The sequence below is a fragment of the Rhodococcus sp. W8901 genome (assembly GCF_013348805.1).
GTDB lineage: Bacteria > Actinomycetota > Actinomycetes > Mycobacteriales > Mycobacteriaceae > Prescottella.
Genome location: NZ_CP054690.1, coordinates 3,252,562 through 3,367,904 on the forward strand (window position 1 = coordinate 3,252,562; position 115,343 = coordinate 3,367,904).

Sequence of the window (115,343 nt, forward strand, 5' to 3'; positions counted from 1 at the left end):
GGCGGTCGGATGGAACGGGGACAGCGGCGGTCCTGCATGGATCGACACGAATCCCGGCAAGATCGTCGGCTACAACCGTGGCGCGGGCGAGTACGTGAAGTTCTCGGCGGTGCTGAACGAGATCAACTCTCCCGGCAGCCCCTACCCCGTGGGCAAGGGCTTCGTGCCGACCAACAACTGACAACACGACAGCGGGCCAGGCGCTCAAATCAGTGCTTGGCCCGTTGTCGGGTCGGCTCATCCAAATGTCCGGTACCACCATGCGATCGCCGCCGTGACGGCGACACCGAGCGGTCCCCAGTATCCGGGATCCAGCATCTCGATCATCTCCTCTCAGGGGCCGTGTCCGCCGAGGTCGCACGGGGGTCACAGCCCAGATCGTGCGCCGCCACTCTGCAGCGGGAGTCACCCACATCCGGCTACTAGGGATCATGTGCAAACCCCGGGGATGCTCGACCGGCCCGACCCTGTCAGGTCAGGCTAGACCTCAGGGGTGGCCGAGCGGAAGGTTTTGAATGGACATCCACTCCACCTACCAGTGGAAACAGCTATCAACGCGGCTCCGGCTCGATCTGCACAATCGACCGGAACCCCGACCCCGACCCTCGACAGCGACGCTACCGGTCCGAGGATTCGGTGCTGGTCACGTAGGGGCACGATGTCGGACATGGCGGTGGCGCCGTCGGCGATGGCCACTGCCAGATTGCCGATGACCCGGCCACGGGCGTGGACTACATCGGGGCGGTGCAGTGCGTCGGATTACTCGCTTGTCAGGCCCGTGCGATCGGCGAGTAGTCGGGTGATCACGCTCCCGGTGTGTGGCTCGGCTTACCGGAGCGTGAACCCACGGCGCCGTTCATCGCGGAGAAGGGGCAGCCATCGGTCGATCTGGCATCTGGTGCAGAACTTCGTATTTGGCGAGCGTTGCGCTGAGAATCTCCTGGTTCTCGGCGCGTTTGCGTTGGGCGAGTTCAGTGTCGAGTTGTGTGATCCGCTCCCGCAGGGTTGCGGGTGCGGTGGGGTTGTCCGGCTCTGGTGCCGGCCAGACACTGTACGAACGGCTCCGACAGAAAACACGAGACCCGTTGTCATAGGCCTCCTTCAGTTGCACAGCTAGGCTGCGGATCCGCTGCGCCTGGCCTTCCGTAGGCTCTGGCGCTCCGCGGGGCTCATTCCGCCCCAGATGCCATACCTCTCGTTGCACTGCAGGGCGTGTTCGAGGCAGCTGGTGAGGACGGGGCACTGCTGGCAGAGCATCTTCGCCTTCTTGTTGCTGGCGCCGTCGCCTTGTCGGGGGAAGAACAATTCGGGGTGCCTCCTGCACAGGCCACGCGATTGCCACGACGTGGGGGGCTGCTCGTTCGTCTCATCTGCTGAGCTCATTGCTGCATGGTGCACAGTAGCCAGGACAGTTCGGGCAGTCGCGATCTACTTAGCCTGAATCCACCGATCCTTTGGGATAGGTAAAAGGTCTTCGCTCGGAACATGTTGCCGTTCAGATGATTTGAGTGCGTCTGAGCCTGTCTGCCGCTTCACCTGGCAGGTGATGGTCGTTCGTGGCTGGTCGGGGCGCTACGGAAGCATAGAATGGCAGGCCGCAGGCCGGGGATGTGCGACTCCCTAGCGACTGGTGCCGGGCTTGGGCTAGGCGACGGTTCCGGCGAGGATCGCTTCGATGCCTGCGCGAAACCGTTGGTCGCGGTTGTCGCCGAGGATGGTGATGGCGTCGGAGACGCCGTCCGGTTCGACTAGTTCGTGGCCGGGAGGCATCTGAATGAGACTGTCCCATTCGCCGTTGGCGACCAGACCGAGGTAGGCCTGCTCCTCGATGACGAATCCGACGGTGAAGTTGCGCAGCACGTATGCGAGGTTCCCGGCGTCGAAGGACGGAAGGGCGATCGCGTGCAGGAGTGTGCGCAGTGTTGCACCGAGAGCCGCCGTCGCGGCGAACGGCGAGTAGGAGCCGGCGACGATGCGGCCGCCGTCTCGAAACTGCAGCATCGCGGCCCGCATGCGCATGCAGCAGGCGATGACCTGTTCGGCAGTCGGCCGGTCGGTGTCGATGTCGGACAGATCGATGGTGGCGTAGACGGCGTCGGCCATCGCGCGGCGCAGGTCGCGTTGGTCGCGGAAATGCTTGTAGATGGCGCCCGGGGAGACGCCGGCGGCGACTGCCAGACGCCGCATCGTCAGGGCGTCGAGGCCGTGCTCGGTCACGTAGCCATGGGCGATCGCCACGAGTCGGTCCCGGGTCAGTCCGCGTGCAGCCATGGCTGTCGAGCCTACGACGGAGGGGTTGACCACCGCCTCGGGCACGCTCTACCGTCACCCAAGTGAACACTGTTTACCAGTCGTCCTCGGTGGCGAAGCCCCGTGTCCCATTGGCCGTGGTGCTCGTCCTGGCGTGTGGCGCGCAGCTGATGGTGATCCTGGACGGGCTGGTGGTGAACGTGGCTCTGCCCCAGATACGCATCGATCTGGGCATGTCGCCATCGGCGCTGCAGTGGGTCGTCAATGGGTATCTGGTCACCTTCGGCGGCTTGTTGCTGCTGGCCGCCCGTGCCGCCGATTTCATCGGTCACCGGCGAGTCTTCCTCGCGGGAATCGCGGTGTTCACCCTCGCCAGCCTCGCGGGCGGTCTCGCTCACGACCCGACTGTGCTGATCGCGGCGCGTCTGGCGCAGGGTGTCGGTGCGGCGGCGTTGGCGCCGAGCAGCCTGAGCCTGCTCACCGCGACCCACACCGGCGACCGCCGTGCTCGCGCGTTGGCGATCTGGAGCGCCACCTCCAGCTCGGCCGGTGCGCTCGGCTTGGTGCTCGGCGGTGTGATCACCGGTGCCCTGGGTTGGCGCTGGGTACTGCTCATCAACGTCCCCATCGGCGTGTTGTTGTGGTTCTTGGCGACGGCGACCCTCGCGCCGGCGCAGGTGCGTGCGAGGTGGGCGCTCGACGAGCCCGGCGCGGTGACGGTCACCCTCGGTGTCGGGGTGCTGACCTATGGCATCTCCCAAGCCGGGGTGCACGGCTGGGCGTCGGCCTACGTCGTAGTGCCCCTTGGTGCCGCGGTCGCTCTTCTCGGGCTGTTCGTTCTCGTCGAGCGGCGCAGCTCGAATCCACTTGTGCCCTTGTCGATTCTGCGCCGACGCAATATCGTGGTCGGGAACACCGTTATTGCGGGACTCGGCGCGATCATGACCGCCACGATGTACTTCTTGTCGCTCTACCTGCAGCAAGTCCTCGGAAATAGTCCACTGCGGACCGGTCTCGCGCTGGTACCGATGAGCATCGTGCTCACGCTCGGTGCGCTCGCCTCGAGGTCGCTGCTTGCCGCATTCGGGGTACGCCGTCTCATCACCGCGGGAGGTCTTCTGATGGCGGCCGGGCTCTTCTGGCTCGCGACCATCACCACGCACAGCGGCTACGTGCTGCACATTCTCGGACCGACGCTCGTGTGGGCTGCTGGGGCGAGCATCGTCATCATGCCGTGCGTCGCCCTGGCTACCACCGGCATCGACGCCGAGCACGCGGGCCTCGCCTCGGGACTGGTCAACACCGCGCGGGGAACAGGCGGTGCGGTCGGACTCGCGATCTTGGCGACCACCGCCGCCACGGTGACCGCGCACTCGAACGCAGCGGACTCGTTGGAGCGCCTCGTCCAGGGATACAGCGCCGCCATCGTTTGCCGCAGCGATCATCGCCACGCTTGTGGCAGTCCTCGCGGTCGCCGCTCGAGCGGCAGAGGCCAACAGCACCGAAGCAGACAAGGCCACGCGAGGAGATCGATAGCGCCGCGCACCGTCTGTGATGACTCACCTCTCGCCGTCACGCCCGGTCACCGCGATCCGGTTCGATGATCCGAATCTGCTTGCTTACGCGGGCCTCGAACCGCTCGTGCGACTTGCACGCGTGACCGGCCTGGGAGCATTGGCCGATGAACATCTGAGTGTGCCGACTGACAAGGGAGCCAACGCCGGGTTGAAAGTCACCTCGCTGGTGGCAGGGATGATCGCCGGTGCCGACAGCATCGACGATATGGCGCTTCTACGGCACGGCGCGATGAACAAAATTCTTGAGCGACCCTATGCGCCTTCCACGCTCGGCTCGTTCCTGCGAGCATTCAGATTCGGGCATGTCCGGCAACTCGACGCTGTCGCATCACGGCTACTGGCAAACCTCGCGGCCCGAACACCACTGGTTGCCGGGATCAACACCGACCGGGTTCTCGTCGACGTCGACGACACGATCATCGAGGTCCACGGGTATAAGAAGGAGGGCTCCGGCTACGGATACTCCGGTGTCCGCGGCTTGAACGCACTGTTCGCGACGATCACCACCGAACAGGCCGCACCCGTGATCGCCTCACAGCGCCTACGTAAGGGCTCTTGCGGATCACCGCGTGGAGCCACCCGCATCGTGGCTGACACTCTCGCTACGGTTCGTCGTCTACGCCGCCCGGATGCGCCGAGCCACATACTGCTGCGCGCCGATTCAGCGTTCTACGGGCACGCGACAATCGGGGCCGCAATCAAGGGCGGCGCGGACGTATCAGTCACCGTTCGCCTCGATCCCAAGGTCCGTGCCGCCATCGCGCAGATCGAAGCTGACGCATGGGTTCCGATCGAGTACACCGACGCCGTCTACGACGAGCCGACCGGCCAGTGGATCTCCCAGGCCGAGGTCGCCGAAGTTCCGTTCACCGCATTCACCTCGAGGAAGGCGAGCGAGCAGGTTTGCGGGCGCCTGGTCGTTCGACGGATCCCCGATCTGCGCACGAAAGCCAACGATGGACAAGAGTCGTTGTTCGACACCTGGCGATTCCACGCCTTCTTCACCACCACCGACCGCGCAGAACTCGACACAGTCATGGCGGACAAGACCCACCGGCATCACGCGATCATCGAGCAGGTTCACTCCGACTTGAAGAACGGACCCCTGGCGCACATGCCCTCAGGGAAGTTCACTGCCAACAGCGCATGGCTGACGCTGGCCGCCATGGCATTCAACCTCACCCGAGCAGCCGCAACCATCGCCGGCGGCACGCTCGCCAAGGCCGCCACGGCGACGATCCGCCGCACACTGATTACCGTCCCAGCCCGGATCGCCTCCTCCGCACGACAACGGACCCTGCACCTACCTCGATCCTGGCCCTGGGCAACCGCATGGACCACGCTGTTCACCAGCGTCTGCGGGCCCCACCCAATCAGACAGCCACCTGACCACAGCCGCACACGGCACGACCTAAGGAAACCAGTGGAACAACCGACATCGGTGGTCGGGAGCGCACTCATGTCCACAATCGCGGACGATGATTCAATTGCGAAACCGACTACTAATCAACCTGATCGGTGGATTCGGGCTTAGCGCTGGCCGTTGGGGCGTCGGCCACGCTGTGAGCCTCCGGGATGAGTTCGGGTCAGGTCGGTGGCATCGAGTGCGGTGCGGTCACGGATCTGATCGGCGGGTCGTACGGAGCTCCGTCGACGATTTGCGTCGTGTTCGTAGTGTCCTGGGTTCGATCTACATTTCCGTTGAATCGATCAGAAGCGTCGGGACGTCAACCGGCGCAACGTCACTCAGCGAGGAGCTCTCATGTCTTTCGATCCAGTTTCTCTTCTGGTCGCCGGTGCGGCCGCTGCCGGAGCAGCGATCCAGGGTGCCGCGGTGCCGCCCGTCGTCGAAGAAACCAGTGCGCAAATCGTCGAAGCGGTACAGAGTGCGGCACCGCAAATGCAGGAGGCGCTCGCGCCGTACCTTCAGGATGTGCCGCCGCCGGTCATCGATCACTGGAATGAGGCGGTCGGTGCGCTCGTCCCCGGCCTCGAGGTGCCTGGTCGTGTCACCGATCCGCAGCTACCGCCGTCGGACCCGTCTCCTGTCGAGTCCGACGCGCCATCACCTCACGGTGCGCCCGATCTGCAGGCAGCTGCATCTCCCGTCACGGTAGCCACCCCGCCGGCGGCCTCGATCCCTTCGCTCTCCGGGCTAGGAACGGTGTTCAGCGGTTCGCTGGCACTGCCAGATCTGGTATTCGACCCGACCCTTCCCCGCGACGTCGAGGCAGCGCGCCGCATCATCGAAGCCGCGTTGACCGCGATCGGCTTGCCCTACCAGTGGGGTGGAGGCGCACTCGATGGTCCGACCATGGGCGACGGAACCGGGGGTCCGACAGCTGGTTTCGACTGCTCTGGACTGACGCGTTTCGCGGTCTACCAGGCGACTGGAGGCCGAATCTTGCTCCCGCGCACATCGCAAGTGCAGTTCACTTCCGGTAGGCAGGTGCCGTGGGGCGAGGCGCAGCCGGGCGATCTACGGTTCGGGAACTGGCAGGCCGATGGCGCCAACCACGTCGCGATCTACCTCGGAGAGGGGCGCATGATCGAGGCTCCGCAGACCGGGCAGCTGGTGCAGATCAGCGCTGTGCGTTCGGACATGCTTCCAGTCCGCGTTGTCTGACGGTCTCACAGCTACTGCGCGCATCATGCGAGGGTCGGATCTGATTCCGCATCGGGTTTTCGGCACTCTCGCGTACAGGCTCGCGTCGACGGGGCGACGATAGGGTCGTCCGGAGAGGGGGAAAGATGGCTCGGCGATTCAGGGATGTCGATGCGCTGAGGCTGGTGCTCGACGTCGGAGGCACACCGGTCGGCGCGGTGTGGATCAACGAGCGCGTAGTAAGTCCGCATCTGGCGTTCATCGACCGTGACGTTCTCAGTGCCCGGCAAGCGGCTTTGCAATGTCGCGTCGTGCCAACCTCGGCGTACTACGGTCAAACGTTGCTCGACGAGTTCGCTGATCAGGACGCGATGTCGCTCCGGTCGGCTCTCGACGAGCTCGGCGGTCGCCGGATCTCCTACCAAGGTGGCCGACAGCCGCTGGCCGGTCGGGAGGTGGAGCGTCGACGGTGTCCCACGCCGGACAAGGTGAAGTACCGCGATAGTGCAGCAGCAGCACTCGCACTTTCACGGGCTGGCCGCAATGGGCATCGTGAGTTGAAGTCGCCGCGGCGTTCGTATCGGTGTCCATGCGGGCGTTGGCACCTGACGAGCAAGAAGTAGGCCGCGATCTGCCGAGGAAGAGTGGGGGGAGGCGGAACAGAGGGGGATCTCCGCTGGGGGAATATCGCTAACGCTCCGCCTCCCCGGCACCGTCGCCGGACGGGGCGGTCCAGTGACGGCTGCCATCGAATCTACCTGGCATTTGTGAGAGTGCTCCACCGTTCAGGGTGGAGGTGAATCGCCGTTGTTCAGGTGGGCCGTCGTTGGGACTGGACGTACTCGGCGATCGTTGAAAGTGGTGCGCCGCCTGCGGTTCCGCAGTAGTAGGAGCGTGACCAGAGGTGTCCTCCCCACAGATAGTGGTCGAGGTGATCTGCGTGGTCGCGTCGCAGATGCCTCGAGGAGACGCCTTTGAGGGAGTTGATCAGGCGGGACAGTTGGACTGTGGCGGGGAAGCTGATGAGGAGGTGGATGTGGTCTTCTTCTCCGTTGAACTCGCGCAGTTCGCAACCGAACTTGTGAATCGCCCCGGTGAGTCCGGAGACTTCATCTCTTGTGAAGGATGGAGTCTGTTGACGACGGTCCAAAAGTAGGCCGATAGTGGCGGTCGAAAACCAGGCCACCGGTGGTGGTTATTGTGCCGCGTTCTCGGCGCGGGCGGACGGTAACGTGTCGACTCCGGTGTCCTTGAGTCGGTAACTCGAGCCCTTGAGGGTGAGGACTTCGGCGTGGTGGACGATGCGGTCGATCATGGCCGCGGCGACGACCTGGTCGCCGAACACGTCGCCCCAGCGGGCGAACGGCAGGTTCGAGGTCAGGATCAGCGAGGCGTGCTCGTAGCGGCTCGACACGAGTTGGAAGAAGAGGTTGGCGGCGTCCTGCTCGAACGGGATGTAGCCGACCTCGTCGACGATGATCAATCCGAACCGGCGCAGCTTGACCAGCTCGGCCGGTAGCCGGCCTGCCGAGTGTGCGGTCTTGAGGCGGGCGACCCAATCGACGGCGGTGGCGAATGCGACCCGATGCCCCGACTGGGCCGCCTTGACGCCCAGGCCGATCGCCAGATGCGTCTTCCCGGTGCCGGGCGGACCGAGGAGCACCACGTTCTGCGCCTTCGCCAGGAACGTCCCGGTCCCCCAGATGCGCGACCGTTTCTCGGCTGAGCGCGGGTTGATGATCGAAGTTGAATTCCTCCAACGATTTCCGTGTCGGGAACCCTGCGGACCGGATGCGAATCTGGGCGCCGGACGACTCCCGGGCCGAGACCTCCCGCGACAAGACCGCCGCGAGGTACTCCTCGTGGGTCCAACCGCCGTCGCGGGCCTGATCGGCGAGTCGGGCCGCGGCATCACGGATCCGTGGCGCCTTGAGGGCGTGCGCGTAGTGCTCGACCTGCTTGATCGGATCCTCGCCACCCATCACGCCACCTCCCCGACGACGTCAGTGGCATCGGAAACTGTTGCAGTGCAGGTGAAATCGACATCGAAGGCGCGGTCGTAATCGCCGAGGTCCCGCACCGGGTGGTCCACGTCGTCCGCGCCGGTGTGAGATTGCTGGAACCGCTGCCGCATCCGGGCCGCAGCCTCGAGATGTGCCGGGTCGGTCACTGTCAGTCCCCGCGCCCACAGCCGTTCGTGTGTGGCCAGTCGTTGCCCGCCGCGGGCGACCGTGACGGCCTCGAGGCCGGCGGTGACCTCGACGAGGTGTCCGATCGCGGACGGATCGACCGAGTAGTCGTTGCCGGCCACCCGCACGTAGTAGTCCCGTGGCAGCCGCAACTCGGTGATCGCGGTGACCTGCGGTGGGACCGGTGGCAGCGTCAGCATCGCGGCGGTGTCGACGGCCACGAGTTCCGATGGGCGGCCGTCGATCCGGCGGACGAGACGGTTGTTGGCGATCGGCAGCCATTCGGCGAGTTGCCGGTTGAAGTCCGCCGGCGAAGCGAAGGTCCGCCCGGGCAGGAACGATGTTTCCAGATACCGGTTGGCACGTTCGACGATGCCCTTCGATTCCGGGTCATAGGGCTTGAGTTGGATCATTATCGTGGCCAGGGTGCCGACGAATGCGGTGACTGGATCGGTCAGGCGGCCGCGGCGCCCGATCCCGGCCTCGTTGTCCCACCACAACTGGTGCGGGACGGCCCCGAGATGGTCGGACAGCAGCCGCCACATCCCGGCGACCAGGTCCATCGTGACGCGACTCGGCAACATCATCGCGGTCACGAACCGGGAGAAGGCCGCCACCATCACCAGCACCGGCGGCGAACCCACCTGCCCGGCCCCGAGGGGGACCTTCGCCGGCGGGAACCACAGGTCGCACTGCACTGCCCGGCCGGGCTGATGGTCGAGACGGTCTGCCGGATCGGCCGGGGCATACTCGGGCCGGATGGCCCGGACCCGCTCACGCAGCCACGTAATCGAACCGGTCCAGCCGATCCGCTCGGCGATGACCGTCGCCGGCATCGTCGGATACGCCGTCAACAACGCCCGAATCCTCGGCTCCGCTGCACTGATCGCCGACTCCACCGGCGGCCGCGAATAGGTCGGCGGCCGGTCGCCGGCCAGCGCGTTCGCGACGGTGTCCCGGGCAACACCCAACTGTTTCGCGATGGCACGCTGCGACAACCCCTCGCTGCAATGAAGGTGCCGAATCAAGGCCCAATCTTCCATGGAGATCACCCATCCGATCGTGGTTGGGTGGCCTGGTTTTCAACCGTCGTTTCTGGCCTGATTTTCGACCGTCGTCAACAGGAGTCATGTCAGGTTCGAGGAAGTACCCGGCCGAGCTGCGTGAGCGGGCGGTGCGGATGGTCGCCGAGGTGCGTGGCGAGTATTCGTCGGAGTGGGCGGCGATCGAGTCGGTTGCCGACAAGTTGGGCATCGGGTCGGCACAGACCCTGTTGAACTGGGTTCGTCGCGATCAGGTCGACGCGGGGAAGCGTCCCGGGGTGACCAGCGAGATGGCCGAGGAACTCCGGAAGCTCCGAGCTGAGAATCGAGAACTCAAGCGCGCCAACGATATTCTGAAGTCTGCATCGACTTTCTTCGCGGCGGAGCTCGACCGCCGCAATCGGTGATCGTTGACTACATCGACGAACATAAGCAGGAGTACGGCATCGAGCCGATCTGCCGCGTGCTGACCGCACATGGCTGCAAGATCGCGCCGTCCACCTACTACGACTTCTGTGCCCGCCGGCGGCTGCCGTGCAGGCGTCAGATCCGTGACGAGGAGCTCAAAGTCGAGATTACCCGTGTTCACCGGGAGAACTACTCGGTTTACGGCGCCCAGAAAGTGTGGCTGCAATGCCACCGGGAGGGCATCGCGGTGGCCCGCTGCGCGGTCGAACGCCTGATGGGCGACCTCGGCCTCGAGGGAGCCCGCCGCGGCAAGACCAAACGCACCACGATCGCCGATCCCCAGGCGGGGCGTCCCGACGATCTGGTGCAACGCCAGTTCTGCCCCGAAGCACCAAATGTGTTGTAGGTAGCGGACTTCACGTACGTGTCGACTTGGTCCGGCTGGGTGTATGTGGCGTTCGTGATCGATGCGTACGCCCGCCGAATCGTCGGGTGGCGCACCGCGACCACCATGACCTCGCAGCTGGTGCTCGACGCGATCGAACACGCGATCTGGACCCGGCATCGCGAGGGCATCGACGACCTGTCCGGACTGATTCATCACCACGATCGCGGGTCGCAAGGCGGATTCAACCGGTCGTCGCAACACCTCGATCATGGAGGTGTGCGATGGGACGTGGTGGGAAGCGGATGTCGGAAGCGCCTTCGGGTGCGCGGCGGCAGTGGGCGGCGGATCGGGCGCTGAGGCCGCCGATGCGTTCACCAGGCCGGCCAGAGCCATCGCGTGCGGTGCAGCGGGACTTCTGGCGGCGGATCGCTTCGGGCGTGACGACGTTGCAGGCGGCGGAAGCTGTTGGCGTGTCGTGGCCGGTCGGGTCCCGCTGGTTCCGTCACGCTGGCGGAATGCCGCCGATCAGCCTGGCCGAGCCCACGGGCCGCTACCTGTCATTCGCTGAGCGTGAGGAGATCGCGCTACTGCGAGCGCAGGATGTCGGTGTCCGTGAGATCGCCCGCAGGATCGGACGGGACCCGGGGACGATTTCACGTGAGCTTCGGCGCAATGCAGCGACCCGGAGCGGAAAGCAGGTCTACCGGGCCCTGGTGGCGCAGTGGAAGGCGCAGCAGGCGGCGAATCGTCCGAAGACCGCAAAGCTGGTGGGCAACGACGTGTTGCGTGAGTACGTGCAGGAGCGCCTTGCCGGCAGCGTTCGGTGCCCCGATGGCAGCGTGGCCACGGGCCCGGCGACACCAACGTGGAAGGGGTTGAACAAGCCGCATCGGCAGGACCGGAAGTGGGCGATGGCGTGGAGCCCGGAACAGATATCGCAGCGGCTGAAGGTGGATTTCCCTGATGATGAGTCCATGCGCATCAGCCATGAGGCGATCTACCAGTCGCTGTTCATCGAGGGCCGTGGCGCGCTCAAACGCGAACTGGTGACGTGCCTGCGTACCGGCCGCGCGCTGCGGGAGCCTCGGGCACGGTCGCAGAACAAGCCACAAGGGCATGTCAACGCGAATGTCGTTCTCTCACAACATCCAGCTGAAGCCGCCGATCGCGCGGTCCCCGGCCACTGGGAGGGCGATCTGATCATCGGCACCGGCCGATCCGCGATAGGCACGCTCGTCGAGCGCAGCAGCCGATCCGTCCTCCTCGTGCATCTTCCTCGGCTGGAAGGCTGGGGCGAGAAACCACCCGTGAAGAACGGTACGTCGCTAGGCGGTAACGGCGCTGTCGCGATGAACGCCGCTCTGGCGACCTCGATGACGAGGCTCCCCGGACAGCTCCGCAAGACCCTGACCTGGGACCGCGGGAAAGAGCTCTCCGGACATGCCCAGTTCACACTCGATACCGGCACGAGAGTGTTCTTCGCCGATCCACACTCCCCGTGGCAGCGACCCACGAACGAGAATATGAACGGGCTGCTGCGCCAGTACTTCCCGAAGGGAACCGATCTGTCGCGCTGGTCTGCGGAGGACCTCGAAGCTGTTGCATTCGCTGTCAACAACCGACCCCGCAAGATCCTCGGCTGGAAGACCCCCGCCGAAGTCTTCGACGAACAACTACGCTCACTTTGACAGCCCGGTGTTGCATCGACCAGTTGAACTCGCCCAATACACGTCCATCGCCTTCACCAAGCGACTCGTCGACGCCAGCATCGATGCCTCGATCGGCGCCACCGGCAACAGCTACGACAACGCCCTCGCCGAATCGATCAACGGCCTCTACAAGACCGAACTGATCAAGGCCCAGGGCCCGTGGCGGACCGTTGACCAGGTCGAAGTCGCCACCCTCGAATGGGTCGACTGGTTCAATCACCGGCGGTTGTACGAACACTGCGGCGACCTGCCGCCGGCCGAGTATGAAGCCCTCTACTACCGTGATCACCGAACTCAGCCCATCGCTGAGTTCTCAAACTCGTAAGTCTCCAGACATGCCGGGGCGATTCAACCTGCGATGTCGCGCGGTCGGTGTGGAGTGAATTGGCGGGTGAATCCCGGGCCTGTCACGCCAATCAGGACATTCACCGCTCTTCAGTCGGTAATGTGCTGTCCGAATGCTGTGCCCCGGGGGAGGCTCGGTGCCGAGTTGATGACCGCCCGTGAGCACATTCGGTGTAGCGCGGCATGTTCAAGGTTCAAGGGGAGGACGTTCGCATGAGGAATTCCAAGGTCGGGCGCGCCCGGGTTCTGGCGGCCGCGGTAGTCGTGTCCGCGGCCTCGCTGCTCGCGGTGCCGGCCACGGCGTCCGCCGACAACGGCGCCCCCGCCACCTTCGGCGCCTCCGGCGCCTACCTAGCGAAGTCCACCAAGAACTCCGACCGCAAGGTCACCATCTCGGTGTATTCGCCGTCGATGGACCGCAACATCCCCCTCGAGGTCATCCTGCCCGCCGATCGCAGCCAGCCGCGCCCGACGCTGTACCTGATCAACGGCGCCGGTGGCGGCGAGGACTCGGCCACCTGGCAGCGCAATGCCGACATGATGGACTTCTTCAAGGACAAGAACGTCAACGTCGTCACCCCGCTCGAGGGCGCCTTCAGCTACTACACCGACTGGCAGAAGGACGATTCGAAGCTCGGCCGTCAGAAGTGGCAGACCTTCCTGACCCAGGAACTGCCGCCCGTCATCGACGCCGAGTTCGGCACCAACAAGGTGCAGTCCGTCGCTGCGATCTCGATGACCGCCACCTCGGTGCTCAACCTGGCGATCGCCAAGCCCGGCTTCTACAAGAGCGTCGGCTCGTACAGCGGCTGCGCCGAGACCAGCACCTGGGCTGGACAGAACGCCATCCGGCTCGTCACCGGCGTCCGGGGTGGCGTCGACGTCACCAACATGTGGGGCCCGCTCGACGGGCCCGGCTGGGTGCAGAACGATCCGGTCGTGAACGCCGAAAAGCTCCGCGGCACCGAGCTCTACGTCTCCACCGGATCGGGGCTGCCCGGCCCCCACGACCAGTTGAACAGCCCCGGTATCGACGGCAAGCCGCTCGCCCAGGCTGAGCGGGTAGTCGTCGGCGGCGTGATCGAGGCGGCCACCAACTACTGCACCCACAACCTCGCCAACCGCCTCGCCGAGCTGAAGATCCCCGCAACGTTCGACTTCAAGCCCACCGGCACCCACTCGTGGGGCTACTGGAAGGACGACCTGCACAACTCCTGGCCGATGATCGCCCGCTCGATGGGAATCTAGGCCGAAGCCTGGAGCGACATAGTCTGTGGACGGAGCTGGCAATCACGCGCCAGCTCCGCCCAGCACTTCCAGCGCCACGTGGATAACCATGGCGCCGCACTTTTTCCCGGTTGAACCGTCGGTCATGTCGAATCCGTGAGCGTGGCTGCCCGCTTCTAGTTGCCGGACACAAGGGCGGCGAACTGATCGGCCGGAGTATCCCAGCCGAGCGTTTTGCGGGGGCGGTCGTTGAGTTCGGCGGCGATGGTATCGAGGTGTTCTCGACCGCGGACGGACAGGTCAGTGCCCTTTCGGGAAGTATTGCCGCAGTAGGCCGTTTGTGTTCTCGTTCGATCCTCGCTGCCAGGGGCTGGCGGGATCACAGAAGTAGACGGGGATGTCGGTGGCGATCGTGAACGAGTGGTGGGCGCCCATCTCGCTGCCCTGATCCCAGGTCAGCGACCGAGTCAGATGCGGGGCAGAGTTGCGACGGTCTCCACCAAGGCATCCCGCATGAGATCGGCGCTGCGTCCGCGGGGAAGATGCACCAGCATCACGTAGCGGGTGGCCCGTTCGACCAGCGTGCCGATGGCCGACGCGCCGTCCTTACCGATGATCAAATCGCTTTCCCAATGGCCGGGCACGGCCCGGTCGTCGACCTCGGCGGGGCGGTCGCTGATCATCACCATCGGGGTGGCGAAACGAGGCTGACGCTGCTGAGCCTGGCGGCGAGGTTTGCGGCGAGCGCGTCCAGTACGCAGAACCTGGTCCAGTTCGCGGCGTAGCTCGCCGCACCCCTGGACATACAAGGCCTGGTAGATCGTCTCGTGGACCACGTGCATCTCCGGTTGCCGGGGGGAAGGCTGCCTGGAGAGCTTGGCAGATCTGCTCCGGACTCCACCGCTTATCGAGGTGGGTTTGGATGAACTCCCGTAGCTCGGGGGTTCGGCCGATCTTGCCGGTCTTGGGACGGGGCCGGCGGGCATCGGCGCGGGCCTGGGCTGCGTGCGGCCGGTACTGGCCATTGATCGGATGCCTGTTGCGGCGGATCTCCCGACTGATCGTCGACGGGCTGCGCCCCAGCTCGGCCGCGATGTCTCGGATCGTGGCCTTCTCCCGCAACCGATCCGCGATATGGATGCGGTCGGCTTCACACAGGTAGCGGGAAGGACCAGGTGGAGGCGCCACCGCAGTCACCGGTGGCGCCCCGTTGGCCCTGCCTGACGGGGCACGCCCGTTGCGCCACCGTTTACCTGTCCGGCGGTTGATGCCTACGATCCGGCAGGCCTCTGCGTTGCTCACACCCTGCCGCATGAGCTGAAAGTAGACACGCCGCTCCTCGGACAGAGGCCGTCGCCCCCGGTTCTCCGAGCGATCCCGGATCTGGAACACCATCGCACTCCCCATACTGGAGTGTTGCGACGACCACTAGAACTCAAGGAAAGGTGCCGGGGCCGCGAACTACCCTTACCGGCTCAGCTCTCTTCGCGACGAGAGTCTTCGGTTCGCGGGATCTCAGCGACACTCCACCCCGTGAAGAACCGACGAGCATTGACCAGGTAGCCCTGCAAATGCCGGAGCAACGCCCCCACCTCCCAAAACTGCAGATTCATACCCAATGGTCCCCTATCTCCCGACACTCACCCCGGACATGACATCAACGCAGGTCAGACACAAAAGAGCCCCACACCTAGAACAGAAGCCAAGCCTGTAGGGGTCTCTTGTCTGCGGTACTCACCGACCGCGGCGGCCCCGCTGCTGGACTCTCGACCGCGCTACAAGCACCACGACCGCACCACCACACACCATCGACGAGACGAACACATATGCAGCCACGCCCCACGACTGCTGCGCCGCACTCGTGGCGGTCAACGACGTCGTCAGCACGAATACAGCAACAACACTCTGCCGAGGTGCCGCCCGCCAAGTCTCACGAAACCACGATCCCACTTCGTACCCACCCCCTTACCTCCGAGTGTGCCACCACCCCTACACAACTGAGCCACACGACGAACCCCCACACCAAGCTCGAACACCGCCGCCCACCGGGCATCACCCCACCCGCCGGCCCCACCGGGACATGCCATCACCCCAACTCAGCCCACGAAAAGCCCCCACACACCCGAATCGGGTGTGTGGGCCGTCGACTGCTCAGCTCAGCAGATCACCACTGCTGGATGACGTCGAACCGACTGCCCCAAATCGCGGGATCGCTCACGTCGAACTGAATGTATCCCCCACGAGCGACAGCCTCGTCGATCAACTGCTGGGCCGTGGCGTCCACATACGGCAGTGGAGAGTCGTAGATCGACCCCTCACCGACAGCCATACCGATCCACTCCAGCGGAACAACTACGTCGATCGCATTGCCGACGCCCAGATCACGCAGAATCCGAGTCTCGTTGTGGTCGAACGAAATCCCCTGGTAGCCCTCCCCCGAGCGCAGGTAAGCGGCCGACGCAGTACCGGCCGCAGTGACCATCAGCCCCGCCGCAGCAGCAGGAATCAGAGCAGCAGCGATCATGCGAATATGAGACATCAAGAATTCCCCTCCAGACATACCAGCCACATTACCGGCCGGTAAGTTTACTATCGAACCGCATCGTAGCCGAGACTCCCGGACCACCCCCGGCAGCCCTTAAACCCACTCGGGACGGCCCTCCGCCCAGGTCACGGTACGAAAGGCCCCCGCATGCCACCCCGCCGGGACATGTCATCAACGCCGGTCACGCAGCAACGGCCCCACACCCGTCAGGGCGGATTCTAGGGGTCGTTGCAACACAATTGTTGTGTGCTGAGGTTAGCGAAGCGCTGGCGGGCGATCCGAGCCGAGCGCTTCACAAATCTCAAACATGCCTACCGACCGGCTTTTGATCGTCGCGGTCGTCGGGCAGTATGGCCCTCATGATTGAAGTGGGGGAATTAACAAAGACTTACGGGTCGACGAAAGCGGTGGACGATCTCACGTTCTCCGTGAAGCCGGGCATCGTCACCGGCTTCCTCGGCCCGAACGGTGCCGGTAAGTCGACGACCATGCGGATGATCCTGGGCCTCGACACGCCGACGTCGGGCACCGCACTGATCGAGGGGGTGCCGTACCACCAGCTGAAGCAGCCGCTGCGCACCGTCGGCGCGCTGCTCGACGCAAAGTGGGTGCACCCCAACCGGTCGGCCAAGGCACACCTGCAGTGGATGGCGGCGGCCAACTCGCTGCCCGCGTCGCGCGTCGACGAGGTGCTGCGCCTGGTGGGCCTGAGCGAGGTCGCGAACAAGAAGGCGGGCGGATTCTCGCTCGGCATGTCGCAGCGGCTCGGCCTGGCCGGCGCGCTGCTGGGCGACCCGAAGGTGCTGCTGTTCGACGAGCCGGTCAACGGTCTCGACCCCGAGGGCATCGTGTGGATCCGCAAGTTCATGCAGAGCCTCGCGGCGGAGGGGCGCACCGTTCTGGTGTCGAGCCATCTGCTGTCCGAGATGTCGCTCACCGCAGATCATCTGGTGGTGATCGGCCGCGGACGGCTGATCGCGGACACCAGCGTCCGGGACTTTGTCGACCGCTCGTCGGATGCGTCGGTTCGGGTGCGCAGCCCGCAGCTCGACGCGCTGCGCAGTCTGCTCACCGCGCAGGGGTTCGCGGTCCGCGAGGACGCCGGTCTCGATCACCAGCCGGCACTGCTGGTGTCGGGCGTCGCGACCGACGACATCGGTGTGCTCGCCGGCTCCAACGGAATCGTCCTGCACGAGCTGTCGTCTCAGCAGGGCTCGCTCGAGGACGCGTTCATGAAGCTCACCGGTGACGACGTGCAGTACCACGCTCAGGTCGCCGGACAGCCCGTCGACGCTGCGCAGAACATGGGAGGTGCGCTCCGATGAGCGTGTTGAATGCAGAACGCATCAAGCTGACGACCACGAAGTCTCCGATGTGGTGCAGCCTCATCGCGGTCGTCGTCAGTATCGGCCTGTCCGTGGTGATCGGTGCCAGCATGAAGTCTCAGACCGGCGCGGGGTTCGCCAACCCCTACAACTACACCGCCGCAGTGACCCAGATGGGCGCGGTGCAGTTCGGCGCCATGCTGGTGATGATCATGTCGGCGCTCGCGGTCACCACCGAGTACCGCTTCGGTGTCATCCGCACCTCGTTCCTGGCCAGCCCGAATCGTTCGGCGGTGATCGCAGGCAAGGCGCTGCTGTTGGCGGGATTTGCGGCTGTCCTCGGCCTGGTCGTCGCCCTCGCGGCGTTCTATCTCGGCCAGGCCGCTTCGGGCCTGACCATCCCGCTCGGTGACGGCGACAACGCCCGCATCGTCCTCGGTGTGCCGATCTACTTCGCACTGGTCGCGGTCTTCGCGGTGGGTGTGGGCACGTTGATCCGCCAGTCGGCGGGTGCCATCTCGCTGGTGTTGCTGTGGCCGCTGGTGATCGAGAGCATGGCGACGGTGATCCCGAAGGTGGGCAAGTACATCGGCGAGTTCGGTCCGTTCAACAACGCCACATACTTCCTCGGACAGCAGAACGGCGGGCAGTTCGACTTCCACTGGGGTCCGTGGGGCGCGCTGGTGTACTTCGCGGCGTTCGTGGCGGTCGTCTTCGGCACAAGTCTGGTCGTGGTGAACAAGCGCGACGCCTGACACTTCCACGATCGGAAGCCCTTCCACGTCGGGTCGGGACACCGATCCTGCCGCTGAACAGGTTTGTCTGCTAGCCGCGACGACAGTAGCGAAACGCTCGGCTGGGGTGTCCCAGCCGAGCGTTCTACGTGGGCGGTTGTTGAGTTCGGTAGTGACAGCGTCGAGATGCGCGCGGGAGTGACCTTCCAGGCTAGTTCCTTTCGGGAAGTACTGGCGCAGTAGCCCGTTCGTGTTCTCGCTCGTCCCGCGCTGCCAGGGCGAACGAGGATCACAGAAGTAGACGGGAATGTCGGTGGCGGCGGTGAATTCATGGTGCAGGTTCGTCTCGGAGCCCTGGTCCCACGTCACCGACCGCTTCAAGTGCGCCGGCAGATGCCCGATGGTCCCGGCGATTGCGTCCCGGACCCGGTCGGCGGTACGGCCGTGGGGCAGGTGGACGAGCATCACGTGGCGGGTGGAGCGTTCGACGAGGGTGCCGATCGCGGACTGGTTGTTCTTCCCGACGATCAGATCCCCTTGCCAATGCCCGGGCACGGCCCGGTCGTCGACCTCGGCGGGGCGCTCGCTGATCAGGACCATGGGGGCCGCCATCCGCTGCACCCGCTGCGGCCCGCGGCGCCGCCGGCGAATCGTCCGTCCAGTACGCAGGAATCGAGCGACCTCGCGGTGCAGTTCGCCATGGCCTGCTGGTAGAGGGCCGGATAGATCATTTCGTGGCACACGTGCATCTCCGGACGGTCGGGGAAGTCCCGGCGCAGCCTGCGCATTATCTGTTCCGGACTCCACCTGACGTTCAGATATTCCTGCACCACCTGCCGTAGCGCTGGCTGCGCGGCGAGCTTGCGGGTCTTCGGCCGCGGCCGGCCGGCTGCGGCCCGGGCCTGGGCGGCGTGCGGCCGGTACCGGCCGGCTCCCACATGTTCATCGGTGGCTTGCCCGACGGTGAGCCCACACCGCGGAGATCGCTACCAAAGCCCAGCCCGCGAGAGCAGTGACCGAAGCCGGCCAGTCAAACACGAAGTGCTGAACGTGAACATCGTTGGAATGGGCATACGTACAGCTCGCGCCGACCACAGGCAGCCACGAACGCGTTGCCTTATAGACAGGACCCCCGTCGCTGACCGAGTCCTGGACACTGACACAAAGATCGGTCGCTGAACTTCCGACGCCGAGGAATGACAAGGCACCGAACCCGACCAGCACCGACACCACACCGGCCGCCGCTAGAACCGCCGGCAGCCACGACGCTCCCCTCACACGAACCCCCATCACATCGTGCCGGCCCGGGCGGAACACGTCATCTGCCCAGGTCACGAACGATATACCGTGCCATCATGCCCACAACCCTGCGCCGCGCAATCCGATACGGCGCCCGCGCCCTCGCCGCAGTGTTCGCCGCCGGGATCCTCTACACGATGTTCGTCTACCACAGCCTCAACATCTTCACCCCACCCGAACGCCTCGAATCCCTCGGCAGGACCTACCAACTCGGCAACCTTCCCCCACTCACTCGTGAAGAGATCCACCAGCGACACCCACCCAGCCACCGCGAGTACTACACCCTCGAACACGTCAGCAACCTCTGGCCCCGCCACCCCGTCTACCAATTCCAGAACGACACCATCCGAGGCCAAGCCACCACCAGCGCCTACCTCAAATGGGGCGACCACTACATCACCTACAGCCTCTCCGGCGCACCCTAAGACCCACCCGGGACATCTCGTCTCCCCTGGTCAAGGCAAAGAATCGGCCCCCACACCCGAAAGGGTGTGAGGGCCGAGCCGCACCGCGCGAACGCGATCGGTGAGACTGACAAACGGGACCGGCCCGCTTCCGACGAGCCGTCCCTCCTGCATCAGGTCTGGTCGAACAGCAGCGCCGCCGCGTCGTGCTCGACGGGACGGACCGCGATCCCCTCACGCTCGACGCCCGTGAACCCCGCGTCAGACAGGGCCGCGCCAGATCCACACCCTCCAGATCGATTCCGGGAGAGCCACGTTCACCGTCGCCCGGTGACGCGAGACCTCGGTCCACACGATCTCCACCGTCTGCATCCTCGTGTTCATCGGCCTACTCCTTCCCCCACCCGCCGTCCGGTTCCCAGCGGTCTTCGAACCATTCCGCATACCGCCGCCGGCGTGATGGGCACGTCAGGCCGGCGAACAATTGCCGTCTATGGCGGGGACCTTCAGCAGGGGCTCTCGTCACCGTGGTTGTCGATCCCCAGGTCAGGACGGCGGGGATCTGTCATCCACAACGACCTGAGTCTGCAAACCATGAATCCGGCCGTCCACCACCTCGATCCCGGTTACCCGCGTGATCCGTCGTACCCGGCGTGCACAATGACTTGCGTGACATTGAAGGAAACGCAGGGACCGGGGCACGGCGTGGATTTCGCCGCCCTCGCCGCGTATGTGAAGCAGTACCGCGCCGGTGGCTACGACGTCGACACCGTCACCGAGTCGGTGTGCGCGAAATGCGGCGGACGAGCCTTCGCGATCGGCGTAGACGACGAGGCGGGTTGTGCCGAACGTCTCTGCGTGGCCTGCGACGACGCCGTCCTGATCGCCGACAGCGTGGACCACTGGCCCGAGGCCGAACCGTCCCAGTGCGAATGCCCTTGTGGCGGGGACGAGTTCGCCGTCGCGGTCAGCTTCGCCCCGGTCGGCGACGGGAGCGACGACGTGCGCTGGGTGAGCATCGGGCTGCGGTGTCTGCGAGACGGGATGCTCGGCGTGTACACGGACTGGAAGATCGACTACAGCCCTTCGGGCCACCTGCGAGGCATGGCGTAGGCGGGACGTACCCGAAGGGCGTCGCCGGACCGAGCATCCGCGCCCGGTCCCAAAGACGCCTCGCCCATCACGGCGTCCAAGTCGCGGCGACCGCCTGCAGGAGACGCACCCCAATCGGCACCGACGCGCGGTCACGCCTGTCGCGGGCCGTCGAGCTCGATGTACAGCGTGTCGGACCAGTAGCCGAGACCGAGCTCGCGGAGGGGTTCCTCGCTACTCTCCTGCGACGGCGTGAACACCCGCTGCCAGAAGTTCGGCTTGGCGGGTGCGAGCCTGACCAACGCCGCCTCCATCTCTGTGTCGATGTCCGCCAGCCCAGCCATCAATGTCCGGCCCTGGTCAGCGAACGGCTCGTCGTCCATGTCGAAGACCTCGCCACATTCGAGGACGAAATGGTGGTCGGGTTCGGTGTGGCTGCGCAGGAACCGCAGCGCATCCTCAGCCATCGTGCCGAGGCCGGGGTGGTCGATGCGGCCGAGGAAGCCGTCGAGCCGGGCGATGCCTGGGCCGCAGCGGGCCGTGACTGCGATCAGGTCGGGGGTGTCGTCCCAGATCATCGACTGGCGGGCACGGGGGTCCACGGAGACGAGGATCCGTGGGACCAACGGTATCGCGTACGACCACTCGGAGATGCCGGCGAGGCGATGAACGCGTGCAGCTGCCGGATCTTCCTGAGGGCAAAAGGGAGTGGTGTAGAGATACGTGCGGTTGGCCACGGCCGCTTCCTGTCTGTGGTCGGATCGGTCGACGAGCCGAGTCTAAGCGCGCAGTGTCGGTCGAACCCCTAGGTGGTCGGCGGGTTGGTCGGTGGCGCGGTGGCGGGCTGCGAGGTTCAAGGGTCGGCAGGCCCGTCGAGAAAGTTCGCGGTTCCGTCGTCCGCGTAGCGGCGGTGACGCGCCGAAACCCGCAGCAGGAATCGACCGTCGTCATCATCCCCGATGACGAACAGAAGTGCCGGCACGGGGCGGCCGGATCGGCCACGGCGTGATCATCGGCAGCTGACTTTCAGTAGAACCGTCCACCGTGGTCCGGACAGAGGTTGCACCGCGTGGACGCGCTGGACGCGACGCCGTCGATCTCGAAACCATTCTGCTGCAGAAGATTTCGAACGACAGCTCTCTGAACTAGCGCGGTGTGAGCCTGGTGCACGCCCGGCGCAGCATCGACCGCACGACCACCGGGTGGACGACGCTGACGGGCGCGAAGTAGACGCGGCCGCGCCAGCCCTTCAGCCGCACAACCGTCGTCAGGCGGACGAGTCGCGTCTCGGTGTCGACCGCGACACCTGCCCGGAAGTCGAGGTGTCGGTCGTCGACGGAGATCAACGCCTCACCGTCCTGCATGCACGACACAGCGAAGATGTCGCGGCCCGCGCGGGGCACGCCGATCAGCGGGACTACCAACTGGCGGACCGCCATGGCGATACGAATCCACACCGGGGTCGATCCGCCTGCGAACACCGTCTCGGCCCACACCCGCGGATCGTCGGTGGCGCCGAGCGGTAGTGGCGCCGCGACCACGTCGACGAAGTCCGGACGGGGAATGTCCTCGAGCGCAAGAGACCAGAACGCGGGACGCATAGCGCCATCGTCCCCCCGACGCCCTGTCCCGGTCCAGACCGAACCACAACTGCCACCGGCCGTGTCGCGAAGACCGCGCTCCGACTGGTGACGGTCAGGGGACTGTCCACATGCCGGCGCCGGGCAGGGTTGTGAGAGCCGGGTATCCGGGAGAACCGTCCGGCGCCGTAGCGCCCCGCTGAATCGTATGACCGCGCCAGCCGCGCGGGCTGCGTGACCCAACCTGTCGCCGGTTCGTCCGGCAGTCCCTAGGGTGGGCTCGTGAAGTTACGACGACCTCTGCCCCCCGCCACCCGACGCACCCGGACACTGCTCCTCGCCGCGATGATCGCGATGCCGATGGCGTCCGGAATCTCGGCACCGGCCCTCGCATCAGTTCCCACTGCTCCCGCGGCAGATCCCGCGGCGGCGACTCCCGCTGCTCCGGAACGGCAATCCGTCAGCGAGCGCTACGCGGCCACCGGCACCCACGCCGTCACCTCGGTGGCGGTGCCCGGATATCAGGTGTTCCATCCCGCCGACATCGCCACCAGTCCCGACCGCCATCCCGTGGTCACCTTCGGCAACGGAAGTTACGCGACGTACGAGCAGTACGAGGAGTTGCTACGCCACCTGGCCTCCTGGGGCTTCGTCGTCGTGGTCGCCGACAGCAGCGTCACCGGCGACGGGACCGAGATCCTGGCTGCAGCGCGCTACGTCCTGGCACAGAACGAGAATCCGGAGAGCATCTTTCACGATCGCATCGACGTCGCACATGTCGCCGCCGTCGGACATTCGCAGGGCGCCGGGGGATCGATCAATGCCAGCACCGACTCCGACGGACTCATCACCTCCACCGCCGTACTCGACCTGCCCGACCCCTGGTGGGCCACTCGGCCCGTCGACGTGATCGACGTGGCTCGGCTGACAGGTCCGGTGTTCTACCTGACAGGGGCCGAGGATCCGGTCTCGACGGCCATACCGCAGGCCGCCTACCACGCCGTGAGCCCGGGGCCCGCGGCCCGCGGCCGCCTGCTGGGGGTGGGGCACAACTGGCCCACCGACGGAGGTGGATTCCGCGGGTACCTCACCGCGTGGCTGCGCTTCACCCTCACCGGAGACACCGACGCCGCGCGCGCCTTCGTCGGTCCGGCACCGGAACTGTTGGCCGATCCACGGTGGGACGGGACTGCGGTCAAGGGTTGGTGAATCGACCATTCCGGGGTGCGCGGCGCTTGTCTTGGAGGTGAAGTCGAACTGATCGGATTCGGTAGTGTGGAGCCTCATGGGTTCCGGATCGGTGGCCGTCTGTGAAGTGATCGCCAACTTCGCGCAGTGGAGCGCGGACAGGCGTTTCTCCGCACTACGATCCTTGGTTCCCGAGGATGACGACGGACCCTTGCTGGCCTCATTCCTGCTCGCGGTTGCGGCCGATGTGTCAGAGGACGACTTGGTGAGGATCGAAGCGGTGCGGGTCTTCGAGATCCTTCAGATCGATGACGATTCCCTTGCCGAGAGATGCCGCACAGCGCTGATCCACCTAGCCCGGACAGACGACGATTGGGATGTCCGCAACGCCGCTGGTTGCGCGGTGTTCGACCTGCCCGGCGCCGAGCGCGAACTCGAGACGATGCGCTCCATGATCGCAGCGGAGCAGGAGGGCTTCGTGCGCGAGAATGTCGGAGCCGCACTGGACATGTTCCTCCGGCGCCGTGATTCCGCCTGGGGCGTGTCTGACAAATAGGCAGGGTTCAGGTGGGATGCTCCCATCGGGACGGGGCGATGCGACGGAGGTCGGGAATGGCCGCGACTTGCAATCGCAGTGAGGGCGAAGCGCCAGGCCGAGATTCCGGCACCGGTGTGAGGGAGGGATCAGGATGTTCGGCAGGATGGTCGGCAGGATGTTCGACAGGACGTTCGATTCGAAGAAGCTCAACGATCTGATGGAGCAGCTCAGGCCCGACCTGAGTCCGGAATCGCTCGGCGTCGGGCCCGACTTCCCGGGCGTCGCCCCGAACCCGCTCATGAGCAGTGATGCATCGAAGCGCAATGCGGAACTGCGTACGGGCGCGCTTGCGCTCGGCGTTCTCGTCGACTGGCGGGAGGTCAACAGCAATCCACGCGTGGTCCTGATGTTCGACGTGGAGACCGCCGACGGCATCTCGTTCCGCGGCATCGCAGACGAAGCCCTCACGATCACCGAGCTCACCCGACTCGCCCCAGGACAGACGTTGCCCGTGCGCTACCGGCCGGCCGTCATGGACCACTACGTCGCCCTTGCCCGGGACGCGGACCCCGCCCACGTGCAGCAGCTCTCTGACGAGATCGCGAGCCGCAAGCGGACCTGACCCGAAGCCATTGGCCGGAACACTAGTTCTATCCGCTCGACGCCTGAACGCACACCCACCTCGCGCCGGTAGCGTCGGGCGGATGGAACTCGTCGTCACGTCGGACACCGGCACGATCGGGGACCTGTACGCGCTGGCGAACGAGCTGCAGGAGGCAGGAGATGCCTTCGCCGTTGCCACGCCAGCGGTCGCCGGGACCCTCGTCCTCTGCCTGAGATGCCTGCCCGCGGACGTCGGCCGGCGGTCCTTCACGCGCTTCGAGCGCTCCGAGCCCGCGCTGCTCGTCGACCTGTGTGTGACGGAAGAAGCGGTCGACGGACTCACCACGGCGCAACAGCGCGAGGCACTCGGCGAATTGCTCCGCGAATGGATCGGAAAAGCGTCCCTGTCCCGGTCCGCACCATGGTCCCGGAACCAGCGGGCCGAACTCCGACATGGGGCGGAGCAGTTGCTGGTTCGGCTCGGCTGGCTCGTCGGTCCACGTGTCCGCGCGGCCGAGCTGTGCAGGGCCGATCACCCGTTGGACGAGATCGCCGAGGCGACGGGGCTGGACCTGGACGAAGTCGAGAATATATTCGCCGATACGACCTCGCCGGATTGACACCCACGGACCCGATCGCTGTCGTCCATGGTGATCCATCGACACACGGATGATCCCGTCCGTTCTCGCGGAGTACCGGGTTATGGATTGGTAGACATGACAGTTCGTGTCGGTTTCGCACTGATCCGCTGACCGGCGTGCGGACGCGTTAGGCTCACGAGGTGATTGCCGCACCGCGTCGCATCCCTCGGGGAGCAGAGCTGGAACCGTTGCTGCGCTGCTACGGGTACCGACTCACCCGTGCCGGGACGGTCAAAGGCGCCGACCCGTCGCGTGATCCCGAGGATGTGGTCGCTGCGGCGAGATTGGGGTGGCCCGTGCATGCGACGGAGCGGTGGACCCCGTCAGAGATCGTCGAGCGCACGACCGCGGCGGCCGACTCCCTCGATCCCGACGCGGTGCTCGCGGCCTTCGTCGCGGGGCTGGGAAGCGCACCACGTGGCCGCCAGACGGTGATCTCCTACGGTTGGGCACAGTTCCTCGACACCGCACCCAAGGGCACCGGCGGAATCCCGGACTGCGGCCTCGACCCGCTGCACGACGCGGGATACGACGTCGACGTCACGGAGACCTTGTTGCGGCTCGCGCTCGGTTGGTCATGGAACGAACTGCCCGAGAAGTACCTACCCGATCTGGAAGCCGCAGTCGCGGAGGGGCTGCCGCTGCCGAACGAAGAGGACAGGGAACGGGTCCGCGCACTGTTGGACGTCGTCCGCGCGCAGCCCCCGGGAACACGGCCCAGCGAACTGGAGAAGGCCGTTGCGCGGGCGAAGATCGTTCCCGGCACAGACAAGTACCAGCGGTACGGCATCCTCATCGGGCTCTCCGAGATCGGCGTTCTGCCCAGCCCCGTCCTTGCCCCGATGTGGGACCGGTTCATCGGCAACACCGAGCGGCACGCCGCCTACCACTCCGTCCAGAGCGGCCCGCGCTCCGACATACCGGTCCCCCTCGCAGGGTGGCGCGGCGGCCTCGACGAACGCAGAGCACAACGCCTACTGGACGTCTGACGCCGGTGCACGCGTCATCCCGTTGAGCGCACGGCGTTCGGGACTCCGGATAACGCGTCGGCATGAAGATCGGCAGGCAATCGTCATTCCGATCGCCGCAACAGACGCAGCGAGCGCCCCGTGCGTTCGAGGTTGCGGTCGACCACCTGCTGGTCACGCTCACCGGCCGCACCGAGACCCGGCATGAGCCTGCGCAGCAACGGTTCCCACTCCGCGCGCTTCTCCGGGAAGCACTTGTCGAGGACGTCTGCCATGAGCGGCGGTGCGACCGAAGCGCCCGGCGAGGCACCGAGCAGACCGGCGATGGTTCCGTCCGCACCGACGACGACCTCCGTCCCGAAGGTCAGCACTCCGATCCTGCGCCGATCCGGTTTGACCAGCTGGGCGCGCTGGCCGGCCTGCGCCACACTCCAGTCCGCCGGATCGGCCCCGGGACAGAAGCGTCTCAACTGACTGAACTTGCGTCGGCGCGAGGCGAACAGCTCGGCGATGAGATAGCGCACGAGCGGCAGGTTCTGGATTCCGACCGCCACCAGCACCGCGACGTTTCGGAACCGGATGGTCGTGAACAGGTCGGTGAGCCTGCCGCGCTCGAGGAGCCTCGTGCTGAAGGTGGCGTACGGACCGAACATCAGCGAGGCTTGGCCGTCGACGACCCGCTTGTCGAGATGCGGCACCGACATCGGCGGGGCCCCGATTGCGGCCTGCCCGTAGACCTTCGCGTCGTGCCGGCCGACCACGGCGGGGTTGCCGGTGCGAAGGAACTGGGCGCCGAGCGGGAACACCGCATAACCGCGCACCTCGGGGATCCGGGCCTTCTGCAGCAACTTCAGCGCATACCCACCGGCACCGACGAAAACGAAACGCGACCTGATCCGGAAGCGGCGCCCGGACGCACGATCAGACCCGGTGACGGTCCAGATGCCGTCCGACCCGCGCGCGAGGGAGGTCACCTCGTGCCGCAGGTGCACCCGCGCCCCACCGCTCGTCATCACCCGGACGAGCGTGTGGGTGAGCGCCCCGAAGTCGACGTCGCTACCGCCCTCGTAGCGGGTCGCCGCGACCGCCTCGGCATCGTTCCGTCCGTCCATCAGCAGCGGCGCCCACTCTCGGACGGTCTCGGGATCCTCGGTGTACTGCATCGCCGCGAACAACGGTAGGTGCCGCAACGTCTCGAATCGCTCACGCAGATAGGCGATGTCGCGTTCACCGAACACGACGTCCATGTGCGGCGTGGGATTGATGAACGATGCCGGGTCGTGCACGTCACCGTCCTCGACGAGCGACGCCCAGAACTGCCGCGAGAGGTGGAACTGGCGGCCGATGTCCTCGGCCTTCGCCGGATCACCGGCATCGGGCATGTAGTTGAGCTCGCACAGCCCGGAATGGCCGGTCCCGGCGTTGTTCCATGCGTTCGAGCTTTCGCCTGCCAGTTCCCCGAGACGCTCGAGCAGCGCGACGGACCAGTCCGGCTGCAACTTCGCCAACAGTGCACCGAGGGTCGCGGACATGATGCCGCCGCCGACGAGGACCACGTCGAGAACCTCGCCTCCGTGCCCGGTGTCCGATCCCCCGCCACTCGCCTGAACCATGCCGTGCCCCTCTCCTCGCCGGTATGTCAGCAAGGCTGCCCACGCGCAACTCATCCGTCCAATGATGATCTGGTGACTTTATGATCCGAATATGGATGAATCACTGCCCGGCGAGGTCGACGCCGTCGCGCCTTTGCTCGCTGCCTTCGATGCGGCCGCGGAAGAAGGGCACGTAACCCGCGCATCCGAACTCCTCGGCGTACCGCAGTCGTCACTCAGCCGACGACTGAAGACCCTGGAGAAGACGCTGGGCGTGCAACTGTTCCAGCCGGCCGGCCGCCGAATCGCCCTCACGTCGCAGGGGCGGGAACTGTTCGAGCGGACCCACGGCCTCGTCCGGGCACTCGACGATGCGGTCGCGGCGGTGCGCAGCAACGCGGATCCCGAGAGTGGGCTCGTGCGATTCGGTTTCCCGCTGACACTCGGCCCGGTGAGCATTCCCTCCCTGCTCGCCGACTTCCACACCACCGCGCCCCGGATCCGGCTGCACCTGACGCAGGACCACGGGAACGCCCTTGCCGCGATGGTCCGCGACGGCCGACTGGACCTGGCGGTGATGATCCCCTGCCCCGACGACCTGCCCGCCGCCGTGCTGGGACACCAGCGCCTCCTCCTGCACGTCGCTCGCGGACACCCGCTCGCCGCCCGCAGGCGCGTCGATCTCGCCGAACTCGCGGACGAGCCGTTCATCGCGAGTCCGCCGTCGTACCACCTTCGCAGGATTCTCGACTCATCCTGCGCGCGAATCGGATTCGCGCCGCGTGTGTCGTTCGAGATCACCGAGTTCGAGACGATCCGGGCTCTCGTTGCGCACGGGCTCGGCGTCGCCGCACTGCCGGCCGCCGAATCCCCGCACCCGGACCTGGTGGCAATTCCCCTGAGGGGCGTGCCCGATCGGAGCATCGGGCTCGTGACCGGCCACTACCGGCCCACTCCGGCCGTGACGCGACTCCGCGACCACATCGCCGCCCACGCAAGTGCGTTCGCGGCGGGCAAGCACCCCTAGAGCGTGCCCCCTAGCGGGGTGCGAGGTGATGCCCCAGCAGCAGACCGAGCTGGTCCTGTGCCGCAGCGAAGGGTTCACTCGACTTGAGCGCGCGACTCTGGACGATCGCACCCTCGATGACCGACAAGAGCAGTCCCGACATCGAACGCGCGGTCGAGTTGTCGAGCCCGCTCCGAACCATGCCGCCGGAGAGCAATGCCGTCCACTCGGTGAACGCGTGTCCGGCGGCGGACTGGACCGCCGGATCGAGCTCGTCCAACGCCGCCGCCATCATGAACGAGCCCAGACGGTAGTCACTGGATTCGAGAGGATCACGCCAGAATGCGAGCAGGTCGTCCAACCATCGGTCGATCGACGGCGCGGTCGGCAGCCGTTCAGCCATCGCACTCAGATGCGAACCGACGACCCTCGACACGATCCGAGTGGCCGTCTCCACGACCTCACTCTTTCCGGCCGGGAAGTGCTGATACAGCGAGTTCCGCGACGTATTGCTGCGTTTGAGCAGCTCCGCCAGTCCGGCACCGTGCACCCCGAGCTCCTGCACCATGGCAATGGTGCTCGCGAGGAGTCGAGCGCGCGGGCGTGCTGTGGTCATTCGAGCCTCTTTCGGTTGTGTGGACCGATCGGTTCATGTTAGATCTGAAGCATGTGAACCGATCGGTCCACATGGAGAGGATGCCGTGCCCGCCCCCATCGCCACCGCACAGCCCGTCGCCCACGCAGCCCTTCTGGGCCTCGGCGTGTACCGGCCGCGACGTGTGGTCCCCAACTCCGAGATCGTCGACCGCATCGACTCCTCCGACGAATGGATCCGGACCCGTTCCGGAATCACGGCCCGTGGCTGGGCCGAGCCCGACGAGACCATCGTCTCGATGAGCGTGGCGGCCGCCCGCGACGCGCTCGCCGCCGCGGGTCTGGTGGCCGAGCAGATCGACGCGGTCGTGCTGGCCACCTCGTCGCAGATGGTGCTGGGGCCGTCGGCGGGGGCGGTGGTGGCGACGGAACTCGGTATGCACGACACCGCCGCCTACGACATCTCCGCCGGGTGCGCGGGCTTCTGCTACGCGCTCGGCAACGCCGCGGGTCTCGTCCGCGCAGGGCAGGCCCGCCATGTCCTGGTGATCGGTGTGGAACGGCTGTCCGACCTGCTCGATCCGACCGACCGGACGTGCGCGTTCATCTTCGCCGACGGTGCCGGCGCGGTCGTGGTGGGTCCGTCCGACGCCGAGGGAATCGGTCCGGTCGCGTGGGGTTCGGACGGAAGCCAGACCGCGGCGATCAAGCAGGACAAGGACTTCAAGCAGTACTTCGCCGAGGTCGAGGCAGCCGAAGCCGACGGGGGCCGCACCGAGCGGCCGTACATCCGGATGAACGGTCAGGCCGTGTTCCGTTGGGCGGTCACCTTCCTGGAGAAGGCGTGCCGCGACGCACTGGAGAAGTCCGGTGTCGCGGCCGACGACCTGGACGCCTTCGTGCCGCACCAGGCCAACAGTCGCATTACCGACGCACTGATCCGGACACTGGGACTACCTGATACCGTCGCGGTCGCTCGGGACATTGCCGAAACCGGCAACACCAGCGCGGCGTCGATCCCGATGGCCATGGAACAGCTTCTGCGTTCCGGCCAGGCCCGCCGCGGCGACACGGCGCTGCTGCTCGGCTTCGGCGCCGGACTGGCCTATGCCGGACAGGTCGTCCAACTACCCCCGATCGTGACCGGAGACGGGCTCGGATAGCGTCCCAGCCGCCCCGGACAAGGCCGGATGCGGTGCTCGGGGATCAAGAACGGGAACAGCGCCCTCAGGTCGGCGGCACCAGGTGCGCACCGATCACCCGCCCGACGAGACCCTCGAGCACGGCATCGCCGGCGACCAGTTGCAGACTCCGGTTCGCCACGAGGACAGCGGTTCCGTGCAGGGACACCCAGATGGCAAGTGCGCGATCGCCCGCGTCGGTGTCGTTCGACGCGTCCTCGACGAGCCCGTGCAGTGCGGCGAAGAGTGGCAGGGTCGTCGCGCGCAGGTTCTCCCCGGCACCCTCGAGCAGGTCGTGCCGGAACATGAGCTCGAACATCGCCGGCCGGTCGCGGGCGAACTCGACGTAGGCGATCCCGAGCGCGACGAGTCGATCTCGCGCAGGGGCACTGGATCCGTCGAGCGACGGGCGCAGCCGCACCGCGAGGTCCGAGAATCCCTCGACAGCGATCGCGGCGAGCAGCGCGTTGTGCGTCGGGAAGTAGCGCCGCGGCGCTCCGTGTGACACCCCGGCCCGCCGGGTGATCGCCCGCAGGCTGACGCCGGACGCCCCCGCCGCCTCGAGCAATTCGACACCGGCAGACACCAACTCGTCACGCAGCGAACGCACCGTCTCCATGTAGACAGTGTCTACCATCGCGCTACGATCAAGCGAGTAGACACTGTCTACTCGAGTGCGGGCGGGAAAACAGGAGGCTGATGTGTGGTATCGACTGTTCAAATACGTGCTGATCGGACCCGTTCTCCGGGTCCTCGGTCGACCGACGATCGAGGGTGCGGAGCACATCCCGACGAGCGGTCCGGTGATCCTCGCGGGCAACCATCTCGCGGTCGTGGACTCCTTCTTCCTGGTGCTGATGGTCCGGCGCCGCATCACTTTCGTGGCGAAGCGCGAGTACTTCACGGGCACGGGGATCAAGGGCAGGTTTCTCCGTTGGTTCTTCACCGCATCCGGGCAGGTCCCGATCGACCGTGGCGGTGCCGACGCCGCCGCGAGCGCGCTGCGGGCCGCGCGCGACATCCTCGAGGCCGGTGGCGTGTGGGGCATCTACCCGGAAGGGACCCGGTCGCCCGACGGACGGCTGTATCGCGGGAAGACCGGCGTGATGCGCGTTGCGCTGGCCACCGGTGCGCCGGTCGTTCCGGTCGTCGTCCGTGGGACCGACACGGTCAACCCGCCCGGCACCCGCGCGTGGCGGCCCGGCCGAGTGCGGATCACGATCTGCCCACCGGTCGATTTGTCTCGCCACCACGGCGGGCTCGGCCCCACCGACGGGTCACCCCACCCAGCGCGGTCCGCCACGGACGAGTTGATGCGCGTCCTGCACCGCCACTCGGGCCAGGAGTACGTCGCGAGATGTACGCCGCGGACTACAAGCGTTCCGATCGGGTCACGACGCCGCTCGAACAGTGATCCTGACGTTCTTCATGAGCGGCTGGTCACTCTGCGTGCTGTAGTCACCGATGGCGCACAGCACGTTCATCTCGGGCATGTACCCGGCCGCGCTGCCACGAGGGATGTCGTACGGAATGGCGGTGTAGCCGTGCAGGGAGCGCGTGCTGCCGTCGCGGGCGATGCTGGTGATGTCGACATCGTCGAACTTGCCGATACCGCGCTCGCGCATGTCGTCGGCGTTCATGAAGATCAGCGTGCGCAGGTTCTTCACACCACGGTAGCGATCGTTGTCGGAATAGATGGTGGTGTTCCACTGGTCGTGCGAGCGCATCGTGCAGAGGACCAGCCGGTCCTCGGCGGGGACGACATCCGGCAGTGTGGCGGTGGAGAATTCGGCCCGCCCGGAGGGGGTGTCGAAGACCAGTTCGCGGGCGGGTTGGCGGATGCGGAAGCCCAGGGGCAGGCGCACTCGTCGATTGAAGTCCTCGAATCCGTCGAGCACGTGGGACATGGTGTCGCGGATCCGGTCGTAGTCCTCGACGTACCGCTCCCACGGCGTGGCGCTGTCGGGCAGGGCGGCGCGGGCGATGCCCGCGACGATAGCCGGCTCGGACAACAGGTGCGGGGACGCGGGCCGCTTCATCCCGATCGACAGGTGCACCATGCTCATCGAGTCCTCCACCGACGTCGCCTGGACACCGGCGCGCTGCTGGTCCTTCTCGGTGCGACCGAGGCAGGGCAGGATCAGCGCATCGCGGCCGTGGACCAGGTGGCTGCGGTTGAGTTTCGTGCTCACGTGCACGGTCAGTCGGCACTTCTGCAGCGCCGCGAAGGTGTACGGGGTGTCGGGAGCGGCCAGCGCGAAGTTCCCGCCCATGCCGACGAAGACCAACACGTCGCCGCGGTGCATGGCTTCGATGGTGCCGACGGTGTCCAGTCCGTGGCGTCGGGGCGGGTCGATCTCGCAGACCGCGGCGAGCCGGTCGAGGAACTCCCCCGTCGGACGATGATCGATACCGCAGGTCCGGTTGCCCTGGACGTTGCTGTGACCCCGAACCGGTGAGGGCCCGGCGCCTTCCCTGCCGAGGTTTCCACGCAGCAGCAGCAGGTTGACGATCTCGCGGGCGGTGTCGACGCCGTGATCGTGCTGGGTGACGCCCAGGCACCAACTGAAGATGCTGCGGTCGGCCTCGCAGTAGACCAGCGCCGCCTTGCGGATATCGGCGCGAGCGACCCCGGACTGGTGCTCGATCTCCTCCCACGACGTCGCCTCGCACAGGGCCCGGTACTCCGCGAACCCGGAGGTGTGGCGCTCGATGAACTCGGTGTCGAGAGCTTTCGGGTCGGTGCGGGCCTCGTCCAGGACGACCTTCGCCATCCCACGGAGCAGCGCCATGTCGCCGCCGATGCGTGGCTGCAGGTTCAAGGTGCTGGTGGGGGTTGATCGGAATGAAGCCATGGCCAGGAACTCGTGCGGAATGATCGCGCGCCGGGCCGCGGCCTCGATCAGCGGATTGATGTGCACGATCTGAGCGCCCCGCTTGTAGGCCTCGACAAGTGAGGTCAGCATTCTCGGCGCATTGGAGGCCGCGTTGACGCCCATGACGAACAGCGCGTCCGTGACCTCCCAATCCTTCAGGTCCACCGTTCCCTTGCCCGTGCCGAGGGACGCTTGCAGGGCGCGGCCGCTCGCCTCGTGACACATGTTGGAGCAGTCGGGCAGGTTGTTCGTGCCGAGCTCGCGGGCCAGGAGTTGATACAGGAACGTTGCCTCGTTGCCGAGCCTGCCCGAGGTGTAGAAGGCCGCCTGATCGGGCTCGTCGAGTTCACGCAGGGCCCGGCCGACGAGGTCGAAGGCATCCGGCCAGCTGATCGGAACGTAGCGGTCGGTGTCCGGGTCGTACCGCATCGGCTCGGTCAGACGGCCCTGATCCTCGAGAGCGGCGTCGCTCCACCGCGACAGCTCGCCGACGGTATGCGCCGCGAAGAAGTCTCGGCCGACTCGTTTGTGGGTCATCTCCCAGGTGACGTGTTTGATCCCGTTCTCGCAGATGTCCAGGTGCAGGCCCTTGAGATCGTCCGGCCAGGCGCATCCCGGGCAGTCGAAGCCGCGGCCCTCGTGATTCATCCGCATGATGCCTCGCGGCCCGTCGAGGAACTCACCTTCTCGGGCGAGCACGCGGCCCACGCTCTTGGCGGCGCCCCAGCCGGCGGCCGGGTGGTGGTACGGCCGGAACCGGAAGGGGGCTGATTCGCCACTGCTGCCGGCCGTCGGGTCGGTCTTCTCGTTCTCGGATTCCGCGCTCATGATCGGTACGCTCCTGACGCGAACGGATCGGTCGAGGTTCGGTGACTACTCACGAAGAGCCGGATAGCACGCCAGGACGGTGCCAGCGGCGGATGCCGAGGAGTCTATCCCGAAGGCCGCCCGCCCGGACCCGATCCGACCGCGCAGGGCTCCTCGCCGAGACGATCTCCGCGACCGGCTAGCGCTCGACGGGGACGTCCGGCTAGCGCTCGACGGGGACGTCCGGCTTCGATTCGTCCGCGGAAAGTTCGTGATCCGAGATCCCGAGATCGTCGTACGGGCTCAGGGACACGAGGAGAAGGTAGATCAGTGCGGCCGCAAGGGGCTGCAGGATGAGCACGATCGGCGTCACCAGCCCCGGTGCCGCGGCGACGACGTCACCGACGGTCGGGGAATCGACGTCCGGGAAGCGCAGCTGCGCGACACCCATGCCCACGAGCGCCGCGACGCCCGCGCCCAGCCCGGAACCTCCCACCAACGCGGCCAGCGCGGCCGGACCCCGGGAGCGGCGCATCCCCCACACCGCGACGGCCGACAACACCCCGAGAACCGAGCCGATTCCGGCGAAGATCGCGATCGCGTCGAAGCGGTGCAGGCTCTCCGTGGTGAGCACCACGCCCCGGTCCTCGGCGACGACGAGCATCCGGACGGGCGGCGCCAGGAACGCCCACACGACACCTGCCGCGGCGCCGAGGATGGCGAGCCACCACACGATCCGCAGGGCTGCGCGCGGACGCGGGCGTCGAGATGTCGTCACATCGTGCGACGTTACCTGCGTCCGAGAAGAGCGGAGTCGAGGACGCCGTGGCGCGAGCACTTCGCCCACCACCCGTCCGGGCTGACCTGGACGATCATCCGTCGACCGCACTGCTCACAGAATCGCGGCGGCTCGAGCCCCAGTTGTGCCGCCGCGGGCACCTCGTCATCGACACCGACGACGATTCGGTGCCCGGTGAACGGGTTGTAGCGCTCGTCGCCCATCGCACCGGCCTCGCTCACAACGTCAGAGGGTGGCATTGAGTGCCTTGATCGGCATCTCGAGATCCACCAGCAGATCCAGATCGCTCTCGGCGGGACGGCCGAGGGTCGTCAGGTAGTTGCCGACGATGACGGCGTTGATTCCGCCGAGCATGCCCTGCTTGGCCCCGAGGTCACCGAGAGTGATCTCACGTCCACCGGCGAACCGGAGGATCGTCCGCGGCAGCGCGAGACGGAAGGCGGCGACGGACTTGAGGGCCTCGCTCGCCGGCAGCACATCCAGATCCCCGAAGGGTGTGCCGGGACGCGGGTTGAAGAAGTTCAGCGGCACCTCGTCGGGTTCGAGGGCGGCGAGGTTGGCCGCGAACTCGGCGCGCTGCTCGACGCTCTCCCCCATGCCGAGGATGCCGCCGCAGCACACCTCCATGCCCGCCTCGCGCACCATCCGCAGCGTGTCCCAGCGCTCATCCCACGTGTGGGTGGTGACGACGTTGGGGAAGTAGGACTCGGCGGTCTCGAGATTGTGGTTATAGCGGTGCACACCCATGGCCGCGAGCTGATCGACCTGCTCCTGGGTGAGCATGCCGAGCGAGCACGCGATCTGGATGTCGACCTCGTTGCGGATCGCCTCGATCCCGGCGGCGACCTGGGCCAGCAGCTTCTCGTCGGGCCCGCGAACCGCCGCCACGATGCAGAACTCGGTGGCACCGGTCTTGGCGGTCTGCTTCGCCGCCTCGACCAGGCTGGGGATATCCAGCCACGCGGACCGCACCGGGGACTGGAACAGACCGGACTGCGAACAGAAGTGGCAGTCCTCGGGGCACCCACCGGTCTTGAGGCTGATGATTCCCTCGACCTCGACCTCGGGGCCGCACCACTTCATCCGCACGTCGTGCGCCAGGGCCAGCAGCTCCTCGAGCCGGTCGTCGCCCAGCCGAAGCACCTCGAGCACCTGGTCCTGCGACAGCGCTTCGCCGCGCTCGAGCACCTGATCACGGGCGGTGGCGAGAATGTCGGTCCGCTCGGGGGCCTGGGTCACTGCAACTCCTCGGGTTCGAACAGCCCGCAGGAGCGGGCCGGACGGATACAGCAACATGATCGACGTCACGAATTGAACGCCGTACAAGTTGAACGGCGTTCACGTTAGAGCTGCGGTCGATTAGTGTCAAAGGAAACCCGCTCGAACGGCCGATCGAAGTAGGAGAAGTCAGTGCAGCTACGACGCGGCGACGTCCTCGACGGCGCAATGGCGATCCTCGACGAGTACGGCCTCGCCGACCTCACGATGCGCCGGCTCGCGACCTCGCTCGGCGTCCAGCCCGGCGCGCTCTACTGGCACTTCCCCAACAAGCAGACCCTCCTCGGGGCGATGGCGGACCGCATCCTCGAGGACGTCGACGCGCCGGTGTCGTCGACGCAGTGGGACGACGGCATCGCGGAGTTGGCCCACCGCCTGCACAGCGCGCTGCTCGCCCACCGCGACGGCGCCGAACTGGTGGCCGCGACCTACGCATCGCGGATGACGTCGAACCTGGCCCGCGAGAGCTTCGTCGGTGCCGGGATCCGCGCCGGCCTGCCCCGTCCGTACGCCGAGCTCGCCGCCTACACGCTGCTGTACTTCGTGCTCGGACACACCGTCGACGAGCAGTCCCGCGCACAGTTGGAGGCGATGGGCGCACTCACTCGGTCCCCCGCCTCGCCCGACACCGAGACGGGCGCCGACCTCGGCTCCGACGACGAACTCCTCGACGGCGATCCGGCCGTCCGCTTCGACTTCGGTCTCGGCCTGTTCATCGACGGCGTCCGGGCTCGACTCGGCGAGCCTGCGGCCCGCGCCTGACCGCCTGCGCCCGCCCCTACATTCGGAAAAAATCGCAATTCCGTCTGCGCCCGAGTTCCTTTCACCGCCGAATGGCGAGGGCGGCGCCCTGCGGCCCGTTACTGTCGCCGATCATGAGTTCAGTCGAACGGTTCCAGACTCGCACCGCGGTGCGCCGGGCCGCGATGCATGTCGGTCTGACCATCGCGGGAGGGCTTTCCCCCTTGCTGCTCGCCGGTTGCACGTCGGGAGGCACGACCCCTGCACCCTCTGCGAGCGAGACGGAATCGGCGGCCGTCGACACGACCACAGGATCAGACGGATGTGATGTGGTGCCGAAGCAGCGCGACGAGCTGTACGGAAAGGAATGGCTTCTCGCTTACAAGCAGGAGCCGTCCTCGGGTGTGTCCCTCCGGCGCTGCCACTACTCGAGGAGTGCACAGGACAGAACCGATCTCGTACACCCGGCATCGGGCATCGCCGATGCCGACGAGGTACAGGAGATCATTCTGTCGCTGCCCGATTCGACCGACGTGGGCCACCGATGCGGCCCCGGGGGTGATTACGTGTTCATCTACACCTTCGACGAATACACCGTGCTCGACCAGTCCGGAACGCCAGTAGCGACGTTCCAGACAAGCGAGAACGGCCCGTGCGGAATCAACAACGTGATCCCCTCCGCATGACGCCGTGGCCCGACGATCCGCATCACCGCGGAATCCACAGCGCATGTGAAGTGTCGGACTTCGATGCCGAGCGCGGCGCGAGAGCGAGCGTGCAGACGAAGGTTGCGGCCGCGAAACCGACTGCGACACCGGGCATCATGAGTGACGCCTCCCCTGCAGACGTGGACAGCACCCACATCGAGCACATCGACATCAGCAGGAAGATCGCGGCCGCAGAACACGACGCGAAGCGCGCCCGCCGACCGCCGCCACGACCACACCTCCGCACACCGCACCCGAGCCGATCGCGATCGACATCTCCCGCCCCACCCATTCCCCCATGCGGTCATGCGTACCACAGGAGGCGTCGTCGAACCCTTCACTGGTGAAACGTCTTCGGCAGGGCGAAGGTTGCTCGTTCATCTCGGATCGCGCCCTTCACCGCTGAACCGCGTCGACGACTACTAGCGTCGGAGACATGGGACAGCCTGCCATTACCGGGCGTCTGGTCTCGATCAATGTGGGAATGCCGCAGGACGTGCCCTGGCGCGGTAAAACGGTTCACACCGCAATCTGGAAGTCACCGGTGCCCGGACCGGTCAGGGTTCGACGCCTCAACATCGACGGGGACGGACAGGGCGACCTGGCCGGGCACGGTGGTGAGATGCGCGCGGTCATGGTGTATCAACTCGACTCGTACGCTCACTGGCAGCAGGAGTTCGGGCGCGACGACTTCGTCCACGGTCAGTTCGGTGAGAATTTCACCGTCGACGGCCTCGCCGACCACGACGTCTGCATCGGCGACCGCTATCGCATCGGTGAGGCTGTCTTCGAGGTCACCCAGCCACGAGTCACCTGCTATCGGGTCGGGCTGCGGATGAACGAGCCGCGGATGGCCGCACTTCTCGTCGCGCATCGCCGGCCCGGCTTCTACCTTCGCGTCATCGAGGAAGGGACCGTGCAGGCCGGGCAGGACATCGTCAAGATCGCCGACGGCCCCGAATCCCTCACCGTGGTCGACGCGGATCGTCTGCTGTACACCGCGGATCATCCCCGGGAACAGCTCGAGAAGGCGCTCCGGATCGAGGCTCTGAGCCCGGGCTGGCAGACCTCGTTCCGTTCGCTTCTCCGACAGGCCGACCGTCCCGGCGGCGGCAACGTCGGGCTCAGTCCCGCCGCGGCCGGACCACCGCCCGCCTGGCCGGGTTTCCGCGGTCTGCGCGTCTCCGACATCCGCCAGGAGACCCGCAACGTTTTCTCCATCGTGCTCGCCGACCCGAACGGCTCCGACCTTCCCGCCGCACTGCCCGGGCAGTACCTCACGGTGAAGATCGCGTCCGACGACGGCGGATCAGCACTGGTGCGGAGCTATTCGCTGTCCGGTGAGCCCGGCGCTCCCACCTATCGGATCAGCATCAAGGTCGAGCCCCACGGTGTGGTCGGCAACAAGCTGCATGACGCACTGCAGGTCGGCGACGACCTCGCCTCCGCTGCACCACGAGGAACGTTCTTCCTGACCGATGGGCAGACTCCCGTACTGCTCGTGTCCGCCGGGGTCGGGATCACCCCGGTGCTGGCGATGCTGCGTGCACTCGCAGACGAGGAATCCGGCCGCGAGGTGTGGTGGGTGCACGGCACCCGCAGCCGCGACGAACACGCGTTCGCGACCGAGGTGCGGCAGCAGCTGAACCACCTGCCCCACAGCCACTTCCACGTCTGCTACAGCAGGCCCGCAGCCACCGACCGCCCCGGAATCGACTTCACGGACACCGGGCACATCGACGCCGAACTGCTCACCCGAATCGATCCCCCACGCGATGCCACCGCCTACCTGTGCGGACCCACCGCATTCATGAACGATGTAACCGGCGCCCTTGTCGGTCTGGGCCTCGGTCCGGAGCGGATACGCACCGAGATCTTCGGCGCGGGCCCGGGTATCACCCCCGGCATCGCGACAACCCCGTCTGCGCCACCGCACGCTCCGCCGGGACCGCCGACGCAGGGACTCGCAGTGTCCTTCGCCCGCAGTGGCCTCACGGTGCCGTTCGACTCCACCGGATACGCGAGCATCCTCGAACTCGCCGAGGCCTGCGACGTCCCCGTTCGCTGGTCGTGCCGCACCGGCGTGTGTCACACCTGCGAGACCGCGATCATGAACGGCGACGTCGACTACGACCCGGATCCGGTGGACCCGCCCGGTTCCGGCGACGTTCTGATCTGCTGCTCGACGCCCCGCGACGACGTCGTCATCGACCTCTGACCCGGACGATCCGCTCGATGCGGACACGACATCCGTCGAACGTCCGGCGTCCGTGCGGCAATGGTGGCAGGCTCACGGTCATGGGTGACACATCGAACATCGGACCGGTCGAACTGGTCGTACTGGCATTCCCCGGCGCTCGCGTCGACGACGCCACGGTCGCTGCGCTGCAGGACGTCGTCGACCGCGGCTACGTGACGCTGCTCGATCTCGTCTACCTCGCCAAAGACGCCGACGGGAACGTCACCCAGGTGGACGTCGACGAGGACCTCGACGACGTCGGCCTGGCAATCCTGTCGATCGAGGCGAAGTCGCTCATCAGCGACGAGGACCTCGACGTCGTGCGCGATTCACTCGAACCCGGCAGCTCCGCGGCGATCATCGTCTACGAGGAGACGTGGGCGCGACAACTCGCGTCGACGGTCCGCGGCGCCGGCGGCGAGGTCGCACTGCACGTCCAGATTCCCCGCGACGCGGTGATCTCCGCGGTCGAAGCAGCACTCTAGGAACAGGAGAGCCACATGGTATTTCGAGCCGGCCGCAGGGGTCGTCCCGGATTGCTCGGCACCGTCGCGCGCACCGCGGTCATCGCGGGCACGGCGCAGGCCACGTCCAACGCCGTGAACCGCCGCGGACAGCAGCGGGCCGCGGAGCAGCAGGCATACGCCGAACAGCAGGCCGCGGCACAGCAGGTGGCCGCCGTCCAGCCCGCGCCCCCGCCACCGCCCGCCGCGCCGTCGGGTGACGACCTGGTCTCCAAGCTGCAGCAACTCGGTCAGCTGCACCAGTCCGGTGTGCTGTCGGACGACGAGTTCGCCGCGGCGAAGGCACAGCTCCTCGCCTGAAAGATCCGACGAAACAACTGAATTCGTGTCGATGGCCTGACGAGAGGATGTCCACATGACGGAGAACGAGGGTGCCGCCCCTGCAATCGCCGCAGCCAATGCCCGGGCGTCGGCGGCGCTCCCGTTCTCCGACGATGCGGACGTCGCGGACGCGGACCGCGGCTTCGTCGCTGCGCTGAGTCCCGGTGTGGTCACGGCACCCGACGGAGCCGTGGTGTGGGACAACGATTCCTACGCTTTCCTCGCCGAGTCCTGCCCTCCGACCGTCAATCCGAGCCTGTGGCGGCAGTCGGGGCTGGTCGCGCGGCAGGGCCTGTTCGAGGTCGCCGAGCGGATCTACCAGATTCGCGGCCTCGACCTGTCGAACATGACACTGATCGAGGGCGAGACCGGCGTCATCGTCATCGACCCGTTGATCTCGGCGGAGACGGCCGCGGCCGGACTCGCGCTCTACCGTGATCACCGCGGTCACCGGCCGGTGACCGCGGTGATCTACACGCACTCCCACATCGACCACTTCGGTGGGGTCAAGGGCGTCACCACCGAGGAGGACGTCGCGGCGGGGCGCTGCGCGATCATCGCGCCTGTCGGCTTCGTCGAGCACGCCGTCGAGGAGAACGTCTTCGCCGGCACCGCCATGGCACGCCGGGCCGCGTACATGTACGGCGCCGCACTGCCGCGTGGACCCCACGGCGCCGTCGGGGCCGGGCTGGGGCAGACCACGCCGACGGGAACCCCGACCCTGATCACTCCCACGCTCGACGTCACGGCGACCGGACAGATGGAAAACGTCGACGGGGTTCGAATCGAGTTCCAGATGACGCCGGGCACCGAAGCGCCGGCCGAGATGAACTTCCACTTCACCGATCTGCGTGCACTGTGCATGGCCGAGAACGCAACCCACACGCTGCACAATCTGCTGACGCTGCGCGGCGCCCTGGTACGGGACCCGCACGTGTGGGCGAAGTACCTGACCGAATCGATCAATCGGTACGCCGCACGCTCCGACGTCCTCTTCGCCTCCCACCACTGGCCCACCTGGGGGACGGCGCGGCTCACCGAGTTCCTCTCGCTGCAACGCGACCTGTACGGCTACCTGCACGACCAGACTCTCCTGCGAATCAACCAGGGCCACACGGGGATCGAAATAGCCGAGGAGATCGAGTTGCCGCCAGCGCTGGCGAACGCCTGGCACACGCACGGCTACTACGGTTCGGTGAGCCACAACGTCAAGGCGATCTACCAGCGCTACATGGGCTGGTTCGACGGCAACCCGGCCCACCTGTGGGAACACCCGCCGGTGGAGTCCGCGCGGCGGCACGTCGAGTTCATGGGCGGGTCGGCCGAGGTGCTACGGAAAGCACGGGAGTCATACGCGGACGGCGACTTTCGCTGGGTCGCGCAGGTGGTGAACTACGTCGTCTTCGCCGAACCCGACAACGCGGAGGCGAAGGCCCTGCAGGCCGACACCTTCGAACAGCTCGCGTACGGCGCCGAGAACGGGACATGGCGCAACTTCTATCTCACCGGCGCGTACGAGCTACGCAACGGGCCCGTCGGAACCCCGACGGCGAGCGCCGCGCCCGACATCGCGGCCGCACTGTCGGTGGAGCAGGTGTTCGACGCGATCTCGCTGCGGATCGACGGACCCAGGGCGTGGGCGGCGCACATCGTGATCGACTGGCGCATCACCGACGAGGACGTCGTGCACCGCACACAGCTGCGCAACGGCTTGCTGGTGCACTTCGACCTCGACGCCACCGTCAGGGACAGGCCGGCCCCGGACGCGACGTTCACGCTCACCCGGCCGATGCTGCTCGGCGCGTTGCTCGGTGGGGTGAACATGGGCGAGGCGATCGCCGACGGCCGGATCACCGTCGAGGGTGACGTCGCCGCCCTGGCGGAACTCGCCGGGTATGTCGACGAGCCCGACCCGAACTTCGCGATCGTCACCCCCTGACGAAGGCACCCACCACGACCGGACGGGCGATCAGATCGGCGTCAGCCCCCACCGCGCGGCCGTTGCCGCGGCCGCCGTGCGGTTGGGCGCCGCGATCTTGCGCAGGATCCGCTCGAGATGCGTGGCCACCGTCGCGGGGCCGATCCGCAGCCGCGCGGCAATCGCACCGTTGGAGGCGCCCGTCGGCAGCAGCGCGAGCACCTCCGCCTCCCGCCCGGTCAGTTCCATCGGCGGGTTACCCGGGCGGCACGCGACCAGGGTGCCGCCGCGCCGGACCGGCTCCATTCGCACACACAGCACCGAGCCCGCACCGACGAAGACGAAGTCTGCGGCCCGTCCCGACGCCGCGACGGCGCCGGCCAGTCGACCGCCGGTCGTGCCGGGGCCGAACAGGACGACCGGGGCGTCACCGGTCAGCGCCCGTGCCGAGCCGTCGGCATCGACGACCAGCGCGGCGTCTCCGGGACCTACCCGCGGGGACGGGCCGGGCTGTGCCAACGGGTCGAGCGCCTCCGCCAGCACGTCGCTCAGCAAGGTGACCGTGACGACGGACTGCTGGTCGAATCGCTGTCCGTCGGTGGTACTCATGTTGAGCATCCCGATGTAGCGACCGTCCCGCGTGTGGAGGCACTGGCTCAGCCCGTCGCTGTAGTTGTGCGAGCGAATGACCCGATCGAACACCGGTCCCGAACGCATCGCCTCGGGGACGTCGAAGAGTCGCATGGGAAGTCGCGTGTCCCGCAACTGCCGGAAAAGTGGGTGCCGTGGCATGCAGTTGTTCACGACGTCGACCGAATCGGCGTGGTAGCCGAGGCTCGCGCTGGTCACGTGTGCGCCTGCAACAGGGTCCCAGAACGACAGCACCGCGTGCCTGTACGGAACGGCGGCGGCGAGTTCGAACAGGACCCGACCGGTGGAGACACCAGGGGAACCCGCGTCGAGCGACCCCGAGGTCACGGCCGCCCGAAGGCACAGGGCCGCCCCCAACCGGTCAACCGTCGTGTCCATGGCGGCAGTATGCCCTACGTCACAGAAGACCCCGCCGCGTCCGTCGATCGACGGATCCCCGGACCGCACGGCGGACGTACGTTCGCTCCTCCATCGATCAACGAGCCACGGAGGATGCCATGGATATCGCCGACTACGCCGCGCGGGATGCGACCGAACTCGCGTCACTGATCGCCGCGGGAGAGGTGAGCGCCGCGGAGGTGCACGTCGCGGCCGCGGCCGCACTGGACCAGGTCGAGCCGCAACTGGGTGCGGTCGTCGGCGAGCGGTTCGCCCAGCCACTCGACCACGACGCGTCGGGACCGTTCCGGGGTGTGCCGTTCGCGATCAAGGACCTGATCACGCACGCCGCCGGGGTGCCGCAGCGCAACGGCAGCAGACTGTTCGGGCCCGGGATCGAGCATCCCCACGACAACGACCTGATGACACGGTTCCGCCGCGCGGGCCTGGCCACGATGGCGGTGACCACCTCCCCCGAATTCGGCTTCAACGCGACCACCGAGGCGCTCGCCTACGGCGGGCCCACCCGCAATCCGTGGGATCCGACGCGCAGCCCTGGCGGATCGAGTGGCGGATCGGCGGCACTGGTGGCGGCGGGCGCGCTGCCGTTCGCCCACGCCAACGACGGCGGCGGCTCGATCCGCATCCCCGCCGCGGCGTGCGGTCTCGTCGGCCTCAAGCCGAGCAGGGGCCGCACCACTGTCGGCCCCGACCACGGCGACCCCCTGCTCGGACTGGGCATCGAGTTCGCCGTCACGCGCACGGTGCGGGACTGCGCCGCGCTGTTCGACGCGGTGCACGGATCCGAACCCGGCGACAAGTACCTGTTCCCCTCGGAGGATGCGTCGTTCAGCGAACTGATCACCCGGGGCGTACGGCCGCTGCGGATCGCGTTCACCACCGTCCCGTACGACGCGAGCCGCACGGTCGATCCGGAATGTGCACGGGCCGTGACCGACCTCGCCGCCCGACTCGCGGACCTGGGCCACCACGTCGAGGAGGCGGCGCCGCGCATCGACGCCGCGGCGTTCGACAAGGCGAACCTCGACGCGTGGTGCAGCTTCCTCGGCGACATCGTGACCACGGCCTCCGAGATGGCGGGCACGGTTCCTGGCCGCGAGCACCTCGAGGCGACGACGCTGGCGTGCGCAGAGTACGGCGCTTCCCTGAGCGCACGCGACATCTTCGCAGCCGAGCACCAGTTCAACGTCGCCCGCCGGGAGGTCGCGCGGTTCCTCACCGGGTACGACGTGTTCCTGACGCCGACCACCGCACAGCCGAACGTCCCACTCGGGCAGCTCGACGCAGACGACGCCTCGCTCGACGCCCGTGGTTGGTACGACAGGATCTTCGAGTACGGCGCGTTCACCGCACTGTTCAACGCGACCGGCAATCCCGCGATCTCGCTGCCGCTCGCCGAATCCGGCACGGGCTGGCCGATCGGACTTCAGTTCGTCGGCAGGTACGGCGACGAGGCCACCCTGCTAGCTCTCGCCGCGGATCTGGAACGGGCGATGCCCTGGTCGGCTCGACGCCCAGGGATCTACGCGCACTGACGGCGATTGCTCGGACCGGACCGAATCAGCCTCACGCCACACCGTGACGGCGCTCGTTGACCAGGACACAGATGTCCTTGTCGGCGGCGGTCCGGTTCGCCGCCTCGAGCTCGCCCGCGAGCAGCAGTTCACGTTCGCGGGCAGCGAGCGCCCGAATCGCGCGGTCTAGCTCGTCGTGCTCCATCGCCCACGCCGCCGCGTGCACGGGAGACGACCTCGCGCGTCGACGTTCGCCCCATTCCTTCCACGCGAACACGATGAGTGCCAGTATCGTCAGCAGGATCGGGATCATCGCGACGACCACCAGCCACGTCGGCGCTGCGACCAACTCCCCCGAGTACTCGCCCGGATACTCTCCCGGCCCCATGAATCCACCCCCACCACCATGACAATGCCGCGCGAACTACGCTGCGCCCGTCTGCGTATCGGATAATAGACCGGCTCCTCGACCGCGGGAGCGGCACCCGAAGATGGTCGAACCGGTATGCCGGCACCTCCGGTTCGCGCAGAATGGGAGTCGGCGTACACGCGGACGAACCCCGGGAGCGGTGCGATGATCCGACTACGGCTCGGCCAAGCATTGATGGTCACCGCGCTCGTCGCTGCGGTCGTTGCCACGGCGCCCGCCCATGCACAGCAACCGACCCCGGCAGCTGCGCCGGGCACGGTGACCGCTGTGACTCCCCTGCCGCCGTCGTTCTGGATCCCCGGCGCCGTCGACGGATCGAAGCTCACCTACTGGTCCACCGGCCCACTGAACCGGCCCGCGTTGAGTACCGGCGCGGTCTTCCTCCCACCCGGTGATCCACCCGCAGGTGGCTGGCCGGTGGTCTCATGGGCGCACGGCACCGTGGGCATCGCCGACAAGTGCGCTCCTACCGTGACCGGGACGGTCGGCAGTCCGTACCTCACGCACTGGCTCTCGCAGGGTTACGCGATCGTCGCGACCGACTACGTGGGGCTGGGCACGCCGGGAATCCACCCGTACCTGGACGGTCCGTCGGAGGCGCACAGCGTGGTCGACATGGTGCGCGCTGCGCGTGCGGTCGAACCGTCCCTGTCGTCGCGGTGGGTGGCACTGGGCCAGTCTCAGGGCGGCCAGTCCGCGATGGCCACGGCGGCGATCGCGACACGCTACGCACCCGAACTGGACTACCGCGGGGCGGTCGCGACCGGGGCGCCGTCGAATCTGGAGAACCTAGCGCCGCTCGTTGGGCCGGGCTTCCCCCGATTGCCACTGACCGGCAGCACCGTGTTCGTCTCGTACATCCTGGCCGGACTCCGGGCGGCACGACCCGATCTCGACATCGATCGATACCTGACACCGCGCGGCATCGACGCCCTCGCCCGAGCCGAAACCGACTGCTACGAGGAAATGGCAACGGACCTGGACGGCGTCACGATCGGCGATCTGGTGAACCGGCCGCTCGACGATCCCGCAGTGCTGGCCGCTACTCGCGGCATGCTCGAGATCCCGACGACCGGCTACGACCGGCCCGTCTTCCTCGGGCAGGGGTTGACGGACGAGATGGTGCCGGCTCCGCTGGCGTTGAAGCTCGCGGCCGAACTCGCCGCCAACCGCCAACCGGTCACGTTCCGCACGTACCCGACGGGGCATATCGAGACGATGCGGGCTGCACTTCCCGAGAGCCTGTCCTTCGTCCGAAACCTGTTCGGGCCGTGAGTAGGTCGGATGCTCAACGCGGGGCCAGGTTCGTCAGCGCCAGAGCAAGAATGCGCTCCATGTCTTCGACCCGATAACTCGCCTCGGGCTCGCAGGCTCGGTCAGCGACCAGGTGATTGGACATGGCCAGTCCGTGCAGCAGAACCCAGAGCATCGGACCGACGTCCCGAGCCTCGCCGGCGATGAGGGTGCCGCTCTGCTGCGCCTCGACGACCAGTTCCTGGAAGTACCGATTGAAGTCGTTGGCGGCATCTTCGAGCACCCGGCTCGGCTTGATCGCATAGTCGCCGCCGAACTCGAGTCGGTAGTGGTTCGGATGTTCCCAGGCGACTCGTACGTAGGCGAGGCAAGCACGGAACAGCGGGGCGGTGGCCGGAGTGGTGTCCGCGACGACACGCTGCATCTCTGCCTTCAGGAAGGCCAGGTTCTCGGCGGCCACCGAACTGAGGAGGTCGTCCTTGTCCTGGAAGTGCCGGTACGGAGCCGTCCGCGACACGTCGGCCGCGGCACCAACCGCCCGCAAGGTGACGTGAGCCGGTCCACCCCGCGCCAAGAGTTCACTGGCCGCGGCGATCAGGGCACGGCGCGTGTCTCGGGTTCTTTCCTGCACGCCCAGAGAATAGGAGGAGGTTGACGCTGTCAACAAGTCGAGTTAAGTTGACGCCGTCAACTAGACGGTGGTGGTCGAACCGTCCGGTCGAGATGCCGAGCACGGTCGGCCCGACGCATGATCCGGGCCAACGCCGACCGGCTACTACGTTCGTCCGATACGGGGGCTCAATGACATCCACATCGCAGGCAAATCCGCTCGACCTACTCCGCTCGGATGTTGCGACCTGGAATTCCCTACGGAGTTCCAGCGATTCAGAGACGGTCAGCCTCGTCGACGCCGACCTGGCGGGTGTGGGCCTGGCGGGCGCAAATCTGACGGGCATCGATCTCACCGGCGCAGACATGTCCGGAGCCGACCTCACGGATGCCGAACTCGCAGGCGCGAATCTGACTTCCGCCGAGTTTGTCGGCGCCAACCTGACGAGGGCCGATCTCACCGGCGCAATCGCGCATGACGCCAATTTCACCGGCGCGTATCTCACCCGGGCCAACCTGCGGGACGCCGACCTGACGATGGCCTATCTGACGAGAACCTACCTCGCACATGCAGATATCACCGGCGCGAACCTCTCGGGCGCGTACATGACCGGCGCATACCTCGGGGAGGCCGATCTGACGGGCGCCACCCTGATCGGCACCTATCTGGGCAAGGCCAACCTGACCGGCGCGAACCTCGTTGACGCCGTCCTGAACGGTGCCGATCTGACCGATGCGACCTTGCCGGACGGCACAGTGGCCGAGTGACGGCGGGCGTATCTTCCCCGTCGGCATCCTGAAGAGACCGTAGGACTCGAAAGAGTCCGTGACCTCGTTTCGTAGGCATGGCCGGCTGAATCTGTTGATCATCGGAAGTAGTGGTGAGCTCGGCCCACAAGGCGTGGACCGTCCTGGATATGGAACCCTCGCGAACCCTGCGAAATCTGGTTCTGCGAGACGGGCGGCAGACGCCGGATAGGCTCCCGGACATGGACGTCCGAGTGGAGATCATCCGGGAGGCGAGTCAAGGGATCGTAGATGCCTTCAGCAGGTTGCTGCCGCAGTTGTCGTCGACCGCCAAGCCCCTCGACTACGAAGCGATCGACCGGATGGTGACCTGTGATGCCAACACCGTGCTCGTCGCCCGAACATCTGATGCGGTCGTCGGCACCCTGACCCTGGTGCTGTTGCCCCTGCCGTCCGGTGCGAGGGCCCGTATCGAAGACGTTGTCGTCGACGGTGCGGCGCGAGGCCAGGGAGTCGCTGGACTTCTCACTCAGGAGGCCCTGCGGATCGCCCGGGAGGCGGGTGCCCGGACAGTGGATCTCACCTCCCGACCAGATCGTGCAGCAGCTAATCGACTGTACGAGCGTCTCGGCTTCCAGGCCCGCAAGTCCAGGGTCTACCGCTTTCCATTTGACGACTGACAGCCAACCGCCGACGGCCCGCTGCGGCGCCCGTCTGTTCGAGAAGCCGCAGATGCCGGAATAACGCCCCCACCTCTTCATATGGGGTGGCAGGCCCGCAACAGTGGCAGGGATGCGAACGGGCCGGCCATGAAAGAGCGCTCGACTTGGTCGAGGTCGACATCCAACAGATCGCCCAACTCGCTGAACACCGCGTTGCTCACGAGAATGTCTACGCCGCCGAACAATTCGACAGTCCTGGACACAAGCGGATCGAGTGCGTCATGATCGCTCACATCGCAGGCGATCGGCTCGGCGCGCACACCCGAATTGGTCAACTCCGCACAAGTGTCCACCAGCTTGCTCTCCGTGCGCCCCACTACCGCGATGTTCGCCCCTCCTTCGCCAAGCGACAGCGACGCGCTGCCCTACGCCCTGGCCCGCGCCGGTGATCAGCGCGACTCTGCCATCAAGGGTGCCCATCAGCGCTCAACCGGTGGTTCCAGAGACTTGTCGGGGCCCGCGTTTCACCTCGGCTACAACGTGACCACGAACGGCCGGTCGGGAACTGCCGAGGGTAGTTTTCATATGCATGAGTTTCGCGAGATGAGATGACGTTCGATGACGACCTCCGTGAAAGCCGAGCGCGGAAACCTGCCGGCGGAATCGACCAGTTTCATCGGCCGGCGCCGTGAGCTGGCCGAGGCGCGGCGGTTGCTGTCGGCCTCGCGGCTGGTGACCCTGACCGGCATCGGTGGGGTCGGCAAGACCAGGCTGGCGGTGCGGACCGCCGAGGACTCGCGGCGAGCATTTCCCGACGGGGTGTGGTTTGTCGCGCTCGGCGAGCTGCACGATTCGATGTTGTTGGCCGAGACCGTGGCGGCCACGCTCGGACTCGCGGATCAGCCGGGCCGGACGTCGTCCCGGCACCTGATCGATCACCTCTCCACCACCCGGACGTTGTTGGTGCTGGACGACTGCGAGCATGTGCTCGATGCCGTCGCGGAGTTGGCGGAGGCGCTGCTGCGAACGTGTCCGGAGCTGCGAATCCTGGGGACGAGCCGCGAGGTCCTCGGGGTGGTCGGGGAACAGGTGATGCGGGTGCCACCGTTGACGGTTCCGGACGCGCAGCGGATCCCGTCACTCGAGGCGCTGCCCCAGTACGAGGCGGTCACACTGTTCGTCACGCGGGCCACCGCGGGCCGTCCGGACTTCGCGCTCACCGAGGCCAACTGCGCGGCAGTGGCGGGAATCTGCAGCAGGCTGGACGGGCTGCCATTGGCAATCGAGCTGGCGGCGGTGCGGATCCGGGCGATGTCAGCCGAGCAGATCCTGCAACGCCTGACGGACCGGTACCAGTTGCTGACTGCCGGTTCTCGGGTCGCACCGACCCGCAAACAGACGTTGCGGGCGTGTGTGGACTGGAGCTACGACCTGTGCGAGGAACGGGAGCAGAAGCTCTGGACCTGGCTGTCGGTGTTCGCCGGCAGCTTCGAACTGGATGCCGCCGAGGGCATCTGCCCAGACGAGCTGGTTGCAGACGACTTCCTGGATGCGGTCGCCTCGCTCGTGGACAAGTCGATCCTGGTCCGGGAGCAGGTCGGGGAGGTTGTGCGCCTCGGCATGGCCGAGACGATCCGCGTGTACGGCAGGGAGAGGTTGCGCGAATCCGGCGACTACGCCTGGTTCCTGCGGCGGCACCTCGACTGGTACGAACGACTGGTACTGCGGGCCGCGTCCGACTGGATCGGCCCCCACCAGACGCAGTGGATCGCCCGACTCGATCGGGAACAGCCGAACCTGCGCGATTGCCTGGCGTTCAGTCTGACGGACGCGGTCGTCGCTTCCGATCCGGATATCAGCGCGCGCATCGTCAACGCCATGTTCCTGTTCTGGTCGTGCCGGGGTCTGCTGACGGAGGCCCGGCATTGGATGGGCCGCTGTCTGACGAGCTCCGACACCATGCAGGCCGAGGAGCGCGTGGTGATGTCGTACTTCGACAGCCTGTTAGCTGGTATGCAGGGCCAACTCGACGAGGCCGCGGCGAGGGTGACGGAATGTTGCTCGCTCGCAGAGCAATTGGGAGATGCCGAGTCGATCGAGATCGCGAACTACGCGAACGGGTATCTGGCCGTGTTCCGTGGAGACCTCGCCGCGGCGGTCGAGCCGTTCCGGGCCGCACTCACGAGCGACCCAGATCTGGGTCGATCCTGGCGCCGGACCGCCATACTGCTGGGTTCCCTTCCCTCCCTTGCACTCGTCAGCGGGCTGCTGGGGGACGAGGGGACGGCCGTCGCCTGTCACGAGCGGGTACTCGAGATCACGACGCCGCTGGGTGAGTCCTATTTCCGGGCGTACTCGTTGTGGGCTCTCGGCGTGATAGCGCTCCGGGCAGGAGAACTCGATCGGGCAGCAGCCCTGACGGAACAGGCGTTGCGGCTGATCTGGCAGATCCATGTCCAGGTCATGACCGGCTGGTGCCTGGAGTCGTTGGCCTGGATCGCGATCCGCGGCGGCAATCCGAAAGGTGCCGCGGTCCTGATGGGCGCCGCCGAGACCCTCGCGCGGACGGCGGGAAGCGCCTCGGTAACCCTCCCCTACCTGCTCGGCTACCACGACAAGTGCGCGCAATCCACCCGCGAGGCACTCGGGGACCGCGCCTACGGCGTGGCCTTGCGCACCGGTGCCGACATGAGCCTCGGCGAGGCCGTCGCCTACGCACTCGGCGACCACACCGCCGACCAGCCCCGGACGACACCGGTCACACCGGTGTTGACTCGCCGCGAGACCGAGGTGGCCGAACTCGTCGCGAAAGGCCTGACCAACAGGGAGATCGCCTCCATGTTGGTGATCTCACCCCGCACCGCCCAGGGCCACGTCGAGCACATCCTGACCAAGCTCGGGTTCACCTCGAGGACGCAGATCGCGGCCTGGAGTGCCGAGAACCAGCAGCATCGACAACTCTGATCCGAGGCTCTGATCCGACGACGGGGAGATGCCGTGACGCCCTGGACGTGCCCGGCCGCGACGTTGGTAGCGGGCGTGGCGGCCGGGTACAACTCGGCGTCGGTCCTGGAGGGTTCGTTGAAGTCAGCGCCCGGTGGTGCTGTCGATCAGTTCGCGGAGGATGTCGGCGTGGCCGGCGTGGCGGCCGGTCTCTTCGATCATGTGGGTCAGTGCCCAACGGACGCTGGGGGTTGGGCGTCCCGGTCGCACCCGCGGAACGGGTGAGCCGAGGTCGGGGCACTCGTCGAGAATCTTGTTCGCGGCTGCGACGGTCTCGCGGTAGCGGGCAACGACATCGACCACGCTGTCCGTTGGCACGGCCCGGAACGTCGCCTGCCAGTCGGTCACGTTGTCGCCGAGGAACATCGCGCGCTCTACGAACGTCAGGTGATTGAGCAGTCCGAGCAGGTTCGTGCCCGAGGGCACTGCTGCTTGTCGCACCTGCGGTTCGGGTGCGCCGTCAACCTTCGCGGCAATCGCCGATCGGAGGTAGTCGAGGAAAGCACGGAGGGTCTCGGTCTCGCTGTATCCGGATCGCGGCGGTGGGGTGTCGCTGCGGCGCTTACGCGGCGAGTTGGTGGGCACGGTGGCCTCCTTCCTGGGTCTGGTCAGGCGGTACGGCGGATGAGGAGGGCGAGATCGGTCACCTCGGCGGTTTCGCCATCCCGTCCGGTCGCGATCCGGCGGGGCTGGCCCGCATCCGTGGTTCTCATCAAATTGCTCCTCTGGTCGGGACACTCCCAGTCTCGCCGGGAACGCATCGAACCGGCACGCAATCTTGCGGTTCTGGCAAGGTGGTCTCGTGGATCGCGAAACGGACGATGTTCTGGACGTGGTGGGTCCGCGGCTGCGTGCGCTGCGCCGCGAACGCGGCCTCACCCTTGCTGACCTCGCGGTGAGCACCGGGGTGTCGGAGAGCACGCTGTCGCGGCTCGAGAGTGGGCAGCGAAGGGCGACGCTGGAATTGCTGCTGCCTCTCGCCCGTACCTACGACGTTCCGCTGGACGATCTCGTCGGGGCCCCGCGCACCGGCGACCCCCGGATCCACCTGAAGCCGATCCGACGGGCCGGGATGATCTTCGTGCCGTTGTCCCGGCGGCCGGGTGGGGTGCAGGCGTTCAAGATGATCATCCCGGCTCAGCCGGAACCGCTCGAACCGACATCGAAGACTCACGACGGTTTCGAATGGCTGTATGTGCTCAACGGTCGCCTGCGGCTCGTGCTCGGCGATCGTGACATGACGTTGCCGCCCGGTGAGGCCGCCGAGTTCGATACGTCCCTACCGCACTGGCTCGGCAGTGCGGACGGCGGCGTGGTCGAACTGCTGATCCTGTTCGGCCCGCACGGAATGCGTGCGCACGTGGGCGCTGACCCGCATCGTTCCTCTCGCAGTGCGATCCAGCGATGAGCGCCACCTCGCCCGCGCAGGCCTTTGAAGCTGGGATGCGGTAGGCGCGCCCAATTCCGGTGCGCCGGTGAAAAGTGTGCCGTATCCCGCATCGGTGAGTGGCTCTGTCCGCCCTAGTCCGCGGTCTCGGTTGGTGGGTGCACGGTCCGCGGGCGCGTGGGGTCGACGGTGATGGCAGCGACGATGTCGGCGTTGATCGGGTCGGTGTAGGGATTCGGCGTCGCGTCGTGGACGACGCCGATTCTGCTCGGGCCGGACAGGTCGACTGTCGAGGCGTGACCCGTCTGTCGGTTGATCCGTCGTAGTTCCTCCGGGCCGGCAACGCTCCATTTGGTTCCGCCGGTATCGAGCGCCACGTCGGCTCTGGTCGCAGCTGTACTGACCGTGCGCTCCAATTCAGGATGGGTGACGGGCGCCAGGCGGCGGTTCGTCTCGTCGAGAACTTGGAGACGATGAGGGTCGGGTCGGGTGCGTATGACTCCGTGTCGTCGATCGCTGGACAACCAGCCCCTCGACTGACCTACGACGTAGAGCTTGTGCAGGTGGACGGCAGTGACCCTGCCGCCTTCGGTGGTGTAGCGATCGAGGTTCAGTCCGCCATCGTCGGTGAGGGTGCAGCGGTGGATGTCGTGCGGGGACGTGATCCAGCAGCCGTCATCGCCGTCGGCGTGTACTCGTCGCGTCCACTTTTCGTCCGGGACCTCGAGAGGCAGGGGCAAGGTGTATCGCACGATGTTCGGCGGACCCCCAATCGATGTGTCCACCCGAAGGAGTATCGGATCGGACGCGTGCATGACCCACACGATGTTGTCGTGGACGGCGATCGCACCGGCATTGAAGGCTGGTTTGCAGTCCGGCCTGGCATTCAGGTCCAGTTCGACGAGGACGCCGGCCGCGACGAAGTCGCCGTCCTGGGCCGAATCGGTCGGCCACCAGTCGACGTCGGTTGGGAATGTGCCCTTTTCCGACAATCGGTCCGTACCAGGGACCTGAGCCCAGCCATTGTCGAGTGGCCGAACTCGCCGCTCGACGAGGTGGATTCGACGCACGCGGCCGTGCACTCGGCCCGGCCTGTCGGTTCCGCTCCCCATCTCGAGGTCTGCGCTGAAGATCCCGGTGAGGGTTACCGGTCCGCGGACGGCACGGTCGGTCCACCATTGACTGCTCCACCCATCGCCGTAGACGAGATGCAGCCAACGAAGTCCACCATCACGGTCGGTCCACGGTGCTCGGCCGTACGCCGGACGAGCGATCGCCGTTCGTGTTTCGTCGCACATCGAGGGGGCTTCTTCGACTGAAGTGAATCCCAATGACACGTCGACGAAGTCGCCGACCGCAGCGCGGGGAAACGACCCATCGCCGATGAGCCATCCGGGGACGAATACACGCAAGGTTCGAGGACGTTGAATTGCCTCGTGCACTTGGTAGTTCATGTTGTTCCCGACGCACTAGGAGTCCGCGCGGCGAAGCGTGCGGGCGTCGGGTCACCGCGCCTGACGGTACAGCCATCGGCCCGACTGTGTCGCATCCGGCTCCCGCCACCGTTCCAAGTTACGGACCGGGTCGCGCCTAGGACATGTTCAGCTCCGCCGCGGCGCGCACGAGCGCCGTGAAGGCCTTGTCGTCGATGCTGTCGCCTTCGTGGAAATCGATGGCACGCCTGGTGTTGCCTTCGAGGCTGGAGTTGAACAGGCCCGCTGGGTCGTCCAACGAGGCGCCCTTGGCGAAGGTCACCTTCACGATCTTCTTGTAGGTCTCTCCCGTGCAGATCATGCCGGCGTGCGACCACACCGGGACGCCTCTCCACTTCCATTCCTCGACCACATCGGGGTCGGCCTCCTTGACGAGACTCCGGATCCGGGCGAGCATCTCGCCCCGCCAATCGCCCAGCTCGTCGATTCTCGCGTCGATCAGCCGAGAGGGATTGTCTTGTCCTGCACCTGCACCGGAGCCGCTTTTCGCTTGGTTCATGGTTGCCAGTCGCTCTCTTCGCCGTGGTGGTCTCTCGCCGATCACTCGAGTATCCGCGCCGGCCGTCGTGAATGCATCGCGAATCGTGTCGGCGCGTCAGTCCAGCAGGTCGGCGGCGTTCTTCTCGAACCAGTCCTGCGGATGCACCGACCTCGTTCGATCGAGAGTCCCGTGGGTGCGTTCGATGACGGGCCGGAAGCGGCGGGCCGGAACGTCGAGGTGGATCCAGTCGAAGGCGCGCAGCGTCGGATGGGCGAGGATGCGGTCGACGTCCTCGTCGGACACCGGAACGTCCTTGACGATCAACAGTTCCTCGAGGTTCGGTGCTTCCAGTACGGGGGCGAGTGACGAGAGGTTCTTCATCATGCCGAGCTCGACGCGGCGCAGATTCGTCATGTTCGCGAAGGACGGCAATCTCCCCACCCGTGATTGCGCGTACAGGCTCAGCAGACGCAGTCCTTCGCACTCCGGCAGCGCATCCATCTCGGTTATCCCGCGCACGCTACTCATGTGCAGGTAGACCAGCTGATCACAGCCGTGAACGGCATCAGCGTTCGTCCCTGTCCCGCCGCGGATGTCGAGCCATCGAAGCCCTCGAAGCCGGCTGTAGAAGTCCGGAGGTGTGCGCACCGCGTTCGCCCTGATCCGACGCACCCCGCGATGCACCGCGATATCGGATTCCGACAACGTCACGCGCTCGAGCATCAGCATGACTTCGGATGCTAGAACCACACCCCGATCTCTGCCAGTCGCGCCCGCAGACGCGCGAGATGCCCACCCGGCCAGTACAACTGTCCGCAGTCGTGGCAGCGGCTGAAGCGTTTCTGCTCCCGCAGTACCCCGCCGGGCACACGGCCTCGCGCCAGCGCGGGAGTCGCCGGTCCGATCAACCCGTTGCAGCGGGCGCACCGCGTGAGCGGCGCGATGCGCCCCTGCAGCCGGAACCGGTCGAGTACCTCACGCAGTTGCCGCCGCGAATCGCTCTCGTGCAGGAATCCGCCGTGCACGAGTGCGGCCCGCCTGAGTAGACCGACGTCCCGGGTCAGCAGGATTCGATCTTCCGTGCGGGACAGCGCAAGAAGCTCGTCGTCGTCGCTGTCGTTCCGGTAACGGGTGTCGAAGCCGAGCAGTCGCAGGTAGCGCGCGAGGTGACCGAGGTGCACGTCGAGCACGAATCGCGGCTGCTGCAGCGGCGGGCGCAGCGGCGCGATCCCCGGCAATTCCAGCGACTGGAACGCCGGATACACCGCGACCCGTTCCCCACCGGCGAGACGGTGGTCGAATCCCACGGGGCTGCCGTCGACGAGGATCAGATCGACCTCGGTGTGCGGGACGCCGAGTGATTCGATCCGGTCCTTGACCGACGGCGTCCCGTCGAAGGCGTGCTCGAAGCTCCGCTTGCGTTGCGCGGGCGCCAGAAACTCGTCCAGCTCCCCGTAGAAGCGGAACTCGCACCGACGTCGATCCATCACCAGGCACCGCACGGAACGGGGCGTCGTTCGCCCGCCTACCCTCGCCGCACCCGACCGCCTAGCGGCCGGAACCGTACGGGCGGGTGATGATCTCGAGGTTGTGTCCTGCCGGGTCGTGGAAGTAGACGCCGCGGCCACCGTCGTTCCGGTTGAACGTGCCCGGCCGGGACTTGTGCGGATCGGCCCAGTGCTCCATCCCCCGTTCTACGATCAGGCCGTAGATGCGGTCGAAGTCCTCCTCGCTCACGAGGAACGCGTAGTGCTGCGGCAGGACGTCGATCGGCGGATCCGCGAAGTCCAGGGTGACTCCGTTCTCCAGTTGCACTGCCAGGAACGGACCGGCCGGAACCGGATCCGGCAGGCCGAAGAGCGAGGTGAGAAAGAACGCGGACACGTGCTTGTCCTGCGCGAAAACGATGGTGTGGTTGAGCGAGATGGCCATGGATGACCCCTTGTGATACGACGCCTCCATGCCTGACGCAGTCCGTCACCGGCACGCGACGCTGCGCACCATCAAAGCACCGATCGCGGTTGCCCCGCAAGATCATCGGAGATCGCCGTCCAGGCAGGCACCGACGATCGGCCCGATCTCCGCGAGCGCCTCGGGCGTGGTGAGCCGGTTGTGCGTGTGACCGACCGGGTAGACCCGGACGGCACCGGTCACGAAGCGATCCCACGGCGTCTCTTGCCGTGCCGATCCGCCGTCGGCGGCGACGTAGACGAGGTCGCCGTCGAACACCGCGGGCCGGTAATTCTGTCCCAGCCCGACGGTGTGGACGTAGTCGTCGTAGAGCCGGCGCAGGTCGTCGGCGGTCAACGACGCGTACGGTCCGCCGCTCTCGTGCAGCAGTTGCGCGGCGCGCTCCGGGGTGAGCTCGCCATCGCCGACGGCGGGCTCGTCGACGCCCGCGAACTCGGCGAACAGCATGCCCAGCGTCGGTGTCCGGGACGCCTCGGGAACCGAGTCGGAGGTCTGGGTGTCCAGCATGATCAGCGTCCCGACGTCCTCGCCGAGTTCGCGCAGTCGCACCGCCATCGCGTGGGCGATCGCACCGCCGACGGAGTACCCGAGCAGGTGGTATGGACCGTGGGGGCGTACCCGACGAATCAGCTCGACATACTCGCCGGCCAGTTCCTCCATGGACCCGGGATCGTGCCCGACATCGACCGTGCCGGGCGACTGCAGGCCGTACACCGGACGCGCTGTCGGCACGTACGGAACGAGTCCCGTGTAACACCCCACCAATCCGATCGCCGGATGCACACAGAACAGCGGGGCGCCGCCGTCCCCGGCCCGCATTCTCAACAGGTTGCCCATACGGTCCGGCGTCCCGGCGTCACCCGCGGTTCGCCGCGCGATCACCGCCGGCGTCGGGTCACCGAACACCCACTGCATCGGCAGTGCCCGACCGAGTCGCGACTGCACCTCGGCGACCACCCGCACGGCGCTCAGCGAATTGCCGCCGAGCTCGAAGAAGTTGTCGTCGATGCCGACCCGCTCGGCGCCGAGGACGTCGGCGAACACCTCGCACAGCACCCGCTCGACGTCGGTGCGCGGCGGCCGGTACTCCCCCGCCGTGAACACCGGCGCGGGCAGCGCGCCGCGGTCGAGCTTGCCGTTCGAGTTCATCGGCACCTCGTCGAGGATCGTGATCGCCGACGGCACCATGTACGCCGGCAACGATGTCGCCGCGAACTTCCGCAGCGCAGCGCCGTCGACGACACCGTCCGGGGTGAGCCGGACGTACGACACCAGCACCGTCTCGCCGTTGGGCGCATCGTGGCCGAGGGACGCGGCGAACTCGACGTCCGGGTGCGCGGTGAGGGCGGCGTCGACGTCCCCGATCTCGATGCGCAGGCCGCGGATCTTGATCTGGAAGTCGGTGCGCCCCACGTACTGCAGGCCGCGCCCGCCGCACCGGCGCACCAGGTCCCCGGAGCGGTACATTCGCGACCCGGCGCCGTCGAACGGGTTCGCGACGAACCTCTCCGACGTGAGCGCCGGCTGCCCCCGATAGCCCCGGGCCAGGCACGGGCCGAACAGGTACAGCTCGCCCTCGCCGCCGTCGGGCACCGGACGCATCCAGCAGTCCAGGACGACGGCGCCGACACCGGACCGGGGCACCGGTCCCCCCATCGTGATCGGCGTCCCGGGCTCGAGGGACTCGCTGGTCGTCACGCACACCGTGCACTCGGTGGGCCCGTACGCGTTGAGCAGGCGCGTGCGGGGCGCCCACGCGTCGACCAGTTCCGCGCCGAACAGCTCGCCGCCCACCTCGATCACCTGGACGTCGGGCAGCGATCCCGGCTCGATCGTCCCGCACACCGCGGGGGTGACCAGCAGATGCGTGATCCGCTCCTCCCGCGCGTAGGTCGCGAGTTCGGCGCCCGCGTACACGTCGGGCGGTGCCACCACCAACGTCGCGCCGGCGCCGAACGCGAGCATCAGTTCCAGGACCGAGACGTCGAAGCTCGGGGAACACACGTGCAGGATCCGCGATTCCGCGCTCGCCCCTTGATGTTCCACCTGTGCGACGGTCAGGTGCGGCAGACCGGCGTGCGTCACCACGACGCCCTTGGGCGCGCCGGTGGATCCGGACGTGTAGATGAGGTAGGCGGGATCGGCCATCCGGATCGGGTGGGTGCGTTCGTCGTCGCGGATCGGCGGTGCCGGATGGTGTTCCAGGTCGAGGCCGTCCAGCGGCAACCAGTCGAGTCCGCCCGGTAGCACGTGGGCACCGGTCGCGGTCAACCCCACCCGGGCGCCGCAGTCCCCGAGCATGTACTCGATGCGTCCCGGCGGCAGCTTCGGATCGATCGGTACGGGCGCCGCACCGCTCTTCGCGACCGCCCACGTGGCCGTCACCGACTCCGCCGAGCGCGGCACCGCGACCGGCACGAAGTCCTCCGGGCCCACACCCCGGTCGAGCAGCACCCGCGCCAACCGGGTGGAACGCTCGTCGAGTTCACGATAGGTGGTATCGATTCCGTTCCAGCGCAGCGCGATCGCGCCGGGATCGCGCGCTACCGCGTCCTCGAGAATCTGCGGCCAGGTCCGCGGCGGGACCGACGCCGACTCCGCCACGTCGACGAGTTCGGCGCGCCGCTCGTCGCCGAGCAGATCGATGCGTCCCACCGGCGTATCGGGGCGGTGCGCCACGGTCTCCACGACTCGACCCAGCCGCTGCGCGAGATCCGCGACGTCGACCGGCGCGAGCGCCTCCGGCGAGTACCGCAGGCGCATCCGCAGTCTCGTGTCCTCGAACGCCATCAGCGACAGCGGGTAGTGCGTCGAGTCGTTGCCGACCACTCCGGTCACACGCAGTCCGGTGCGTTCGGTGAGGCGCGCGAGCGCGCCGGGATCCATCGGGTACGACTCGAACACCATCGCGGTGTCGAACAGTCCGCCGAAGCCGGCCGCCTGCTGAATCGCGGTGAGACCGCGGTACTCGTGCGGCATGAGCGCGGTCCGTTCCCGCTGCAGCCGCGCCAGCAACTGGCGCACGGTCTCGTCCGGATCGAGCCGCACCCGCACCGGCACCGTGTTGATGAACAGACCCACCATCGCCTCGGCGCCGGCGATCATGGGCGGTCGACCGGAGACCGTGGTGCCGAACACGACATCGGTCCCGGCGCTCATCTCGCCGAGGAGGATTCCCCACGCCACCTGCAGCACCGTGTTGACGGTCACGCCCGCCGCCTCCGACGTCCGCACGAGCGCCTCGGCCGTCGGATCATCCAACGGCACGGTCTCACTCGCGCTCGCCGACAGCTGCCGACCCACCGCGTGGGGGGCCGCGAGTGTGGGGCCGGGCAGCCCCGACAGTGCCCTCGCCCAGGCCCGTCCCGCGGCGCCGACGTCACGGGAGACCAGCCACGCGAGGTAGTCCCGGTACGGCGGGGCCGTCCGGTCGAGGGGTGCGCCCCCGGTGGCGTACAGGTCGAACAGATCGGCCACGAGCAGCGGCGCGGACCAGCCGTCCAGGACGATGTGATGGTTGGTGATCACCAGTCGGTGGGTTCGCTCGCCGACGTCGATCAGCAGGAAGCGGATCAGCGGGGCGCCGCGCATGTCGAAGTGGTTGCCGCGGTCACGGTCGATCACGGTGTCGCTGTCCGCACGGGTGGCGACGGTGATCGCCGACCAGTCGACGGGGACGTGGTCGAGCAGCACCTGCACGACGCTGCCGTCGTCGTGGTTGTCGAACACCGTCCGCAGGCTCGCGTGCCGGTCCATCAGCGCCTGCGCCGCGGCGGCCATCCGGCGTTCGTCCAGGTCACCGTCGAGGTCCAGGACGAGCTGGACGTGGTAGGCGTCGACGGCCTCCTGCGCGAGCAGCGCGTGGAAGAGCAGCCCCTCCTGCAGCGGTGTCGGTGGCCACACGTCGACGACACCGCCGTGCGAGCGCTCCCAGCGGGCGATCTCCGCCCGCGTCGCGGGAACCAGGTCCAGGTCCGACGGGGTCAGGCCCCCGCACGACGGGTCGCTCAGGTGCGCGGCGAGGTCGCGGATTCCGTTCTCCCACAACGTCACGAACTCGCGCGTCGCGTCCGCGCCGAGCACGCCGCACGCGTACCGGATCTTCGCGGTCAGCTGCGGCCCCGCCGGACCGTCGGCGATATAGGCGTCGACCGCGAGCGTGGTCGGCACCGGGCCGCCGCTGCCGGAGTCGGACGCGGAGTCCGCACCGACCGCCGTGACCCCGCCCGCGGACGCGTCCCCCGACAGCCGTCCCAGGTAGTTGACGGAGATCTGCGGCGTCGCGAGAGCGGCGAGGGTGGGACCGGTATCGGGATTGAGATACCGCAGCAGCCCGTAGCCGATGCCGTGTCCGGGGACCGCGCGCACCTGCTCCTTGACGGTTCGCAGCGCCTCTCCGAGGTCGGCCGGGTCCACGTCGGTCAGGTCGAGCCGGATCGGGTACGCCGTGGTGAACCACCCGACGGTGCGTGACAGATCGACCCCGGGAACCGCGTCCTCGTCCCTCCCGTGGCCTTCGACGGACACGACGGCGCGCACCCAACGGCCGACCCCGCCCCACCGGTTCCACCGCGCCGCCGCGATCGCCGTCGCGCACAGCACGGCATCGGCCGGCGTCGCCCGATACGCCTCGGGCAGGCGCTCCAGGAGCTGACGGGTGACCTCGACCGAGTGGCGCACGTCGAGTTCGCCGACGGCGGTATCGGCGGCCGGATCGAACCGGTGGTCCCCGAGCACCGGATCCGGCGGCACGAGCGTGTCCGTCCACCAGTCCATCTCGGCGACGCGTTCCGGTGCGGTGGCCGACGCCGCGAGTTCGTGCGCCCACGTCCTCATCGACGTACCGACCGGGGGCAACTGGGGTGTCCGACCGGTACGGATCTGCTCCGACGCCGACACGAGGTCGGGCAGCAGGATCCGCCACGACACCCCGTCGACCACCAGGTGGTGGATCGCGACCGACAGTCGGCCCGCCCGGTCCGGGCCCGCGTCGCACCACACCGCCTGCACCATCATCCCGTTCGACGGGTCGAGCCGACCGACCGCCGCGGTCCGTTCCCGCGCCGCCACCGCGTCGACGGCACCGTCGTCGGCCGCATCGGAACAGTCCACGCGGCGCAGGCACTCGCCGGCCGCCACCGCGCCCGGTTCGGGGATCTCGAGGTGCAGATCGGTGCCGGCGCCGACGCGACGGGCCCGCAGCATGTCGTGACGGTCGAGCACCTCCTGGAAGGCGCCGGCGAGGTCGGCGGCGGACAGTTCCGCCGGGACCGCGACCGTCACCGACTGCGAGAAGTGGTCCCAGTTTCCGCCGCGCTCGGCCAGCCAACGGACGATCGGTGTCGGCTCGACCGGCCCGATGCCGCCGCCGTCGATCTCCCCCAGCACCGGGTGTCCGCCCGCCTCGACCCCGGCCCGGATCACCGCGGCCAGGCCCGCGACCGTGGGGTGTTCGAAGACGTCCTGGGGGGTGAGCCCGAACCCGCGCTCGCGGGCCCGCGACACCAGCGAGATGACCGTGATCGAGTCACCGCCGAGCACGAAGAACGAGTCGTCCGCCGCGACCTCCGGCACCCCGAGTGCCTGCGCGAACAGCCCGGCGAGCGCTTCCTCGACCGCGCCGGCCGCGCGGCGGCCACCCCCGGCGAACGCCGCGAAGTCCGGTTCGGGCAGCGCCTTCCGATCGATCTTGCCGTTGACCGTGACCGGGAGATCGTCGAGCACCGTCACCGCCGCGGGCACCATGTAGGACGGCAGCAGCGCCTCGACCTGCCGACGAACCTCGACCGGGTCGAGCGTGCGGCCCGGAGTGGGGACCACGTATCCGATCAGCCGATCGCCGCCGCCATCGACGCTGCCACCGGCCCCGCGTTGCGCCACGACCACGGCCCGGGCCACCCCCTCGCACCGCAGCAGGGCGGACTCGAGCTCGCCGAGTTCGACGCGGAAGCCGCGCACCTGGACCTGGAAGTCGGTGCGTCCCAGGAACTCCAGTTGCCCGTCGCCGCCGCGACGGCCGAGGTCCCCGGTCCGGTACATCCGCCGCCCGCCGCCGCGGCCGTCCGCGACGAACCGTGCCGCCGTCAACCCCGGGCGTCCGACGTAGCCGCGCGCCACGGCCTCACCGGAGAGGTAGATCTCGCCGACCACGCCGTCCGGGACCGGATGCAGCCGTGCGTCGAGCACGTGCAGGCCGACCCCCGGGATACCCCGGCCGATCACGGTGCCGGGGATGCCGGCCAGGCCGCCGCGCTCGAGCGCGGCGGCGCTGTCGATGACCGTGGCCTCGGTGACCCCGTACATCTCGAACACCCGACCGGCGTCGTCCGGGCGGCGGGCATACCAGCGGGACACCTGCTCGAGGGCGAGCTCCTCGCCGCCGACGAACACGTAACGCAGGGGCAGATCGGCCGTGTCGCGGTCCACCAGCTGGTAGAACGACGCGGGGGTCTGATTGAGCACCGTGATCCGTTCGCGGCGCAGCAGGTCGACGAAGTCCGCCGGGGTCCTCGCCGTCAGCGGGTCCACGAGCACGGCCGTCGCACCGGTCGACAGCGGACCCCACACCTCCCACACCGCGACGTCGAAGGCGAACGAGTGGAAGATCGTCCATGCGTCCGACGAGCACAGGTCGAACAGCGTCGTCGCGTTCACGAGAAGGGCGACCGCGCTGCGGTGCGTCACCTGCACGCCTTTCGGCCGTCCCGTCGATCCCGAGGTGTAGATGACGTACGCGGCGTTGTCCGGGCGCAGCGCCGCGGCGCGATCGACGTCGGTCAGCGGCGCCGGCGAGAGTCGTTCGAGTTCGGCACGGGTCGCGTCGTCGTCGAGCAGCAGCATCGGGGCGGACACTGCACCGAGCGCGGCGGCCGAGTCGGTGGTGGCCACCACGCACGTGGGCTCCGCGTCACCGAGCACCAGCGCGATCCGCTCCGCGGGCGAACCCGTGTCGACGGGCAGGTAGGCCGCGCCCGCCGCGATCGTCGCGACGATCGCCACCATCATGTCCGTCGACCGCGGAAGCGCGAGGGCCACCACGGTTTCCGGCCCCGCGCCACGATCCACGAGGAGCCGCGCGAGCCGGTTCGCGGATGCCGCGAGGTCCCCGTAGCTGAGCCGGGTGTCACCCGACACCACGGCCGTCGCGTCCGGGTGCTCGGCCGCGGCGGCGGCGAACACGTCGGCGAGCGTGTCCGACGCGGGCGGGGTGCCGCCGATGACCGCCGACACGATCGCGGTCCGCTCGCCGGAGGTGAGCAGGTCGACGTCGCCGACCGGGTGGTGCGGGTCCACCGCGGCGGCGTCGAGGATCCGGTGCAGGCGCTCGGCGAACCCTCGGACGGTGCCGAGGTCCCACAGGTCGGTGGCGTAGGTGACGTCGAATCGCATGCCGTCGGGGGCGCCGTCCGAACCGAACGACTCCGACACGCTCAGCTGCAGATCGAACTTCGAGACCCCGAGGTCCCGCTCGACCGGTTCGACGTCCAGGCCCGGCAGCCGCAGGTAGTCGGACATGTCGGTGCGGTACTCGACGAGCACCTGGAACAGCGGCGCATACGACGTCGACCGGGTCGGGGCCAACTCGTCGACGAGCCGCTCGAACGGCAGGTCGGTGCGCGCGAAGGCGCCGAGGTCCACCTCACGCACCGCGGCGAGCACGTCGGCGAATCCGGCGCCGGTGTCGATCGGAGTCCGCAGCACGAGGGTCCCGACGAACATGCCGACCACGTCGTCCAGCCCGGCCTCTCCCCGGCCCGAGACCGGGGTGCCGATCACGATGTCGGCGGTGCTCGACAGGCGCGCGACGAGTACCGCGAGGGCGGCGTGGGCGACCATGAACATCGTCGAATTGCCCCGGTGCGCAAGGTCGGCCAGGGCAGCGTGCGTCCGCCGGTCGACATCGAAACCGACGACGGCACCGCGCAGCGACTGCCGCGCTGGGCGCGGCCGGTCGGTGGGCAGCGGGACCAGGTCGGGGATGCCGTCGAGCGTCCGGCGCCAGTAGTCGAGTTGCCGCGCATAGCGCGACGTCGGATCGTCGGGCGACCCGAGCAGGTCACGCTGCCACAGGGCGTAGTCGACGTACTGCACGGCCGGCGGCGGCCAGTCGGGCGTCGCCCCGCGTCGACGCGCTTCGTACGCGCGCATCACGTCCTTGCCCAGCGCCGTCATCGAGAAACCGTCGGCACTGATGTGATGCGCCACCACGGCCAGCACGTGCTCGGACCCGGACACCCGCACCAACTCGGCCCGCAGCGGCACCCGATCGCTGACGTCGAAGCCGGTCGACGCGAGCCGCAGCAGGTGCGCGTCGAGGTCGGCGCGCAGCACCGCCAGCACCTCCGGTTCGGGGACCTCGCCGATGTCGACGATCCGCTGCGTCGGCACGCCACCGACCAGCGGGTACATCGTGCGCAGACTCGAATGGCGGCACACGACGTCCCGGACGGCGGCGGCGAGCGCCCGCTCGTCGAGGTCACCGCGCAGGCGCACCGCCATCACGATGTTGTAGGCCGGCGACGACGTGTCCAGTTGGTTGATCGACCACATCCGCAGCTGCGCCGACGACAGCGGCAGCACCTCGGGCCATTCGTACGGCCGCAGCACCGGTCGGTGCTCGGCGCCCGCGCCGCCGTGTTCCACCCGCGCGGCGAGCCCGCGCACCGTGGGGGCCTCGAAGATCGCGCGGACATCGAGGTCGGCGTCGAGCGCGGCATTGAGTCGGCCGGTGACCCGGGTGGCCATCAACGAGTTGCCACCGAGGTCGAAGAAGCTGTCGTCCAAGCCGATTCGGTCGATCCCCAGCACGGCCCGCAGGTGCGCGGCGACGATCGTCTCGATCGGGGTGAGGACCGCGGCGCTCGTGGCATCGACGAGGCGCGGGAAGTCCGGGGCGGGCAGCGCCTTCTGGTCGAGCTTGCCGGCCGGGGTCAGCGGCACCTCCGCGATCGGCACGATCAGCGCCGGAACCATGTGCGCCGGCAACCGGCCCGCGAGGTGGCGGACCAGTTCGTCGGGGTCGACGGCGGGGTCGTCGCCGGAGCGGACGTACGACACGAGGACGGTCTCCCCGGACGGCGCGGTCCGGCCGAGGGTCGCGGCGAACTCCACCGCCGGATGCTCGGCGAGGGCCGTGTCGATCTCGCCGAGTTCGATGCGGAATCCGCGCACCTTGACCTGCAGGTCGCTGCGACCGAGGTACTCGAGTGCGAGGTCGGGGCCGTCCTGCCGCCAGCGGACGATGTCGCCCGTCCGGTAGAGGCGGTCACCGGGCATGGTGCCCTCGTCCTCGTCCGTGGGGTCGTCGGTCGCCGCCACGAACGGGCTGGCGACGAACCGTTCCGCGGTGAGACCGGGGCGCAGGTGGTAACCACGCGCGATCGCCGGACCGCCCAGGTACAGCTCGCCGGGGACGCCGATCGGGACCGGCTGCAGGCGCGCGTCGAGCACCAGTTCCACGAAACCGAGGGTCGGGCCACCGATGGTGACCGGGTCGTCCGGGGCCAACGGACCGGCGATGTTCGACATGATGGTGCCCTCGGTGGGCCCGTAGGCGTTGAACATGTCGCGTCCGGACGCCCACCGGCCGATCAGTTCGGGCGGGCACGGCTCCCCCGCCACCGCGAGGGAGCGCAGTGCATCGAGCCCTTCGGGATCGAACGACCCGAGGACACTCGGGGTGAAGAACGCGTGTGTGTCCTGCCCGGCGGCCAGCTGCCGGGCCAGATCCTGGCCGCCGTAGACGTCGGGCGGGGCGATCACCAGGTGCGCGCCCGACCCGAACGCCATCAGCAGCTCGAACACGGACGCGTCGAAGCTCGGCGACGTGAACTGGGAGACCCTCGAATGGGAGGTGACGGTGAGGCTTTCGCGCTCCTGGACCACGAGGTTCGCGAGACCGCGGTGGGTGAGCACGACACCTTTCGGCACGCCGGTCGAGCCGGACGTGTAGATCAGGTAGGCCGGGTTGTCGATCCGCAGGGGCGCCGCGCGGTCCGCGTCGGTGACCGGATCGGCCGGGTACCGCTCCAACCGGTCCCGGTAGTCGTCGGAGTCGATCTCCCGCCACCCGATCCGCCCGGACAACCGCGGGCGCCGGTCGTGCACGGTCAGCCCCGCCGCCGCTCCCGAGTCGCGGAGCATGTGGTCGATCCGCTCCGGCGGATAGGTGGGGTCGACGGGGACGAACGCCGCCCCGGCCTTCGCGACCGCCCACACCGACTCGACGAATTCGATGGACCGGGTCAACCCCAGCGCGACAACGCTTTCCGGTCCGACGCCGTCGTCGATGAGCAACCGGGCCATGCGCGAGGATCGGGCGTCGAGGTCGGTGTAGGAGACGGTGCGATCCCCGCACGACAGCGCGGGCGCGTCCGGATCGATCGTTGCCGCGTCGGTGAGGATCCGCGCCAGCGTCCGGTGACGGCCACCGCGGCGGCCGAGCACGGGTGCGAGACGGTGGTAGTCGGCGTCGGACAGCAGTCGCAGCCGGGCCAACGTCTGCTCCGTGTCGTCGGCGAACGCATGCAGCACCCGCTCGAGCCGATCGGCCACCGCGTCGACCTCGACCGCATCGAAGAGGTCGGGCGCGTAGTCGATCCGGATCTCCAGCCCACCGTCCACCGACGCCGCGAGCGCGAACGGATAATGGGTGGCGTCCCGCACGGCGACGTCGGTCACCCGCATCCCGGCGAAGTCGGTGTCCGCGGTCAGGCCGGCCCGGTCGACCGGGTACGACTCGAAGACGGTGATGGTGTCGAACAGGGCGGCCGCACCGGTCGCACGTTCGATGTCGGCGAGCCCGACGTGCTCGTGATCGAGCAGCGACGTCTGCTCGGCGTGCGCGCGGTCGAGGAGTTCGCCGAGCGTCTCGGCGGGATGCAGGCGCACCCGCACCGGAATCGTGTTGATGAACAGGCCGATCATCGACTCGATACCGTCGATCTGCGGCGGCCGCCCCGACACGATCGCGCCGAAGACGACGTCGTCACGCCCTGTCCACGCCCCCAACACGATTCCCCACGCCGCCCGCACGATGGTGCTGAGGGTGACACCGCGCTCGCGGGCGACCGCCTCGAGTCGGGCCGTCGCCTCCTCGGTGAGGATCAGCCGCTCCGCCCGTGGCACCGTGGGCAACTGCCGACCACGCTCGAGCGGTCCGAGCAGCGTCGGCTCGTCGACCCCTGCCAACGCGTCGACCCAGCGCTCCGTCGACGCCGCGAGGTCGACACTGCCCAGCCAGGACAGGTACTCCCGGAACGACGGCGGCACCGGGACGGCCCCCGGGTCGGGTGCGACGTACGCCTCGAGAAACTCGCGCACCAGCAGGGGCACCGACCAGCCGTCGAGCAGGATGTGGTGGTACGTCAGCACCAGACGGTGCGCGTCGGCGCCGGTGCGGATCAGCAGCCCCCGGAGCAGCGGCGACACGCTCATGTCGAAACGTCGGGCCCGATCGTCGGCCAGGACCTGCTCGGCGGCTTCGGGGTTCTCGAGATCGGCTACCGCCCACGGCAGCTCGACGCGCTCCGGCACCAGCTGCACGGGGTCGCCGTCCGGCCCGGTGGCGTACGAGACTCGAAGGATCGCATGACGATCCAGAAGAGCCTGGACGGCGCGGCGGACCCGGTCGGCATCGACCGATCCGCCCAGCACGATCTCGAGCTGCACCAAGTACGGGTCGTGCTCGTCGCCCGTCAGCTCCGTCTGGAACAACAGCCCGGCCTGCAGCGGCGACAGCGGCCACACGTCGGCGAGCCCCGCCTGCGCCTCCTCGAGACGTTCGACGGTCCCCTGGTCGAGGTGCACGAGCGGCAGATCCGACGGAGTGAGGCCGCCGGCACCGGGCCGGACGGCGGCCGACGCAAGTGCGCGGCACGCCGATCGCCACAGCTCGGCCAGGTCCTGGACGTCCCGGTGATCGAGCACGCCGCCCGGGTACGCCAGTGTCGCCCGCAACGTCGGGCCCCGCTCGGTGTCGACGATGATCAGGTTGATGTCGAGGGCGGCGGTGGCCGGCATGTCCGGTTCGACCGAGGAACCCAGGTCCCCGAGTTCGTCGACCGGGAGCCAGTCCCCACCCACGCCGTGCGGCGCCACGGCCATCCGCCCGAGGTAATTGATGCTGATCTGCGGGGTCGGCAACCCGTCGAGGGGTCCGGGGGTGCCGTCGACGCGGGCGCCCAGGTAACGCAGTACGCCGTAACCGATTCCGTGATCGGGCGCCCCACGCAACTGTTCCTTGACGAGTTTGAGCGCCTCACCCGCGACCGGCCCCCCGGCGAAGGCGGCGTCGAGATCGATTCCCGCCAGGTCGAGCCGCACCGGGTGGGTCGTCGTGAACCACCCGACGGTCCGCGACAGGTCCGCACCCGACACCACCTGGTCCTCGCGGCCGTGTGCCTCGATCGTGAGCAACGTCGACGAGTCGGACGCGGTGCCACGCCGGTGGCGCCAGGTCGTCAGCGCCAGGACCAGCGCGGTGACGACGGCGTCGTCGACACTCCCGTGCACGCTCTCCGGTACCGCGGTGGACAGTGCCGCGGTCACGGCCTGTGGGAGGTCGACGGCGACGGTCTCGACCGTGTCGGCCACGTCGAGGCGCGGATCCAACGGGCGGCTGCCGAGCAACGGGTCGGGGCCCGCGAGCACGCCTCGCCAGTAGTCGATCTCGGCGGCGTGATCGCCACGTGCACGCTCGTCGAGTGCGTGCGCCCACGTCCGCATCGACGTCCCCACCGCCGGCAGTCGCACCGTCCGACCGGCCCGCGCCTGCCCCCACGCGGAGGCCAGGTCCGGCAGCAGGATTCGCCACGACACACCGTCGACCACCAGGTGGTGGGACACCAGCACCAGCCGACCCGGCCGACCCGGGCCCGCGTCGCACCACACCACCTGCAGCATCCGGCCGGCCGTCGGGTCGAGCCGGTCGACCGCCTCGGTGCGCGCGGCGACCAGTGCCGCGACGAAGTCGTCCGTGCCGGGATCCGCGGCCACCGGGATCCTGTGCACGACGTCGCCCGCGGCGACGGCCCCGGGCGGCGGGACCTCGAAGGCGGCGATGTCGATGTCGATGCCACCGACGTATCTGGCGCGGAGCATGTCGTGGTGGTCGAGGACGGCCTGTACCGCGGTCCGCAGATCATCGCCGGCCAGCCCGATCGGCAGGACCACGCACACCGACTGCGACAGCCGGGTCCAGGACCCTACGTGGTCGACGAGCCAGCGCACGATCGGTGTCGCCGCCACCGATCCGACACCGCCGCCCGACAGTTCCTCGAGCGCGGGAGCGCGCCCGGCGGTGTCGGTGGCCACGGACGCCAGCCCCGCGACCGACAGCCGCTCGAAGACGTCCCGCGGGGTCAACGCGAGACCGGCGGTACGTGCGCGGGACGCCAACTGGATCGCCATGATCGAGTCGCCGCCCAGCGCGAAGAACGAGTCCTCGGCGCCCACGGATTCGAGCCCGAGGACCTCGGCGAACAGCCCGGCCAACTTCTCCTCGGTGACCCCGGCCGGCGCCCGGCCGACCCCCGACGAGGAACCGAAGTCCGGTTCCGGCAACGCCTTCCGGTCCACTTTCCCGTTCACGGTCAGCGGCAGCCGCTCGAGAACCGTCACCGCCGCCGGCACCATGTAGGGCGCGAGCGTGCCGGTCACCTGCTCCCGCACCGCCGCCGGTCCCACCACCGCACCCGATTCCGGGACGACATACGCGACCAGTCGCACGAGCTCTCCCGGCGCGGCGCGTCGAGGCACCACCACCGCGTGGGCGACACCGGGGCACTCCACGAGCGCCGCCTCGATCTCGCCGGGCTCCACGCGGAAACCACGCACCTGGACCTGGAAGTCGCTGCGCCCCAGGAACACCAGCCTTCCCTCGTCGTCGAGACGGGCGAGGTCCCCCGACCGGTACATCCGGCTGCCGTCGCCGGAGAACGGGTCGACGACGAATCGCTCGGCGGTGAGCCCGGGGTGGCCGCCGTAGCCGCGGGCCACCTGCGCACCGCCCGCATAGATCTCCCCGACGACACCGACCGGGACGGGACGCAGGCGACGGTCGAGCAGATACAGTCTGACGCCGGGAAGCCCCCGGCCGACGACGTTGCCGCCGCCCGACGCAGCCAGCGCCGACGTCATGGGCATCGAACTGAGGAAGACCGTGGTCTCGGTGATGCCGTACACGCTGACCAGGGCGGACCGGTCCCCGGCATGGCGGTCGAGCCACGGCACGAGGCGCCGCTGGTCGTACTCGTCGCCCCCGACGAAGACCCGGCGCAGGTCGGGCAGTGGTGCGGGGGCATCCTGCTCGACCTCGGCCAACTGCAGGAACGCGGCGGGTGTCTGGTTCACCACGCTCACGCGCTCACGTCGGAGCAGATCGAGGAACGCGTCCGGGGTTCGCACGGTGTCCCGATCGACCACCACGAGTGTTCCGCCGATGGTCAGCGGCCCCCAGATCTCCCATACCGAGAAGTCGAACGCGAAGGAATGGAACATCGTCCACACGTCGGCCGCGGTGTTGTCGAACTCGAGGTTCGCATTGGCGAGCAGCGCCGCGGCACTGCGATGACTCACCTGCACGCCCTTGGGCCGGCCGGTCGAGCCCGACGTGTAGATCGAGTACGCCAGGTGGTCCGGCCGCAGCGGCCGGATCCGTTCCCCCGCGGTCACCGGCGCGGTCGGCAACCGCGCCAGCTCGGCGCGTGTCGCGCGCGTGTCCAGGGCGACGACGGGGGCGTCCAGCCCGTCCAGTCCGTCCAGTTCCTCTGCGAGCGCGGCGGTCGTCAGCACACATGTCACCTGCGCGTCCGCCAGCACGTAGTCGCGGCGTGCACGGGGCGATGACGCCTCGATCGGCACGTACGACCCGCCTGCGGTCAGGACCGCGAGCAGCGCGACGATGAGCTCGGCGGACCGGTCCGACACCACCGCCACCCGCGACTCCGGCCCCACTCCGAGCGTGATGAGTTCGCGTGCAAGCTGATTCGCCTCGCCACACAGCTCGCGGTACGTCAGCTCGGTGTCGCCGAACACCACCGCGGCCCGATCCGGGTCCAGCTCCGCGGAGTGGGCCACCAGCTCCGGCAACGTCCCGCCGCCCGACACTCCGGGAGTGTTCCACTCCGCCAGCAGCGCGGCGGTCTCCGCATCGTCGACGATCGGGAGCTCGCCGACGGGGGCCTCGGGAGCGGCGGTCGCCAGCGCGCGCAGCAACCTGGTGAACCGGTCGTAGTGCCGGCCGAGTGCGGCGTCGTCGTACAGGTCGGGATTGGCCTTGAAGTCCAGGCGGATCGGGCCGGAGGTGCCGTACCGGTAGACATTGACCAGCAGGTCCTCGATCGGACCGGACGAGAGCACCTCGAGCGAGGTCCGGGTGTCACCGAGGCGCAGCTCGGTCGGGAACATCATCAGGTTGAGCAGCGGGCCCGAGAACCCGCGGCCGGACCCGTGCTCCCCGCGGTCCCGGCGCAGATCCTCGTGCCGGTAGCGCTGATGGCGCAGCGCGCCGGACAGGGCCGCCGCGACGGCCGCCACCAGTTCCGAGACCGTGGTGCCGGTACCCACCGACACCCGCAGCGGCACCACGTTCGCGAGCGTCCCACCGGATCGCCGCAGAACCGCAGTCGTCCGGGACGAGACCGGCAGGCTCAGCACGATGTCGGACGCACCGATGTGGCGTGCGGTGTAGGCGACGATCGCCGACGCGACCAACACCGGGAGCGTGACCCCGTATCGTTCCTGCGCGGCTGCAAGAGCGTGGGCGACCGCGGGTTCGATCTCGGTGCCGACGTCCCGGCTGTGGGCCCGCGCCGGCGCGGCGTGCTCGGCGAGGCTGCACCGCTCCGGCATCCCTGCGGTCTGCTCACGCCAGTAGTCGCGATCCGACTCCCACCGCGTCGACCCGACGTACTTTGCCTCGGCGGCGTGGACCTTCTCGAGACCGTCGGCCGTGTTCGGTGGTGGCTCACGGCGCTCGACTGCCGCGTTGTAGAGATCGGCCATCCGATAGACCAGCGTCGCCGCGCCGACACCGTCGAGCACGATGTGGTGCGCGCGTGAGTACCAGAAGTAGCGGTCGTCGGCGATCCGCAGGAGTGCAGAGACCGCCAGACGGTCCCGGAACAGATCGATCGGCGTGCCGATGTCCGAGCGCATCCATTCGCGCGCCGCCGCCTCCGGGTCGGGTTCACCCCGCAGGTCCACCAGCCAGGTTCCGGTGTCGACGTCGGGATCGACGATCTGTTGCGGCCGGGAATCGTGCGGAACCAGACGAATCAGACCCGAACCGAATTCGCGGGCCGCTTCGGAAGCGGCCCGCGAGAGCAGTGGGACGTCGAGCCGTCCTCGGATGTCGATGAACTGGGCGACCGCCATCGGCACGCCGGGGTCGAGTTGTTGTGCGAGCCACTGGCCCATCTGTGCGGGCGTCAGAGGCATCGGATCCGAACCCCCTGCGCCGAACCCGTACGCCCCCATGCGATCACCGGCGTCCGTCGCGCCGGGCGCCGTGTCGACTCGAAATGGAAGCTCCATCAGCAGGATTGCGGCTTCACACGGACCGAGAGGTCCGGTTGTCGGGCTCCGGACCCGACGCCGTCACCTCAGCCGGTGCCGGGTGAGCCGATCGTCCGCGCCCGAACGCCGAGTGCGCTCGCCGACGCGGGATTTGCGTCGATGTTCGTCATTGCAACAACGATACGTCGGTCCGCCGCGACGGAGCGAGTGACGATTTCGTGTCGATCCCGGTCAACTCACCACTGCGGTCCCGCGACCACCAGGAACACGACGCCGGCCGTCACACCCAACGCCCCGCTGAGGGCTCCGAACAACGCCTCGAGCGACTTCGGTTCGTCGTCCTCGACATCCACGGCACGGGACGCGGCCACACCGGTGACGATCGCACCGATGCCGAGCAGGATGCCCAGACCGAACGTCCAGAATGTGATGACGGACAGGGCCCCGAGCGCGAGCGACATGTCGCTGCCCGCTCGGCGCAGGACCGCCCCGACGGACGCGAGCGGCGATGCGGGACGGCGTTCAGGCCGGGAATCGGGGGCGGGAGTGGGCTCGGGAGCGGAATCGGGCGAACGGTCAGCGACGACGGACATGGTGGAGCGGTACTTTCTCGAGCGAAGGACAGAGGTTGCGAGGGGCGTGGGGACCGCAGACCTAATCGGTACGGGAACCGTGCCCCGTACCGATTCGCGCCGACGGTGGTGTCAGGTGCCGTCGGCCCTAGGTGTCTCCCGTCCTGTCGCCCGCCCCCGCCTCGATGGTCCGTGGAGTGTCGGATCCCAGGCGGGTGACCTCGATCCGTCGCGGCTTCGCGCGCTCGGCAACCGGGATCATGACCGTGAGGACACCATTTTCGTAACTGGCAGAGACCTTTTCGGCATCCACGTCGTCGCCGAGAGAGAGCTGACGACGGTACGTTCCGCTGAACCGCTCGGACGCGAGCCACTGGACGTTCTCCTCCGAGGGCGCGCTGCGGTGCGCCGTGAGGGTCATCGTCCCGTTCTCGATGTTGACGTCGACCGAGCCGGGATCGACACCGGGCAGGTCTGCATGGAGGACGTAGTGATCGTCGACTCGGTAGAGGTCCATCGGCATGAACCGCGGTACGCGCGTGCTACCCATCGGGTTGGAGAGAAGGCTTCGAGTCAGTGCATCAATATCCGAGAAGGGATCGAAGCGCAGCACAGCAACACACCTCCTGAGCATCTCCGGTGCCCGCCACCCGACGGGCAGCCGATCAACTGTGCATTACCAAAATTAGCACTCCCACCCGATGAGTGCCAATCGTTTGTTCGGTCGATCGCAGCAGGGCCCGGAGGGCTACTTCCCTCGCCGAAACAGCTTGTTACCCAGCCACACCACAGGGTCGTACCGCTTGTCGGCGACGCGTTCCTTCATCGGGATCAGCGCGTTGTCGGTGATGTGGATGTTCTCCGGACACACATCGGTGCAGCATTTGGTGATGTTGCACAGCCCCAGCCCGAACTCGGACTGGGCGGCGTCGCGGCGATCCGCGGTGTCGAGGGGGTGCATCTCGAGCTCGGCGATCCGCATCAGGTAGCGCGGGCCGGCGAACGCCTCCTTGTTCTCCTCGTGGTCCCGCACGACATGACACGTGTTCTGACACAGGAAGCACTCGATGCACTTGCGGAACTCCTGAGACCGCTCGACGTCCACCTGCTTCATCCGGTACTCGCCCGGCGCCAGACCGGGCGGCGGCGTGAACGACGGGATCTCGCGCGCCTTGGTGTAGTTGAACGACACGTCGGTGACGAGATCGCGGATGACGGGGAAGGAACGCATCGGGGTGACGGTCACGACCTCGTTCTCGCCGAACGTCGACATCCGGGTCATGCACATCAGCCGTGGTTGACCGTTGATCTCCGCTGAGCACGACCCGCACTTGCCGGCCTTGCAGTTCCAGCGCACCGCCAGATCCGAGGACTGCGTCGCCTGGATGCGGTGGATGATGTCGAGGACCACCTCGCCCTCGTTGACCTCCACCGTGTAGTCGCACAGGTCCCCGCCCGACGCGTCGCCGCGCCACACCCGGAACTTCGCGTCGTAGCCCATGTCAGGTCGCCCTTCCCGGATGCCCTTCGAGCTCGGCATCCGTGTAGTACTTCCCCAGCTCGTCGATCTCGAAGAGCGCCAACAGATCCGGACGCATCGGCGTCTGCTCCTCGCGCGTGACGATCACGTCGGGGATCGCGACGTCGTCGCCGAGTGCCGGATCGCCGGGCACCGTGCTGCAGACCAGCAGTGTCGACCGCCACTGCGGGTCCATCGACGGGTAGTCGTCGCGCGTGTGCCCGCCGCGACTCTCGGTCCGCATGAGGGCGGCGCGCGCGACGCACTCGCTCACCAGCACCATGTTCAGCAGATCCAACGCCAGGTGCCACCCCGGGTTGAACTGGCGGTGGCCCTCGACCGTCACCCCACCGACGCGAGACTTGATTTCGTCGAGCCTCGCGACGGCCCGCTCCACCTCCTCCTCGTTGCGAATGATGCCGACCAGGTCGTTCATGGTCTGCTGCAACTCGGTGTGCAGGGTGTAGGGGTTCTCCCCGAGCCCCTCCGCGGGCGGGTCGAACGGCGCGAGGGCCGCGGCCGCCGCGGCCACGACATCCGATTCGGTGACCGCAGGACGGGTCTCGAGGGACTGGACGTAGTCGGCCGCCCCGAGCCCGGCCCGCCGACCGAAGACCAGCAGGTCCGACAGCGAGTTTCCGCCGAGCCGGTTCGATCCGTGCATGCCCCCGGAGCATTCTCCGGCAGCGAAAAGGCCGGGCACCGTGGATGATCCGGTATCGGGATCGACTTCGATGCCGCCCATCACGTAGTGACAGGTGGGACCGACCTCCATCTGCTCCTTCGTGATGTCGACGTCGGCGAGTTCCTTGAACTGATGGTGCATCGACGGCAGCCGCCGCACGATCTCGTCCGCCGGCATCCGGGACGCGATGTCGAGGTACACGCCACCGTGCGGGGTGGACCGTCCGGCCTTGACCTCGGAGTTGATCGCCCGCGCCACCTCGTCACGCGGCAGCAGGTCGGGTGTACGACGGTTGTTGTCCGGATCGTCGTACCACTTGTCGGCCTCCTCCGCGGTCTCCGCGTACTGACCTTTGAACACCGCGGGGATGTAGGAGAACATGAACCGCTCGCCGTCCGAGTTCTTCAGCACCCCGCCGTCGCCGCGGACGCCCTCGGTGACGAGGATGCCCTTCACGCTGGGCGGCCACACCATGCCCGTCGGGTGGAACTGGACGAACTCCATGTTGATCAGGTTCGCCCCGGTCCGCAGCGCCAACGCGTGGCCGTCGCCGGTGTACTCCCACGAGTTCGACGTGACCTTGAACGACTTGCCGATTCCGCCGGTCGCCATGACGATCGCGGGGGCGTCGAACAGCACGAACCGCCCCGACTCGCGCCAGTACCCGAAGGCGCCGGCGATCCGGTCGCCGTCCTTGAGGAGTTCGGTGATCGTGCACTCGGCGAAGACCTTCACACGCGCCTCGTAGTCACCGGTCTCCGCGAAGTCCTCCTGCTGCAGCGAGACGATCTTCTGCTGCATCGTGCGGATCAGTTCGAGCCCGGTGCGGTCCCCCACGTGCGCCAGGCGCGGATAGGTGTGCCCACCGAAGTTGCGCTGGCTGATCCGGCCGTCCGGGGTGCGGTCGAACAACGCGCCGTAGGTCTCGAGTTCCCACACCCGATCCGGCGCCTCCCGCGCATGCAGTTCGGCCATCCGCCAGTTGTTGAGGAACTTGCCGCCACGCATGGTGTCGCCGAAGTGGACCTGCCAACTGTCCTTGGAGTTCGCGTTGCCCATCGCGGCGGCGCAGCCGCCCTCCGCCATGACGGTGTGAGCCTTCCCGAACAGCGACTTGCACACCACGGCCACCGACAGGCCCCGTTCGCGCGCCTCGATGACCGCCCGCAGCCCGGCGCCGCCGGCGCCGATCACCACCACGTCGTACTTGTGCCGCTCCACCTCTGCCACGAATTCCCCCTCCGGCTGGAATCGCTCGTGCCCGTCGAGCCCGTCAGTTGATGAGACGCAGGTCGGAGATGGTGCCGCTCGCGACCAGCATGATGTAGAAGTCGGTGATGATCAGGGTCGCCAGCGTTGTCCACGCCAACTGCATGTGGCGGGTGTTGAGCTTGCTCACCCACGTCCACAGCCGATAGCGGACCGGGTGTGCCGAGAAGTGCTTGAGCCGGCCGCCGGTGACGTGGCGGCACGAGTGGCACGACAGGGTGTACGCCCACAGCAGGATCACGTTGACCGTGATGATCAGGCTGCCCAGGCCGAGGCCGAAGCTGCCGTTGGGGCCCTCGTACGCCCGCACCGCGTCGTACGTGTTGACCAGTGACACCACCAACGCGACGTAGAAGAAGTAGCGGTGGGCGTTCTGCACGATCAACGGCAGCCGCGTCTCCCCGGTGTAGGTGGCGTGGGGCTCGGCCACCGCGCAGGCAGGCGGCGCCAACCAGATCGACCGGTAGTAGGCCTTGCGGTAGTAGTAGCAGGTGAGACGGAAACCGAGCAGAAACGGCAGCACCAGGAAGCCGAGCGGAATCCACATCGGCAGCTCGCCGACCCAGGTGCCGAAATGACTCGCACCCGGCACACACGACTCGCTGATGCACGGCGAGTAGAACGGCGTCAGGTAGTGGTAGTCGTCCACCCAGTACGCGGTCCGCACGAACGAGCGGACCGTCGCGTACACGACGAAGACCGCGAGCCCGAGCGTCGTGAGCAGCGGCGCCAGCCACCACCGGTCGGTGCGCAACGTGCGCGCACCGATGCCCGCCCGAGCCGGCGATGGTGCACCGATCTCGGTCACGCGGGGCGCCCTCACGCGTTCTCGTGCGGGTTGCCGCCAAGGCCTTCGTCGTCGGCCCCCTGCCACAGCGAACGGTCGTAGGGCGTGTCCGGCACCTGTACGCGCTCGGTGCCCGCCCCGACCGTGGGCCGCGGAGGCGATTCGGTGAGGTCGTGGGCGTCGATGTCGAGACGATCGACGTCGTTGGCCAGCCGGCGCACGGCCGACGCGTCGCCGTAGACGTCACGCAGCGACCCGACGCACTCCCGCAGATGGCCGATCGTGCGCTGCAGATCCATCACTTCGGTGGTGGTCATCGGTACCTCCGAGAAGCTTCGAAAAGCAGTGTTCGAATCCTCGGCCGATCGGAGCGGTACCAGGACTGTCGGTCCGCCGCCCGATCTGCCTACTCGATGTGATGGCACTCACAGTACGTGAAGCGTCGCCGCGTCGCCGCGAATTACCCCGACGGCACCGGGCCGTCGGAATTCCCCAGCACAGCGGGGCGCCTGGCCACGACAGCGAAGTTGAGAGGAATCCGCGGCGCTCCGGGTCGCAGCTCCCACCCGCGCCGACACGGGACGAGATCGTCGAACGCGGGCCAGTCCATGTACGGCAGCTCGACCAGGGATTCGATCGTCAAGCCGGCCTCCAGGAGGGAGCCGACGACTTCGCCGAGGTCGTGACGCCACTCGTAGTTCGTCACATGCGCGATCTGCCCGGCCGAATCCTCGGTGTACGTTCCCGAGTCGTCGTAGGTGCGGTGACCACCCCCGCCGAGATAGTCGTCGACGATCTCCCACGGCTCGTGGTCCATCGACCCGAGAATCGGATGGTCGTCGCGAATCATGAACACGCCTCCCGGTTCGAGGAGGTCGTGGATCGACTGGGCCCACGTCGCCAATTCCGGCAGCCACACGATCGTGCCGGCACTCGTGACGACGGTTGCGAACCGGCGGTCGATCAGGGTCGACGCATACCGGGCGTCGCCTTCCACCCAGCGGATGTCACGCCCGTCGGCGGCCGCGATCCGCGCCGCGTGGTCCAGGGAGTTCGGCGACAGATCGAGTCCGTGCACGTCCACGGCGCCGAGCCGCGCCCACGAGATCGTGTCGGTGCCGATGTGACACTGCAGGTGCAGCAGACTGCGGCCGCGCACCCCCGAGTCCGGCAGGTGGGGCGCAAGCACCGAAAGATCGTTCACAACGACTTGCGAGATCGTCCCCGGATCGGCGAGGAAGCCCTCGATGTCGTACATCTTCGATCGCGCGTGGACGTCCGCCCGGTCGTTCCAGTTCGCCCGGTTGGAGGCGATAGCCTCTGTGTCCTCTGTGTCCTCTGTGGCCTCTGTGGCCTCTGTGGTCTGCACGACCCGTCCTCCCGTATGCGTACGCGTATGTCGACTCGACCGTGTCTAGCACGGACATATGCGTCCGGCGCAGCGATTTTCTGCGCCTCGGGCCGTCGGATCGGGTTGTTCAGCCGATCGAGGCGGCGAGCCATTCGGGGTCGAACCAGCCCGGCGCGGCACTCGCGAATCGAGCCTCGTCGAGACGCCCACTCCCCTCCGGGATGCGCCCGACCAGTGCGGCCCCCGTCACGGTCGGCAGATCCTCGAGATTGCAGCGCATCGCGAGATCGGGTTCGACGGGCCACGATCCGACGACGAAGCCCGAGCACTTCACGCCCGCCGCGGCCAGCGATTCGGCCGTCAACGCACAGTGGTTGAGCGTGCCCAATCCGGGCGCAGCCACCACGACGACAGGCGCATCCAGGTCGGCGGCGACGTCGCGCACCGTGAAGCCGTCCGCGCCCAGACGCACCAGCAGTCCCCCGGCGCCCTCGACGATCGTCACGTCGTACGTGGCATCCAGTTCGCGCACGACGGCCACGACATCGGACCGGGTGAGCATCGGCATGCCACTGCGCCGGGCCGCCGTGTCCGGGGCGAGCGGTTCGGGATACCGGGCGAGTTCGACCGTCGCCGTCACACCGCTCAGCCGCGTGACCTCCGCCAGATCGCCCGGCTCGTCCGCCGTGACACCCGTCTGCGCCGGCTTGCACACCGCGACCGATCGGCCCGCTGCCCGAAGCGCGGCCACGAGCGCCGCGGTGACGATCGTCTTGCCGACGTCCGTCGAGGTACCGGACACAACGAGCACGCTCACGCCGACACTCCCACGCGATTGCCCGAAAGCACCTCGGCGAGAATACTTTCGATCCGTTCCATCTCGTCGGCATCGATCGTCGCGCGCGCGGTCAGGCGCAGCCGCGACGTGCCCTCGGGCACCGACGGCGGTCGGAAACAGCCCACGTGCAGCCCCCGTTCCCGGCACGCGACCGCCGCAGTGAACGCCACCTCCGGATCCCCGAGGATCACCGAGACCACGGCCGATGCCGGATCTGTTACCCCGGTGATGCGCGCCAGGTCGCGGGCCCGGTCGAGCACCGCGGATGCGCGCTCCGGCTCCCGGATCAGCACGGCCAGCGCGGCACGTGCGGCCCCGACCGCGGCGGGCGCGAGGCCGGTGTCGAAGATGAACGTGCGCGCCGTGTCGACCAGGTGTGCACGCACCTTCTCCGACGCCAGCACCACGCCACCCTGGCTGGCCAGCGACTTCGACAGGGTCGCCGTGACCACGACGTCGGGCTCCCCCGCCAGTCCGACCTCGTGGACGAGGCCGCGGCCGCCCGACCCGCGGACGCCGAGCCCGTGGGCCTCGTCGACCAGCAGCACCGCGCCGTGCTCGCGGCACACACGGTGCATCGCGGCGAGCGGCGCAAGGTCGCCGTCCGCGCTGAAAACCGAGTCGGTGAGCACCAGCGCGCGTTCCTCGGCGCGTTCGGCCAGCGCGCGGCGGAGGAACTCGATGTCGGCATGCGGTGCCACCACGACCCGGGAGCGGGACAACCGGCACGCGTCGACCAGCGAGGCATGGCAGCCCGCATCGGACACGATCAGCGCGCCGGGCCCCGAGAGTGCTGTGACGGCACCGAGATTCGCGGCGTAGCCGCTCGCGAAGACCAGGCCGGCCTCGGCGCCGACGAACTCGGCGAGTTCACGTTCGAGCAGTTCGTGATCCGACGTCGTGCCCGTCACCAGCCGCGATCCGGTCGCGCCACCGCCCCAGCGACGGACCGCGTCGACGGCGCCGTCGATCACCTCGGGGTGCCGGACGAGACCCAGGTAGTCGTTGGAGGCGAGGTCGATCACCGAGTCGGACGCGCCGCGTGCCCGCAGCTCGCGACGCAGACCGGCCGCCCGCCGATCACGTTCGACGTCGTCCAGCCAGCTCAGCGCATTGCCCTCGGTACCCACCCGAAGCACGATACAAGCCCACTTGAACAGCGTTCAAGTGGGCTTGCGGTCAGGCCGCCTGGCTTCGCGCGGCCGCCACCATGCCGGTGGTGAGCCGGTCCAGATCCTCGGCGGTACAGATGTAGGGCGGCATCGCGTAGATCAGATTCCGGAACGGGCGCAGCCACACCCCCGCCCCGACAGCGGCGTCGGTCGCGGTCTGCATGTCGACCGGTTCGGCCAACTCGATCACCCCGATGCCGCCGAGCACCCGGACGTCGACGACACCGGGAATGTCCCGCGCGGGTGCCAGCCCGCGTTCGAGCCCCTCGTTCAGCGCCGCGACCTCGGCCCGCCAGTCGCGCGAGAGCAGCAACTCCACCGCCGCGACCGCGACCGCACAGGCCATCGGGTTCCCCATGAACGTCGGGCCGTGCATGATCCCGCCGCCCTCGCCTGCGCTGATCGTCTCGGCCACCTCGGTGGTGCACAGCGTCGCGGCGAGCGTGAGATAGCCGCCGGTGAGGGCCTTGCCGACACACATCACGTCGGGCGCGATCCCCGCGTGGTCGGCGGCGAACAGCTCGCCGGTGCGACCGAATCCGGTGGCGATCTCGTCGAACACCAGCAGCAGATCGTGCTCGTCGCACATGCGGCGCAACTCGCGGAGGTAGTGCGGGTGGTGGAACCGCATGCCCCCCGCCCCCTGCACGACGGGCTCGACGATGATCGCCGCCAACTCGTCGCGGTGTTCGATCACGAGCCGCTCGAACTCCGCGACGTACGCGGCGTCGTACTCGCGCGGCGGCGCGGGCGCGAACACCTGCCGGGCCAGCACGTCCGTCCACATCGAGTGCATGCCCCCGTCCGGGTCGCACACGCTCATCGGCGCGAACGTGTCCCCGTGGTAGCCGCCCCGCCACGTCAGCAGCCGGTGCTTCTCCGGTCGCCCCTGGGCACGCCAGTACTGCAGGCACATCTTCACGGCGACCTCCACCGACACCGAGCCGGAGTCGGCGAGGAACACCTTCTCCAGACCGGCGGGTGTGATCTCGACCAGCAACTCCGCGAGACGTGCGGCCGGCGCGTGGGTGAGCCCGCCGAACATGACATGACTCATCCGGCCGAGCTGATCGGTGACCGCGGCATCGAGGACCGGATTGCGATACCCGTGCACCGCGGACCACCACGAGCTCATACCGTCGACCAGTTCGGTGCCGTCCGCGAGGGTGAGGCGAGCGCCCTCCGCGGACTCGACGACCAGGGGGGCCGTCGACGCGGGAAACGCCCCGTAGGGATGCCACAGGTGTTCGGTGTCGATCGCGACGATCCGCTCGGAAGACATGCGCAAGGAGTTCACGGCGCTCGACTGTATGTGCTCGGGCGCGACGGTCGACGCGGCAGGTATTTTGGGGACGTCGCCGCCGCGACCGTTCCGCGGCAATCCGGGATTCCTCCCGCGCCGCCTCGAAAGGATCGCGTGTCAGTCCGCTCCACCGCCCCGACCCTCGGTGGCCCCTCGGGCTCCGAAAGCCGCATTCGCCCAGTTCACCGCCGTGATCTCGACGGTCTCCGGGGCCTCGCGATCGGGCTGGTGGTCGTCTACCACGTGTGGTTCGGACGGGTCTCCGGCGGCGTCGACATCTTCCTGGCGCTGTCCGGGTTCTTCTTCGTCGGGTCGCTGCTGCGGGTCGCGGAGGGTCCGTCTCGACTCGATCCACGCCCCGTCGTGGGGCGAATCACTCGACGACTCGGACCACCCCTCGTCGTGGTGCTCGCGGCGACGGTCGCGTTCACCGTCTGGGTCCATCCGGCGACGTTGTGGTTCGACATCGCGCGGCAGACGACCGCCTCGCTGACGTTCCTCCAGAACTGGCACCTCGCCGACACCGCGAGCGACTACCTGGCCGCCGACCCGTCGGTGAGCCCGTTGCAGCACCTGTGGTCGATCTCCGTGCAGGGCCAGTTCTACCTCGCCGCGATCGTTGTCGTGTTCGCGGTCGCGTGGCTGTTGCGGGCCCGCGGGTTGCCCGTCCGCGGGCCGCTCGCGGTCGTCCTCGCGGCCCTGGCCGCCGCGTCCCTGATCTATGCGACGACCAGCGAACTGCCGCAGACGTGGCTGTATTACGACACCGCCGCGCGGATGTGGGAACTGCTCGCCGGCGGTGTGCTGGCGTGCGTCGCACCGTGGATCCGGGTGCCGCGCGGGTGGCGGATCGCGCTGTCCGTCACCGGCCTGGCGATCGTTCTCGGCTGCGGCATGGTGCTCGACGGACGCAGCGAGTTCCCCGGACCGTGGGCGCTGGTCCCGGTCGGCGCCGCGCTCGCCTTCATCGTCGCGGGCGCGCAACCGGCGGACGATGCTCGCGCGAATCCGGTCTCGAACCTGCTCGCCTCCCGACCGCTGCTACGTCTCGGCACCGTCGCGTACGCGCTGTACCTGTGGCACTGGCCGATCCTCATCGGCTATCTGGTGATCGCCGATCGCCCGTCGGCGAGCGTCGCCGGCGGGGCCATCGTGATCGCGGTGTCGCTGGTCCTCGCGGAACTGACGACCCGACTGGTCGAGACCCCGATCCGTAGGACCGCCGATCGCGGAGCGACACGGTCGGCGCTCGTCGCGGCCGTCGCGGCGCTCGCGGTGATCGTGGGTGCCGCATCGGTGACCTGGACACACTTCGTCGACCGCCGGACAACGCAATGGGCCCAGCAGGGACCACTCGATCCGGTCACCTACCCGGGTGCGGCCGCGCTCACGTCCGGCGCCGACGTCGTGACGGCGCGCGAGCAGCCGTCCCGGTTCGTCGCGCACGCCGACCTGCCGCCGACCACGGGCGACGGATGCATGTCGCAGTCCGGCCAGATCGAGGCCCTCACCTGCACGTACGGCGACGTCGATGCCGAGCGGAGTATCGCGGTGATCGGCGGATCGCACGCCGAGCACTGGATTCCGGCCCTGGACATCCTCGCCCGGGAGCACCGTTTCCGTCTGGAAACGTTCCTGAAGGTGGGCTGCCCCGCCCTGCTGCCCGTCGGCCCCGACTACCCGATCGGCGAGTGCGAGGAGTGGACGTTCGGGGTGGTCGACGCCCTCACGGAGATGCGCCCCGACTACGTCTTCAGCACCTCGACCCGGCCCCGCCCCGGCGAGCCCGGCGACTACACCCCTGAGACGTACGTCGCGCTCTGGCAGGAACTGGCGACCCGGGATCTGCCCGTGATCGCGCTGCGCGACACGCCATGGCTCGAGGAGGACGGCGTCAGCTACCGGGCGGCGGACTGCCTCGCCCGACGTGGGGGCAACGCAGACTCGTGCGGCATCGACCGTGCGGAGGTCCTCGAGCCCGTCGACCCGGCGCAGGCCGCCGCGGCGTACCTGCCGACCGTCCAGCTACTCGACCTGTCCGACGCCGTGTGCAGGACCGACCGATGCCGCGTGGTCGAGGGCAACATCCTGGTCTACCGCGACGACGACCACCTGACCGCGACCTACGTGCGCACCCTCGCGCCCGAACTGGGCAACCGCCTCGGCCCCGCCACCGGGTGGTGGTGACGGGGCCGCAGGCGCGGGCTCAGTGCGCCACCGGGCACTTACCGGCGTAGTCCACCTGGAGTTCCTTGATCCCGTTGATCCACCCGGACCGCAGCCGCCGCGGGTCACCGAGTTTGGTGATGTCCGGCATGTGGTCGGCGATCGCGTTGAACATCAACTCGATCTCCATTCGCGCCAGGTTCGCCCCGATGCAATAGTGCGCCCCGGTGCCACCGAAGCTCAGGTGGTCGTTGTCGGCTCGCGTGATGTCGAACTGCGTGGGGTTCTCGAACACGTCCTCGTCGAAGTTGGCGGACGAGTAGAACATGACGACGCGGTCGCCCTTGCGGATCTGCTGACCACCGAGTTCGTTGTCGGACAACGCAGTTCGCTGGAATCCGACGACCGGCGTGGCCCAGCGGATGATCTCGTCGACCGCCGTGGCCGGACGCTCCCGTCGGTACAACTCCCACTGGTCGGGGTTGTCCATGAACGCCATGATCCCGTGCGTGATCGCGTTGCGCGTGGTCTCGTTGCCCGCGACGGCGAGCAGCAGCACGAAGAACCCGAATTCCTCGGAAGCCAGGGCGTCGCCGTCGATGTCGGCCTCGACGAGCGTGGTGACGATGTCCTGCGCGGGACACTTGCGCCTCTCCTCCGCCATCGCATACGAGTAGGCGAGAATCTCCGCGGACGCCGTCGCCGATTCCTGCGCGAACTCGGGATCGTCGTAGCCCATCATCTGGTTCGACCAGTCGAAGATCTTGTGGCGGTCCTCCTGCGGCACACCGATCAACTCCGCGATGGCCTGCAGGGGCAGCTCGCATGCGACCTGTTCGACGAAGTCGCCGGCGCCGGCGGCGACCGCCTGCTGGACGATCTGTTCCGCCCGCGCCTTCAACGCCGGACGCAGACTCTGGACGGCACGCGGGGTGAAACCACGAGCGATGATCTTGCGGAGCTTGGTGTGATCGGGCGCATCCTTGTTGATCAACAGGTGCCGCATCATCTCGACGGTCTCGCGGGGCATGTCGTCGCCGAAGCGGGCGATCGCCGTGTTCTCCCACGTCGAGAACACCTCGCCGTTGCGCGAGACCTCCTTGACGTCGGCGTGCCGGGACACCGCCCAGTAGCCGGCGTCTGGGTACCCGCCCTTCGTCGGCGGCTGCTCCACCCACCAGACCGGAGCCGACTTCCGGAGTGCCGCGAACTCCTCGATCGGCAACCGGGTCTCGTACACATCGGGATCCGTGAAGTCGAATCCTTCGGGGATGCCGGGAACCGCCACGTCGTACTCCTTCGCTCGGGGATATCGCCGACCACGTCTTCCGTCGTCGTGACGATCGTCACACGGAACGGTGCGATCTCGCTTGGCCGATCTGCCCAGTCCAGCGCGGACCTTTTGTGCGACCCGCACATCCCGACATTTGTGCGACCCGCACATCCCGGCGCACAGCGGGTCAGCCCCCGAAGGTGTCGAAGCAAGCCAACGCCAGTTCGAGTTCGAGGTGCCGCCCCGTCAGGTCGCGCCCGAGCGTGGCCTCCACCTGCTGGATCCGGTACCGCACCGTGTTCTTGTGGACACCGAGCCTGCGGGCCGCGGCTTCATGGTTACCTCGGCAGGCCAACACTTCACGCAGCGTGTCCCGGAGACGCTCCGCGGTGGCATCCTCACCCCGCAGGCCCCCGAGTTCCCGCTCGACGAGTGCCCGCATCGACTCCGGATCCGCCGACAGCATCGACACCACCTCGACGTCGCGGTACCGCGTGACGGTCGCACGACGGCGACCGGACTCGGCGATCCGTTGCGCCGCAATCGCTTCCCGGTGGCTGCGACGGAATCCGTCGATCCCGGCGGCCGGCTCGCCCAGCGCGAGCCGCACCCCCTTCGGCACCGACAGCGGATCGACCGTCCACGGATCAGCGTCACCGTCGTCGGTGGCGATCCACGCCCACACCCCGTGCGCCCCGGAGGGCACCGACAGACTACGACGTGCCCCGGCCAGACGCGCCACGACCGGTTCGAGGGATCCACCGGACGATGTGGATTCATCCGCCCACAGCACGACCGCGATGTGCGCCCGCTGCAGCGGATACCCGAGCCTGGCCGACGCCTGCGTCTGGTCTCCGCCGCCGTCGAGGATCTCCCGCACCGCCGTCATCCGGTACGCAAAGGCGCCCTGCAGCAGACGTTCACGCTCCTGCGAGTAGGTGACCGCAAGCTCGTCGAGCATTGAACTGAGCAGTTCGCCGGTCTGCGACCACATCGTGGTCAGCACCTGGATCTTGAAATCGGGATCCAACGACTCCTGCTCGATCAGCGCCGACGTGAAGCCCAGCATCGCGCGGTGGCCGGCGTGGTAGATCCGCGAGAGCACCCGCAGTTCCAGTCCCCGCTGTGCCACTGTGCGTGCCAGCGCGTGGGTCGCCTCGGACACCGGCGCCGCAGCCGGCCCGTCGGCCAGCGGGCCGCTGGCCTCGAGGAATGCTCCGAACTGACCGCGGATGGCGGAGCGCAGATCCCGCTCCAGTTCCGCGTCCGACGCCAGTTCCGGCACATCCGCGGCGAACGACTCCTCGAGGAATGCGAGGAAGGCACTCAGATGCTCGCTCGTCAACGTCGTAGTGATGTAGTCCCGCAACCACAGATCGGCACGCGTGTCGTCTCCCACGCGTTCACCTCCCTGTCTGCGGCTCACCGTCGGCGCCATTGTGTACCGAACCGACAATCCGGCGCACGGCTTCGCCGGATTCCGGGCGCGACGAAGAATCCCGATTGTGTCGATCGCACAGAACCATCGTCGGGCAACATTCAGGCGCACTCACTCGCCCTTGCGGGGTCGATACCTCCGGCGCGAACCGCGAAGGCGATCCACGCCGCACCGAACAGCAGACAACTGAACGGCATCAACAGAATCCGGGGATCTCCGACCCCGCCCATTCCCACCCCCATCACGCCGACCAGCACCAACGGGCTCTGCTTCAGCGCATACAGCAGGGCCGCGACGCTACCCAGCCAGGCCAGCCACCGCGAACGCGGCCAGATCTCGCTCGGGATACCGAGCGCGACGGCCAGTGCCGCGGCAGGAAGGTTCGTCCACACCATCTGCGACTGCCAGAAGGACTCGTCGCCATCACGGATCCAGCCCGCCGTCAGCATTCCGAGCAACAGGCCCGGGATCGACAGCAGTATCGGCCGCGTCCACCGCATTCGTCCCTCCCCGTCCGAACGATCCCACCACCCTCGCACGACCCCCCGGACGGAGCGCGCCGTCCCCCCGGTCGTGCCATGCTCGAAACCGCGAGCGAGATCCCTCGGACAATCGACGAAGGAGCGCAGTATGAGAGCAATCCAGTACACCCGGATCGGCGGCGAACCCGAACTGGTCGACATCCCGAAACCCGAACCCGGACCGGGCGAGGTGCTGCTCGAGATCACCGCGGCGGGCGTCTGCCACTCCGACGAGTTCATCATGAGCCTGCCGGCGGAACGGTTCGGCTACGACCTACCACTGACCCTCGGCCACGAGGGCGCCGGTCGCGTGGCCGCCGTCGGCGCCGGTGTCACCGATCTCGACGTCGGCACCAACGTGGTGGTCTACGGCCCGTGGGGCTGCGGCCGCTGCTGGCACTGCGCCCAAGGACTCGAAAACTATTGTTCGCGTGCAACGGAACTCGGTATCCACCCGCCCGGTCTCGGAGCGCCCGGCGCCATCGCGGAGTTCATGGTGGTGGACTCGCCTCGGCACCTCGTACCGATCGGAAATCTCGACCCGGTCGCAACCGTCCCCCTCACCGATGCGGGTCTGACCCCGTATCACGCGATCAAACGGTCGCTGGGCAAGCTCAGGGCAGGATCGTCCGCGGTGGTGATCGGAACCGGTGGACTGGGCCATGTCGCGATCCAGCTGCTCCGCCATCTGTCCCCAGCTCGCGTGATCGCACTCGACGTCAACGACGAGAAGTTGCAGTTCGCCCGTGAGGTCGGCGCCCACGAAGCGGTGTTGTCCGACGCCGACGCCGCGGCGAACGTCCGGAAGATCACCGGCCCCGCCGGCGCGGCTCTCGTCCTCGACTTCGTCGCCGTCCAGCCGACGCTCGACGTCGCCACCGCGGTCGCCGGCGTCGGATCGGACGTCACGATCGTCGGACTCGGCGACGGCAAGGCCACCGCCCGCGTCGGCTTCTTCACCGGCGCATTCGAGACCAATGTGTCAGCGCCGTACTGGGGCTCGCGCAGCGAACTGATCGAGCTCATCGACCTCGCGCACCAGGGCGTCCTCGACATCGCTGTGGAGCGCTTCAGCCTGGACGACGGCGTCGAGGCCTACCGCCGCCTCGCCGCGGGCACGTTGCGGGGACGGGCGGTCATCGTGCCGTGACCGGTGCCAGCGATCTCCTGCCGGTGCCGGCGCTGCTCGGCTACCTGTTACGAGAGCCTGCGAACACCCCCACCCACGCCGTAGCGTTGGGCGTGGCCGCCGCCGTCATCCCGATCGCGATGGTGATCGTCACCGATCGAGTCACCGATCTCCTCTACACCTGGATCCCGGATCTCGTCGGGTTCGACGGATATGCCCGGTGGTGGATCTTCGCCGTGCTCACCGGGATCGGGCTCCTGGTGTGGAAGCTTCCGGGTCACGGCGGACCCGATCCGGCGACGGCCGGACTGGTCGGCCCCCCCGATCCCGCCCCGCTCGCTCCCCTCGCTGGCGGGTGGCACTCGCCCTCGGCGCGGGTGTGAGCCTGGGTCCGGAGAACCCGCTGATCGCGATCAATGTCGCGGTGGCGGCGTGGATCCTGGCGCGGCTGTGGCCGACCGTGCCGACGAAACGGGTGGTGTGGCTGACGACGTCCGCGACGATCGGAGTGCTGTTCGGGACCCCGCTGGCGGGGCCGTTGGCGTTCGTCTGACGGTCCACCGCGGCCAACTGGTGGTGGGACCCGACACCGCACCGCTCGAGAAACACGCCGGCTGATGCTTTGTCAGAGTCATCTTCCGAGTGAGAGGTGCCGCGGCCGCCGATCTCCGGGCTTGACGCAATGCATGTTCACCTTCTCGGTGAGTACTGTCTCGTCCGCGTGCGCAGCGTGTCTTGGCTGTGTAACAACGGTGGCGTGGCGGTATCGGTACCGGTGAGAGTCTGGATAATGGGTGCCTGTGGCTCAGATCTTGCTCATCGAGGATGACGAAGCGGTACGCGAAGGACTCAGACTGGGGCTAGGTCAGCTCTCTCATGTCGTGCAGGGAGCCGTCACCGGCCATATGGGTCTCGATTTTCTCCAGATCCAACCGCCCGACGTTGTCATCTTGGATCTCATGTTGCCCGGCATGGACGGTTTCGAGGTCTGCCGAAGAATTCGTTCCGCCAGCAGTGTTCCGATCATCATGCTGACCGCCCGTGGCGACGATGTGGACGTCGTCAGTGGGCTCGAAGCCGGGGCCGACGACTATGTGATCAAGCCGGTCCAGCCTCGGGTTCTCGATGCTCGGATCCGGGCAGTGCTCCGTCGCGGCGAGACGCAATCCACGCCCGCGGCCAAGTACGGCGACTTGACGATCGACTACTCCTCGCTGATCGTGGCAAAGCATCACGATCCGCTGATACTGCCCCCGACGGAGCTGCGTCTGCTCCTGACCCTCTCAGCGGCCCCGGAGCAGGTCTTCAGTCGGCAACAGCTGTTGCAGTCCGTGTGGGAGCACGAGTACCTGGGTGATTCGAGACTGGTCGACGCCTGCGTGCAACGACTGCGCGCCAAGATAGAGGACAATCCCGCACAGCCGGTCTACATCCAGACGGTGCGTGGGTTCGGCTACCGCTTCGGACCGGTCTAGGCGGGAACAGCGGATGCGGATTAGGATGCGGCTACCCGGGTGGCGCGGCGGCTTGCGGGCTCGCCTGGTGATCGCCTTCATCCTGGTGACTCTGGCTGCCATAGCCAGTGCCGCCACGGCCGGCTACGTCTCCGCCCGCAATTCCCTCCTCGCCGCCGATCAGGACCGCGCCATCCGCGACCTGCGGCAACGCGTCACCGCGCTCGCCCCCGAGCTGCAGTACCCACCAGACCAGGAAACCCTGAACGCATTCGCGGCACAGTTGCCGGGCAACGCCACGGTGACCTACCGCGATCTGCAGTCCACCACTGAATCGGCACACGTCACCATCAACCCGGAGCTCCGCGACGCGGTACGCGACCACACGCGCGTACAGGTGCAGTATGTCTCCACCCCGACCGGGCCCGAGTTGGTGATCGGCATGCCGGTAACGATCTGGCAGCCCGGCGACGCGAGTCAGCCGTCGGGGCTGGAGGTGTATTCCGGCCACGATCTTGCTCCGACCTACCAGCAGGTGCAGGTGCAGAGTCGGACCGCATGGCTGGTCGGTGCCGTCGCGGTGCCGTTCGCCATTCTGGTGGGTTTGTTGTCCTCCAACGGCGTACTTCGCCCGGTACGAGATCTCCGTCATGCCACTCGGCGATTGTCCGCGGGCGATCTCACGGCACGCCTGCGCGTGCGGGGAACCGATGAGCTGGCGGATCTGGCGCACACGTTCAACGAGACCGCTGACGAACTCGAGCGGACGATCGCCGAACTGCAGCGACTGGAGGAAGACGCCCGCAGGTTCGTTGCCGACGTCTCTCATGAGCTCCGAACCCCACTGAGCGCGATGCTCGCGGTGACCGACGTGCTGGAGGCAGACGTCCCGCGTATGCCCGACGATGCCGCGCGATCCGCCGGTCTGCTGGTGCGGGAAACCCGCCGACTTACTCGACTCGTCGAGGACCTCATGGAGGTGTCACGATTCGACGCGGGCACCGCGTCGCTGATCCTCGAGGAAGTGGACGTCGGGGAGGCGATTCGGGCGACCCTGGTGGCCCGCCACTGGGACGACACGGTCGATCTGGACTTACCGAGAGACGTTCGAGCCCAAGTCGATCGACGCAGACTCGACGTGATCATCGCGAACCTGGTCGGTAACGCGCTCCGGCACGGGCGGCCTCCTGTCACTGTCGTGCTTCACGCCGACCGCGATTGGATCGAAGTCGTCGTGAACGACCACGGCGACGGAATCCCAGACGACGCGCTGCCGCACGTCTTCGACCGATTCTTCAAAGCGGACACCGCCCGCGGTCGCTCCGAGAGCAGTGGATTGGGGCTGGCCATCGCACAGCAGAACGCGCGGATACACGGCGGCGACATCGAGGTCGGGAACGTCCCGGGCGGCGGGGCACGTTTCGTGGTTCGGCTACGCCGGAACGCCGACCAGAACCTCAACGAGGTCCAGCACGATCCTGACGATCAGTGATCAGATCCGCCTACTGTGCAGTCGTGGCCAGCACAGCTGGTCACAGCACCGGACATTTGCGGCCAGCAACCTTGTCGCCGGATAGTCCGTTGTGGAGCAAGATATCAACGGATTTGTCCTGGCCTGGGTTGCCGCGCGCGGCGTCGACCGCGAGGGCGGTGCACACCACCTGGTCGACCGCCGGCGGGGAGAGATCGTAGACCGGTACCGACACGGTGATCACGGTCTCGGTGACGGTGACGTCGATGTCCGCCAGTGAGGCCCCCATCCGGGGCACCTCGTTGCGAAGCTCGCGGGTGTCGTCGCGCAGTTCCCGGCCCGCACCCAGGCCGAGCATCTGGATGGCGCGGCGGAGGTCGCCGAGCTTCCCCCACGGCTCGTCCCAGACGGTCCCTTGCGGTGCCGTCACCGGGCGCAGCGCGGTCCCGTCGAGGTAGTACAGGGTCGGGCCGGTGGCAATGCCGACCGGGGGCTCGCCGACGTCTGTGACCCCACTACCCGTTAGGATCGCGCTGCAAGCCACGGTCAGAGTCAACCCCGTCAAGACCAGCAGAAGAGCACGCAGCGCCGCAGTCGGCACCCGGTTCACCCCTCGCACATCGACGATCCTCCCACGAGCTTGCGGAACGCCGTTCGGACGGGCGGGTGTGCGGTCCTTCCGGCGGCGACCTGCCGGGTGATTGCCGTTCATCGCGACTGCTGCTCGATGGCGCGCGTCAACAGGTCGACATACAGCCCGGTCCCGGTGGGGCTCCGCGGGTGAGTGTCGTCCTCCCAGAACACCTCTGGTACACCCTGGGTGGCGACCTTCCAGTCGACGATCACGGTGTTGGGCCAGCGCCGCTGTGCGGCGCGCAGGGCGGCATTGACCGCGTCCTGCCACGGCCTGGGCACGCTGACGTTCATGATGATCACCCGACGCGACGACCCGATCGTTCGCAGTGCCGCATCGAGGGCGGACTCGTCGAATGCGCCGTTCGTGCCCAACCCGATCACAACCACCTTTCCGAGCCGTCCGGTGTCGCGCAGCTGCGCAACGAGATCGGGCAGATCCCACATCTGCCGACCGATTTCCACATCGACGTCCGCGCCGGGCAGGCGCTCTCGCAGTTCGCGTCCGGCCGCCGCCATGACGGAGTCGCCGAGCGCGGTCACGCCGCTGCCCGGAGGGCCGGCAGTCTCCGCCCTCAGCGGGATACCCGCGGGCGGAGATGTGGGTGTTACTGATGGCGTCTGCGGGGCGCGGGCCGCGCTCTGGCCGGCAGCGATCTGAGATTGCAGGTCGTCCGCCGGCGGGGCGAAGACAATACCCGCCGCCGCAGTGAAGACGGTGGTGGCGGCCACGGCCACCGCCACGCCACGGCCGGATGACGAGGGCAGTGAGCGGGGGTACTCGGTGAACCGCACGAGAGTGCCGCGGAATCCGTGCCGCCTGATCGGGTCCTCGACCCAGCGATACGACAACGCAGCGGCAGCAAAGGATATCGATGTCGCCGTCGCGGCGAAGACGAGCGGCGACATCGCGGGAACCGCAGCCTGAAGCAGCACGATGACCGGCATATGCCACAGGTATATGCCGTAGGACCGCAACCCGATCCACCGCAACGGCCGCGCAGCGAGGGTTCGCGCGAACCAACCGCCATCAGCGACAGCACCTACTACCACGGCGCCCGCCGCGACAGTCACCAAGCCGAACCCACCGGAATACAGGAACGGGCTCGCTCCATCCAGCACCGCAACCATGACCACCAAACTCGCGGCGCCCACCACCCCCGCGGTGTCGAGGGCGCGACGCCGCACAGGCACCATCGTCCTCACCCACGCCGAAGGCATCGACAGCGCCAGCGCTGACCCGACAAGCAACCCGAAGGCATGGGTATCGGTCCCGTAGTACACACGGGAGGCATCGACGCCGGGCTCGTAGAGCACGATCATCGCGGCCAGTGACGCCAGCGCGCCCGCTCCCGCGAGCACGGCGCACAGCGAGCGACTACAAGTGACCCGCATGACGACGACGAACAGGACCGGCCACACCAGATAGAACTGCTCCTCGACCGCGAGGGACCACAGGTGCAGGAACAACGATGGCTCGCCGAACCCGGCAAAATAGGACATCCCGCTGACAATGTTCCACCAGTTGCTGGTGAACGTCGCTGCGGCGAGCAGCTCTCCACCGATATCGGACACCAGAGTCGGCCGAATCACTGTGGCCGCGGCCGTGGCGACCACGACGACCACCGACACGGCCGGAATCAATCTACGTGCCCTGCGAACCCAGAAAGTACGCAGAGGAATGGTTCGTCGTTCCGAGAACAACCCGTGCAACTGATCGGTAATCAGGTAGCCGCTGATCACGAAGAAGATGTCGACGCCGAGAAAGCCACCCGGAAGCCATGTCTCGTCGAGGTGGTACACGAGCACCGCCAGCACCGCCCACGCCCGTACCCCGTCCATCCCCCGCCGGTACCGCCTCCCACCCGACTCGTCCAGACGCGCGGTCGGAATCTCGGCGCCGCCACGACCGTCGACACGGCGGGCGAGCGTTGGTGGCGAAGAATCCATGAGCACAGAGTTCCGAAGCAGTGTCAGCACCAGATGCGGTCCGTGTCGCAACCGCGTCACAGAACCACCGACCCGGGCACAGGACGGCGCGGCGGAGCAGGCTAGCCCTCCTCGCCGGTCTCTTCTCGGAAGGCTGCAGCGCGTGCCATTTGCGCGGGCCTGCGGCGCACGATCGCCCACGCCACACCCAGCACGGCGAACCACACCGGGGTGATCAGCAGCGCCTGCAGTGTGTCGTCCTTCTGGGTGAATGCCCAGATCAGGAACAAGAAGAAGGCGAACACCGCGTAACACATGGGGACGCCGCCAGGCATCTTGTACGTGGAGGCCTGGTGCAGGTGCGGACGTCGCTTGCGATAGACGAGGTAGCTGATCAGGATGATCGACCAGACGAACATGAAGCAGAGTGACGCGATGGTCGTGACGAGGGTGAAGGCCGCGATGATCGAGCCACCGACCACGACCATCACGACACCGGCAAGCAGGAACACACCCGAGAGGTACAACGCGTTGGCCGGCACGCGCCGCCGGGTGAGCTTGCCGAACGCCGCGGGCGCGTCACCTTCCTGCGCGAGCCCGTACACCATCCGTGAGGTCGAGTAGATCCCCGAATTCGCCGAGGACGTCGCAGAGGTCAGCACGACGAAGTTGATCACCGAAGCGGCAATGCCGAGGCCGGCGAGGGAGAACATTGCCACGAACGGGCTGCGATCTGCGACGATCTCTCGCCACGGCGTAACCGAGATGATCACGGTGAGCGCGACCACGTAGAACAGCATCATACGAACCGGGATCGAGTTGATGGCCTTCGGAAGGTTCTTCTCCGGGTCCTTGGCCTCGGCAGCGGTGGTGCCGACGAGTTCGATACCGACGAACGCGAAGGTCGCGATCTGGAATCCGGCAACGAAGCCCATGATGCCGGTCGGGAAGAAGCCACCGTCGTTCCACAGATTGGCGAAGGACGCCTCGGCGCCGCCGGGGGCGATGAAATGAGTGAAGACCATTGCCAGTCCGACGACGATCAAACCGACGATGGCAATGATCTTGATCAGCGCGAACCAGAACTCAGTTTCTCCGAATGCCTTGACGCTGGGCAGATTCAATCCGATGAGGAGGGCCACCGAGACGAGCGCCGGGATCCACAGCGGCAACGACCCCCACCAGTACGAGACGTAGCCCGCAATGGCGATGACATCCGCGATACCGGTGACGATCCAACAGAACCAGTAGGTCCACCCGGTGAAGAAGCCGGCCCACGGGCCGAGTAGATCGGAGGCAAAATCCGCGAACGATTTGTACGATGTGTTGGAGAGCAACAACTCCCCCATCGCGCGCATGACGAAGAACAGCATCGTGCCGATGATCGTGTACACGAAGATCACCGACGGACCCGCGAGGGAGATCGTCTTGCCGGACCCCATGAACAGGCCGGTGCCGATCGCCCCGCCGATCGCGATCAGCTGGATATGACGATTGGACAATTGCCGGGACAGTCCCGGCGGGTGTGACTCGTCGGCTGCGACAGCAACTGGCGTCGCAGCGACGCGGGGCTCGGTGTACTCGGACACAGGTACTCCTTGCTTCGGATGGATGCGGCACAACGACGATTGGTGGCCTGCGCATGGCACCCACACGGTTCGGTTCGACTGGGCGGGATCGATCGCGACCGGGATGTCGCACGAGCAAGAGGTGGGCTGCCCCAGCAGTCACATCGACGCTCCGAGCGCCCCAGCGCTGTGCCGCGGATCACACTGTAAGGGTGGATGAGGCGCGGCGCAACGGTCACGCCTTCGCCGAGGGCACCGTGCCGCACCGCAACACCGCACCAACCATCCGACACCCGTGCGTCAAATGCACTGCACACCAGCGCTTCAAGATGCCCGTCGATTTCCGGGACCCGGGAGCGCAAGGCCATTCAGCGGTTCCCGTCGACATGCGCACCTGCCGAACATTGCGACGACGATCAACTCCGAGCAGACAACCGCGGACACAGGGAACGTGCATGGAGCGCCAGCCCGCCACAACGGCCATCGACGGCATCGCCGCTGTTCAGGGCATCGATTGTGCTGTCAGCACTGGCTGCCGACGAAGTATTGGAGCGACAGCACGGTGACTCGCCGCCCTTTCACCCAGATGATCGTGTGACGGCAAACACGTTTCGAGAAGAGGTGCGTTCATGAGGCTCTGCCCAACGACTCCACAGCGGGTCTGCATCGTCGGTGCGGGGATGGTCGGGTTGTCCACGGCATGGTTCCTGCAGGAACGGGGTGTCGAGGTTACAGTGCTCGACCGCAAGGGAATTGCGGCCGGGGCGTCGTGGGGTAACGCCGGGTGGATCACCCCCGGAATCAGCACTCCATTGCCCGAGCCGGCGGTGCTGCGGTACGGGGTTCGTGCGGTGCTCAGCCCATCCTCGCCGGTGTACGTACCGCCGACATTGAACCCTCGTTTGATTCGTTTTCTCGCGTCATTCGCCCGGCACAGCACCGCGGCGCGGTGGCGTGTCGCGATGGAGGCCCTGGTCGGGATCAACCAAGGCGCACTGTCCGCGTTCGACGAACTAGCGGACGGCGGCGTACAGGCGAGGGCACACGAGGCGAAATCCTTTCTGGCAGCGTATCGGACACCGGCGGAGCGCACTGTCCTGCTCGAGGAAATCGAGCACATTCGTGCAGCCGGTCAGGGAATCGAGTTCGACGTCCTGTCGGGTGACGACGCACGCGGGGTGGAGCCGTCGTTGTCCGACGAAGTCGGCGCCGCGATCCGACTGCATGGTCAGCGGTTCATGAACCCCGGCGAGTTCGTGCACAGCCTCGCGGATGCGATCCGAGAGCGCGGGGGCACGATCTGTGAGGGCGTTGACGTCAACGGTGTCTTCGATGACGGTAGCGCCGTTCGGATTTCAGCCCCCACAGGTGATGTGGGACAGTTCGACGCCCTGGTACTCGCGACCGGAACATGGCTCGGCGACATTGCGCGCGACTTCGGCGTCCGCATACCCGTGCAGGCCGGTCGTGGATACAGCTTCAGTGTCGCGATCGACCACGTTCCTGCAGGCCCGGTCTACTTCCCGGCACAGCGGGTGGCATGTACGCCACTCGGAGATCGTTTGCGGGTGGCCGGGATGATGGAGTTCAAGACACCCGACGCTGCACTGGATCGGCGGCGGATCGCGGCGATCGTGGAGGCCGCGCGACCTCTGTTGCGGGGCGCCGATCTCAACGCGCGTCGCGACGAATGGGTCGGTTCACGTCCGTGCACGCCGGATGGCCTGCCGGTGATCGGAGCAACCCGCTCGCCCCGCGTGTTCGCCGCAGGCGGTCACGGTATGTGGGGTATCACCCTCGGGCCGGCGACGGGACGTCTGCTCGCGGAGACGATCACCACCGGCCGAACAGCGACCGAGCTCGCACCGTTCGATCCGCTCCGGTGACCGGATCAGTTGTGGAGGTGGAGACTCCCCGGCGGCCCAGCGCATCGATCTCGGTCCGTCGATTCCCGACAAACGAGCGATACTGTGGAAGTGCGACTGCGCATGGCGGGTCCCAGGAGACTCGGCACGGCCGAGTCTCCTCCGTCACCGAGGAGAACCGATGATCAACGTCAGCGCCTTGATCGACTCGCTGGGCGGGGCCCTTCTTCGCCCGATCGTCTCCGGTCAGCGCGATCAGATCCACGACGTCACCCTCGCCGATGCCGACGACACATCCTTCGACCACCCCGGCAGCCTCGTCCTGGGTTTCGGAGTCGACTGCGCGGCCGCCGCTGTCGAACTCATTGATCGAGCAGTCCGCGCCGAGGCCTGTGCCGTGGTCCTCAAGGCACCCTTGGCCGAGGACCCGGGCGTGGCCGGCCCGGCCGCCGAGCTCGGCGTCGGTCTGATCGAACTGCAACCGCAGGCCTCGTGGACGCATCTGGTGTGGTTGACACGCAGCATCCTCGATCACTCCACGACGCTCGCACGATCCGAGATCCAGCACGATCCCAGCAACTACGGTGAACTGTTCGCCTTCGCCGACGCCGCAGCGGCCACCATCTCCGCACCCGTCACCATCGAGGACGCCCATTCGCGGGTGCTCGCCTACTCCGAACTCCAGGACACCGCCGACCCTGCCCGCATCTCCACCATCGTCGGACGCCGCGTCCCGGAGCCAATCGTGCGGCACTTTCGGTCCCGAGGAGTGTTCCGACGACTGCAGTCATCCGACGAGCCGATCTGGGTCGACGCTGGTCCCGACGGCGTACTTCCGCGGTTGATCATCCCTATCCGCGCCGGACGAGAACTCCTCGGCTCCATCTGGGCCGTCGATCCCGGACCTCTCCCCGATGACCAGGTCCACGAACTGACCCGTACCGCATCGGTGGTAGCGCTGCACCTCCTGCGTCTGCGCGCGCAGTCCGGCGCCGCACGCAGAATGACCGTCGACCGTCTCCGCGCGGGACTGCTCAGCCCAGACAACACAACGGACCTGCGGTTGCCGCCCGGCCCGTGGCGCGTCGTCGCATTTGCCGACGCTGCCACCGAAGCGCAACCGGAGTACCGGCTACACCTGTGGGAGTCGGTCATGACGCGCTACGGCTGGCCCCAACCACTGCTCACCTCAATCGAAGGCACTCCGATGGCCGTGGTCACCGACACGGGGTCTGCACGCACCGCAGGGAGCTGGGCGTGGCTCCAGGCATTGGCCGACGACACGTACGCGTACGACAACACCGTGTCGATCCTCGCCGGGCGACCCGCACACACGACACACGATCTTTCCCGATCATGCGCGGAGGCAACCGAACTCATTTCACTGGCCCGGAAAGGACGGGCCGCTACACCGTCGACGACGTATGAGGAATCCTGGCATGAAGTCGTAATCGCACGAACTCACGCGGCACTGCTCACGGAACCACCGCTCGGCGCAGGACCTATCCAGCCCTTGGTCGACCACGACGCTGAACGAGCAACCGATTACGTCACAACCCTGGCCGCGTTCCTCGTGCACTACGGCGAACCGAAGCGTGCCGCACAGTCGCTCCATATCCACCCGAACACGTTGCGCTACAGAATCAAGCAGATAACCGACCTCATCGGACTCGACTTGATGGACGCCAGGCTCCGCCTGGCCATCGCGGTCCATCTGACGTCCATCCTGGATGCCGCCGACAGCGCCGCCTCCGTTTCTCCTGAAGAGGCTGCCGTAGAACCACTTCCGGACGAACAGCCGACCAGCGACGATCGTCAGTGTTGATCGGCTAGCCGGCATTTCCTATCTCTTTCCAACCATCACCAAGATCCGAATCCGACAACCCAGGGAGCGCAACTATGTCCTCGACACCACCCACCGCAACCACGCCCGACGCGGGTTCGAACTCGGAATCGGACGCGGACCCGTCGATGTCGTGGGCGGACATCCTCACCGAGTTGGGGTACGCGTTACCGGCGACCACAGCACCGATAGGTGCGTATGTGCCGGCCGTTCGGACCGGCAACCTGGTGTACACGTCTGGCCAACTGCCTGTGGTAGACGGTGTGATCGAACGGACGGGCAAGGTCGGCCGCGACGTTTCAGTGGCGGACGCATCGAGCGCCGCTGAGATCTGCACGCTGAATGCGCTCGCTGCGATCGATGCTCTCGTCGGTCTCGACGCGGTCGTGCGAATCGTCAAGGTGGTCGGATTTGTCGCGTCCGCAAACGATTTCGCCGGCCAGCCAGACGTCGTCAACGGGGCATCGAATCTGCTGGCAAATGTATTCGGCAACGCCGGTGCACATGCTCGATCGGCAGTCGGCGTCGCGGAACTACCTTTGAATGCACCCGTCGAAGTTGAACTCGTCGTCGAGGTGGCCTGACCACGAATACGGAAGGATGGCGGTGGTCGCGACAGTCGTCAGTCTGACACATACCCCCGAAACGACAACAGCCCCGAGCCGACCCGAGTTTCAGGTCGGGGCTTGATCCCATCGGAGAGTGACTCGCGATGGACATCGGACGTAGAACCCTTGTCGCAGCGGTCGGCCCGATTGTGTCGTCCTGCCTGGGCGGGGCGCTGGCGCCGGAGGGCCCCTGCCTGGGCAGCCACACCGGCTACGGGGCGACTGTACGAACACGACAGCCTCGGCCTGTGGCAGCATCCGTCGGCAGTCGAAGCGGTACTCGCCGAATGTGTTGCTCTGCGGGTGCGGAGACACAGTTCGTTTCTGCTCGCGGGCCTGTATCGCCGTAGTGTCCTGTCCATACCGTTCAGAAGGTGATCACGCGGCCCTGCCCAATCCGGATCCGGAGGCTCACCATGACCCATCCGACGTCGACCAAGACGGCGACACGACGTATGACAGAGACGCGGCGCAGTCCCTGCCGCAGCTGCGGCTGAGTCTCCCCGCGGTCCAGCACAACGTCGATCTCATGGCGGCGTGGTGCCGCGACCGCGGCGTCGAGCTGTGCCCGCGCATCAAGACGACGATGACCCGGCCCATCGTCCAGAGACAGCTGGACGCCGGCGCGTGGGGCGTCACGGTCGCCACGGTTCGTCAAGCCTCCATTGCCCTCGAATGGGGGCGCTGCCAATCCACTGAGGGTCCTCGTCGACGTCGGGACCCCGGGCGGGCGAACCGGAGTCCGGGACGCCCCGGCGGCGCTGGGCCTCGCCCGGGAGTGTGAGAACGCGCCGGGAATCGCCCTCGCGGGCGTCGCGGGGTACGAGGGCGTTCGCCCCAACCGGCGGGACGCGGACATCGTCGCGCAGGTCGATGCGCATTGCCGGGAGACGGTGGACGCCTTCCGCGCGGTGTCGCCGTGGATCCAGACCGACAGCGCCCTACGGGGGGAACTTCGGATCATCGCGTGATGCGCATAGTGATCAGCGAGTTGTGTTGAAGGCAAGCTGATTTCGACATGCTGGGCAACCGCTCGGTCGGTTCGGTGGCGCGCTGCTTGGCTGCGATCGCAGCCCGCAGTCGTCCATGCCGTCGTCGGAGACGTAGCGTCGAGTGACTCGCCGCTCGTCGTGTTGTTCGATGACAATGACTGTCACCAATGGAGGACGCGGCCGTGGGGAAAGATCTCCACGACGTCGGCTCTGAGTTGATCTCCTTGGACGGCAAACTCTGCGGCGCCGACCCCTCCCGCATCGTGGGATCATCCGTTTCTGAAATTCACTTCTTGCAGATTCGCCTGCCGAATCCTGACATCTTGCGACTTTCGGATCGCAAGTGCTCGTCGACACCTTCAATATGGTCGGTCGTTCGTTTGCAATTTCTTCTGATTTATGAAGACCTGCAACAGAGTTCGCAAACGAAAGTGACCGCCAGCGCCCGCTGTCCTATCCTTTCCAGGTCGCCCTCCCCCGGGGTGACGTTCGTGGCTCCATTCCCCCAGCGTGGTGTCACATGGGTGGCGCTTCTCGCTTCCGAGAGTGCAGGCACCACCCTTCTATCGACTGATCGCCCTGCCACCGGCGTGACCAGGCGGGGCGATCAGTCCACAAGGGCCGCCCCTGGCTGCCGTTGGCGTCCCGTCCAGCGAGCTGTGCCGCATAGGACTGCTTGCAACACAGGGCGAAGCGGGCGGTTGCGCAAGTATCGACCCGATCCACCCGATCTGAACCCGAGAGGCGGACCGAAGTGTTCACGACAGTCGTCGTCCTGGCTGCTCTCGTCCTGGCTGTCGGCGGTGTCGTCATGGTGGTGATCGCTGCACCCCGCAACCGGAGCCCAGGTCCACGTTCAGCAAGACGAACCGGAGACGAATCTCCCGAGATCGACGACAGGTAGTAGCTCGCGCCGGGTCGTCGAAGGCGGTCAAGAGCTCGGGCCCAGACCAGGATAGGTATACAAACAGGTAATAGTGCCGTAGTCCCTGAGCCGCCGATAGGTCAAGCTGAGGTAGTCCTGATCAGCCCGACTTCGACGAGGGTGAGGAACGATGAACGGCGGACTCGAGGCATTCTTGACCTTGGTCGTCTGCAAGTGGCGCTTCGCCTCGATCGGCCGAGGTCGTAGGCAGTCAATCCTTTGGGCCCCACTGCCGCATCGACCGGAAAGGCGGCTGTACGAGTATGACAGCCTCGGCTTGTAGCGGCGCCTCACGATGCCCGCGTGACGAACTTCTCGACGTATCAGATGTTACGTGCCGATTGAGACCCGCCTTTTGCTGACCCAGCCTGTCGGGAGCGTGGATGATGTTGTGCTTCGGCCTCCAAAGCGTTTGTGAGGACAGCCTGCTGGTCCGATCGGCGCCCGCGCCGCCTCGGCGCGCCAAGTTGGTCTAGTTCGGCGCAGACCGCACGCAGGGACCATCGGTAGGCCCAGGCGTTGTCGGTGATCAGCCGACCCCGCTGACGCTACCGATATTCCATAGCTGTCGCAGGACCGCTCTCACCACAATTGTGTCGAACATTTGATTCACAGACCGGACTGAAGGTCGGGAACCTGGCGTCAGCTGGATGTTCCTGAAACTCGACGCGCAGACCGGGCATCACGCGGTGTTGGCCACGGACCCACGCGAATGTCCACTGGCCAGAGTCCAACGCAATGATCGTCATCCTGCACGGAGCGGGCTGCCGCGTGCGCGGCGTCTCTTGGATTGGCCGAAGGGCCACGACCGTGCCCTTCTTCGATGGGTTCCAGGTGGCGTGCAGGTCGGCTACTGGTTGCAGGTTCTCGCCAGGCATCTAGGTCGCTCCCTGAGGTGGGCTGTTCGAGCAGATCCACCCTGTCGCACCCGGACAGAAAACCGCACCGGTAGAAATACCTGGTTAGGTACCTATATCGGCACTCGACGCAATGAGTCCGCGTCGGGTACCAACAGTGTTGCGACGGCCCCTTGAAACCGCCTGCTTCGGGGAGAGGCGTTTCGTCGTTCTCGGGTCACTGCGTCGGGTGCAAACCGAATGGGCCTACCGGCAGGTCTTCACCACCAACGCCGAACGCGCCGCGGCACTTGCACCCTAGCTCAAGCGCGGCAACACTCGACGACGCCACAGCGCACTCGGAGGCCTTCCTCCAATCAGCCGCCTGGCACCAACCTGGTGGCCGGGTACAGCTAGTACCGCAACCACAGTTTGTGATGTCGGCCCGTCGCCGATAACGCTCGTCGTCGCGGAAGCGGCCGACGCGTGCCAGTGGGACGGCACCCCGTAGCACCCTTCGGGGTGATCGCCCATCTCCGGCGCCCAGACCTCGGTAGGTCAATGAATCCCGCACAGGCACAGCAGTTCTCGCTGGTGCCGAATTTCTCGCGTCACAGCCGTGGCGGTCGTCGACTGCGCCGGGCCGTTGGGTTCGTTTCGCCGTGGGCGCGCCCATCAGCTTCAGGGTCTCTGTACAGCAGAGCGGTGTTGCCATCTGAGGAAAACTTGCCTACGTTATGAGCGCAACGGGTGTGATCGGCGTCTCATCTTGCATCACTCGTGAAGTGCATTAGTTGTCGCGTAGGAGGTTCAATGTCCATCGACGTCCTCGGAATCGTCGTTCTCGCACTCATATTCGCGCTCGGGACATGGCGGTCGGTCAATCTCGGTGCGCTGGCGCTGATCGGAGCGGTGGCGGTCGGCACGCTGGTTGCAGGAGTTGGACTCGACGAGATCTACGAAGGGTTCCCGGCCGATATCTTCGTGCTTCTGGTGGGAATGACCTTCCTGTTCGGCGTCGCCACGGCCAACGGCACCGTCGAATGGGTCGTAGACCGAGCTGCCCACCGCGTAGGAGACCATGCGAAGGTGCTGCCCTGGGTGCTCTTCGCAGTCGCTGCGGTGCCGACTACGGCCGGAGCGCTGGGGCCGGCCGGCGTCGCCATCCTCGCTCCTCTGGGTCTTCGACTCTCACAGCGGTACAACATCAATCCGGTCCTGACCAGTTTGATGATCGTTCACGGTTCCGCGGTCGGGAACTTCTCGCCGGTCAATGTCCTCGGGGCTATCGTCAACCAGACGATGGAACGAGAAGGCCTGTCGTCGAATCCGCTGCTGTTGTTCGCCGGCAACCTGGCATTCAACGTCATGCTCGGCGGAGTGATCTACTGGATCTACGGCGGCGCGCTTCGCCGCCGCGGCGCTGATCGCTCGGACACCACTTCCGGGTTGCCGGACCCGACCGGCGGCGACGTCGCGCAGGTGCCGGATGGTTCCGGCGCCGTTGCGGTGCAGGGAGCGGCGGCCACGACGATCGCACCTTCCCGAAGCCTGCCCACACTCACGTCCCCGCAGATCGTCACCATCGGAGCCGTCCTGGTCGTGGTCGCGGGCGCCATGATCTTCGGGTTGGACATCGGCGTGTTGGCATTGACCGCCGCGGTGGTGTTGCGGCTGGTCACGCCGAAATCGAGTGAAGGAGCAGAGAAATCGATCTCGTGGAACGTTGTGCTCTTGATGTGCGGAATCATCACCTATGTCGCGCTGCTGCAGCACATCGGGACGATAGGTCGGATCGGTCACGCCGTCGCCGGCTTGAGTCTGCCTCTCCTCGCCGCATTCATCATCTGCCTCATCGCCGCAACGGTTTCCGCGTTCGCGTCCAGTGCGGGCACACTCGGAGCCTTGATTCCACTCTCCGTTCCGCTGTTGGCACAGGGGGAAGTTCCCGTGCTCGGATTGATCATCGCGCTGGCGGTGTCCGCCACGGCCGTCGACGCGACCCCCTTCTCCACCGTGGGCGCATTGACGGTCGCCAACGCCCCGGTCTCTCAGCAGCAACGCATCTTCAGTGGCATTCTGCGATGGGGTCTGTCGATGATCATCGTCGCACCGGTCGCCGCATGGCTGATGTTCGTGCTCGTCCCGAGCCTGTGATCCTGCGTTAGTGTTCTGAGTCAGGAATTGCATTCACAATTGCCGAATGGGCGAATGGCGCGTACCGGGTGGCCGAAGGCCGAGTTGACACAACGCGGTCCCGTGCGACACCACGCCCACTGGATACCGCACTCGAAGCAGCCAGGGGGCGAGTCTGACGGTTTCTCGTTCCACGAGTCCATCACCGTGTTGTGGTAGCGGTTGCCTTTGCATGACATCGACTGCGTCGCACCGGCATCGGCCAGCAACCGTCGCCAGGACCGATGCTGATACTGGGCGGATTCAACCGGTGGTCGCAACACCTTGATGACGGAGGTGTTGATGGGCAGGCCAGCGGGATGGATGAAGGATCTCACGGGCCGGTCGCCGATGAGGTCGCCTGGCGCACCGTCGCATCGACGGGAGGAGGAGATTGTGCTACTGAAGGCCCAGGGAGCTGGGGTGCGTGAGATCGCCCGGGCGGTGGGACGGGATCCGTCGACCATCTCACGGGAGCTGCGTCGCAACGCGGCAACCGCGGCGGCAAACTGGACTACCGGGCTACGGTGGCGCAGTCCACGACAGTCAGGACAACACGAAGCCCCGTCATCCTTGACTACCTGCTCCGGTCCGTCGACGGGTGCCGACGGACCGAAGCAGGTGATCGCAGCGGTGCGCGTACGCGCCCTACCTCGCTCCTGTCAGGGGCGCGGTCAGGTCGTACATCGGCATCCCGTCGACAGTGGTCGACGCGAAGTTCTGCTTCACCCATTCGGTGATCTGTGCGCCTGTGCCGACGCCGCCGGGTCCTATCCCGGCCATTTCCATGCCGTCGCCGATGAAGTAGTGGATCCGGCCCTCGGCCACGTACCGCTGGAACTGCGCGAGGGTCGGCGAGGGATCGGTACCGTTGAACCCGCCGATCGGCATCACAGGGCGGCCGGTGGCCAGCTGGTAGCCGGCGGCGCTGTTCGAGCCGGTCGTAGCGGCCGCCCAGGTGTACCGGTCTGCGTCATGTTCGAGCAGTTTGGTCATCTCAGCGCTGGGCTCGCTGCCGTGCAGCAACCCGCCGCCGGGGCCACCCCCAATCTGATCTAGCCCGACTGGCTGGCTTCCCGCAGGTGCTGCCGGCTGGTTCCCGGCGGGGCCGCCCGGCGCGGACCCCGGGCCGGGGGCCCCGGTGGCAGGGCCGGGCGACGGGATCACCACCGCCCCGCCTGGGCCGACGACAATCAAGCCCGCGCCGGAATACTCGGCAAGGTCGAATGGCAGGGCCGAGTCGCTGGGCCCTGCGGTGGGTATCGCGCCCCCGTGTGGGGTCCTGATGGTGTCGGCCGCGTACGCGGCCGGGCCCGCCAGCCCGGTGAGCACCGCCGCCGCCGCGGTCGCCGCTGCCAGCCGCCCGCTCAGGCGCGGCCACAGCAGTGCCACCGCCGCGAGTATCCCGACCACCAGCACCACCCAGCGCAGCCAGGGCAGGAAGGATTCGCTGCGCCCGAGCAACTCCCACGACCATACGGCGGTCGCGGCAAGGGCGCCCGCCAGCACGACGCGGACCCGCCAGTCGGTGCGCCGCCGCCAGGCCAGTACCGCACCCGCGCCGACCAGAGCGCCGACCTGCGGGGCCATCGCGATTGTGTAGTACGAGTGGAAGATTCCGGCCATGAAGCTGAACACCAGTCCGGTGACAAGCAGCCAGGACCCGAACAGCACGAACGCCGCCCGTCCGGGATCGATACGGGCACTCCTGCCGCACAACACGATTCCGATCACGCCGAGGATGAGCGCGGCTGGTATCAGCCAGGAGATCTGACCGCCCTGCTCGAGGTCGAACATCCGGGTGATCCCGGTACTCCCCCACGTCCCGCCGGGGCCACCGGCCGGCAGTTCACCCAATGGGGGCACACCGGCGGCCGCGCCCGGTCCACCGACCGGCAGTTCACCCGATGGGGGCATCCCGGCGGTCTCTGCGCCCGTTCCCAAGTTCATGAGGGCGCTGCCGAGTTCGTTGCCGTTCAGGCGGCCGAGGCCGTTGTAGCCGAGGGTCAGCTCCAGGATCGAGTTGTTTTGTGAGCCGCCGATCCAAGGCCTGGACTCGGCGGGCCACAGCTCGACCGTCAGCAGCCACCAGCCGGCGGCGACGACCATCGCGGCCAGTGCCGCGAACAGTTGCGCGATCCGGGCGCCGAGGCGGGGCGGCCCGAACAGCAGGTAGGTCAGCGCGAGTGGCGGCACCACCAGCATCACCTGCAGCTGTTTGGTGAGGAAGCCCAGCCCCACCAGCGCGCCGGTCAGGACCAGCCAACGGGTGCGGCCGTCCTGCACCGCCCGCAGCAGCGCCCAGGCCGAGGCCGTCATGAGCAGCACCAGCAGCGCGTCAGGGTTGTTGAACCGGAACATCAGCACGGCCACCGGTGTCAATGCCAGCACCAGCCCGGCGAGCAGTCCTGCGGCTGCGCCGAAGAACCGCCGCACCGTCGCCCACAAGAGCGCGACTGTGGCGACGCCCATCAGTGCCTGCGGCACCAGGATCGCCCACGAGCTGAGCCCGAACAGCCGCACCGACAGCGCCATCACCCACAGCGAGGCGGGCGGCTTGTCCACGGTGATCGAGTTCGCGGCGTCCGACGAGCCGAAGAAGAAGGCCTTCCAGGACTCCGAACCCGCCTGCACCGCAGCGGAATAGAACGAGTTGGCCCAGCCGGAGGCGCCGAGTCCCCACATGTAGGCCACCGCGGTCCCGATCAGCAGCGCCGCCAGCAGCCACGGCTCGGGGTTGCGGCGACGCGGGGTCGGCTCGGGCGCCGCGGCCTGCATCGACGTGGCTTCGACGGTGGTCACCGGGCGGCTCCTTCGAGGTGGTTTCGGAACACCCGACGCAGGGCGACGAAACGAGTGAGAGTGGCAATCAGATTCGCGGCCACCAGCACCGCCAACTCGAGATGCTTGGAGGCGTCGGGCAGCCAGTGGTGCAGGGCAAACAGGGATCCGCTGGTCAGAGCCAGGCCGACCGCGAACACCGCGAGGCCCTGGGCCTGGTGTTTGGCGGCATCCGCGCGGCCGCGCACTCCGAAGGTGAACGCCCGGTTGGCTGCGGTGTTGAGCACCGCGGTGATCAGCAGCGCGACGAGATTCGCCGCCTGGGCACCGATCACGGGATGCAGTGCCAGGTAGAGCACCGCGTACGCGACGGTCGAGGCGGCCCCGACCGCGGCGAACCGGACCAGCTGCCCGACCATGCCGTGCGGCACCCCCGGCACCAGCGGCTCGCGGCCGAGGCTGGTGCGTAACGCGGCGACCGGCAGAGCGCCGGTGGCCAGTGCCCGGCCGACCCGGAGCACGCCCTTCAAGTCGGCGACCGCGGTCGAGACGATGTCGACGGTGCTGTCGGGGTCGTCGACCCAGTCCACCGGCACCTCGTGGATGCGGAGCCCCACCCGCTCGGCGAGCACCAGCAGCTCGGTGTCGAAGAACCAGCCGGTGTCCTCCACCAGCGGCAGCAGCTGTCGGGCGACGTCGGTGCGCATCGCCTTGAATCCGCACTGGGCGTCGGAAAACTTCGCCCGTAGCGCACCGCGCAGGATCAGGTTGTAACAGCGCGAGATCGCCTCACGCTTCGGCCCACGCACCACACGGGAGGAGCGCGTGAGCCGCGAGCCGATCGCGACGTCGGAGTGTCCCGACACCAGCGGCGCCACCAGCGGAAGCAGCGCGTTGAGATCGGTGGACAGGTCTACGTCCATGTAGGCGACGACCTCCGAGTCGGAGGCGCTCCACACGGTGCGCAGTGCTCGGCCGCGGCCCTTCTCGTCGAGGTGCACCACACGGACGGAGTCGAACTCCTCCGCCAGCCGGTTCGCCACCGCGAGCGTCGCGTCGGTGCTGGCGTTGTCCGCCACCGTGATCCGGCTCGGATATGGGACGGATCCGTCCAAGTACGCGCGCAGCCTGCGCACGCAGGGCTCGAGGTCGCGTTCCTCGTTGTAGACAGGGATCACCAGGTCGAGAGTGACGGTGTCCGTACGGTCGGGCGGCGGCCGATCTCGTTGGTGGAAAATCGATTTCGTCGTCATGGCCGCAATGGTGCTGAACGAACCTGTGATGGCTCTGGACTGCGGCTGGCAGCTTCCTGTGCGCGCTCGCCGCGCTGGGTGGTACGGCGTAGGCGGGAGTATGGCTCCGAGAACCCGCTGCGCGAGCGTGGTCACGGAGCCACTGCCCCCGATGGAGCGTTCAGTCTTGCCGCTCGATCCGCGGCAGCAGCACCCGGAACACCGCGCCCTCCCCCTCGGCGGACTCCAGGGTGACGGTGCCACCGTGCGCGGACACCAGCGCCGCGACGATGGACAGGCCCAGCCCGCTACCGCCGCTGCTCCGGTTTCGTGAGGCGTCGACCCGGTAGAACCGCTCGAACACCCGCTCGGCCGCTTCCGGGCCCAGTCCTGGACCGGTGTCGGCGACCTCGAGCACCGCGTTCGGCCCCTCCGTGCCGACCCGCACCATCACCTCGGCGTCCTCCGGTGTGTGGCTCAGGGCGTTGCCGACCAGGTTGCCGAGTACCTGACGCAGCCGCGCCACGTCACCGAGGACCTCGGCCAGCCCTGGGCCGCCGAGCACCTCGAGGCCGATCCGCCGCCCGGGAGCCACGGCCCGCGCGTCGTGGACCGCGTCCGAGGCCACCGCGAGCAGATCCACCGGGGCCCGCTCGATCGGGCGCTCGGCGTCGAGGCGTGCGAGCATCAGCAGGTCCTCGACCAGCAGACCCATCCGGGCGGCCTGCCCTTCGATCCGTGCCATCACCACCGCGGTGTCGGTCATCGCGCCCTGCCGGTACAGTTCGGCGAATCCGCGGATCGTGGTCAGCGGGGTACGCAGCTCGTGACTGGCGTCGGCGACGAACCGGCGCATCTTCTCCTCCGACCGGCGCGCCGAGTCCTCAGACGCCGCGGTGGCCGCGAACGCGGTTTGGATCTGCGCCAGCATCCCGTTGAGCGCGGCCGACAGCCGCCCCACCTCGGTCCCGGCGCCGCGGTGGTCGGGGACCCGGCGGTCCAAGTCGCCCGCCGCGATAGCTGCGGCAGTGTGCTCGACCTCGACGAGCGGACGCAGGCTCCGCCGCACAACGAAATAGCCGAGCACCCCCAGGACCAGCAGCACCACGGCCCCGATCACGACCTGGAGGATCACCAGTCGCTGCACGGTGTCGTCGACGTCGGACAGACTCACCGCCACCGTCACCTTGCCCATCGGCGAGGAGTTGGCCAGCGCCCGCCAGCGCTGCCCGGGGTCACCGACAGAGCCGACCGTGACCGGCTCCGGCCCCAGGTCCTGCGGTAGATCTGGTTGTTTGAAGTCGTCGTTGATGACCAACTGGGTCTGGCCGGCGGGGGCCTGGGTGAGGACGAAGAAGGGGGTCGGTGGCCGGTCGGGCGCGGGCAGCGGTAGCGGCAGTGTCATCGGCGGCAGCGGCGACAGAGCCTCGGGTTTCGCCCACCCGTGCGCCGCGTCGCGCAGCGTCGCGTCGGTGCGGGCGATCAACGAGTTCTCCAGCGACGAGGTAACCGCCACCCCCGACGCGAACAACCCGAGACCCGCGAGGAGCACGAGTGCGGCCATCAGCATGAACCGCAATGGGATCTGACGGACCCGGCGCCCCACCACCATGCCTACCGCTGCTCGCGCATGACGTAGCCGACGCCGCGCAACGTGTGGATCAACCGTTTCTCCCCGGTGTCGATCTTTCGGCGCAGGTACGACACGTACGTCTCGACCACCCCGACCTCACCGCCGAAGTCGTAGTGCCACACGTGGTCGAGGATCCGCTGCTTGCTCAGCACCACACCGGCGTTGACCATGAAGTACCGCAGAAGGGTGAATTCAGTCGGGGACAACGAGGCCGTCTCGCCCGCCTTCCACACCTCATGTGTTTCGTCGTCGAGTTCGAGGTCGGCAAAGCGGATCCGCGCGGGATCGACCTGCTCGTCACGCGAAGCCCGCCGCAGGATCACCCGTAGTCGGGCGACCACCTCCTCCAGGCTGAATGGCTTGGTCACATAGTCGTCGGCGCCCAGAGCGAGGCCGGCGAGCTTGTCGTCGACAGTAACGCGGGCGGTCAGGAACAACACCGGGGCGTCCACACCGTCGGCGCGCAGTCGACGCAGCAGTCCGAAGCCATCCATGCCCGGCATCGTCACGTCGACGATCAGCGCGTCCGGCCGGAACGCGCGCGCCCGGTCGAGCCCCTCACATCCGTTGGCGGCCGTCTCCACCTCGAAGCTCTGAAACCGTAGGCTCACGGACAGCAACTCGACGATGGTCGGCTCATCGTCGACGATCAATACCCGGGCCGCGGGCTTGGTAACACTCACCCGGCCATCATCGGCGCAGCTCCTGGCCACAGCCTGGACGTTCGCTGTGAACTTCCTGTGAGCCGCCCAGGGATCCGCTCCGACGCCACATGCACTGTAGATGCATGGTGATGACAAATGCGCATCTCTATGTATAGAGTTAGGCCATGAGTACGCGATTACGTAGGACGCCGGCAACGCTCGCCGTTCTCGCTGAACTGTCGAGTTCCGCCGGTCCGATATGGGGATTGCAGATAGTGCGCGAGACGGGACGTCCTGCTGGAAGCGTCTATCCGATCCTCGCCCGCCTCGAAGAGGCAGGGTGGGTGGAGTCCGCGTGGGAGACCGATCAGGCTCACTCAGGACCACGGCGGCGCTACTACACCCTCACCCACGACGGCCGGGCACGCGCGACGGCGATGCTCGCGCCGGCGACTCCCGCACCGGCTGCGATCTATCGAGCGAGGTTGGCATGAGAGCGGCTCGGTGGATGGTCCGGACCTGCGCGCGGTTGACCCCTGCCGCCCGCAGGGATCGCTACCGCGAAGAGTGGCTGGCCGACCTCGGGCACTGCTCCGAGATCGGGGTTCGAACCGCCACAGTTGTTTTCGGAGTTCTATCGATGACCATCCAATCGCAGAAGGCGAGGTTCCACATGACCGATTCGATGAACGCCGTGTCGACCGTCAAGGCGATCGGGCTGCAGATCGTATGCGTGGCGCTGGTACTCGGGGGCGTGCAAGGCTCGTATGCCTGGTGGTCCTACGCCCTGTGGGGTGTCGGATTGGCGGGCTCGGTGTGGATCGCCGTAGCCGCTGCACACGCGGCTGTTCGCGCACCAGCAGCGTCCCGCGCCCGCAGAGCGGCGAGCGCCGCAATCACCGCCTGTATCGCAGTGCTTATCGCGGCGGTCGTCGAGATCAATCTGCACTTCGAAGCGGTAGATGCCGGTTCACCAAACCGTCCGCTCGTAGTGATCATGGTCGCTACCGGATTCGCCGGTGTCGCCGCCTTGCTCACCCTCGCCGGAGCCAGCGTGGCCGCCCTGCAACAGCGGTCGCGCTGATCAGCCGGGGTCAGTCGGGTCGATCGCGGCCTCTCCCGCCCGCGGTCCGCGACACAGACCCTTGATCGCCCTCGGGCTCGTCCTCGATGATGCGACCCGTCTGCAGATCGATGTCGACTTCGCGGTGGACACCCTCGAGATCGATGAAATCCACCATCACGGTGGGCCGACCACCCTCCTCGTCCAGCTCGACACCGAGGATCCCCGGCGTCGGCGGAGGCTGCTAGTACTGCAACGGCACTTATAGCGGGTGTCCGCGGGTTCGGTAGTGGCAGGTGCGGGCCTGGTGTTGTCGGCGTCGTCGCCAGCGTGACCAGGACCAGGCGTGGCCATCGGGGTGGGCGTGTCGGAGGATGAGATGCATGAGCAGGCGGCGGATCTCGGGTACCGTATACGCGATCATGCCCTGATCGTGTGTTCCGGTTCCCCTTTTGCTGCTTCGGTTTTCGTTCCGGCAAGCCAAGCGAGGGCGAGCATCGACAGGGTGGTGTGGGCGTACCAGGCGCGGTAGGTGCGAACCTGGTACTGGTCGAGGCCGGCCTCGTTTTTGGCTTGTTGGAAGCATTCCTCGACCCGCCACCGGGACCCGGCGACGGCGGCGAGTTCAGTGAGCGTGGTGCGGCGCGGCCCGGCACAGATGTAGTACGCGATCTGGGTCGGATCGGAGAGGGACCGGCGTGCGAGGAGCCAGTGCCCACGCCCGGGCGCCCGGGTGATCCGGATCGGGACCCGCGCCCAGGAATACTCGCGCGGCCCGTGGGCGCCGTTGCCGGCGGAGATACGGCGCCATTGCTTCGCGGGGACCTCCTCGATCAGGTGATCGGCGCGGCCGGTGCGGCCGTCGGTGGTGAACACGTCGTCGTTGCGGCGGGTGGCCAGCACATACGACACGTCCCGTTCCTCGAGCCAGGCCCGCAGGTACTTCACCTGACCGTAGGCCTCGTCGGCGGTGACCCAGGAGAACGGAACCTGCGCGTCCAGGGCTCGTTCGATCATGTGCTGCGCCAGTGTGGGTTTGGTCGCGAACTCCACCTCGTCGTCGATTCCCGCGGCGCGGCACCGGGCCCGATCGCAAGTCCAGGATTCGGGTAGGTAGAGCTCCCGGTCGATCAACGCGTGCCCCGCATCGGAGGCGTAGGCGAGGAACACCCCGATCTGGCAGTTCTCCACCCGCCCCGCGGTGCCCGAGTATTGGCGCTGCACCCCGGCCGAGCGGGTGCCCTTCTTCAGGAAACCGGTGTCGTCGACGATCAACACCCCCGAGCGGTCGCCGAGGCGCTCGACCAC

At 67.5% G+C, this 115,343-nt stretch carries 93 protein-coding genes, 9 pseudogenes and 1 other annotated feature (2 of these 103 only partly in view); of the genes and pseudogenes, 49 read left to right on the top strand and 53 right to left on the bottom strand.

Translation table 11 applies throughout. The features are described from left to right. A protein-coding gene (locus HUN07_RS15315) for a hypothetical protein (protein WP_174910696.1) crosses the window boundary here: on the top strand, positions 1-181 show its end. 608 nt of this gene lie to the left of the window's left edge; 181 of the gene's 789 nt are visible here — the last part of the coding sequence; its start codon lies off the left edge, out of view; it ends in the stop codon at positions 179-181. A 932-nt stretch (positions 182-1,113) separates the two neighbouring features. Here HUN07_RS15315 and HUN07_RS15320 read toward each other — a convergent pair. Together HUN07_RS15320 and HUN07_RS15325 are read right to left on the bottom strand one after the other, a co-directional pair. After that, positions 1,114-1,383: a WhiB family transcriptional regulator gene (locus tag HUN07_RS15320; protein ID WP_174910699.1), complete on the bottom strand. Its 270-nt coding sequence runs from the start codon at positions 1,381-1,383 to the stop codon at positions 1,114-1,116. 261 nt (positions 1,384-1,644) lie between these two features. Further along, the gene (locus HUN07_RS15325) at positions 1,645-2,271 is read right to left on the bottom strand and encodes a TetR/AcrR family transcriptional regulator (RefSeq protein WP_174910701.1); all 627 of its coding nucleotides are present in this window, start codon (positions 2,269-2,271) and stop codon (positions 1,645-1,647) included. A 62-nt stretch (positions 2,272-2,333) separates the two neighbouring features. Here HUN07_RS15325 and HUN07_RS15330 point away from each other — a divergent pair, with 62 nt between their 5' ends. The 3 genes and pseudogenes from HUN07_RS15330 (at position 2,334) to HUN07_RS15340 (ending at position 6,453) form a co-directional block, all read left to right on the top strand. Then, on the top strand, positions 2,334-3,854 hold the full coding sequence (locus tag HUN07_RS15330; protein ID WP_174910704.1) for an MFS transporter: 1,521 nt from the start codon (positions 2,334-2,336) through the stop codon (positions 3,852-3,854). Then, positions 3,805-5,193 (top strand): annotated as a pseudogene (locus tag HUN07_RS15335) (IS1380 family transposase); the annotation flags it as partial. The gene HUN07_RS15330 and the pseudogene HUN07_RS15335, both read left to right, overlap by 50 nt. Before the next feature lie 396 nt (positions 5,194-5,589). After that, positions 5,590-6,453 (top strand): NlpC/P60 family protein, encoded by an 864-nt coding sequence (locus HUN07_RS15340; RefSeq protein ID WP_174910707.1) that lies wholly within the window; start codon positions 5,590-5,592, stop codon positions 6,451-6,453. 790 nt (positions 6,454-7,243) lie between these two features. Here HUN07_RS15340 and tnpA read toward each other — a convergent pair. From tnpA to istA, 3 genes and pseudogenes are all read right to left on the bottom strand, one after another. Continuing rightward, a complete protein-coding gene (gene tnpA, locus HUN07_RS27485) occupies positions 7,244-7,618 on the bottom strand; it encodes an IS200/IS605 family transposase (protein WP_217487131.1) in 375 nt (124 codons plus the stop codon). Positions 7,619-7,627: 9 nt separating this feature from the next. Then, positions 7,628-8,414, bottom strand: a pseudogene (gene istB, locus HUN07_RS15350) (IS21-like element helper ATPase IstB). Next, positions 8,414-9,664, bottom strand: a complete 1,251-nt coding sequence (gene istA, locus HUN07_RS15355) for an IS21 family transposase (protein WP_174914759.1) — start codon at positions 9,662-9,664, stop codon at positions 8,414-8,416. The pseudogene istB and the gene istA overlap by 1 nt, the downstream one beginning before the upstream one ends. A gap of 86 nt (positions 9,665-9,750) precedes the next feature. Between istA and HUN07_RS27640 the strand changes: the two genes are divergently transcribed. From HUN07_RS27640 to HUN07_RS15385, 6 genes and pseudogenes are all read left to right on the top strand, one after another. Then, on the top strand, positions 9,751-10,071 hold the full coding sequence (locus tag HUN07_RS27640; RefSeq protein ID WP_174910710.1) for a transposase: 321 nt from the start codon (positions 9,751-9,753) through the stop codon (positions 10,069-10,071). Further along, positions 10,032-10,160 (top strand) — a sequence feature (AL1L pseudoknot). It overlaps the preceding gene by 40 nt. Beyond that, positions 10,068-10,478, top strand: a complete 411-nt coding sequence (locus tag HUN07_RS27645; RefSeq protein ID WP_174910713.1) for an IS3 family transposase — start codon at positions 10,068-10,070, stop codon at positions 10,476-10,478. (Overlaps the previous feature by 93 nt.) The genes HUN07_RS27640 and HUN07_RS27645 overlap by 4 nt, the downstream gene beginning before the upstream one ends. An 18-nt stretch (positions 10,479-10,496) precedes the next feature. Next, the gene (locus HUN07_RS27650) at positions 10,497-10,817 is read left to right on the top strand and encodes a DDE-type integrase/transposase/recombinase (RefSeq protein ID WP_174910716.1); all 321 of its coding nucleotides are present in this window, start codon (positions 10,497-10,499) and stop codon (positions 10,815-10,817) included. Next, positions 10,763-12,148: an IS30 family transposase gene (locus HUN07_RS15375; RefSeq protein WP_441346776.1), complete on the top strand. Its 1,386-nt coding sequence runs from the start codon at positions 10,763-10,765 to the stop codon at positions 12,146-12,148. Before HUN07_RS27650 ends, HUN07_RS15375 begins: the two co-directional genes overlap by 55 nt. 31 nt (positions 12,149-12,179) lie before the next feature. Further along, positions 12,180-12,494, top strand: a pseudogene (locus HUN07_RS15380) (integrase core domain-containing protein); the annotation flags it as partial. 233 nt (positions 12,495-12,727) lie between these two features. Continuing rightward, a complete protein-coding gene (locus HUN07_RS15385) occupies positions 12,728-13,762 on the top strand; it encodes an alpha/beta hydrolase (RefSeq protein ID WP_174910722.1) in 1,035 nt (344 codons plus the stop codon). Positions 13,763-13,917: 155 nt separating this feature from the next. On the opposite strand, the pseudogene HUN07_RS15390 reads toward HUN07_RS15385, so the two are convergent. Further along, a pseudogene (locus tag HUN07_RS15390) lies at positions 13,918-15,055 on the bottom strand (IS30 family transposase). 850 nt (positions 15,056-15,905) lie between these two features. Continuing rightward, the gene (locus HUN07_RS15395) at positions 15,906-16,265 is read right to left on the bottom strand and encodes a hypothetical protein (RefSeq protein WP_147283610.1); all 360 of its coding nucleotides are present in this window, start codon (positions 16,263-16,265) and stop codon (positions 15,906-15,908) included. 380 nt (positions 16,266-16,645) lie between these two features. On the opposite strand from HUN07_RS15395, the gene HUN07_RS15400 reads away from it, so the two are divergent. Further along, entirely contained in the window at positions 16,646-17,611 is a 966-nt protein-coding gene (locus HUN07_RS15400) for an ABC transporter ATP-binding protein (protein WP_174910725.1), read from the top strand. Next, positions 17,608-18,366: an ABC transporter permease gene (locus HUN07_RS15405; RefSeq protein WP_174910728.1), complete on the top strand. Its 759-nt coding sequence runs from the start codon at positions 17,608-17,610 to the stop codon at positions 18,364-18,366. Before HUN07_RS15400 ends, HUN07_RS15405 begins: the two co-directional genes overlap by 4 nt. Positions 18,367-18,438: 72 nt before the next feature. On the opposite strand, the pseudogene HUN07_RS15410 reads toward HUN07_RS15405, so the two are convergent. After that, positions 18,439-19,280: pseudogene (locus tag HUN07_RS15410) on the bottom strand (IS30 family transposase); the annotation flags it as partial. A gap of 420 nt (positions 19,281-19,700) precedes the next feature. On the opposite strand from HUN07_RS15410, the gene HUN07_RS15415 reads away from it, so the two are divergent. Then, a complete protein-coding gene (locus tag HUN07_RS15415) occupies positions 19,701-20,069 on the top strand; it encodes a hypothetical protein (protein WP_174910731.1) in 369 nt (122 codons plus the stop codon). Between the two features lie 240 nt (positions 20,070-20,309). Here HUN07_RS15415 and HUN07_RS27290 read toward each other — a convergent pair whose 3' ends face one another. Then, the gene (locus HUN07_RS27290; RefSeq protein ID WP_302675455.1) at positions 20,310-20,432 is read right to left on the bottom strand and encodes a hypothetical protein; all 123 of its coding nucleotides are present in this window, start codon (positions 20,430-20,432) and stop codon (positions 20,310-20,312) included. Between the two features lie 285 nt (positions 20,433-20,717). Here HUN07_RS27290 and HUN07_RS15420 point away from each other — a divergent pair, with 285 nt between their 5' ends. Continuing rightward, a complete protein-coding gene (locus HUN07_RS15420; protein ID WP_217487133.1) occupies positions 20,718-21,161 on the top strand; it encodes a hypothetical protein in 444 nt (147 codons plus the stop codon). A 131-nt stretch (positions 21,162-21,292) separates the two neighbouring features. Here HUN07_RS15420 and HUN07_RS15425 read toward each other — a convergent pair whose 3' ends face one another. Both HUN07_RS15425 and HUN07_RS15430 read right to left on the bottom strand, forming a co-directional pair. After that, positions 21,293-21,877: a DUF7822 domain-containing protein gene (locus HUN07_RS15425; RefSeq protein WP_174910734.1), complete on the bottom strand. Its 585-nt coding sequence runs from the start codon at positions 21,875-21,877 to the stop codon at positions 21,293-21,295. Positions 21,878-22,285: 408 nt separating this feature from the next. Further along, complete coding sequence (locus HUN07_RS15430; RefSeq protein WP_174910736.1) at positions 22,286-22,741, bottom strand: DUF2867 domain-containing protein; 456 nt, start codon at positions 22,739-22,741, stop codon at positions 22,286-22,288. Positions 22,742-23,002: 261 nt separating this feature from the next. Here HUN07_RS15430 and HUN07_RS15435 point away from each other — a divergent pair, with 261 nt between their 5' ends. The 5 genes from HUN07_RS15435 (at position 23,003) to HUN07_RS15455 (ending at position 26,679) form a co-directional block, all read left to right on the top strand. After that, entirely contained in the window at positions 23,003-23,929 is a 927-nt protein-coding gene (locus HUN07_RS15435) for a poly(ethylene terephthalate) hydrolase family protein (RefSeq protein ID WP_254622530.1), read from the top strand. Between the two features lie 76 nt (positions 23,930-24,005). Then, the gene (locus HUN07_RS15440) at positions 24,006-24,464 is read left to right on the top strand and encodes a HEAT repeat domain-containing protein (RefSeq protein WP_174910739.1); all 459 of its coding nucleotides are present in this window, start codon (positions 24,006-24,008) and stop codon (positions 24,462-24,464) included. Between the two features lie 157 nt (positions 24,465-24,621). Continuing rightward, on the top strand, positions 24,622-25,068 hold the full coding sequence (locus HUN07_RS15445) for a hypothetical protein (protein WP_174910742.1): 447 nt from the start codon (positions 24,622-24,624) through the stop codon (positions 25,066-25,068). Positions 25,069-25,150: 82 nt separating this feature from the next. Next, the gene (locus tag HUN07_RS15450; RefSeq protein ID WP_174910745.1) at positions 25,151-25,669 is read left to right on the top strand and encodes a hypothetical protein; all 519 of its coding nucleotides are present in this window, start codon (positions 25,151-25,153) and stop codon (positions 25,667-25,669) included. A 161-nt stretch (positions 25,670-25,830) separates the two neighbouring features. After that, complete coding sequence (locus HUN07_RS15455) at positions 25,831-26,679, top strand: hypothetical protein (protein WP_174910747.1); 849 nt, start codon at positions 25,831-25,833, stop codon at positions 26,677-26,679. 83 nt (positions 26,680-26,762) lie between these two features. On the opposite strand, the gene mqo is transcribed toward HUN07_RS15455, so the two are convergent. After that, the gene (gene mqo, locus HUN07_RS15460) at positions 26,763-28,271 is read right to left on the bottom strand and encodes a malate dehydrogenase (quinone) (RefSeq protein ID WP_174910750.1); all 1,509 of its coding nucleotides are present in this window, start codon (positions 28,269-28,271) and stop codon (positions 26,763-26,765) included. 91 nt (positions 28,272-28,362) lie between these two features. Between mqo and HUN07_RS15465 the strand changes: the two genes are divergently transcribed. Beyond that, positions 28,363-29,277, top strand: coding sequence for a LysR family transcriptional regulator (locus tag HUN07_RS15465; protein ID WP_174910753.1), 915 nt, complete (start codon positions 28,363-28,365; stop codon positions 29,275-29,277). 10 nt (positions 29,278-29,287) lie between these two features. Here the strand turns inward: HUN07_RS15465 and HUN07_RS15470 are convergent, their stop codons facing one another. Next, a complete protein-coding gene (locus HUN07_RS15470) occupies positions 29,288-29,872 on the bottom strand; it encodes a TetR/AcrR family transcriptional regulator (RefSeq protein ID WP_114724487.1) in 585 nt (194 codons plus the stop codon). A gap of 85 nt (positions 29,873-29,957) precedes the next feature. Between HUN07_RS15470 and HUN07_RS15475 the strand changes: the two genes are divergently transcribed. Next, positions 29,958-31,013: a beta-ketoacyl-ACP synthase III gene (locus HUN07_RS15475; RefSeq protein ID WP_114724488.1), complete on the top strand. Its 1,056-nt coding sequence runs from the start codon at positions 29,958-29,960 to the stop codon at positions 31,011-31,013. A 64-nt stretch (positions 31,014-31,077) separates the two neighbouring features. Here the strand turns inward: HUN07_RS15475 and HUN07_RS15480 are convergent, their stop codons facing one another. Beyond that, on the bottom strand, positions 31,078-31,668 hold the full coding sequence (locus HUN07_RS15480) for a TetR/AcrR family transcriptional regulator (protein ID WP_217487134.1): 591 nt from the start codon (positions 31,666-31,668) through the stop codon (positions 31,078-31,080). 64 nt (positions 31,669-31,732) lie between these two features. Between HUN07_RS15480 and HUN07_RS15485 the strand changes: the two are divergent. Next, a pseudogene (locus HUN07_RS15485) lies at positions 31,733-32,445 on the top strand (lysophospholipid acyltransferase family protein). Here HUN07_RS15485 and HUN07_RS15490 read toward each other — a convergent pair. The 4 genes from HUN07_RS15490 to bioB all read right to left on the bottom strand — a co-directional run bounded on the left by HUN07_RS15490 (position 32,423) and on the right by bioB (position 36,752). Then, entirely contained in the window at positions 32,423-34,735 is a 2,313-nt protein-coding gene (locus HUN07_RS15490) for an FdhF/YdeP family oxidoreductase (protein WP_174910755.1), read from the bottom strand. The pseudogene HUN07_RS15485 and the gene HUN07_RS15490 overlap by 23 nt on opposite strands. A 202-nt stretch (positions 34,736-34,937) precedes the next feature. Then, positions 34,938-35,492 (bottom strand): DUF2567 domain-containing protein, encoded by a 555-nt coding sequence (locus HUN07_RS15495; protein ID WP_254622531.1) that lies wholly within the window; start codon positions 35,490-35,492, stop codon positions 34,938-34,940. 11 nt (positions 35,493-35,503) lie between these two features. After that, positions 35,504-35,752 carry a biotin synthase auxiliary protein BsaP gene (bsaP, locus tag HUN07_RS15500; RefSeq protein ID WP_114724492.1) on the bottom strand — a complete coding sequence of 83 codons (249 nt, stop codon included), beginning with the start codon at positions 35,750-35,752 and terminating at the stop codon, positions 35,504-35,506. Continuing rightward, positions 35,739-36,752 (bottom strand): biotin synthase BioB, encoded by a 1,014-nt coding sequence (gene bioB, locus HUN07_RS15505; RefSeq protein WP_114724493.1) that lies wholly within the window; start codon positions 36,750-36,752, stop codon positions 35,739-35,741. Before bioB ends, bsaP begins: the two co-directional genes overlap by 14 nt. Positions 36,753-36,923: 171 nt before the next feature. Between bioB and HUN07_RS15510 the strand changes: the two genes are divergently transcribed. Together HUN07_RS15510 and HUN07_RS15515 are read left to right on the top strand one after the other, a co-directional pair. Beyond that, positions 36,924-37,553 (top strand): TetR family transcriptional regulator, encoded by a 630-nt coding sequence (locus HUN07_RS15510; protein WP_174910758.1) that lies wholly within the window; start codon positions 36,924-36,926, stop codon positions 37,551-37,553. Positions 37,554-37,624: 71 nt separating this feature from the next. After that, a complete protein-coding gene (locus HUN07_RS15515; RefSeq protein ID WP_174910760.1) occupies positions 37,625-38,218 on the top strand; it encodes a hypothetical protein in 594 nt (197 codons plus the stop codon). Positions 38,219-38,240: 22 nt separating this feature from the next. Here the strand turns inward: HUN07_RS15515 and HUN07_RS15520 are convergent, their stop codons facing one another. After that, on the bottom strand, positions 38,241-38,531 hold the full coding sequence (locus HUN07_RS15520) for a hypothetical protein (protein WP_174910763.1): 291 nt from the start codon (positions 38,529-38,531) through the stop codon (positions 38,241-38,243). Positions 38,532-38,675: 144 nt separating this feature from the next. On the opposite strand from HUN07_RS15520, the gene HUN07_RS15525 reads away from it, so the two are divergent. The 4 genes from HUN07_RS15525 (at position 38,676) to HUN07_RS15540 (ending at position 43,262) form a co-directional block, all read left to right on the top strand. Further along, positions 38,676-40,457, top strand: a complete 1,782-nt coding sequence (locus tag HUN07_RS15525; RefSeq protein WP_174910766.1) for an MOSC domain-containing protein — start codon at positions 38,676-38,678, stop codon at positions 40,455-40,457. A gap of 80 nt (positions 40,458-40,537) precedes the next feature. Then, on the top strand, positions 40,538-40,963 hold the full coding sequence (locus HUN07_RS15530; protein WP_114724510.1) for a DUF6325 family protein: 426 nt from the start codon (positions 40,538-40,540) through the stop codon (positions 40,961-40,963). Between the two features lie 15 nt (positions 40,964-40,978). Beyond that, the gene (locus tag HUN07_RS15535; RefSeq protein ID WP_114724498.1) at positions 40,979-41,302 is read left to right on the top strand and encodes an SHOCT domain-containing protein; all 324 of its coding nucleotides are present in this window, start codon (positions 40,979-40,981) and stop codon (positions 41,300-41,302) included. 55 nt (positions 41,303-41,357) lie between these two features. Next, positions 41,358-43,262, top strand: a complete 1,905-nt coding sequence (locus tag HUN07_RS15540; protein WP_174910769.1) for an alkyl/aryl-sulfatase — start codon at positions 41,358-41,360, stop codon at positions 43,260-43,262. A 30-nt stretch (positions 43,263-43,292) separates the two neighbouring features. On the opposite strand, the gene HUN07_RS15545 is transcribed toward HUN07_RS15540, so the two are convergent. Next, positions 43,293-44,270, bottom strand: coding sequence for a helix-turn-helix transcriptional regulator (locus tag HUN07_RS15545; protein WP_174910772.1), 978 nt, complete (start codon positions 44,268-44,270; stop codon positions 43,293-43,295). 119 nt (positions 44,271-44,389) lie between these two features. Between HUN07_RS15545 and HUN07_RS15550 the strand changes: the two genes are divergently transcribed. Then, entirely contained in the window at positions 44,390-45,826 is a 1,437-nt protein-coding gene (locus tag HUN07_RS15550; RefSeq protein WP_174910774.1) for an amidase, read from the top strand. Between the two features lie 31 nt (positions 45,827-45,857). Here HUN07_RS15550 and HUN07_RS15555 read toward each other — a convergent pair whose 3' ends face one another. Continuing rightward, positions 45,858-46,193, bottom strand: a complete 336-nt coding sequence (locus tag HUN07_RS15555) for a hypothetical protein (protein ID WP_114724502.1) — start codon at positions 46,191-46,193, stop codon at positions 45,858-45,860. Between the two features lie 186 nt (positions 46,194-46,379). Between HUN07_RS15555 and HUN07_RS15560 the strand changes: the two genes are divergently transcribed. Continuing rightward, complete coding sequence (locus tag HUN07_RS15560; protein WP_174910777.1) at positions 46,380-47,510, top strand: lipase family protein; 1,131 nt, start codon at positions 46,380-46,382, stop codon at positions 47,508-47,510. Positions 47,511-47,523: 13 nt separating this feature from the next. On the opposite strand, the gene HUN07_RS15565 is transcribed toward HUN07_RS15560, so the two are convergent. Beyond that, a complete protein-coding gene (locus tag HUN07_RS15565; protein WP_174910779.1) occupies positions 47,524-48,120 on the bottom strand; it encodes a TetR/AcrR family transcriptional regulator in 597 nt (198 codons plus the stop codon). A gap of 170 nt (positions 48,121-48,290) precedes the next feature. Here HUN07_RS15565 and HUN07_RS15570 point away from each other — a divergent pair, with 170 nt between their 5' ends. Beyond that, the gene (locus tag HUN07_RS15570) at positions 48,291-48,866 is read left to right on the top strand and encodes a pentapeptide repeat-containing protein (protein ID WP_174914768.1); all 576 of its coding nucleotides are present in this window, start codon (positions 48,291-48,293) and stop codon (positions 48,864-48,866) included. Positions 48,867-49,099: 233 nt separating this feature from the next. Further along, positions 49,100-49,525 carry a GNAT family N-acetyltransferase gene (locus HUN07_RS15575; RefSeq protein WP_254622533.1) on the top strand — a complete coding sequence of 142 codons (426 nt, stop codon included), beginning with the start codon at positions 49,100-49,102 and terminating at the stop codon, positions 49,523-49,525. Positions 49,526-49,602: 77 nt separating this feature from the next. On the opposite strand, the gene HUN07_RS15580 is transcribed toward HUN07_RS15575, so the two are convergent. Next, positions 49,603-49,884 carry an SDR family NAD(P)-dependent oxidoreductase gene (locus tag HUN07_RS15580; protein ID WP_174910782.1) on the bottom strand — a complete coding sequence of 94 codons (282 nt, stop codon included), beginning with the start codon at positions 49,882-49,884 and terminating at the stop codon, positions 49,603-49,605. A gap of 241 nt (positions 49,885-50,125) precedes the next feature. Here HUN07_RS15580 and HUN07_RS15585 point away from each other — a divergent pair, with 241 nt between their 5' ends. Then, positions 50,126-52,471 (top strand): ATP-binding protein, encoded by a 2,346-nt coding sequence (locus tag HUN07_RS15585; protein WP_174910785.1) that lies wholly within the window; start codon positions 50,126-50,128, stop codon positions 52,469-52,471. A gap of 123 nt (positions 52,472-52,594) precedes the next feature. Here the strand turns inward: HUN07_RS15585 and HUN07_RS15590 are convergent, their stop codons facing one another. After that, positions 52,595-53,095 carry a DinB family protein gene (locus HUN07_RS15590; protein ID WP_174910788.1) on the bottom strand — a complete coding sequence of 167 codons (501 nt, stop codon included), beginning with the start codon at positions 53,093-53,095 and terminating at the stop codon, positions 52,595-52,597. Positions 53,096-53,312: 217 nt separating this feature from the next. On the opposite strand from HUN07_RS15590, the gene HUN07_RS15600 reads away from it, so the two are divergent. Further along, positions 53,313-53,918 (top strand): helix-turn-helix domain-containing protein, encoded by a 606-nt coding sequence (locus HUN07_RS15600; RefSeq protein WP_174910791.1) that lies wholly within the window; start codon positions 53,313-53,315, stop codon positions 53,916-53,918. 113 nt (positions 53,919-54,031) lie between these two features. Here HUN07_RS15600 and HUN07_RS15605 read toward each other — a convergent pair whose 3' ends face one another. From HUN07_RS15605 to HUN07_RS15680, 16 genes are all read right to left on the bottom strand, one after another. Continuing rightward, positions 54,032-54,889 carry a hypothetical protein gene (locus HUN07_RS15605; RefSeq protein ID WP_174910793.1) on the bottom strand — a complete coding sequence of 286 codons (858 nt, stop codon included), beginning with the start codon at positions 54,887-54,889 and terminating at the stop codon, positions 54,032-54,034. Between the two features lie 598 nt (positions 54,890-55,487). Continuing rightward, positions 55,488-55,889 (bottom strand): DUF1801 domain-containing protein, encoded by a 402-nt coding sequence (locus HUN07_RS15610; protein ID WP_174914770.1) that lies wholly within the window; start codon positions 55,887-55,889, stop codon positions 55,488-55,490. A gap of 96 nt (positions 55,890-55,985) precedes the next feature. Continuing rightward, positions 55,986-56,600 (bottom strand): hypothetical protein, encoded by a 615-nt coding sequence (locus HUN07_RS15615; protein ID WP_174910796.1) that lies wholly within the window; start codon positions 56,598-56,600, stop codon positions 55,986-55,988. Positions 56,601-56,611: 11 nt separating this feature from the next. Beyond that, positions 56,612-57,358 carry a Mut7-C RNAse domain-containing protein gene (locus HUN07_RS15620; protein WP_174910799.1) on the bottom strand — a complete coding sequence of 249 codons (747 nt, stop codon included), beginning with the start codon at positions 57,356-57,358 and terminating at the stop codon, positions 56,612-56,614. 61 nt (positions 57,359-57,419) lie between these two features. Continuing rightward, positions 57,420-57,803 carry a VOC family protein gene (locus HUN07_RS15625; protein ID WP_174910802.1) on the bottom strand — a complete coding sequence of 128 codons (384 nt, stop codon included), beginning with the start codon at positions 57,801-57,803 and terminating at the stop codon, positions 57,420-57,422. Positions 57,804-57,905: 102 nt separating this feature from the next. After that, the gene (locus HUN07_RS15630) at positions 57,906-74,378 is read right to left on the bottom strand and encodes an amino acid adenylation domain-containing protein (protein WP_174910805.1); all 16,473 of its coding nucleotides are present in this window, start codon (positions 74,376-74,378) and stop codon (positions 57,906-57,908) included. Positions 74,379-74,596: 218 nt separating this feature from the next. Then, the gene (locus HUN07_RS15635; protein WP_174910808.1) at positions 74,597-74,953 is read right to left on the bottom strand and encodes a hypothetical protein; all 357 of its coding nucleotides are present in this window, start codon (positions 74,951-74,953) and stop codon (positions 74,597-74,599) included. 127 nt (positions 74,954-75,080) lie between these two features. Continuing rightward, positions 75,081-75,545 carry an Hsp20/alpha crystallin family protein gene (locus HUN07_RS15640; protein ID WP_114719362.1) on the bottom strand — a complete coding sequence of 155 codons (465 nt, stop codon included), beginning with the start codon at positions 75,543-75,545 and terminating at the stop codon, positions 75,081-75,083. A 135-nt stretch (positions 75,546-75,680) separates the two neighbouring features. After that, on the bottom strand, positions 75,681-76,433 hold the full coding sequence (locus tag HUN07_RS15645) for a succinate dehydrogenase/fumarate reductase iron-sulfur subunit (protein ID WP_114719361.1): 753 nt from the start codon (positions 76,431-76,433) through the stop codon (positions 75,681-75,683). 1 nt (position 76,434) lies between these two features. Next, positions 76,435-78,366, bottom strand: a complete 1,932-nt coding sequence (locus HUN07_RS15650) for a fumarate reductase/succinate dehydrogenase flavoprotein subunit (RefSeq protein ID WP_174910811.1) — start codon at positions 78,364-78,366, stop codon at positions 76,435-76,437. 43 nt (positions 78,367-78,409) lie between these two features. Continuing rightward, a complete protein-coding gene (locus HUN07_RS15655; RefSeq protein WP_254622534.1) occupies positions 78,410-79,213 on the bottom strand; it encodes a hypothetical protein in 804 nt (267 codons plus the stop codon). Between the two features lie 11 nt (positions 79,214-79,224). Continuing rightward, positions 79,225-79,509 (bottom strand): hypothetical protein, encoded by a 285-nt coding sequence (locus tag HUN07_RS15660; protein WP_114719358.1) that lies wholly within the window; start codon positions 79,507-79,509, stop codon positions 79,225-79,227. 143 nt (positions 79,510-79,652) lie between these two features. Beyond that, positions 79,653-80,561 (bottom strand): class I SAM-dependent methyltransferase, encoded by a 909-nt coding sequence (locus HUN07_RS15665; RefSeq protein ID WP_174910817.1) that lies wholly within the window; start codon positions 80,559-80,561, stop codon positions 79,653-79,655. Positions 80,562-80,670: 109 nt separating this feature from the next. Next, the gene (bioD, locus tag HUN07_RS15670) at positions 80,671-81,360 is read right to left on the bottom strand and encodes a dethiobiotin synthase (RefSeq protein WP_174910820.1); all 690 of its coding nucleotides are present in this window, start codon (positions 81,358-81,360) and stop codon (positions 80,671-80,673) included. After that, the gene (locus HUN07_RS15675; RefSeq protein WP_114719355.1) at positions 81,357-82,523 is read right to left on the bottom strand and encodes an 8-amino-7-oxononanoate synthase; all 1,167 of its coding nucleotides are present in this window, start codon (positions 82,521-82,523) and stop codon (positions 81,357-81,359) included. The genes bioD and HUN07_RS15675 overlap by 4 nt, the downstream gene beginning before the upstream one ends. A 37-nt stretch (positions 82,524-82,560) precedes the next feature. Continuing rightward, positions 82,561-83,835, bottom strand: coding sequence for an adenosylmethionine--8-amino-7-oxononanoate transaminase (locus HUN07_RS15680; RefSeq protein WP_397484385.1), 1,275 nt, complete (start codon positions 83,833-83,835; stop codon positions 82,561-82,563). 135 nt (positions 83,836-83,970) lie between these two features. Here HUN07_RS15680 and HUN07_RS15685 point away from each other — a divergent pair, with 135 nt between their 5' ends. Beyond that, positions 83,971-86,043, top strand: coding sequence for an acyltransferase family protein (locus tag HUN07_RS15685; protein ID WP_174910823.1), 2,073 nt, complete (start codon positions 83,971-83,973; stop codon positions 86,041-86,043). A 19-nt stretch (positions 86,044-86,062) separates the two neighbouring features. Here HUN07_RS15685 and HUN07_RS15690 read toward each other — a convergent pair whose 3' ends face one another. The 3 genes from HUN07_RS15690 to HUN07_RS15700 all read right to left on the bottom strand — a co-directional run bounded on the left by HUN07_RS15690 (position 86,063) and on the right by HUN07_RS15700 (position 89,233). Then, entirely contained in the window at positions 86,063-87,310 is a 1,248-nt protein-coding gene (locus HUN07_RS15690; protein WP_174910826.1) for a cytochrome P450, read from the bottom strand. A 172-nt stretch (positions 87,311-87,482) separates the two neighbouring features. Then, positions 87,483-88,694: a PucR family transcriptional regulator gene (locus HUN07_RS15695; protein WP_254622535.1), complete on the bottom strand. Its 1,212-nt coding sequence runs from the start codon at positions 88,692-88,694 to the stop codon at positions 87,483-87,485. 140 nt (positions 88,695-88,834) lie between these two features. Next, a complete protein-coding gene (locus HUN07_RS15700; protein WP_174910832.1) occupies positions 88,835-89,233 on the bottom strand; it encodes a hypothetical protein in 399 nt (132 codons plus the stop codon). A 130-nt stretch (positions 89,234-89,363) separates the two neighbouring features. On the opposite strand from HUN07_RS15700, the gene HUN07_RS15705 reads away from it, so the two are divergent. The 5 genes from HUN07_RS15705 (at position 89,364) to HUN07_RS15720 (ending at position 93,329) form a co-directional block, all read left to right on the top strand. Further along, complete coding sequence (locus tag HUN07_RS15705) at positions 89,364-90,404, top strand: NAD(P)-dependent alcohol dehydrogenase (RefSeq protein ID WP_174910835.1); 1,041 nt, start codon at positions 89,364-89,366, stop codon at positions 90,402-90,404. Beyond that, positions 90,401-90,766: a hypothetical protein gene (locus HUN07_RS15710; RefSeq protein WP_254622536.1), complete on the top strand. Its 366-nt coding sequence runs from the start codon at positions 90,401-90,403 to the stop codon at positions 90,764-90,766. Before HUN07_RS15705 ends, HUN07_RS15710 begins: the two co-directional genes overlap by 4 nt. Then, a complete protein-coding gene (locus tag HUN07_RS27040) occupies positions 90,763-90,936 on the top strand; it encodes a hypothetical protein (protein ID WP_254622537.1) in 174 nt (57 codons plus the stop codon). Before HUN07_RS15710 ends, HUN07_RS27040 begins: the two co-directional genes overlap by 4 nt. Positions 90,937-91,183: 247 nt before the next feature. Continuing rightward, positions 91,184-91,858: a response regulator transcription factor gene (locus HUN07_RS15715; RefSeq protein ID WP_174910837.1), complete on the top strand. Its 675-nt coding sequence runs from the start codon at positions 91,184-91,186 to the stop codon at positions 91,856-91,858. Next, positions 91,827-93,329, top strand: a complete 1,503-nt coding sequence (locus tag HUN07_RS15720; RefSeq protein WP_254622538.1) for a sensor histidine kinase — start codon at positions 91,827-91,829, stop codon at positions 93,327-93,329. The genes HUN07_RS15715 and HUN07_RS15720 overlap by 32 nt, the downstream gene beginning before the upstream one ends. A 40-nt stretch (positions 93,330-93,369) precedes the next feature. On the opposite strand, the gene HUN07_RS15725 is transcribed toward HUN07_RS15720, so the two are convergent. The 3 genes from HUN07_RS15725 to cycA all read right to left on the bottom strand — a co-directional run bounded on the left by HUN07_RS15725 (position 93,370) and on the right by cycA (position 97,459). Next, the gene (locus HUN07_RS15725; protein WP_174910840.1) at positions 93,370-94,020 is read right to left on the bottom strand and encodes a hypothetical protein; all 651 of its coding nucleotides are present in this window, start codon (positions 94,018-94,020) and stop codon (positions 93,370-93,372) included. After that, positions 94,017-95,891, bottom strand: a complete 1,875-nt coding sequence (locus HUN07_RS15730) for an acyltransferase family protein (protein WP_174910843.1) — start codon at positions 95,889-95,891, stop codon at positions 94,017-94,019. The genes HUN07_RS15725 and HUN07_RS15730 overlap by 4 nt, the downstream gene beginning before the upstream one ends. A 101-nt stretch (positions 95,892-95,992) precedes the next feature. Beyond that, positions 95,993-97,459: a D-serine/D-alanine/glycine transporter gene (gene cycA / locus HUN07_RS15735; RefSeq protein WP_174910846.1), complete on the bottom strand. Its 1,467-nt coding sequence runs from the start codon at positions 97,457-97,459 to the stop codon at positions 95,993-95,995. A 608-nt stretch (positions 97,460-98,067) separates the two neighbouring features. On the opposite strand from cycA, the gene HUN07_RS15740 reads away from it, so the two are divergent. The 3 genes from HUN07_RS15740 to HUN07_RS15750 all read left to right on the top strand — a co-directional run bounded on the left by HUN07_RS15740 (position 98,068) and on the right by HUN07_RS15750 (position 101,730). Next, the gene (locus tag HUN07_RS15740; RefSeq protein ID WP_174910849.1) at positions 98,068-99,324 is read left to right on the top strand and encodes an NAD(P)/FAD-dependent oxidoreductase; all 1,257 of its coding nucleotides are present in this window, start codon (positions 98,068-98,070) and stop codon (positions 99,322-99,324) included. Between the two features lie 160 nt (positions 99,325-99,484). Beyond that, complete coding sequence (locus HUN07_RS15745) at positions 99,485-101,128, top strand: PucR family transcriptional regulator (protein ID WP_174910852.1); 1,644 nt, start codon at positions 99,485-99,487, stop codon at positions 101,126-101,128. A 146-nt stretch (positions 101,129-101,274) separates the two neighbouring features. Next, positions 101,275-101,730 carry a RidA family protein gene (locus tag HUN07_RS15750; protein ID WP_174910855.1) on the top strand — a complete coding sequence of 152 codons (456 nt, stop codon included), beginning with the start codon at positions 101,275-101,277 and terminating at the stop codon, positions 101,728-101,730. A 391-nt stretch (positions 101,731-102,121) separates the two neighbouring features. Here HUN07_RS15750 and HUN07_RS15755 read toward each other — a convergent pair whose 3' ends face one another. Beyond that, entirely contained in the window at positions 102,122-102,412 is a 291-nt protein-coding gene (locus HUN07_RS15755; RefSeq protein WP_174910859.1) for a hypothetical protein, read from the bottom strand. A 7-nt stretch (positions 102,413-102,419) separates the two neighbouring features. Here HUN07_RS15755 and HUN07_RS15760 point away from each other — a divergent pair, with 7 nt between their 5' ends. Continuing rightward, positions 102,420-102,725, top strand: coding sequence for a hypothetical protein (locus tag HUN07_RS15760; protein ID WP_174910862.1), 306 nt, complete (start codon positions 102,420-102,422; stop codon positions 102,723-102,725). Here the strand turns inward: HUN07_RS15760 and HUN07_RS27655 are convergent. Further along, a pseudogene (locus HUN07_RS27655) lies at positions 102,715-102,958 on the bottom strand (hypothetical protein); the annotation flags it as partial. The gene HUN07_RS15760 and the pseudogene HUN07_RS27655 sit on opposite strands and share 11 nt — an antisense overlap. A 1,793-nt stretch (positions 102,959-104,751) precedes the next feature. Here HUN07_RS27655 and HUN07_RS15765 point away from each other — a divergent pair. From HUN07_RS15765 to HUN07_RS15775, 3 genes and pseudogenes are all read left to right on the top strand, one after another. After that, a pseudogene (locus HUN07_RS15765) lies at positions 104,752-104,907 on the top strand (integrase core domain-containing protein); the annotation flags it as partial. Between the two features lie 413 nt (positions 104,908-105,320). Then, positions 105,321-106,664, top strand: a complete 1,344-nt coding sequence (locus tag HUN07_RS15770; RefSeq protein ID WP_174910864.1) for an SLC13 family permease — start codon at positions 105,321-105,323, stop codon at positions 106,662-106,664. Positions 106,665-107,006: 342 nt separating this feature from the next. Then, positions 107,007-107,218: pseudogene (locus HUN07_RS15775) on the top strand (helix-turn-helix domain-containing protein); the annotation flags it as partial. Between the two features lie 112 nt (positions 107,219-107,330). Here HUN07_RS15775 and HUN07_RS15780 read toward each other — a convergent pair. The 4 genes from HUN07_RS15780 to HUN07_RS15795 all read right to left on the bottom strand — a co-directional run bounded on the left by HUN07_RS15780 (position 107,331) and on the right by HUN07_RS15795 (position 113,011). Beyond that, positions 107,331-109,460 (bottom strand): glycosyltransferase family 39 protein, encoded by a 2,130-nt coding sequence (locus HUN07_RS15780; protein ID WP_174914774.1) that lies wholly within the window; start codon positions 109,458-109,460, stop codon positions 107,331-107,333. Positions 109,461-109,480: 20 nt separating this feature from the next. Beyond that, positions 109,481-110,716 (bottom strand): bifunctional glycosyltransferase family 2/GtrA family protein, encoded by a 1,236-nt coding sequence (locus tag HUN07_RS15785; RefSeq protein WP_174910867.1) that lies wholly within the window; start codon positions 110,714-110,716, stop codon positions 109,481-109,483. 160 nt (positions 110,717-110,876) lie between these two features. After that, positions 110,877-112,307, bottom strand: coding sequence for a sensor histidine kinase (locus HUN07_RS15790; RefSeq protein ID WP_302675456.1), 1,431 nt, complete (start codon positions 112,305-112,307; stop codon positions 110,877-110,879). A 2-nt stretch (positions 112,308-112,309) separates the two neighbouring features. After that, positions 112,310-113,011, bottom strand: a complete 702-nt coding sequence (locus tag HUN07_RS15795; RefSeq protein ID WP_174910869.1) for a response regulator transcription factor — start codon at positions 113,009-113,011, stop codon at positions 112,310-112,312. A 146-nt stretch (positions 113,012-113,157) separates the two neighbouring features. On the opposite strand from HUN07_RS15795, the gene HUN07_RS15800 reads away from it, so the two are divergent. Both HUN07_RS15800 and HUN07_RS15805 read left to right on the top strand, forming a co-directional pair. Next, positions 113,158-113,466 (top strand): PadR family transcriptional regulator, encoded by a 309-nt coding sequence (locus HUN07_RS15800; RefSeq protein WP_174910872.1) that lies wholly within the window; start codon positions 113,158-113,160, stop codon positions 113,464-113,466. Between the two features lie 146 nt (positions 113,467-113,612). After that, the gene (locus HUN07_RS15805; protein ID WP_174910874.1) at positions 113,613-114,056 is read left to right on the top strand and encodes a hypothetical protein; all 444 of its coding nucleotides are present in this window, start codon (positions 113,613-113,615) and stop codon (positions 114,054-114,056) included. A 399-nt stretch (positions 114,057-114,455) separates the two neighbouring features. On the opposite strand, the gene HUN07_RS15810 is transcribed toward HUN07_RS15805, so the two are convergent. Beyond that, positions 114,456-115,343 carry the 3' portion of an IS701 family transposase gene (locus tag HUN07_RS15810; RefSeq protein ID WP_174910877.1) on the bottom strand. 246 nt of this gene lie beyond the right edge of the window, so only the last 888 of its 1,134 coding nucleotides appear in the window; the start codon falls outside the window, past its right edge; it ends in the stop codon at positions 114,456-114,458.

Bases quoted from the DNA above. Each gene is read 5' to 3' on its own strand.
- HUN07_RS15320 (WP_174910699.1), bottom strand. From the start codon at position 1,383: ATGAGCTCAGCAGATGAGACGAACGAGCAGCCCCCCACGTCGTGGCAA.
- HUN07_RS15325 (WP_174910701.1), bottom strand. From the start codon at position 2,271: ATGGCTGCACGCGGACTGACCCGGGACCGACTCGTGGCGATCGCCCAT.
- HUN07_RS15340 (WP_174910707.1), top strand. From the start codon at position 5,590: ATGTCTTTCGATCCAGTTTCTCTTCTGGTCGCCGGTGCGGCCGCTGCC.
- istA (WP_174914759.1), bottom strand. From the start codon at position 9,664: ATGGAAGATTGGGCCTTGATTCGGCACCTTCATTGCAGCGAGGGGTTG.
- HUN07_RS27640 (WP_174910710.1), top strand. From the start codon at position 9,751: ATGTCAGGTTCGAGGAAGTACCCGGCCGAGCTGCGTGAGCGGGCGGTG.
- HUN07_RS15375 (WP_441346776.1), top strand. From the start codon at position 10,763: ATGTCGGAAGCGCCTTCGGGTGCGCGGCGGCAGTGGGCGGCGGATCGG.
- HUN07_RS15385 (WP_174910722.1), top strand. From the start codon at position 12,728: ATGAGGAATTCCAAGGTCGGGCGCGCCCGGGTTCTGGCGGCCGCGGTA.
- HUN07_RS15395 (WP_147283610.1), bottom strand. From the start codon at position 16,265: ATGATCGCTGCTGCTCTGATTCCTGCTGCTGCGGCGGGGCTGATGGTC.
- HUN07_RS15400 (WP_174910725.1), top strand. From the start codon at position 16,646: ATGATTGAAGTGGGGGAATTAACAAAGACTTACGGGTCGACGAAAGCG.
- HUN07_RS15405 (WP_174910728.1), top strand. From the start codon at position 17,608: ATGAGCGTGTTGAATGCAGAACGCATCAAGCTGACGACCACGAAGTCT.
- HUN07_RS15415 (WP_174910731.1), top strand. From the start codon at position 19,701: ATGCCCACAACCCTGCGCCGCGCAATCCGATACGGCGCCCGCGCCCTC.
- HUN07_RS27290 (WP_302675455.1), bottom strand. From the start codon at position 20,432: ATGAACACGAGGATGCAGACGGTGGAGATCGTGTGGACCGAGGTCTCG.
- HUN07_RS15430 (WP_174910736.1), bottom strand. From the start codon at position 22,741: ATGCGTCCCGCGTTCTGGTCTCTTGCGCTCGAGGACATTCCCCGTCCG.
- HUN07_RS15440 (WP_174910739.1), top strand. From the start codon at position 24,006: ATGGGTTCCGGATCGGTGGCCGTCTGTGAAGTGATCGCCAACTTCGCG.
- HUN07_RS15445 (WP_174910742.1), top strand. From the start codon at position 24,622: ATGTTCGACAGGACGTTCGATTCGAAGAAGCTCAACGATCTGATGGAG.
- HUN07_RS15450 (WP_174910745.1), top strand. From the start codon at position 25,151: ATGGAACTCGTCGTCACGTCGGACACCGGCACGATCGGGGACCTGTAC.
- mqo (WP_174910750.1), bottom strand. From the start codon at position 28,271: ATGGTTCAGGCGAGTGGCGGGGGATCGGACACCGGGCACGGAGGCGAG.
- HUN07_RS15465 (WP_174910753.1), top strand. From the start codon at position 28,363: ATGGATGAATCACTGCCCGGCGAGGTCGACGCCGTCGCGCCTTTGCTC.
- HUN07_RS15470 (WP_114724487.1), bottom strand. From the start codon at position 29,872: ATGACCACAGCACGCCCGCGCGCTCGACTCCTCGCGAGCACCATTGCC.
- HUN07_RS15480 (WP_217487134.1), bottom strand. From the start codon at position 31,668: ATGGTAGACACTGTCTACATGGAGACGGTGCGTTCGCTGCGTGACGAG.
- HUN07_RS15490 (WP_174910755.1), bottom strand. From the start codon at position 34,735: ATGAGCGCGGAATCCGAGAACGAGAAGACCGACCCGACGGCCGGCAGC.
- bsaP (WP_114724492.1), bottom strand. From the start codon at position 35,752: ATGCCACCCTCTGACGTTGTGAGCGAGGCCGGTGCGATGGGCGACGAG.
- HUN07_RS15515 (WP_174910760.1), top strand. From the start codon at position 37,625: ATGGCGAGGGCGGCGCCCTGCGGCCCGTTACTGTCGCCGATCATGAGT.
- HUN07_RS15520 (WP_174910763.1), bottom strand. From the start codon at position 38,531: ATGGGTGGGGCGGGAGATGTCGATCGCGATCGGCTCGGGTGCGGTGTG.
- HUN07_RS15525 (WP_174910766.1), top strand. From the start codon at position 38,676: ATGGGACAGCCTGCCATTACCGGGCGTCTGGTCTCGATCAATGTGGGA.
- HUN07_RS15530 (WP_114724510.1), top strand. From the start codon at position 40,538: ATGGGTGACACATCGAACATCGGACCGGTCGAACTGGTCGTACTGGCA.
- HUN07_RS15535 (WP_114724498.1), top strand. From the start codon at position 40,979: ATGGTATTTCGAGCCGGCCGCAGGGGTCGTCCCGGATTGCTCGGCACC.
- HUN07_RS15540 (WP_174910769.1), top strand. From the start codon at position 41,358: ATGACGGAGAACGAGGGTGCCGCCCCTGCAATCGCCGCAGCCAATGCC.
- HUN07_RS15545 (WP_174910772.1), bottom strand. From the start codon at position 44,270: ATGGACACGACGGTTGACCGGTTGGGGGCGGCCCTGTGCCTTCGGGCG.
- HUN07_RS15550 (WP_174910774.1), top strand. From the start codon at position 44,390: ATGGATATCGCCGACTACGCCGCGCGGGATGCGACCGAACTCGCGTCA.
- HUN07_RS15555 (WP_114724502.1), bottom strand. From the start codon at position 46,193: ATGGGGCCGGGAGAGTATCCGGGCGAGTACTCGGGGGAGTTGGTCGCA.
- HUN07_RS15560 (WP_174910777.1), top strand. From the start codon at position 46,380: ATGATCCGACTACGGCTCGGCCAAGCATTGATGGTCACCGCGCTCGTC.
- HUN07_RS15570 (WP_174914768.1), top strand. From the start codon at position 48,291: ATGACATCCACATCGCAGGCAAATCCGCTCGACCTACTCCGCTCGGAT.
- HUN07_RS15585 (WP_174910785.1), top strand. From the start codon at position 50,126: ATGACGACCTCCGTGAAAGCCGAGCGCGGAAACCTGCCGGCGGAATCG.
- HUN07_RS15610 (WP_174914770.1), bottom strand. From the start codon at position 55,889: ATGAACCAAGCGAAAAGCGGCTCCGGTGCAGGTGCAGGACAAGACAAT.
- HUN07_RS15615 (WP_174910796.1), bottom strand. From the start codon at position 56,600: ATGCTGATGCTCGAGCGCGTGACGTTGTCGGAATCCGATATCGCGGTG.
- HUN07_RS15620 (WP_174910799.1), bottom strand. From the start codon at position 57,358: ATGGATCGACGTCGGTGCGAGTTCCGCTTCTACGGGGAGCTGGACGAG.
- HUN07_RS15625 (WP_174910802.1), bottom strand. From the start codon at position 57,803: ATGGCCATCTCGCTCAACCACACCATCGTTTTCGCGCAGGACAAGCAC.
- HUN07_RS15630 (WP_174910805.1), bottom strand. From the start codon at position 74,378: ATGGAGCTTCCATTTCGAGTCGACACGGCGCCCGGCGCGACGGACGCC.
- HUN07_RS15635 (WP_174910808.1), bottom strand. From the start codon at position 74,953: ATGTCCGTCGTCGCTGACCGTTCGCCCGATTCCGCTCCCGAGCCCACT.
- HUN07_RS15645 (WP_114719361.1), bottom strand. From the start codon at position 76,433: ATGGGCTACGACGCGAAGTTCCGGGTGTGGCGCGGCGACGCGTCGGGC.
- HUN07_RS15660 (WP_114719358.1), bottom strand. From the start codon at position 79,509: ATGACCACCACCGAAGTGATGGATCTGCAGCGCACGATCGGCCATCTG.
- HUN07_RS15680 (WP_397484385.1), bottom strand. From the start codon at position 83,835: ATGTCTTCCGAGCGGATCGTCGCGATCGACACCGAACACCTGTGGCAT.
- HUN07_RS15700 (WP_174910832.1), bottom strand. From the start codon at position 89,233: ATGCGGTGGACGCGGCCGATACTGCTGTCGATCCCGGGCCTGTTGCTC.
- HUN07_RS15705 (WP_174910835.1), top strand. From the start codon at position 89,364: ATGAGAGCAATCCAGTACACCCGGATCGGCGGCGAACCCGAACTGGTC.
- HUN07_RS15725 (WP_174910840.1), bottom strand. From the start codon at position 94,020: ATGAACGGCAATCACCCGGCAGGTCGCCGCCGGAAGGACCGCACACCC.
- HUN07_RS15730 (WP_174910843.1), bottom strand. From the start codon at position 95,891: ATGGATTCTTCGCCACCAACGCTCGCCCGCCGTGTCGACGGTCGTGGC.
- HUN07_RS15740 (WP_174910849.1), top strand. From the start codon at position 98,068: ATGAGGCTCTGCCCAACGACTCCACAGCGGGTCTGCATCGTCGGTGCG.
- HUN07_RS15745 (WP_174910852.1), top strand. From the start codon at position 99,485: ATGATCAACGTCAGCGCCTTGATCGACTCGCTGGGCGGGGCCCTTCTT.
- HUN07_RS15750 (WP_174910855.1), top strand. From the start codon at position 101,275: ATGTCGTGGGCGGACATCCTCACCGAGTTGGGGTACGCGTTACCGGCG.
- HUN07_RS15770 (WP_174910864.1), top strand. From the start codon at position 105,321: ATGTCCATCGACGTCCTCGGAATCGTCGTTCTCGCACTCATATTCGCG.
- HUN07_RS15780 (WP_174914774.1), bottom strand. From the start codon at position 109,460: ATGCAGGCCGCGGCGCCCGAGCCGACCCCGCGTCGCCGCAACCCCGAG.
- HUN07_RS15785 (WP_174910867.1), bottom strand. From the start codon at position 110,716: ATGACGACGAAATCGATTTTCCACCAACGAGATCGGCCGCCGCCCGAC.
- HUN07_RS15790 (WP_302675456.1), bottom strand. From the start codon at position 112,307: ATGGTGGTGGGGCGCCGGGTCCGTCAGATCCCATTGCGGTTCATGCTG.
- HUN07_RS15800 (WP_174910872.1), top strand. From the start codon at position 113,158: ATGAGTACGCGATTACGTAGGACGCCGGCAACGCTCGCCGTTCTCGCT.
- HUN07_RS15805 (WP_174910874.1), top strand. From the start codon at position 113,613: ATGACCATCCAATCGCAGAAGGCGAGGTTCCACATGACCGATTCGATG.